This is a genomic window from Hydrogenophaga sp. GW823-FHT04C09 (genome assembly GCF_058796355.1).
On record NZ_JBXAIO010000001.1, the window covers coordinates 955,287 to 1,066,480 of the forward strand.

A 111,194-nucleotide genomic window follows, 5' to 3' on the forward strand; every position below is an offset into this window, starting at 1 on the left:
CATGGGCAGCAGGATGGCGGACATCGCCGCCGCGTCGGCCAGCGCCGAGCCCGACATGGCCGAGAGCAGCACCGCCGCACCGATGGCCACATACCCCAGCCCGCCGCGCACGTGGCCGACCCAGGCCTGCGCCATGTCGATGATGCGCTTGCTGATGCCGCCCGAGTTCATGAGCTCGCCGGCCAGGATGAAGAAGGGCACGGCCAGCAGCGGGAAGCTGTCGATGCCGGCCACCATGTTCTGCGCCAGCAGCTGGGTGTCCCAGAAATCCATCACCCAGGCCATGGCGGCCCCCGTGAGCAGCAGCGCGAAGGCCATGTTCATGCCGATGCCCATGAGCACCAGCATGCCGGCGATGAAGACCACGAAGGCCAATGCTTCAACGCTCATCGTGTCACTCCATGTCCACCGCGTGGCCCAGGTCGAGCGGCGTGCGGCGCACGATCTCGACCAGCACCATGGCGCCGATGGCCAGCGCGCACAGCAACGCCGGCAGGGGCAACAAGGCCACGGGGTAGCCCAGCACCACGGAGTGGCTGTCCATGCCCACCACCACCTGCTGCCACGCGCCCCGACCCAGCAGCACGCAGGCCAGCAGCACCAGCCCGCGGATGGCCAGCGTGGCGAAGGCGAATGCGCGCGGGCGATCGCGCAACGAGCCGACCAGGCTGGTGAAGGCCATGTGCTGGCCCAGCGGGTAGGCGGCGGTCGCGCCCAGGAACACCATCCACACGAACAGCAGGCGCGAGAGTTCTTCGGTGGCGTTGATGCCGCTGTCGAAGCCGTAGCGCAGCACCACGTTGGCGAACACGCAGACCACCATGCCCGCCAGGCACAGCGCGAGCAGGGCCTCGGCCCCGTGTTTCAAGACTTGCGATGGTTTCATGAGCGAAGCTCCAGGGAATGGGAGGTGGCGTTGCCGTGCACCCAATGCACCACGGCCTCACCGAGTTCGGCCAGCGGGCGCGTGGCGTCCAGCGGCAGCACGCCGGGTTCGCGGCGCGGGTCTTCCAGCGTGGCGAACTGGCTGGCCACGAGGCTCACCGGGAACAGGTGGGCCGGGCGCGCGGCCACGCGCTCGCGCGCCTGCTCCTGCGTGAGTTCGAGAAACACGAAGCGCAGGCCGGGCACGGCGGCGCGCAGGCGGTCGCGGTAGCGCAGCTTGAGGGCCGAACAGGTCAGCACCACGCCCTCGGCATGGGCCTGCAGCTGCTCGGCCAAGGTGTCGAGCCAGGCCGCGCGGTCGTCGTCGCTCAGGGGGATGCCGCCGCGCATCTTGGCGACGTTGCTGGCGGAGTGGAAATCGTCTCCCTCCAGCAAGGGCACGCCCAGCGTCCGGGCGCATAACTGGCCCAGGCTGGACTTGCCGCAACCCGCCACGCCCATGACGACGAGGGAGGTGTTCGGGGGCGATGCATTCATTTGGTAGCGCTGTCCCAACAAGGTGAAAAAGAAAACCGGTCCTCATGTCCGACCGTGCCCGCCTTCCTGGCTGGGACTTTGGTCGGCCTGTGGCACGATTCAGGGTAAATTCGGGTGTCCATGGCCTTGGACAGCGCTATCCTAACGCCAGGCTCACCGCCTCCAACACCGGGAAAACCCTTGGAACCGACCGAACGCAAGCGCCGCCACAGCGGCCGCACCACCCTCAGCGACGTGGCCCGCGCGGCCGACGTGAGCCCCATCACCGCCTCGCGCGCGCTGCGCGGCGAGCGCAGCGTGGCGGCCGAGCTGGTGGAGCGCGTCAAGCTCGCCGCCGAGCAGCTGGGCTATGTGCCCGACCCGGCGGCGCGCGCCCTCGCCTCCCAGCGCAGCACGCAGGTGCCGGTGCTGGTGCCGCTGCTGTCCAACGCGCTCTTCGTCGATGTGCTGGAGGCCGTGCACCGCACCCTGCTGCCACACGGCTACCAGACCCTGATCGGCGTGACGCACTACGAGCCGCGCGAGGAAGAGCAATTGCTGCGCAGCTACCTGGCGCACCGGCCGGCGGGCCTGCTGCTCACTGGCTTCGACCGCACCGAGGCCGCGCGCCAGCTCATCGCCGGCAGCGGCGTGCCCTGCGTGCACCTGATGGAATTGACGCAGGCACCGGGCGTCTACTGCGTGGGCTTCTCGCAGGTCGAGGCGGGCCACGCGATCACCGAGCACCTGGTGCAGCGCGGCCGCCGGCGCATCGCCTTCGTGGCCGCGCAGCTGGACCCACGCACCATGCAGCGCGCCGAGGGCTACCGCCGCTGCCTGCGCCAGCACGGCCTGTACGACGCGAAGCTGGAGCTGCTGAGCCCGCAGCCCTCGTCCATGCAACTGGGCGGTGAACTGCTCGAAGACCTGCTGCGCACCCGCCCCGAGGTGGACGCGGTGTTCTTCTGCAACGACGACCTGGCCCAGGGCGGCCTGCTGTGCGCGCTGCGCCTGAAGATCGAGGTGCCCGCGCGCATCGCGGTGGCGGGCTTCAACGACCTCTCGGGCAGCGACCAGATGGTGCCGCCGCTGACCACGGTGCGCACGCCGCGCCGCGCCATCGGCGAGGCCAGCGCGCAGATGCTGCTGAGCCTGATGCGCGGCGAGCTGCCGCCCAAGCCTTCGCTGGACCTGGGCTTCGAGCCCCTGATCCGCGGCAGCAGCTGAGCCCGATCAAACCGGGAAACGATCGGCGTAGTCGACCTCGAGCCGCGAGTGCAACCGCCAGTAGCGCGGCGCCTCGCGGCCCCGCATGCGCGCGACCAACAGATCGAGGTGCGCATGCCATCCGGCCGACACGCTCAGCACATCGTCGCGGCTGGGCAAACGCTGGTGCGTGATCACGAGCCGCACACCGCCCCCGACTTCACGCAGCTCGTACTGAACCTCGCCCTGCCCGCCCCAGGTGTGGGCCAACCGATGCGGTGGCTCGCACACCGTGACCTGTCCCAGCAGTTCCGCGCAGGCCGCCATGTCCGCGTATTTCGGTGGCGCGGGGTCGTCGGCATGCGTCAGCTCCTTGTGGCGGAACGTCAATGCCACCCGGCCGCCCACCTGCAGGTCCATCGCGCCGCCGGCCAGCCACTGGGCGCGCTTGTCCTCTTCGGTGATCCAGGCCCACGCCCGCTCGATGGGGCCGGGCAGCAGGCGTTCGATGCGCACCGTGTCGGGGGCGGTGAGCACGCCGTAATCGTCGTCCTTCATGGTTTTCTCCTTGGGTTGCGGGGTGCCCGCGGTTGCCGGGCCTTGTCCTCGGCTTTGAGCAAGGCTTCGAGCACATCGACGCGCTGCTGCCAGAACCGCTCGTAGTGGCGAATCCACTCGAGCCCGGCGTGCATCGGTGCGGCGTTCAACTGGCAGAGGTGGGTGCGTCCGGTGATGGTGCGCTGAATCAACCCGGCCCGTTCGAGCACCTGGATGTGCTTGGATGCCGCGGCCAGCGAAATGTCGAACGGCGCCGCGAGCTCGCCCACGGGCAGGGGCTGCGAGGACAGCGCGGCCAGCATGGCACGCCGGGTCGGATCGGCCAGGGCGCGAAACACGGCGTCGAGTTGGGGCGCTTGATATTCAACCATGAAGTTGAATATATACGCCACCCGAACAACTGTCAACCGAATGATTGAATGTTTTTTCCGCCGTCCCCTGGCGGTAAGCTCCGCGTCGAAGACACCACCCGGAGACCCCATGCCCGCCTATCTCTACGGCAACATCGACATCACCGACCCGACCCTCTACGAGGAATACCGCCGCGAGGTGCCCGCCGTGATCGCCGCGCACGGCGGCCGTTACCTGGTGCGCGGCGGCGCGGTGAAGGTGCTCGAAGGCCACGGCGTGCCGAACCGCCAGGTGATCCTCGAATTCCCCGACATGGCGCGGCTCGAGGCCTTCTACCACTCGCCCGAGTACCAGCGCCTGGTGGCGATCCGGCAGCGCGCCGCCAGCGGCACGCTGTTCGCCATCGAAGGCTACTGAGCCGGCGGGTCCTGCGCCGGGGCGGCGGCGCCCATCACGCTGTACCAGTCGACCTTGCGCGTCGCAACCATGATGGCGGCCAGCACGCCGAACAGCAGCAGCGAGCCCATCATCAGCGCGTTGTCCTCCGAGATCAGGATGCCGTAGAGCACGCCATAGAGCGCCACCAGCAGGCCGCTCATGAGCAGGCCCGGCGTCCAGCCGCCCAGCACGTGGCGCAGGTAGTGCGCCAGCAGGCCGATGCAGGCCGCGCTGGCCACGAGGTAGGCCCAGACGAAGTCCAGGTGCTCGGCGATCGACAGCAGCAGCAGGAAGAACAGCACCAGCGCGGCGCCGATCATCAGGTACTGCATGGGGTGGATGCGCCAGCGCTTCACCATCTCCAGCACGAAGAAGGCGGCGAAGGTGAGCACGATGAACATCATCCCGTACTTGGTCGCGCGCTCCGTCATGCGGTAGACGTCCACCGGGTTGCCGAGCGAGACGGAAAAGCTCTCGGGCGCGCGCCGCTGCTCGCCGCCCTGCTGCACGAACTGCTGCTGCGCCTGGGTCGAGAGCGACGGCACGCTCCACGCGGCCTCGAAGCCCGAGGCGCTCACGCTGCGCGTGCGCGGCAGGAAGTCGCCGTCGAAGCTCGGGTGCGGCCAGCTCGATTGCAGCTGCACGCGGTTCTCGTCGGCCAGCGGCACCCAGCCGATGCGGCCCGTGCCCGCGAGTTCGAGCTGCAGTTCGAAGGGCAGCACCGCGCCGGGCCGCAGCTGGGCGACGTCGAGCGAGGCAGCCAGCGGCAGGGGCAGCCGCTGCGCGGCCGGCCCGGGCGCCACGGCCAGCGGGCGGCCGTCGACCTTGAGCTGGGGCGCGTTAAGCAGGCCGCGCAAATCGCTCACGCCCATGAGCAGGCGTGGCTGGCCCAGGCTGATCTGGCCGTTCTTCTCGCGCGGTTCGACCTCGGTCCACACGAAGCGGCCGCTGCTCCGGTTCACGCTGGTGTAGACCGTGATCGGGAAGACGCCGCGCCAGCGCGTCTCGGTCGCGAGCTGGCTGCGGGTCTCCATCACCGTGGGAAAGCGGATCACCGCGTGCGACTGCGTCACGCGCTCCTCGCGCGTGTGGCCGGTCTCGCCCACGCTCACGGTGCGCGTGAAGGTCTCGGTGTAGGGCACGTACAGCACCGGCCCGGTGAGGGTCTGCGCGCCGGCGTGCGCGCGCGCCACCTCCTCGGTGGCGGTCTCGCGGTTCTGGCTGCGCTCCTGGATCAGGTCGCGCACCATCAGGAGGGGAATCGAGAGCAGCAGCATCAGCAGGCCGATGACCAGGACTTTGCTCAGCAGGGGGTATTTGTTCAAGTCGGGCTCCGTGGTGAGAACCCGGCCAGTCTGGCCCCGCCGTGCGAAGCGGCCGTGCGCTGCAGCAGCGTTTTGTGCAGTGGGTGTGAAACCCTCAGGCCGGCAGGCGCCAGCGGGCGATGCAGCCGTCGGGCGAGGACACGTTCTCCACCACCACCTGGCCGCCGTGCAGGTCGCTCACTTCCTTCACCAGGCACAGGCCCAGGCCCGAGCCCTTGTCCTGCCCCTCGCCGCGCGGCAGCGAATAGAAACGCTCGAACAGGCGGTCGCGCGCGTAGTCGGGAATGCCCGGCCCCTGGTCGCGCACCGACCACTCCAGCTGGCCACCGTCCTTGTGCAGGCGCAGCCACAGCTCGCCCTGCGGCGGCGAGAAGTCGATCGCGTTGTCCAGCAGGTTCTGCAAGGCCTGGCCGATGAGGAAGGCATCGCCCTGCACCACCAGGCCCTGCCCGAGTTCGTCGCGCACGCGCAGCGACTTGCGGCGCAGGCGCGGCTCGAGCCGCTGCAGCAGCTCGCGCGTGAGCGCGCTCAGGTCCACCGGCTCGCGCGTGCCCAGGCCTTGCATCTGCTCCACGTGGGCCAGTTGCAGCAGCTTGTCCACCAGCAGGTGCAGGCGCTCGGCCTGCCGTTGCACGTTGCCGGCGAAGCGCTGCCGGTCGGGCGCGGGCAGGTCTTCCTGCAGCAGCTCCGCCGCGCCCCGGATCGCGGCCAGCGGGCTCTTGAGCTCGTGCGTGAGTGTGTGCACGTAGCTCTCCACATAAGCCTTGTCCTCCAGCTTGAGCCGCATGCGCTCCAGCGCGCCCGCCAGGTCGGTGAACTCGGTGCTGCCGCTCAGGCGACCGAGCACCGGCAGCGGCACGCGCTCGCCGCGCGAGACCGCGTTCGCATAGCCGCGCAGGCGCGAGAGCGAGCTCGCGATCCACCAGCTGAACAGCAGGCCGATGAGCAGGGACAGGCCCAGCAGCACCCAGGACCAGCGCAGGATGCGCTGCTCGCTGCGGTCGATGTAGGGCTGCAGGCGCTGGTTGGGGCGCGAGACGGTGAGCACGCCGATGACGCGGTCGCCATCGCGGATCGGCGCGGCCACGTGCATCACCGTGTTGTCGGGGTCGTCCGGACTGGCGGGGCTGGAGCGCGCGCCGTACTCGCCGCGCAGCGTGCGCACCACGTCGTTCCAGCGCGAATGGTCCTGGCCGATGGCCTCGGGCTGCGTGTCGAAGCGCACGATGCCTTCGGTATCGGTGATGGTGATGCGGTAGTCGATGCGGTCCTTGCGAAAGCCCCCGATGTTGGCGCCGGGCCGCGCGGTGTCCAGGCCCTGCAGCGAGCGGGCGAAGAAACCCTCGGCGATGGTGCCGGCCTTCATGTCGGGCGTGGCCAGTTGCGCCAGCGTGTAGGCCGCGTCGATCAGGCTGTCCTCCATGGCCAGGCGGGTGCCGGGCTTGACCTCGTCCAGCAGCACGCGCAGCACCACGAACAGCGCCAGGCCCAGCACCAGGAAGAACCCAATGAGCAGGCGCAGGCCGATGCGCATTCAGGGCAACCGCAGCGAGTAACCCATGTGGCGGTGGGTCTGGATCACGTCCGCCACCAGGCCGCGCTCGCGCAGCTTGGCGCGCAGCAGCTTGATGTGCGCGTCCACGGTGCGGTCGGAGGTGTGCGGGGCCCCGCCCCAGACCAGGTCCATGAGCTCGGTGCGCGAGAAGATGCGCTGCGGCCGCCGCAGCAGCGTGGCCAGCAGCAGGAACTCGTAGCGCGTGAGCGCCAGCAGTTCGCCCTCGCAGGCGATGCGCTGCGCCTTCTCGTCCAGCGTGAGCAGGCCCGGGGCCACCGGGGTGGGCGCGGGCACCGCGGCCGGGGCGCCACCGCCCGCGCTGCGGCGCAGGATGGCGCGCACGCGGGCGCACACCTCGCGCGGCGAGAACGGTTTGACCACATAGTCGTCGGCCCCCAGCTCCAGGCCCAGCACGCGGTCGATCTCCTCGTGGCGCGCGGTCAGGAACACGATGGGCAGCTCGCTGGTCTTGCGGATCGCGCGGCACACGTCGAAGCCGTTGCCATCGGGCACGCCCACGTCCAGGATGGCGAGGTCCGGCGGTGCTTCTTCGAAGGCCGACAGTGCCTCGCGCGCCAGCCCCACGTGCCGCACCTCGAAGCCCTCGCTCTGCAGCGCGTACAGCAAGGTGTCGGCGATGGCCTGTTCGTCTTCCAGCAGCAGGATGCGCTTGCGCATGGTGTAGAGGGGGCTTTCGGATGGAGCGGGCCATCTTAACCAAGGCCCTGGGGGCCCCCGAAAGCCAGTCACAGCTGGTTACGAGCACGACCTTTGACCACACGCCGGCTTCACACGGGGGCGGGATAATTCCACCCCATGCTTCAGCTCACCCCACGCAGGACGGTTCTCGCCCTGGCGTTCTCCGCCGCCCTCATCGTGGCGTTCCCGGTCCCGGCGTCGACCTTCGACCTGCCCTCGCTGGATCGCATCGTCCACTACCAGCCCAAGCTGCCGCTGCAGGTCTACACCGCCGACGGCGAGGAAATCGCGCAGTTCGGCACCGAGCGGCGCGACTACGTGCCGCTCTCGCGCATGCCGATGCAGCTGCAGCAGGCCGTGCTGGCGGTGGAAGACGCGCGCTTTCGCGAACACTCGGGCGTGGACCCCAAGGGCATGGCGCGCGCGGTGCTGGCCGTGATCACCGGGGGGCGCAAGCAAGGCGCCTCCACCATCACGCAGCAGCTGGTGCGCACCATGCTGCTCACGCGCGAGTTCTCGGCCGAGCGCAAGGCCAAGGAAATCTGGCTGGCCCTCAAGCTGGAAGACGAGATCTCCAAGGACCGCATCCTGGAGATCTACATGAACGAGATCTTCCTGGGCCAGCGCGCCTACGGCTTCGCCGCCGCCTCGCAGATCTACTTCGGCAAGCCGCTGGACAAGCTTTCGCTGGCCGAGACCGCCATGCTCGCGGGCCTGCCGCAGAACCCGTACTACGCCAACCCGGTGGCCAACTTCGAGCGCGCCACGCAGCGCCAGCGCGTGGTGCTCGAGCGCATGCGCGCCGTCGACGCGATCGACGACAAGCAGCTCGCCGCCGCGCGCGCCGAGAAGCTGGTCATCCGCACCCCGGGCACGCGCAGCGTGCACGCGGCCCACGTGGCCGAGATGGCCCGGCGCGCCGTGGTCGAGCGCTTCGGCACCGAGGCCTATTCGAGCGGGCTGCGCGTGACGACCTCGCTGCGCGCGGCCGACCAGCGCGCCGCGCACACCGCCGTGCAGCGCGGCGTGCTGGCCTTCGAACGCCGGGGCGCGTGGCGCGGCCCGGAAGACACCGAGTCGCTGCCCTCGGGCAACGGCGCCGAACTGGAGCGCGCGGCCGCCGAGGCGCTCAAGGACCACCGCGACGACGAGACCCTGCGCGTGGGCATCGTGCTCTCGGCCAGCCCGACGGCGCTGGAGGTGCAGCTGGCCAGCGGCGAACGGATCACCGTGCAGGGCGAGGGCCTGCGCTGGGCACAGAAGGCGTTCGACGCCAAGGCCAAGGCGCCCCTGAAGATCACGCGCGGCGCCATCTTGCGCGTGGTCGCCAACGGCAAGGCCAAGGACAAGAAGACCCCGCTGTGGGCCATCTCGCAATGGCCCGAGGCCGAGGCCGCGCTCGTCGCGCTGGACCCGCAGACCGGCCGCGTGCGCGCGCTGGTGGGGGGCTTCGACTTCACCAACCAGCCGTTCAACCACGTCACGCAGGGCTGGCGCCAGCCGGGCTCGGCCTTGAAGCCCCTGCTTTACTCCGCCGCGCTCGAAGCGCGTGTGATGCCGGCCACGATGGTGGACGACCTGCCCTTCACCGCCGCCAACGGCTGGAGCCCGAACAACGCCAGCGGCGAACACCTGGGCTCGATCTCGGTGCGCGAAGCGCTCAAGCGCTCGAGCAACCTGGCCAGCGTGCGCGTGCTGCAGCACACCGGCACCCAACCCGCGCGCGAGTGGACCGGGCGCTTCGGCCTGGACGTGGCGCGCCAGCCCAACGACCTCACCCTGGCCCTGGGCACCGGCAGCGCGACGCCGCTGCAGATGGCCCAGGCCTACGCCACCCTGGCCAACGGCGGCTGGCCGGTGGCGTCGGTGGTGATCGAGAAGATCACCGACGCGCAGGGCAAGGTGCTGTTCGAAGCCCCGGCCGCGCCCCCGCTGACCGAAGAGACCCGTGCCATTCCCGCGCGCAACGCCTACGTGGTCGGCAGCCTGCTCAACGACGTGGCGCGCGCCGGCACCGCCGCGCGGGCCCAGGCCCTGCTCAAGCGGCCCGACATCTACGGCAAGACCGGCACCACCAACGACGCGGTGGACGCCTGGTTCGCCGGCTACCAGCCCTCGCTGGCCGCGGCCGTGTGGGTGGGCTACGACAAGCCGCGCAGCCTGGGCGGCGGCGAGTCGGGCGGGCGCATCGCGCTGCCGATCTGGATCGACTACATGGGCGCGGCGCTCAAGGGCGTGCCGGTGGCGCAACCGCCCGCCCCGCCGGAAGGCCTGGTGCGCGATGGCGAGGACTGGCTGTACGCCGAATGGCACGACGGCGGCTGGGTGTCGCAGATCTCGGACACCAGCGGGGTGCAGTACAAGACCAACCTCGGCAGCGAGATCGGCAAGGTGTTCAACTCGTTCGGTGCCTGGCTGCGCGGCGAGTCCAGGCCCTGAGCGAAGGCCCCTGAGCGCTGCACGGCGGCGACAGCCCAGCGCGGACCGCGCACCTATCATCGGCTCACCATGAGCCCTGCCGCCCCTTCTCCCGACGCCGCCGCCCTTCCCACCGCCGTGTTCGAACAGGACGGCACCCGCTGGCAGCCCAGCGTGCTGGCCCGCGGCCCCTGGGACGCCCGCGCCCAGCACGGCGGTGCGCCTTGTGCCCTGCTGGTGCACCTGGCCGAAAGCGCCCTGCCCGACCCGGCCTGGCAGCTCTCGCGCCTGAGCATCGAGCTGATCAAGCCGGTGCCGGTGGCGCCGCTGACCTCGCGCCTGGACACCCACCCGGGTCGCTCCACCACGCGCATGACGATCGACCTGTTCGCTGACGATGTTCTGGTGGCCCGGGGCCATGCGCTCCTGGTGCGCGGGCAGCCGTTCGAGTTGCCGTCCGGCTTGCCGGGCTGGTCGCCTGAGCTGCTGCGCCCGCTGCCCGACGAATGCCATGAGCGGCTGCGCATTCCTGGCCTGCCGGATGGTGTCTCGTTCTACCAGTCCGCCATGGACCACCGCATGGCTCAGGGCGATGCCGCGCAGCCCGGCCCGGCCGCCGCCTGGTTTCGCCTGAGTGTGCCGCTGGTGCAGGGTCGGCCCAACTCCCCTGCCATGCGGGCGGCGGCCGCCGCCGATTTCGGCAATGGCCTGAGCTGGGTGCTGCCGGCCGAGCGCTACCTGTTTTCGAACGCCGACCTCAGCCTGCACCTGCACCGCCCACCCGAAGGCGAGTGGATCGGGTTGCGCTCGGAAACCCAGGCCCACGGTGGCGGCGTGGGCACCACCTTGTCACGCCTCTACGACGTGCACGGCCCCATCGGCGTCGCGACCCAGACCCTGGTGATGCGCGAACGCGCCTGAGGCGCGCTCAGCCCGCGCAGATGCGCGCCTTGGCCTCGGCGTATTCGCGCTTGAAGCGCGCCACCAGGTCGGCGGCGGGCAGCACCTCGCGGATCGCGCCGATGCCCTGGCCGCAGCCCCAGATGTCGCGCCAGGCCTTGGCCGCGTTGGCGCCCTCGCCGGTGGCGAAGTTCATCTTGCTCGGGTCGCTCTGCGGCAGGTTGTCCGGGTCCATGCCGGCGTTCTTGATGCTGCCCTTGAGGTAGTTGCCGTGGATGCCGGTGTAGAAGTTGCTGTAGACGATGTCGTCGGAGTCCGACGCGGTGATCATCTCCTTGTAGCCGTCCACCGCGCGCGCTTCCTCGGTGGCGATGAAGGCCGAGCCGATGTAGGCCAGGTCGGCGCCCATGGCCTGCGCGGCCAGGATGGCACCGCCCGAGGCGATGGCGCCCGAGAGCGCGATCGGGCCGCCGAACCATTCGCGGATTTCCTGCACCATCGCGAACGGGCTCTTCACGCTGGCGTGGCCACCGGCACCGGCGGCCACGGGGATCAGGCCGTCGGCGCCCTTGTCAATCGCCTTGTGCGCGAACACGTTGTTGATCACGTCGTGCAGCACGATGCCACCCCAGGCGTGCACCGCCTGGTTCACGTCCTCGCGCGCGCCCAGGCTGGTGATCACGATCGGTACCTTGTACTTGGCGCACAGCTGCATGTCGTGCTCCAGCCGGTCGTTGCTCTTGTGCACGATCTGGTTGATCGCGAACGGCGCGGCCTTGTTGTCGGGGTTGGCCTTGTCGTGCGCGGCCAGGGCCTCGGTGATTTCAGCCAGCCATTCGTCGAGCTGCGAAGCCGGGCGGGCGTTGAGCGCGGGCATGGAGCCCACCACGCCGGCCTTGCATTGCGCGATCACGAGCTTGGGGTTGCTGATGATGAACAGCGGCGAGCCGATCACCGGGAACTTCAGGTTCTTCAGAACGAGCGGCAGGCTGCGGGCGGGTGCGATCATGGTGTCTCCGTTGGGGTTCGTCAGGATTCTGGGGGCAGCGCGGGGCGAGGCCCTGTCGATGCGGCGACAGGGCGCGCGAAAACCGCGATCAGAAGGCCTCGATGGCGAGCGCGGTCACGGCCTCGGCGCCGTCCACGATGCTGTCGCGCACGCCCGGGGCGCGGCTGAGGAGGTGGTCGGCGTAGAAGCGCGCGGTGGTGATCTTGGCCTGCATGAAGGCCGCGTCCTTGCCCTGGGCCAGTTGGTCCTCGGCCACCATCAGCGCGCGCGCCATCTGCCAGCCCGCCACGAGGTTGCCCGCGAGCATGAGGTAGGGCACGCTGCCGGCGAAGGCCGCGTTGGGGTTGGCGCGCGTGTTGGCGGCGATGAACTCGACCACGTCCACGAAGGCCTCGCGCGCGGCCTTCAGGCGCGCATGCACGGCCTTCGCGTTGGCGCTGCCGCGCGTCGCCAGTTCGGCTTCGGTCTTCTCGATCTGGGCCGCGATGGCCTTGGCGCCGGTGCCACCATCGCGCGCGGTCTTGCGGCCCACGAGGTCGTTGGCCTGGATGGCGGTCGTGCCTTCGTAGATGGTGAGGATCTTGGCGTCGCGGTAGTACTGCGCCGCGCCGGTCTCCTCGATGAAGCCCATGCCGCCGTGCACCTGCACGCCCAGGCTGGTGACTTCCAGGCTCATCTCGGTGCTGTAGCCCTTGACCAGGGGCACCAGGAATTCGTAGAAGGCCGCGTTCTGCTTGCGCACCTCGGCATCGGGGTGGTGGTGGGCGGCGTCGTACGCGGCGGCGGCCACGCTGGCCATGGCGCGGCAGCCTTCGGTGGACGCGCGCATGGTCATGAGCATGCGCTTGACGTCCGGGTGGTGGATGATGGGCGCGGCCGCGCTCATCGAGCCATCGACCGGGCGGCTCTGCACGCGGTCCTTCGCGTAGCCCACGGCCTTCTGGTAGGCGCGCTCGGCGATCGCGATGCCCTGCACGCCCACGGCGTAGCGCGCGGCGTTCATCATGATGAACATGTACTCCAGGCCCCGGTTTTCCTGGCCCACGAGGTAACCCACGGCACCGCCGTGGTCGCCATACTGCAGCACGGCGGTGGGGCTGGCCTTGATGCCCATCTTGTGCTCGATGCTCACGCAATGCACGTCGTTGCGCGCGCCCAGGGAGCCGTCCGGGTTCACCATGAACTTGGGCACCACGAACAGGCTGATGCCCTTCACGCCCTCGGGCGCGCCGGTCACGCGCGCGAGCACGAGGTGCACGATGTTCTCGGCCATGTCGTGCTCACCGTAGGTGATGAAGATCTTGGTGCCGAACACCTTGTAGCTGCCATCGGGCTGCGGCTCGGCGCGGCTGCGCACGGCAGCGAGATCGGAGCCGGCCTGCGGCTCGGTGAGGTTCATGGTGCCGGTCCATTGACCGCTCACCAGTTTTTCGAGGTAGGTCGCCTTGAGCTCGTCGGAGCCCGCGGTGAGCAGGGCTTCGATCGCGCCGTCGGTCAACAGCGGGCACAGCGCGAAACTCATGTTGGCGCTGTTGAGGATTTCGCCGCAGGCCGCGCCGATGGTCTTGGGCAGGCCCTGGCCGCCGAAGTCCACCGGGTGCTGCAGGCCCTGCCAGCCGCCTTCGGCGTACTGCTTGAAGGCGTCCTTGAAACCGGGTGTGGTGGTGACCACGCCGTCCTTGAACCACGAAGGGTTCTTGTCACCCTCGAAGTTCAGCGGTGCGATCACGCCTTCGTTGAGCTTGGCGCACTCCTCGAGCACGGCTTGCGCGGTTTCCAGGCCGGCTTCCTCGAAGCCGGGCATCTGCGCCACCTGGTCGATGCGGGCCAGGTGCTCGATGTCGAACAGCATGTCCTTGAGGGGGGCGGTGTAGCTCATCGTCTTGTCTCCGGGGGAAATTCAGGGGGCAGATGCGGCAAGGGCATCGCGAACGATGCCCTTGTCTTTCTCAAGCGGCTCAGAGTGCCTTGATCAACTCGGGCACGGCGGTGAACAGGTCCGCCTCCAGGCCGTAGTCGGCCACCGAGAAGATCGGGGCCTCGGGGTCCTTGTTGATCGCCACGATCACCTTGGAGTCCTTCATGCCGGCCAAATGCTGGATCGCGCCCGAGATGCCGGCGGCGATGTAGAGCTGAGGCGCGACGATCTTGCCGGTCTGGCCCACCTGCCAGTCGTTGGGCGCGTAACCCGCGTCCACGGCGGCACGGCTGGCGCCGAGGGCGGCACCGAGCTTGTCGGCCAACGGGGTCATCACCTCGTTGAACTTCTCGGCGGAGCCCAGCGCGCGGCCACCGGAGACGATGATCTTCGCGGCGGTGAGTTCGGGGCGGTCGCTCTTGGCGATCTCGCTGCCCAGGAACTTGCTCTTGCCGTCATCGGCCGCGGCCGTGGCGGTTTCCACGGCGGCGCTGCCACCGGTGGCCGCCGCCGGGTCGAAGCCGGTGGTGCGCACGGTGATCACGTGCTTGGCATCGGTGCTCTGCACGGTGGCGATCGCGTTGCCGGCGTAGATCGGGCGTTCGAAGGTGTCGGCGCTGATGACCTTGGTGATGTCGGAGACCTGGCCCACGTCCAGCGTGGCGGCCACGCGCGGCGCGACGTTCTTGCCGCTGGCGGTGGCCGGGAACAGGATGTGGCTGTAGTTGCCGGCCAGGGCCAGCACCTGGGCGGCGACGTTCTCGGCCAGGCCGTGCTCGAAGCCCGGGGCGTCGGCGTGGATCACCTTGGCCACGCCAGCGATGGCGGCGGCGGCCTTGGCGGCTTCACCGGCGTTGTGGCCGGCGATGAGCACGTGCACGTCACCCCCGCACTGGGCGGCGGCGGTCACGGTGTTGAGGGTCGCGCCCTTGATGGAGGCGTTGTCGTGTTCGGCAATAACGAGTGCGGTCATTTGTCAGGTCCTCAGATCACTTTGGCTTCGTTCTTCAGCTTGTCCACCAGGGCGGCCACATCGGCCACCTTGACGCCGGCACCGCGCTTGGGCGGCTCGCTGACCTTGAGGGTCTTGATGCGCGGCTTCACGTCCACACCGAGGTCTTCGGGTTTGACGATGTCCAGCTGCTTCTTCTTGGCCTTCATGATGTTGGGCAGCGTCACGTAACGCGGCTCGTTCAGGCGCAGGTCGGTCGTGATGACGGCCGGCAGCGTGATGGACAGCGTCTCCAGGCCGCCGTCCACTTCGCGCGTGACGCTGGCCTTGCCGTCGGCCACTTCGACCTTGGAGGCGAAAGTCGCTTGGGGAAGCCCTGCCAGCGCGGCCAGCATCTGGCCGGTCTGGTTGCAGTCGTCGTCGATCGCCTGCTTGCCCAGGATCACGAGCTGGGGCTGTTCCTTGTCCACCAGCGCCTTGAGCAGCTTGGCCACGGCCAGGGGCTGCAGTTCTTCGCTGGTCTCCACCAGGATGGCGCGGTCCGCGCCGATGGCCATGGCCGTGCGCAGGGTCTCCTGGCACTGCGTCACGCCGCAGGAGACGGCGATCACCTCGGTGACCACGCCCTTCTCCTTCAGGCGCACGGCTTCTTCCACCGCGATCTCGTCAAACGGGTTCATGCTCATCTTGACGTTGGCGATGTCCACGCCAGTACCGTCGCTCTTGACGCGAACCTTGACGTTGTAATCCACCACGCGCTTGACGGGGACGATGACCTTCATGATTGGGTTGCTCCTGATGATTGGAAAAATGTCGTCACGAATTGACGTGCACGTCAACTCAAGGATTGTATGCGGATGGTCAGCCGCCTCATGGGCGCTGCCCTCGTGGGCGACGCACAAACCGAGAAAAGAACGGTCGTGCTTTTTTTGCCATTGTAGGCGCTATTGCCCCTGGATGGAAGTCTCCCTAGTGAAACGGCACGTGCCTTCGGTCTCGGAATGACCGTTTGATTTCTTAATAGATTGTCAAAACGGCTGCAACACCGCAGGTCCATCGATATATTCGTGCAAACACATTCTGTTTCTTTTAATCCTTTGAAGCACCTGCCCGAGCCACATGCGCATTGCCGCCATTGATGACGATCCCGCGCAGCTGGATCTGGTCAGGGTGGTCGTCGCATCCATGGGCCACGACTGCCACCTGTTCGAGAATGCCAACGCGCTGCTGCGCGTGCTGCCCAAGGAGACGTTCGACCTCTTCATCGTCGACTGGGAACTGCCCGACATCCCCGGCCTGGACGTGATCCGCGCCATTCGCGACACCGCGATGGCACCGGTGCCCATCCTGATGATGACCAACCGCAGCGACGAGCGCGACATCATCGAAGGCCTGAACTGCGGCGCCGACGACTACATGGTCAAGTCCGCCCGCGTGGGGGAGTTGCGCGCGCGCCTGATGGCGCTGCTGCGACGGGGCGGCCACGCCCCGGCGCCGAGGGAGCTGGTCTGGGGCCGCTACCGTTTCCTGGTGCAGGACCGCGTGGTGCGCGTCGACGGCACCGAACTCTCGACCCTGACCAGCAAGGAATTCGACCTCGCTTTCCTCATGTTCCGCAACATGGGCCGCCTGCTCTCGCGCGCCCACCTGATCGAGGCCGTCTGGGGCATCGACGCGGACATCTCGTCGCGCTCGCTGGACGTCTACATGTCCCACGTGCGCAGCAAACTGAGCCTGCGCGCCGAGTCGGGCTACAAGCTGGTGTCCGTCTACAGCCACGGGTACCGGCTCGAAGACCTCGGCCCGGTGCCGGCCGCCCTGGCCCATTGAACATGCCCCGCACCGCCCCTCAACCCCCTTTGCGTTCGCCCTGGCGCCTGGTGGCCCCCGCCGCCGCCCTGCTCTGCTGGAGCGGGCTGGCGCTCGCGCAGCAGGACCGCGTGCACACCGTGCAGCCGGGCGACAACCTGTACGACCTCGCGCAGCGTTACCTGGACGACCCGAGCCAGTGGCCGCAACTGCAGCGCCTCAACCAGGTGAGCCATCCGCGCCGCCTGAGACCCGGCAGCCAGCTGGTGATTCCCGCCGCGCTCGCGCGCCCCGAGCCGGCGGTGGCCGATGTGCTGCACGTCGCGGGCCAGGCCAGCGTGCGCCAGGGGGCGTCCCAGGCCCATGCCGCGCCGCTGGTGGTCGGCGGACAGGTGAGCGAAGGCGCGCAGATCGAGGTGGGTGACGACGGCTTCGTGACCCTGCGCCTGGCCGATGGCTCGGTGGTGCGCCTCTCGGCCGGCACGCAGGTGCGCCTGCGCGAACTGCGGCATGCGCCCGCGCCCGGCCATGCGCAGTCCGGCCTCGACCTGGAGCGCGGCCGGGTCGATGCCACGGTCAAGCCACTGGCCTCTCCCCGCAGCCGCTTCGAGGTGCGCACGCCGCGCGCCGTGGGCGGCGTGCGCGGCACCACCTTCGGCGTGGCGGTGGGCAGCGGAGGTGACCTGATCGGCGATGTGCGCGAAGGCGCCATCCAGGTGCGCTCGCGCGCCACCCCCACGAATGCGGCAGGCACCCTGGTGCACGCCGGCCAGGGCGCGCGCGTGGGCAACACAACGGTGGTGGCGCCCCTGCTCGCGCCGCCCGACCTCTCCGGCGTGCCCGACGTGCTCGAGGACGCCTCGCTGATCGAACTGCCGCTCGCCCGCGAAGCCGGCGCCGTGGCCTGGCAGGTGCGCATCGCCAGCGACGACGCGGCCGAGCGCGTGGTGCGCAACGCCGTCTTCCCCTCGCCCGTGGCGCGTTTCGCGGCGCTGGACGATGGGACCTACCTGCTCGCGGTCCGCGCCATGGATGGCCAGGGCATTCCGGGGACCGAGGCGGTGCGCCGCCTGGTCGTCAACGCGCACCCGACGGCCCCTTTGCTGCGCGAACCGCGCCAGGGCAGCCGGGTGGTGGGTCCCGCCATCGAACTGCTGTGCACCGAAGGCGCCACGGCCGTGGGCTACCGCTTCGAGGTGGCGCGCGACGCCAGCTTCACCGATCTGGTCGCGCAAACGCCCGACCTCGACCGCTGCCAGCACACCGTTCGCCCGCTCGCACCCGGCGCCTACGTCTGGCGGGTGGCGGCGGTCGCCCGCGATGCGCAGGGCGAGCGCGACCAAGGGCCTTTCAGCCGACCGATGCCGTTCCAGGTCGTCGCCCTGCCGCCCACCCCGTCCACCCCCACCCTGGGCGGCGCGGGAACCGACACGCTCGCGGTGAGCTGGACCACCAGCCCCGGCGGCCCCTGGCGCCATCAGCTCCAGCTCGCGCACGACGCGGCCTTCGCCCGCCTGCTGGACGACCAGTCGCTCGCCGAGGCGGTGTTCACCCGGCCCATGCCGCCGCCCGGCACGTACCACCTTCGGGTGCGCCAGATCGACGCCGACGGCCTGCCCGGCGCGTGGAGCGAACCGCAGCGCCTGGACGTGCACGCGCGCGTCGTGACCTCGGACAACCGGCCGCTCCACAGCAGCGAAGGCCGGCCGGTGCTGCGCGGCCTTCGCTGACGTTCGCTTGGACACGCGGCCCACCGAATCCACCACCTCCCAGATGCAGGAGCCGCTGGCGCGCGCGCGCCGTCCGCGCACCCGCTGGCTCGAATGGGGCCTGCTGTCGGCGGCCCTGCTGGCCGGCGTGGTCGCCCTGGGTTGCTCGCGCAGCCTGGAACACATCGACCTGGCCCTCACCGACCAGCTCACGCGGCTGGGCCGGCAGGCGGTGTCGCCCGACATCGTGATCGTGGCCATCGACGACAAGAGCCTGAGCGAGATCGGCCTCTGGCCCTGGCGCCGCGCCTTCCATGCCGCGCTGCTCGACCGCATCACCCCCGCGGGGCCGCGCGCCGTGGGGCTGGACCTCATCCTGGTGGAACCCGGCCGCGACCACGCCGTGGACGATGCCCTGCTCGGCGAGGCCATCGCGCGCAATGGCAAGGTGGTGTTGCCCCTGTTGCTGATGGACCGGCACGGCACGGGTCAGCTGACCCGCACCGACCCGGCACCCGAGCTCGCCTCGGCGGCGGCGGCCATCGGCCACGTGCACCTGGAGATCGACAACGACGGCATCGTGCGCAGCACCTTTCTGCGCGAAGGCGACGGCGCCCAGTGGTGGGATCAGTTCGCCGTGGCCTTGTTGCGCGTGGGTGGCTTCGCGCTGCCCGAGCCCCTGCCCGGCGAGCGGGCGCCGCCGCCCAAGAGCCCGGACGCCTGGCAGCGCGACCACTGGATGCAGATTCCCTTCGCCGGACCACCGGGCAGTTTCCCGCGCGTGTCCTACGTCGACGTGCTCCGGGGCCAGGTGCCGCCCGAGCAGTTCGCGGGCAAGTACGTGCTCGTGGGTGCCGTGGCCGCCGGCATGGGCGACGCCTATGCCACGCCGCGTTCGGGCCAGTCCGAGTTGATGGACGGCGTGGAGATCGCGGCCAACGTGATGAACGCGCTGCTGCTCGACCAGCGGCTGGAACGCGCCAATGCCTGGCAGAACGCGCTGTTCAGCGTGGTGCCGGTGGGGCTCGCGCTGCTGGCGGTGCTGCTGCTGGCGCCCACCGCCTCGCTGCTGGCGAGCGCCGCGCTGCTGATCGCCACCGTCGTGGCCGCCGCGCTCGCGCCGTCCGTGGCCGGCCTGCACTTCGCGCCTTCGGCCGCCCTGCTGGGCGTGTTGCTGGCCTATCCGCTGTGGGTGTGGCGGCGCCTGCGCGCGGCGCTCGGTTACCTGCTCGAGGAGTTCCGGCGCATGGAGACCCGCCGCGACCTGCCCACCATGCTGCCGGCGGCCCGTTCGGGCGATCTGCTGGACCGCCACATCAACGCGCTGCAAAACGCCTCCGAACAGTTGCGCAACCTGCACCGCTTCGTCAGCGAGACGCTCAACAGCCTGCCCGACGCCACGCTCATCGCCGACGCCTCCGGCCACGTGCTCGCGGGCAACCAGGCCGCCTACCAGTACTTCAGCCGGCAGAAGGTGGCGCGGCTGCGGGGCTACCCCCTTGGCGAGCTGCTGCGCGGCGTGCACCGCACCGGCACCCAGCAGCCGGTGTTCGACATGGAGCGCCTGCACCACGCCACCCAGCCCTGGGGGGCGGAGGCGCGCGACGCCGCCGGGCGCGATCTGCTGGTGCGCTTCGTGCCCTGCTTCAACACCGATGGGCAGACCACCAGCTGGATCACCAGCCTGGTCGACATCACCCCGATCCGCGAGGCCGAGCGCCAGCGCGACGTGGCCCTGCGCTTCATCTCGCACGACATGCGCTCGCCGCAGGCCTCCATCCTCGCGCTGCTGGAAGTGCAGCGCATGAACCCCCAGCAGCCCATGCGGCCCGAGACGCTGGGCCGCATCGAACGGCATGCGCGCCGCACCCTGGACCTGGCCGAGGAGTTCGTGCAACTGGCCCGGGCCGAATCCAGCACCTACCGCCTGGACACCGTGGACCTGGTGGACCTGCTCGACGAGGCCGTGGACGAGGTCTGGCCGCAGGCCCAGGCGCAGCGCGTGAACCTGCTGGTGGTGCGCCCCGATGCACCGGCCCTGTGCGAAGCCGACCGCGGCCTGCTCACCCGGGCCATCGCCAACCTGCTGGGCAACGCGGTGAAGTACGGCGGCGAAGGCACCGAGGTGCTGTGCGCCGTGCACGCGGCGACCGGGGGATGGCGGGTCTCCATCACCGACCAGGGCCCGGGCATGACGCCCGAGCAGCAGCAGCGGCTGTTCCAGCAGTTCGCCCGGCTCGATCCCGAGCACAGCGCCACGCGCGGCGTGGGCCTGGGGCTGGTGTTCGTGCGCACCGTGATCGAACGGCACGGCGCGCGCATCGAGGTCATCAGCCAGCCCGGCCATGGCACGACCTTCCATTTCACGCTCGCCGCCAGCCCCCACCTGCCCTAGGAGGGTGCATTCCACGCTTTACACGGTCGCTCTGTTAAGCGACTGTTAAACCGTTTGTTTGCGAAACGGGTCGAGGCTACGCTGATGTCTCGTTCCCCGATTTCCCTTTGACGACATGAGCACCCACACGATAGACCGAACAGACCGCACCGTTTCCCTGGAGACGGGCGCCGCCTCGGTTGTGCAACGCGGTGCCCGAGAAACCGTGTTTCCCCCCGAGGCTGCGCTGCACGTTCTGACCCGTGACGAGTTCAGCAGCATGACCACCCCTCTCCCCGTCGACCCCCTCATCCACACCATGCGCATGCTCGGCCGCACGGTGCGCCTGCTGTTCAGCCGCCAGGAGCCTGAGCGAGCGCGTTCGCTGGCGATGGAACTGGCGCGCGCCACCTCGCCCTGCAAGGGGCTGGACGACCCCGTGCGCAGCTGGGAGGCCAACCTGCAGGTGGACCGGGGCCTGGGCCGGGCCCGGCGCCTGCAACGCCTGGTCAACAGCCCCGTCTGGCAAAGCGATCACGGCACGCCCGGCAGCGGCAAGACCCCGACCGAGAGCGCGGCCGACTACCTGTTCGCCTCGGTCATGAACCTGATCCACCAGATGCCGCTGTGCGACGAGGCCCATGTGTTCCGCCTCTGGTACCTCGCCACGCGGGCGGCCACGCCGCCGGAGAACGCCCTGCGCCTGTTCGGCGACCTGCGCTACCTGCCGGCCCACCAGCAGCTCGCCGCCGGCGCGCGCCTGCTCGAAACGCTGGGCAGCGACGCGCTGCACGCCACCCCCTCGCGGCCCCGGCTGCAGCCCGCCCACCCGGTGGAACTCCCCCCGAACGACTAGGCGACGACAGCGACTCAGGGCCATCCGGGTAAGTCTGGAGGGGGCCGCACAAGGGCTTGACCTATAGTGATTTCGCCGCCTCCGAGGGAGGCCGGTCACCCCCGAACGCGCCCAGGAGACCCCATGAAACTTCGCTGTCTTGCCACCGCCGTGCTGTCCACCACCGTGCTCGCGGGCGGCGTGGCCTCGGCCCAGACCGTCTTCACCGTCTCCAGCTGGGTGCCGCCCACGCACACGCTGAGCATGGCGCAGAAGAGCTGGTGCGACCTGCTGGAAAAAGACAGCGCGGGCCGCATGAAATGCAACATCCTGCCCAAGGGCGTGGCCGCGGCGCCCGGCACCTTCGACGCGGTGCGCGACGGCCTGGCCGACATCTCGTACACGGTGGACGGCTACACGCCCGGGCGCTTCATCAACACCCAGGTCGCCGAATTCCCCTTCCTGGGCGACAGCGCCACCGCCACCTCGCTGGCTTACCAGCGCATCTACAGCAAGTACTTCGCGCCGCTGGGCGAACACCGCGGTGTGAAGACGCTGGCGGTGTTCACGCACGGGCCCGGCATCATCTTCACCACCAAACAGGCGGTGGCCAGCGCGGCCGACGTGGCCAAGCTCAAGTTCCGCATCGGCGGCGGCAACATCAACGAACTCTCCAAGGCCATGGGCTGGAACACCACGCTCAAGCCCGCGCCCGAGTCGTTCGAAATGTTGTCCACCGGCGTGATGGACGGCACCTTCTTCCCCGACGAGTCGGTCGCCTCGTTCAAGCTCAGCATGGTCAAGCACGCGACCACCTTCCCCGGCGGCCTGTACAACACCAGCTTCGTCTTCATGATGAACGAGGGCAAGTACAACGCCCTGTCGGCGCAGGACAAGGCCGTGATCGACAAGCTCTCGGGCGAAACCGCCGCGCGCATCTTCGGCGAGGGCTGGGACCGCGTCGACGCGGCCAGCCGCGAACTCCAGAAGACCCAGGGCGTGACCCGCATCGTGGCCGACGCGGCCTTCGTGCAGGCCGTGAAGGACAAGCAGGCGGGCCTGGAGACCAAGTGGGCCGAGGCCGCGCAGGCCAAGGGCCTGAAAGACCCGAAGGCGGTGCTCGCCGAGTTCCGCGCCGAAATCGCCAAGGTAAAGTAAGCCAGCGCACCACCTCCCACGGCCGGCCGGGCAGTCTGTTGCACACTGCCCAGCCGGCTTTTTCACATCAGGCCCCTTCATGCTCAAGACGCTGGAACGCATCCTGCGCTGGTCCACCGGCCTCATGGCCGCCATGGCGCTGTTCACCATCATGTGGCTCACGCTGGTGGACGTGACCGGCCGCCGCTTCTTCAGCCACTCCGTGCCCGGCGGGCTGGAGCTCACCGAGATCCTCATGGTGATCGTGATCTTCGGCGCCATGCCCCTGGTGTCGTGGCGCAACGAGCACGTGGTCTTCGACTCGCTCGACAGCATGCTGCCCGAGTGGGTGCGCGACATCCAGGCGCGCGTGGTCCACCTGATCTGCGCCGGCACCTTCGGTTTCCTGGCCTACCTCATGACGACGCGCGCGGACCGGCTGACCGAGTACGGCGACACCACGGTGCACCTGCAGCTCTCCATCGCCCCGGTGGCCTGGATGATGGCGGCCATGCTGGCCCTCACCGGCCTGGTGCACCTGCTGTTCGTGTTCGTCACGGTGCCCGCGCCCCACCACCCCGAACCCACCACCTTCGACGGGGGCGCGACATGATCGAAGCCAGCCTGGGTTTCCTCGCCGTCTTCGCCCTGGCGCTGCTGCGCATCCCCATCGCGCTGGCCATGGCCATCGTCGGCATCACCGGCCTGGGCCTGATGCGCGGCTGGTCCCCGGCCTTCGCCAGCACCAGCCAGGTGATCTTCGAGACCGGCTTCGCCTACGTGCTCTCGGTCATCCCGCTGTTCGTGTTGATGGGCAACCTGGTGGCCCGCGCCGGCATGGCGCGCGAGCTCTACACCGCCGCCAACGCCTTCGTCGGCCACCGCAAGGGCGGCCTGGCCATGGCCAGCGTCATCGCCTCGGGCGGCTTCAGCTGCATCTGCGGCTCGTCCATCGCCACCGCCGCGACCATGACGCGCGTGGCCTACCCCGAGATGAAGCGACACGGCTACAAGGACACGCTGGCCACCGGCTCCATCGCGGCCGGCGGCACGCTGGGCATCCTGATCCCGCCGTCCACCATCATGGTGATCTACGGGATCATGACCGAGACCGACATCGGCAAGCTGTTCATCGCGGGTGTGCTGCCCGGCCTGGTCGCCATCGCCTGCCTGTGCGCGGCGGTGGTCTACATCAGCTGGCGCGACCCGCTGGCGGGCCCACCCGGGGAGCGCTTCAACTGGGGACAGCGGCTGGCCGCCCTGCGCAGCATCTGGGCGGTGGTGCTGTTGTTCGCGCTGGTCATCGGCGGCATCTACGGTGGCGTGTTCACCGCCACCGAAGGCGCCGGCGTGGGCGCCTCGGGCGCCTTCCTGTTCGCCCTGCTGCGTGGCGCGCTCACGCCGCGCGTGCTGATGGACATCCTGGTCGACAGCACGCGCACCACGGCCATGCTGTTCACCATCCTGATCGGCGCGATGGTCTTCACCAGCTTCGTCAACTTCACCAGCATGCCGGGCGACCTGCGCGATTTCCTGCTGCAGTTCAGCCCCAACCCCATCATGGTGGTGGTGGTGATGATGGTGATCTACGTCGCGCTCGGCCTGGTGATGGAAGAGCTGTCGATGGTGCTGCTCACCATCCCGGTGTTCTTCCCGGTGATCACCGGCCTGGGCTTCGACCCGGTGTGGTTCGGCGTGCTGATCGTCACCATCGTGGAGATCGGCATGATCTCCCCGCCGGTGGGCATGAACCTGTTCGTCATGAACTCGCTGCTGCCGCTGGTCAAGCTCAAGACGATCTTCCAGGGCGTCTGGCCCTTCGTCATGGCCGACATCGTGCGCCTGGGCATCCTGATCGCCTTCCCGGCGATCTCGCTGTGGTTACCCAGCCTGATGAACCGCTGAGTCCTTCGGGCCTTCGAGCGGTGGCATTTCCTTGATGTGCACCACGCGCTGCGGCGACGGGATGTCGATGCCGTGCTGCTGCAGCGAACGCAGGATCTGCAGGTTGATGAGGGATTTCAGTTTGAGCTGCTCGGCGCCGTCGCCGGAGTTGATCCAGTAACCCACCGTGAACTCCAGGCCATCGGCGCCGAAGGCCGAGAGCGAGGCCTGCGGGGCGGGGTCCTTCAGCGCATCGGCCTGCGCGCTCACCGCCTCCAGCAGCAGGCGGCTCACGAGGTCCACGTCGCTGTCGTAGGCGACCGACACCACCGAGGTCTGCCACACGCGCGTGAGCGCCCCCGAAAGGTTCTCCACCCGGTTGATGACCATGAGCTCGTTGGGCACGATGGACTCGCGCCCCGCCGGCGAGCGGATCACGCTGTAGCGGGTGTTGATGTCGAGGATGCGGCCTTCGAAGCTGTCCACCTTCACGTTGTCGCCGATGCGCAGGCGCCGCTCGGCCAGGATCACGAAACCGCTCACGTAGTTGGACGCCAGCTTCTGCAGGCCGAAGCCCACGCCCACGCCGATGGCGCCACTGAACACGGAGAGCGCGGTGAGGTCGATGCCCACGGCCGACAGGGCGATGATCAATCCCACGAACAGCAGCAGCGCGCGCGTCGCGTTGCTCACCGCCTTGCGCATCGACAGATCGCCCCCGGTGGCCTTGCGCAGCAGCCGGGACTCGATCGCGGAGGAGACCCACAGCGCGAGGATCATCACCGCGCCGGCTGTGATGGCGCCCTCCAGCAGGGTGCGCAGGCTCAGGGTGCTCGCGCCAATCTTCCAGGTGATGTCGTCCAGCTCGGCCAGCACCACCGGCAACAGGCCGCTGACCCACAGCACCATGGCCAGCCAGGCCACCCAGGAAATCGTGCGCTCCAGCGCCCGCACCCAGGGCGCGGTGGTGAACGCCGCCTGCAGCACCTTCACGCCCACGCGGATCACGACCAGCGACACCAGCACGGGAATGGCCACCTTGAACGCCGCCAGGGGCAGGAACTTGGTGACGATGGCGCGCGCGATGTAGCCCAGCAGCAGCAAGGCCAGGGGGAACATCACGCCGTCGATCAGGCGGCGGCCGAACAGCACCGAGCTCTTGTCCTCCTGCATGCGCAAGGCGTTGCGCAGCGCCCAGCTGAAGCTCCAGGCCAGGGCCACGCAGATCGCCAGCGCGGCGAGTTCGACCAGCACCGTGGGTTGCGTGAAGCCGGCCAGCCACAGGCCGATGTCGTCGATGGGTTTGGGATTGGTGGAGGGATTCATGTCGGATCGGAAACGGGTGTCGGAAGCTCAGGCGCGCCAGGACGGCGGGCGCTTGTCGATGAAGGCCTGCACGCCCTCCTGCGCCACCTCGTGCGCCATGTTGCAGGCCATGCTCTGGCCGGCGAGCTGGTAGGCCGACTCCAGGCCGGTCTCCAGCTGGCGGTAGAACAAGGCCTTGCCCATGGCGAGGGCCTCGCGCGGTTTGGCCAAGATGCGCTCCAGCAGAGCCTGCAGCTCGGCGTCCAGCGCATCGGGGGCCACCACGCGGTTGACCAGGCCGCGCACCCTGGCCTCGTCGGCCGAGATGAAGTCGCCGGTGAGCAGCATCTCCATCGCCTGCTTGGGCAGGATGTTGCGCGAGAGCGCGACCCCCGGCGTGGCGCAGAACAGGCCCACGTCGATGCCGTTGACGCCGAAGCTCGCGTTGTCGCTCGCCACCGCCAGGTCGCACTGCGCCACCAGCTGGCAGCCGGCGGCGGTCGCCAGGCCCTGCACGCGCGCGATCACCGGCACCTCCAGCTTGCGGATGGCCAGCATCAGGCGCGAGCACTGCGCGAACAGCTTCTGGTAGTAGGCCAGCTCGGGCGTGGCGCGCATCTGCTTGAGGTCGTGCCCGGCGCAGAAGGCGCGCCCGTTCGCGGCGATCACGACCAGCCGCGCCTGCGGGTCGGCGGCCACCGCGTCCAGCGCCGACTGCAGGGCAGCCAGCATGGCCTCGGACAACACATTGAAGCTGCGCGGCGTGTTCAGCGTGAGCGTGTGCACGCCACGCGCATCGCGCGAACTCAGCAGCACCGGCTCGGCGGGAGGGGAAGAAGAAGTGGGCTCGGTCATCGGAACATTATGGGACGCCCGGGCGCCGCGGAAGTTCAGACGCCCGCCAGCACCCTCAGGTGCGCTTCCACGCTGCGGCCCAGCGCGCTCAGGGCGTAGCCGCCTTCCAGGCAGCTCACGATGCGGCCCTTGGCGTGGCGCTGCGCCACTTCCTTGATGCGCTCGGTCAGCCAGGCGTAGTCCTGCTCCACCAGGCCGAGCTGCGCCATGTCGTCCTCGCGGTGCGCGTCGAAGCCGGCGCTCACGAAAAGCATCTGCGGCTTGTGGGCCTCCAGCCGGGGCAGCCACATCATGTCCACCAGCTCGCGGATGTCCATGCCCTTGGTGTAGGCCGGCACCGGCAGGTTGACGAGGTTGCTCGCCGTCGAGTGCTCGCACACCGGGTAGAACGGGTGCTGGTAGAAGCTGCACATCAGAATGCGCTCGTCGCCGGCCACGATGTCCTCGGTGCCGTTGCCGTGGTGCACGTCGAAGTCGACGATGGCCACGCGCTGCAGCCCATGGCGCTCCAGCGCGTACTTGGCGGCCACGGCCACGTTGTTCACGAAACAGAAACCCATGGCCTGGTTGCGCGTGGCGTGGTGGCCCGGCGGGCGCACCGCGCAGAAAGCGTTGGCCAGTTCACCGGCCATCACGGCATCGGTCGCGTCGATGGCGGCGCCCGCGGCCATCAGGATCGCGTCCCAGCTGTGGGCGTTGATGGAGGTGTCCGGATCGACCTGCGCATGGTCCGGGCCGCCGGCGGCCATGTCGTCGCGCAGCTGGTCGCTCAGGCCGCGCAGCGAGGCCAGGTGCATGCGGCCGTGGGCGAGTTCGAGGTCGGCGATCGCGGCGGGGGTGGCCTCGCGGCGCTCCAGCGCGACGTCCAGGCCGCTGATCAGCAGGCGGTCTTCGATGGCATCGAGCCGCTCGGGGCACTCCGGGTGCCCGGCGCCCATCTCGTGTCTCCAACAATCCTTGTGGGTGAAATACCCAGTGGCCTGGCTCATGGGGGTTTTACGGTATGGTTCGCGGCATGCAAGCCGACACAAGAATCCAACTGCTGCTGAGTCAGCTTAACACGGTGATCGTGGGCAAACCGCAGCAGGTTTCGGACTGCGTGGCCTGCCTGCTGGCCGGCGGACACCTGCTGATCGAGGACGTGCCGGGCGTCGGCAAGACGACCCTGGCGCACGCGCTGGCGCGCTCCTTCGGCCTGCAGTTCTCGCGCGTGCAGTTCACCGCCGACCTCATGCCCAGCGACCTCATCGGCGTGTCCATCTACGAGCGCGGCCGCGAGGACTTCGTCTTCCACCCCGGCCCGGTCTTTGCCCAGGTGCTGCTGGCCGACGAGATCAACCGCGCCAGCCCCAAGACCCAGAGCGCGCTGCTCGAGGCCATGGAAGAAAAGCAGGTCACGGTGGAAGGCGAGACGCGCGCCCTGCCCGAGCCCTTCTTCGTGATCGCCACGCAGAACCCGCACGACCAGCTCGGCACCTACGCCCTGCCCGAATCGCAGCTGGACCGTTTTCACATGCGGCTGTCGATCGGCTACCCCGACCGCGCGGCCGAGCGCGAGCTGCTGCGCGGCCAGGACCGGCGCGACATGCTCGACCGCCTGGCACCCGCGCTCACGCCGGCCGACCTGGCCAGCCTGCAGCACACCGTGAGCCAGGTACACACCGCCGAGCCGGTGCTGGAGTACCTGCAGGACATCGTGGGCGCCACGCGCAGCGGGCGCTGGTTCGCCCAAGGCCTGTCGCCGCGCGCCGCGCTGGCCGTGGTGCGATCGGCCAAGGCCCAGGCCTACCTGAGCGGGCGCGACTACGTGGCCCCGGACGACATCGCCGCCATCCTGCCGCAGACGGTGGCCCACCGCCTCACGCCGGTGCGCGACGCAGGGCGCGGCCCGGTGGAACAGGTGCGTGCCATGCTGGAAGCGATTCCCTTGCCGTGAAGCTCCCCCCGGTTCGCGCCCGCATCCAGTCCTGGTGGCACAACCGCCTGCCGCGGCGCGACACCCTCACGCTGACCCAGCGCAACGTCTACATCCTGCCCACGCGCGCGGGCTGGATGCTCGCGCTCACGCTGCTGCTGCTGCTCGTGGCCAGCATCAACTACCAACTCAACCTGGGCTACCTGCTCACCTTCCTGCTCGCGGGCAGCGCGGTGGTGGGCATGCACGTGTGCCACGGCAACCTGCGCGGCACCACCCTGCACCTGAACCCACCCGACCCGGTGCACGCCGGCCAGGCCGCCGCGCTGGACATCCGCCTCACCAGCGAACGCCCTCGCATCCGCTACGGCCTGGGCCTGGGTGTGATCGGCGCCGACCTGGCGCACGCGCCGCTGGCCTGGACGGACGTGCCCGCGCAGGGCAGCACCACGCTGCAGGTGGCCTGGCCGGTGCCCGGGCGCGGCCTGCATGCGCTGCCGGCCCTCACCGCGCTCACGCTGTTCCCGCTGGGCACCTTCCGCGTGTGGACGGTGTGGCGCCCGGCCGCCCCCGTGCTGGTCTACCCCGAGCCCGAAAGCCACCCGCCGCCGCTGCCGCCGGGCGAACCCCAGGCCGGCAGTTCGGGCAGCGCGCGCGTGCAGAGCACGGGCGAATTCGACGGCGTGCGCGCCTACCGCCGGGGCGACCCCATCAAGGCCGTGGTGTGGAAGAAGGCCGCCCAGACCTTCGCGGCCGGGCGCGACGAACTCGTGAGCCGCGACGCGCTCTCCACCCAGCGCCAGCAGCTCTGGCTGGACCACGCGCAATGTGGCCACAGTGAACTGGAAGCGCGCCTCTCGCGCCTGACGGCCTGGGTGCTGATGGCCGACCGCCTGGGGCTGGACTACGGCCTGCGCGTGCCGGGTCGCGAAATCGCGCCCGACCAGGGCCCGGCGCACCGCGCGCGCTGCCTGGAGGCGCTGGCGCTGTGCTGAACAAAACCCTCTCCGCCCTGCCGCGTGAGACCCGCGACACGCTGTTCCTGCTCGCCGTGGTCGGCTGGGTGGTCGCCATGCAGGTCGCCCACATCCCCTGGTGGTGCAGCGCGCTCACGGCGGGTGTGCTGGTGTGGCGCGCCACCCTCGCGCTGCGCGGCCTGCCGCTGCCCGGCTGGCCCTGGCGGCTGGGGCTGCTGGCCCTCACGCTCGCGGCCACCTGGGCCACCCACCGCACGCTCCTGGGCCAGGACGCGGGCGTCACGCTCGTCGTGGTGCTGCTCTCGCTCAAGACGCTGGAGATGCGCGCGCGGCGCGACGCCTTCGTGGTGTTCTTCCTGGCCTTCTTCACGCTGCTCACGCACTTCTTCTACTCGCAGTCGCTGCTCACGGCGGCGGGCATCCTGATCGCGCTGCTGGGCCTGCTCACCGCGCTGGTGAACGCCCACATGCCGGTGGGGCGGCCTTCGCTGGCGCAGGCCGCGCGCATCGCCTTGGGCATGGCGGCCCTGGGCGCGCCCATCATGCTGGTGCTGTTCCTGCTGTTCCCGCGCCTCTCGCCGTTGTGGGGCGTGCCCGCCGACGACCGGGGACGCAGCGGCCTGTCCAGCACGATGCGCGTGGGCCAGATCGCCGAACTGGTGCTGGACGACAGCATCGCCCTGCGCCTGCGCTTCGAGGGATCTCCACCGCCGCAAAGCCAGCTGTACTTTCGCGGCCCCGTGCTCAGCGCCTTCGATGGCGTGGAATGGCGCCCCGCGCGCGCCGAATTCCCGCCGCGCCAGGCCTTGGCAAGCGAGCTCACGGTCTCGGGCGAACCTGTGCGCTACGAAGTGACCATGGAGCCGCACCGCCGGCCCTGGCTGTTCCTGCTGGAAGCCGCCACGCAGGCGCCCGAACTGCCCGATGTGCGCGTGCGCATGACCAGCGAACTGCAATGGCTCACCGACCGCCCCATGGGCAGCCTGGTGCGTTTCAGCGCCGTGAGCCACACCACGTTCCGCCACGGCCCGCTGGCCCTCACCCCCGCCTTGCAGGAACAGATGGCGCTGCCGCCCGGCTACAACCCGCGCACGCTCGAACTCGCACAGCAGCTGCGCCGCGAACACGGCAGAGGGCCCGACGCCACACCCCGGCTCGTGGCGGCGGTGCTGGAGCGCCTGCGCACCGGCGGCTACCTCTACACGCTCGAGCCCGGCGTGTACGGCCAGCACACCGCCGACGAATTCTGGTTCGACCGCCGCCAGGGCTTCTGCGAACACATCGCCAGCAGCTTCGTCATCCTCATGCGCGCGCTCGACATTCCCGCGCGCATCGTCACCGGCTACCAGGGCGGCGAGATGAACGGCGTCGACGGCTACTGGACCGTGCGCCAGCGCGACGCCCACGCCTGGGCCGAGGTCTGGCAGGCCGGCCAGGGCTGGGTGCGCGTGGACCCCACCGCGGCGGTCGCGCCCGGGCGCGTCGGCTCGCTGCAGCGGCTGAGCGCGCCCGAAGGCGCCATCGCCGGCGCCATCCGCAACCTCAACCCCAACATCGCTGCCCGGCTGCGCGCGGCCTGGGAGGCGATGAACAACAGCTGGAACCAGTGGGTGCTGAACTACACCCAGGGCCGCCAGCTCGACCTGCTCAAGAACCTGGGCTTTCGCTCGCCCAGCTGGGCGGACCTGGCCTACGTGCTGATCGGTGTGGTGGTGCTGGTGAGCCTGATCGGCGCGGCCTGGACACTGTGGGAGCGCCAGCAGCACGACCCCTGGTTGCGCCTGCTGCAGCGCGCCCGCGCGCGCCTCAAGGCGCAAGGCCTGGACAGCAGCGACCGCACGCCCCCGCGCGAACTCGCCCAGCGCGTGCGACAGCACTGGGGCGCCTCGGACGCGGCGCGGCGCGTTGCACAATGGCTGCTGCAACTCGAAGCCCAGCGGTACGGCCGCCCGGGCGCCGCTGACACCCCCACCCTGGCCACGCTGCAAACCGAATTCCGGCAGCTGGCCTGGCCCCGAAAAGACCCCCGTTGAACGCCCTCGCCTGCCTCCTCTCCTCGTCCGCCCTGGCCTTGTGCCTGAGCGCCAGCGCCCTGGCCCAGTCGCCCGCAAAAGCGCGCCCGGCCAACCCGGCCAAGGCACCCGCCTACAGCTACGCGCAAAGCGCGGCCGCCATGGCCTTCGCCACCGACCTCGCCGAGCGCCGCAACCTCGACCCGGCCTGGGTGCGCCAGCAAATCGGCGCGGCCCAGCGCATCCCCACCGTCATCCGCCTCATGCAGCCCGCGCCCAGCGGCGTGCCCAAGAACTGGGCCGCCTACCGCGCGCGCTTCATCGAGCCCGTGCGCCTGCGCGCCGGCCAGCGCTTCTGGGAAGCCAACCGCGAAACGCTGGCGCGCGCCGAGACCGAGTTCGGCGTGCCCGCCAGCCTCATCGTCGGCGTGATCGGCGTGGAGACGCTGTACGGCCAGCACACCGGCAATTTCCGCGTCATCGACGCGCTCACCACCCTGGCCTTCGACTTCCCGGCCAGCCACCCGCGCGCCGCCGCGCGCACCGAGTTCTTCCGCAGCGAACTCGAACAGTTCCTCAGCCTCACCGAGCGCACCGCCACCGACCCGCTGACGTACCTCGGCAGCTACGCCGGCGCCATGGGCTGGCCGCAGTTCATGCCCAGCAGCTGGGTGAAGTACGCGATCGACTTCGACGCCGACGGCAAGGTCGATCTCTTCAACAGCCAGGCCGACGTCATCGGCTCCGTCGCCAATTACTTCAAGGCCTTCGGCTGGCAGCCCGGCATGCCCACGCACTACCCGGTGCGCTTCGACCCGAACCAGAGCAAGGAAGATTTCGAGACCTTGCTCGCACCCGACATCCTGCCCAGCTTCGGTGTGCAGAGCTTCACCGCCAAGGGCGCGGTGCTCGACGGCCCCGCGCTGCAACACCCCGGCCAATTGGCCTTGGTGGAGTTGCAGAACGCCGGCGCGCCGTCCAGCTACATCGCCGGCACCGAGAACTTCTACGTGGTCACGCGCTACAACTGGAGCAGCTACTACGCGCTGGCGGTGATCGAGCTGGGCGAGGCGGTGAAAGCGCTGGTCGGCGAGCGCTGAGGCGTCATCAAACCCGAGGCGGGTCTGTCTCGCGCTCGGGATGGCGGTGCCTGGCCATGGCCGCGATGAAGGTCGCCACATCACCACCCTGCACCACGCCCGGATCGGCTTCGCCCGAAGGCAGCGTGGCGGACGCACCCGCCGCTTCCAGCAGCGTGACGGACGCGGGCAGCACCAGGATGGTCTTGCAGTGGCGGTACTGGTCCTTGATGAACTCCATGGTGTGGCCATCGAGCGAGAGCGTGCGCACACCCTCGTCGCCGTCGGGCAGCACCAGCGCATCGAACAGGAAACCGGGCTCGTTCTCGAGCGAGGCATCGGCATCGATCGCGACACCGTCCGCGGTCTTCACCGGGCCGATGCGTGGCGCCACGAAGCGCGGCACCGCGCCCTGCGCGAACAGCATCGCATGCACGTCGACCGCGCTCTGGCCGTTCACGCCATCGGCCACCAGCAGCGCCACCTTGCGGCCCTTGATCGAGCCGTCTCCCGGCCGCGCGAGCAGCGAGAGCGGGGGCGAGCGACTCACCTCGGGCTTGGGCGGGTTGTCCAGCGCGCGCGGCATCGGCGCAGGCAACGCCGCCATGCCCAGGCCTTCGGCCACCTGCGCCGCCAGCGACTCCGAAGCGTTGCGCAGCGAGGCCACCATGCGCTCGCGGATCGCGGGCACCGTCACCTTGGAGAGTTCGAAACGGAACGCCGCCGCGATGTGGGCCTGCTCGACCGGGCTCTGGCTCTCGAAGAACAGCGTGGCCTGCGTGTAGTGGTCGGCGAACTTCTCGGGCTTGGCGCGGACCTTGCCCTGCTCTTCCTTGGCCTGGATGCGCGCCGGCACCGACACGAAACCCTGAGCGGCGCCGGCCTGGAAGGGACAGCCACCGGCCAGCGAATTCGGTTCGTAGTTCACGCGCCCCCGGTGGATGGCCTGGCGGTGCATGCCGTCGCGCTGGTTGTTGTGCACCGGCGCCAGCGGCGAGTTGATCGGGATCTCGTGGAAGTTGGGTCCACCCAGGCGGCTGATCTGCGTGTCCACGTACGAATGGATGCGGCCGGCGAGCAGCGGGTCGTTCGAGAAGTCGAGGCCTGGCACGATGTGCGCCGCGCAGAAGGCCACCTGCTCGGTCTCGGCGAAGAAGTTGTCGGGGTTGCGGTTGAGCACCATGCGGCCCACCGGGCGCACCGGCACCAGCTCCTCGGGCACGATCTTGGTCGGGTCCAGCACGTCGAAGCTGAAGCCATCGGCCTGCTCCTCGGTGAAGATCTGCAGGCCCAGCTCCCACTCGGGGAAGGCGCCCGCCTCGATGCGTTCCCACAGGTCGCGACGGTGGTAGTCGGGGTCGGCGCCGGAAATCTTCACCGCCTCGTCCCAGACCAGCGAGTGCGTGCCGTAGACCGGGTTCCAGTGGAACTTCACGAACACCGAATCGCCTTCGGCATTGACCATGCGGAAGGTGTGCACGCCAAAGCCCTGCATGGTGGCGTAGCTGCGCGGAATGCCGCGATCGGACATGGCCCACATCAGCATGTGGGTGGACTCGGGCATCAGGGACACGAAGTCCCAAAAGGTGTCGTGCGCGCTGGCCGCCTGCGGCATCTGGTGATGCGGCTCGGGTTTCACGGCGTGCACCAGGTCCGGGAACTTCATCGCGTCCTGTATGAAGAAGACCGGCATGTTGTTGCCCACCAGGTCCCAGTTGCCTTCGTCGGTGTAGAACTTCACCGCGAAGCCGCGCACGTCGCGGGCGGTGTCCTTGGACCCTCGCTCGCCCTGCACGGTGGAGAAGCGCACGAACACCGGCGTGACCTTGCCGGCTTCCTTGAAGGGCGCGGCCTTGGTGATGTCGGTCAGCGCGTCGTAACACTCGAAGAAGCCGTGCGCGCCCGAACCGCGTGCGTGCACGATGCGTTCGGGAATGCGCTCGTGGTCGAAGTGCGTGATCTTTTCGCGCAGGATGAAATCCTCCAGCAGCGCTGGACCACGCACGCCGTACTTCAACGAGTTCTGGTTGTCCGCGATGGGCACGCCCTGGTTGGTCGTGAGCACCTGGCCCGACGAGTCCACTCGCACGCGGTCCAACGACTCGATGGCCCAGTTGATGCCTTCGGCCGCGACGCTGCCGGTCTTGTCGGAGTGGTTCTCCTCCGACAGGGTGCTGCCCGTGGGCAGGCGGGATGGCGCATCGACCGTGATGCCGGGCTGCACCGCCAGCCCGTTGTCGAAACCGTGTTCGCCGGCCTTGTTGGCGTTGAACGGCATGCCCTCGGCCAACTGGCCGGTGTGGACCGCCTTGAGCACGGCAGGATCGTTCGCAGGCTGGACTTGGGAAGGCCCACTGTCGGTGTTGCGGGCCGCGGCCCGGGGAGCGCTGTTCGCCTCCGGGTTGGCGCGGCCGGAGTCGGGGGATTTGGATTTAGGCACAGTGGGCTTTCGAGAAAAGTTGAGCGATTGGACGGTCAGGCGACTTCAGCGCCCATGAGCGCCTCCTTGCGCGCCATCAACTGGTCGCGCATGGCCACCAGGTCCAGCGACTTGGCCGCCCTGGCCTTGGGGAAGATCTCGTTGCGCTCTTCCTTCACGTGGTGGTCGATGTACTCGCCCAGCACCTTGACCTTGGCGTCGAACATCTCGTCGGCTTCTTCCATGGCTTCGATCTGGGCGATCAGGTCCTTGGCACCCGCGTGCTCCACCTCGGCTTCGGCCAGGATGTCGGTCTCTTTCAAGGCTTCACGCAGCGCGGGGTAGAAGATTTCTTCCTCGACGGTGGCGTGCACCGTGAGTTCCTGGCAGATCTGGTGTGCCAGCTCCAGTTTCTTCTGCGCGGCGCCACGCGCCTTGGAGCCGGCAAGCTCCTCGTAGGTCTTGAACATCTTTTTGACCGCCTTGTGGTCGGTGTCCAACAGGGTGCATGCGTCTGCTTCGGTTCGGGTGGTGGCCATGGAGGGCTCCTGATTTCGGTGTGGGGATGGATGTTTTGATCGAGAGAAGCAAAACCCCACCCGGCCCAGCTGGGCAGGGTGGGTGCACTGCATCAGCGGTTATGAAGCGTTGTTGTCACCCGGGCGGCGGGTGCCATCGTCCTGCTCCCGGGCACCGGGACGCGAACCGTCCTGCTGTTGGGACGGGTTGACTTCCTTGCGGCCTTGCTGGTCGGAGCCGCCGGGGTTGCTCTGCTCGCGCTGCCCTGCCGGGTTGCTCTGGTCGCCTTGCTGCCCGCCTTGCTGGCCCGGGCGCTGACCTGGGTTCTGGCCCTGCTGATTCTGGCCCTGCTGGCCTTGTTCCTGCTGGTTCTGGCCTTGCTGGCCCTGCTGTTGGCCTTGCTGGCCCTGGTTGTTCGATGCCATGTCGTTGCTCCTGCATGTGTTGAAAGAATTGCGGCGATCGCGATGGATCGAACGCAAATCTCTTTGGGCAAGGCGCGTGCCCGCGCCGTGTCAACCGGGCTGCCAGCGCAGGCGCTGCCAGGGGCGTGTGTCGCACTTGAGGATGTCGCGCATGTAGGCCAGCGCCGCCGCCTTCTTCTCATCCGTCTCGGCCGCCGTGCAGTCCTCGGGCGCGTGCACCTTGAGGCCGCGCAGAAAGGCGTCGGCGGCCGTCAGCTGGATGCAGATGTCGGTCGCCAGCCCCGCCATCACCAGGGAGCGGGCGCCGATCTGGTCGAGCAGGATGTCCAGGGGCGTGCCGAAGAAGGCGGAGTGCATCGGTTTCAACACGGTGAGGTCGCCGCGCTGCGGGCGCAACAGCCGCGCCATGGACGCGCTGACGCCCTGGCCCTGCGCCAGGCGCTTCACCAGGGTGGGGAAATCGGAGCGCCAGCGGCCGAAGTTGTCGTTGGCATAGATCACCGGAATGCCTCGCGCGCGGGCCGCGCTGGCGAGTTGGCGAGCCGCCCTGGCTGCCAGCAACGCGGGCCCGGCGAGTTCGTCGGCTTCGGGGAAGTCCAACGGGTTGATGAAGTCGATCAGCAGCAGGGCGCGCCGGCTTCGTGGCAGTTCCGCTTCACCCATCGCCCCTCCCTTGCCCCACCTCGCCGGACGAGTCTTTCAACACGCTGATGCCGCCATCGGCCTCCAGAAAGGCGTACTTCATGTCCTTCAGGTCGCAATCGGCCTCACGCAGTGCTCGTTCCACATCCAGCATGGGCACATGGTGCTGCCTGAGGGTGCGGGAGTGAATCTGCCCATCGCGGCCAATGAGCACAGGCTCGCCCTCGGCCAGGGCTTGCAGCCTGGTACTGCGGGCGGTCACCACCGCCACCAGCATATTCAGGGCGATCAGGGTCGCGGCAGCAAGCAGTCCACCGGTCACCGACTCCTCGCCCCCACTCAGCCCCGCCGACACCGACTCGCTCAGCAGCATCACCACCAGGAGGTCGAACGGCGTGAACTGCCCCACGGTGCGCTTGCCGGAGAGGCGCACCAGCAGCAACAACACCGCATAGATGATCGCGGCCCTGGCGGGCAACTCCCACCAGGCAGTGGAAAGCTCGAACATGGAAACCTCGCCTCACGATGAATGCCCAGGTCAGAGCAAATGGCATTCCCGGAACGCGCAGGTCGACCGTTGAGCAGCACCTCGGGCGCTTGCGGCAAATTTTGCTGATCCAAGACGGCGGGAGCGCTTTTTACCGCTCGAAGCTGTGTGTCATGGCGAACAGTCGGATCGGCCGCAGACAGGCACCATCACGCGCACCAACCGTCCGGAGAACCATGGATTTGCTCGACCTCATGCAATGGCCCGCCATGCTGGTGACGCTGCTGGCGTCCTGGCTGGTGGCCTCGCGCAGCGCCGGGCGGCGCCATGCCGGCTTCTGGCTGTTCCTGGCCAGCAACGCCCTGTGGGTCGCCTGGGGCTGGCATGCGAACGCCTACGCGCTCATCGCCCTGCAGATCGGGCTGGCCGGCATGAACATCCGCGGCGCCCTGAAAACGGAAAGCCCGTCGTGATGGCATCGCGGCCGGGGATGCGGCCCGCCAGCGAAAGGCTACGCCTGCAGCACCTTGGCCAGCGCCTCGGCCGAAACGGGCTTGGTGAAGTGGTAGTCCACCAACGAAAACACTTCGGCCGCCAGCTCGTCGTCATGGTCCGAGCCGGTCACCGCGATGAGCACCAGGTTGTCGCCGCATTGCTGGCGCAGCGCACGAACCAGTTCCAGGCCGTCCATGTCCGGCATGTGCACGTCGAGCATGACGCACAGCGGCAGCGAATGCCCCACCACCTCGAGCGCCTCCTGGCCGCTGTACGCCGCCCTCGCGCGATGCCCCATCAGGGTCATCAGCGTGGTCAACGAGTCCGCGGCATCCCGCGAGTCGTCGACGATCAATATGTCCAGGTCCTGGTTTGTCATGGCTGTTGTGCCTGTGGTGACCCGACGGGCCCGCTCGCGCGACAGCATAATGCCTTTCGCCGGACGTTCGCACGCGCGGGCCGATGTGCCGGCGTCCACCCCCTCCTGCCCGGCCCGGGCCAGCGTCGTTCTTGAATGGAGTCGTCCATGGAAGCTGCGAGCCCGGAACCCCCTCCATTTCTATCCGGTGGCGGAGAGCTCGCCCGGCTCATCGCCGGGTTCGACTGGGCATCGACCGGTCTCGGCCCGATCGACCAATGGCGCGACCACGTGAAAGCGGCCACCGCCTTGATGCTGCGTTCCCAGGTGCCCATCGTCATGCTCTGGGGCGAGCGGGGGTTCATGGTCTACAACGACGCCTACTCCCACTTCTCGGGTCTTCGCCACCCTCAGTTGCTGGGCTCGGAGGTGCGCAAGGGCTGGCCTGAAGTGGCGGACTTCAACGATCAGGTCATGACGGTGTGCCTGGCCGGCGGCCACCTGCGGTTCGAAGACCAGGAGCTGATCCTGCACCGCCACAACCGCGCCGAGCAGGTCTGGATGAACCTGGACTACTCGCCGCTGCTCGATCTGAGCGGCCAGCCGGTGGGCGTGATGGCCATCGTGGTCGAAACCACCGCCAAGGTGCAAGCCCTTCGCAAGGTGCACAGCGAACGGGAGCGGATGGCGCAGCTGTTCCAGCAAGCCCCGTCGTTCATGACCATGCTGCGGGGAAGCTCGCATGTCATCGAATTGGTCAACCCCAACTACCTCAAGCTGGTGGGCCACCGCGACGTGATCGGCAAGACGGTGGCGCAGGCGCTGCCCGACGCGGTGGAGCAGGGGTACCTCCAGCTGCTGGACGAGGTGTATGCCAGCGGGCAGGCGCATTCGGCGCGGGGCGCCCGGTACGCGGCGCAGGCCGAACCCGGCGGCCCGGTCAACACACGCTATCTCGACTTCGTGTTCCAGCCCCTGAGGAACGAGGCCGGCGAGGTCGACGGGATCTTCGTGGAAGGGATCGATGTCACGGACCGGGTGCAGGCCGAAATGAAGCGGGACTGCCTGACGGTGCTGGGGGATCGTTTGGCGGCCCTGTCAACGCCGGTGGAGCTCGCGCACGCGGCCTCCGAAATCCTTGGCGATGCGCTCAAGGCCAGCCGCGTGGGATACGGCAGCATCGACAACGCCACGGAGACACTGACGGTCGATCGCGACTGGGCCGCGCCCGGCGTGGACAGCCTGGCCGGCACGACGCGGCTGCGCGACTACGGCGCCTTCATCGACAGCCTCAAGCTGGGCGAGTTCATCGCCATCGCCGACGTGCGCCTCGACGCGCGCACCGCCTTCGCGGCCGAGGCCCTCGAATCCAAATCCGCGCGCTCGTTCGTCAACGTGCCCATCATGGAAAACGGTCGGCTGGCCGCCGTGTTCTTCGTGAACTGCGACCAAGTCCGGGAATGGGAGGCGGAGGAACTCTCCCTGATCCGCGAAGTGGGCCAGCGCACCCGCGTGTCGGTGGAGCGCGCCCGAGGGCACATCGCCTTGCAGGAAAGTGAAGCCCGCCTCAGGGAGGTGAACGAGACACTGGAGCAGAAGGTCGAGCAACGCACCGCCGAATTGATGGAGATCGAGTCCCACTTCCGCCAGGCGCAGAAGATGGAGGCCATCGGCCAGCTCACGGGCGGCCTGGCGCACGACTTCAACAACCTGCTCGGCACCATCAGCAACAGCCTGCAGATCCTGAAGATGCGGCTGACCCAGGGCACGACGGACGGGCTGGAGCGCTACATCGGCATGAGCGAGGATTCCATCCGCCGCGCCGCCGCGCTCACCCACCGGCTGCTGGCGTTCTCGCGCCGCCAGACGCTCGACCCCAAACCCATCGACGCCAACCGACTGGTGCAGGGCATGGAGGACATGATCCGCCGCACCATGGGGCCCTTGATCGACATCGAGGTGGTCGGCGCCGGCGGCCTGTGGTTCACCAAGGCCGATGCGTCCCAGCTCGAGAACTCGCTGCTGAACCTCTGCATCAATGCGCGCGATGCCATGCCCGAGGGAGGCCGTCTGACCATCGAGACGGCGAACAAGTGGCTGGACGAGCGCGCCGCCGGCGAGCGCAGCCTGCCGCGCGGGCAATACGTGTCGCTGTGCGTGACGGACACGGGCACGGGCATGTCCGCCGACGTCATCGAGCGCATCTTCGACCCTTTCTACACCACCAAGCCCCTGGGCATGGGCACCGGCATGGGCTTGTCCATGGTCTACGGTTTCGTGCGCCAGTCCGGCGGGCAGGTGCGGGTGTACTCCGAAGTGGGCATGGGCACGACGATGTGCCTCTACCTGCCCCGCTACCTCGGCCCCGGTGTTGACGAGGAGGAAGCACCACGGCCCGCGCCCATGCAGGCGGGCGATGGCGAAACCATTTTGGTGGTCGAGGACGAATGGGGCATCCGCGTCACGATCGAGGAGGTGCTGACCGACTCGGGTTACCACGTGCTCACGGCCGACACGGGCCCCGCGGCCATGAAGATTCTGGACAGCGAGGCGCGCATCGACCTGCTCATCACCGACGTCGGCCTGCCCGGGGGCATGAACGGCCGTCAGGTGGCCGACGCGGCCCGCATCCAGCGAACGGGCCTGAAGGTGCTGTTCATCACCGGCTATGCCGACAACGCCGCGGTCGGCAATGGGCACCTCGACCCGGGCATGGCCGTGTTGACCAAGCCCTTCGAGATCTCGGTGCTGTCCAGCCGGGTCAAGGCCCTGCTGAGCCCGTGACGCGGGCGGGGAGGCCGGCGCGCACGAAGTCCACCAGCTCGGCCAGTGCGCCCTCCGTCGGCGTTCGCCACAGCAGGTGGGTCTGCAGGCAGGCGTCGTCGTGCGCCAGCGGAATCGCCACGATGCTGGCCGGCAGCTTGCCCACGATGCCGCCACCGTAGAGCGCCACGTGGGTGCTGCGCGCCACCGACTCCAGCAGGATCGGTGTGTCGTCGGGCTCGTACACCACCCGGGGCTTGAAGGCGTGGCGCTCGAACAGCGCAAACAGCAGTTCGCGGAAGGTGCCCCAGCGGCCCGGCGATCCGATGATCAGGCCCTCGTCCCGCAGGTCCTGCAAGTGCAGCTTGCGCTTGCGCGCCAGCGGATGACCCACGCGGCACAAGGCCACGATGGGCTGCGAGTCCACCAGCACCCGGTCCAGTGAAGGCGACGGCGCCAGCGATGCCGGCAGCAGCAGGAAGGCCGCGTCCAGATCACCCGCGACGATCTCGGCGAACAGGCGCTCGGACGGCGCCTGCAACAGGTTGAGCTCCACATCGGGGAAGCCCACGCCAAAGCTGAACAGCAGTTCCGGCATGGCGCTGTTGGCGGCCTGGGCCGAGTAGCCGATCAGCAGCTTGCGCTTGCTCGAACTGCCGGCCAGGCGGCGCGATTCGCGCACGGCCTGGTGCAGGCCGTCGAACACCGCATCGAGCTGCCCGAGCAGATGGGTGGCGGCCGGGGTCAGCTCCATCGACCGCGTCGTGCGCACGAAGAGCGGGAAGCCCAGCTCTTCCTCCAGCAACTTGATGGAACGGCTGAGCGCGGGCTGCGCGATGCGCAGCGCTTCGGCCGACTTGCGGAAGTTCAGCGTGGCGCTGAGGTGGCGGAACTGCTGAAGCCGCCGCAGGCTGGGGTAGGTCTTCATTGATGCCGGAATTCTATCAATGAGGGATCAAATGGTATTGGACTGGGCCGGGGGCCAAAACTAGCATTCACGCCCACCAGATCCACCACAAGAGTTCATGAAAGCCTCCGTTTCCCAGTTCAAGAGCGTGCGCGACATTGAGAGCAACTTGCGCACAATACGCAGCCACATCGCGACCGCCGCCGCCAGCGGCGCCCAGCTGATCTGCTTTCCCGAAGCCAGCATGGTCGCCTACGAGTCCTCGCGCGAAGAGCTGGTCGCTTTCGCCGGGCAGCAGGCGGCCCGCTTCATCGACGAGGTAGGCGCCAGCGCCAAGGCGCACGCGATCGACGTGTTCGTCGGCCTGTACGAGCCGCTCGATGGCCACCGCACGCGCAACACCTTCGTGCACCTGGGTGCCGATGGGCAACTCAAGGGCCGCTACGAAAAGCTGCACCTCTACGATGCGTTCAGCTTCAAGGAGTCCGACAAGAACCGGCACGGCCAGCTGCTGCCCGCGCACGACGAGGTGTATGTGGCCGACGTGGGCGGCGTGCGCTTCGCCATCCTCAACTGCTACGACCTGCGCTTCCCCGAAATCTCGCGCATCGCGGTGGACAAGGGCGCCGACGTGCTGCTCTACGGCGCGGGCTGGATCGCCGGCAGCCTCAAAGAGCTGCACTGGGAGACCCTGCTGCGCGCGCGCGCCATCGAGAACACCTGCTACGTGCTGGCCTCGTGCCAGCCGCCGCCCACTTCCGTGGGCATGAGCATGGGCATCGACCCCTCGGGCCTGGTGATCGGCGGCATCGCGGCCGCCGAGGGCGTCGTGACGGTCGACGTGCTGCCCGAGCGCCTGCGCGATGTGCGCAAGGACCTGCCCTGCCTCGAACACCGCCGCTACCAGATCGCCCTCAATTCCTCCGGAGACAACAACACATGAACAACCAGCAACCGCAATCCCAGAAGAAGGTGCTTTATTCGGCATCGCTCGGCCAGTTCGTCGAGTGGTACGACTTCGTGATCTACGCCTACTCGGCCACCATCATCGCCAAGCTGTTCTTCCCCACCACGGACCCGGCCACCGCCCTGCTCTCGGCCTTCGCGGTGTACGGCGTGGGCTTCGTCATGCGCCCGCTCGGCGGCTTCATCTTCGGCAGCCTGGGCGACCGCTTCGGCCGCAAGGCGGTGCTCTCCGCCATCATCCTGATGATGGGTGGCGCCACCGTCGGCATCGGCGTGCTGCCCACCTACGCGCAGATCGGCATCGCGGCGCCCATCCTGCTCGTGGTGCTGCGCCTGATCCAGGGTCTGTCGGCGTCGGGCGAGACCATCGGCTCCAACTCCTTCGTGGCCGAACACGCGCCACCGGGGCGCCGCGGCCTGCACGTGGCCTTCACCTACGCCTTCGCCAACCTGCCGCCCGTGGCGGCCGCGCTCATCATCCTCGCCGTGACCAGCCTGCTGGGCAGCGAGGTGTACGAGAGCTGGGGCTGGCGCATTCCCTTCCTGATCAGCGGCCCGCTCGCGCTGGTGGGCCTGTACATCCGCAACCGCGTCGATGAATCGCCGGCTTTCGAGGTGGCGCGCGCCAAGCAGGAAATCTCGACCACGCCGGTGTCGGACGCCATCCGCGACCAGAAGAAGGCCATGGGCTTCAGCTTCGCGCTGGCCGCGTTCTCCAGCCTGACCTTCTACACGCTCGCGGGCTACTTCGTGTCCTACCTCACCGTCACCGTGGGCATGAGCCGCAGCGACTCGCTGATCTCCAACGGCATCGCCATGACCGTCGCCTTCCTCACGATGATCGCGAGCGGCTTCGTGTCGGACAAGGTGGGGCGCAAACCGGTGATGGTGGTCAGCCTGCTGTTCAACGCCATCGTCTGCGTCCCGGCCTACATGCTGGCCGGCGAAGGCACGCTGTTCCACGCGGCGCTCGCGCAATCGCTGCTGGCCATCGGCATGGGCTCGTTCGCCGGCCCGCTGGGCATCACGCTGCTCGAGCTGTTCCCGACCAAGACGCGCTTCAGCGCATCGGCCATCAGCTACAACCTGGCGTACACCATCTTCGGTGGCACCGCGCCCTTTGTCGGCACCTACCTGGTGCTGGCCACGCAGTCCAAGCTGGCCCCGGCCGCCTACCTGGCCGCGGTGTCCGTCGTGGTGCTGTGCGTCACGCTCTTCCTGCCCGAGACTTACCGGCGCTCGCTGACGGACTAGCCTCCTCGATGCCCTGCGCCAGCAACTCGGTGGCGAACTCGATGTAGCCCCGCACCAGGGCATCGCTGCCCGGCCGCTCCTTGAAGAGCACCGCGAGCATGGGCTGGGCATCCATGAAGAAGGTGCACATGCCCAGAATGGCGACGTGCAGGTAGCGCGCGTCCAGTTCGCGCGCCGGCTTGTCACCGGGGATGGGGTTGAGCACGAACTGCGTCAACGCCAGCCCCCGTTTCGCCACCGTGTTGAGGTCCCCCACCTCCATCTGGGCCTCTTCATCGGAGTAGATCTCCTTGAGCACCAGATTCATGAACTGCGGGTTGCGCTGCAGTGAATCGATCAGCATCTGCAGGCGCGTGCGGATGCGGTGGCGCAAGGGCCCCGGCTCGTCCAGCACGAGCCGGCTGCGTTCCTGGATGTCGTCCAGCAGGCCCACCGCCGCGGCCCGCAGCAGGCCCTTCTTCGTGCCGAAGTAGTAGCGGATCAGCGCCGGGTCCACCTTCGCGGCACTGGCCACCTCCACCACCGTCAGCGCCTCCGGCGCCTTGTGGCGCAACAGCGCGAGCGCCGCTTCGACGATCTTCTCCTTGCCCACGCCGCTGCTGGAAGCGGGCCGGCCCGCCGTGCGGCGCGGCTCCTTGCGCCGTCGACGGGGCGTGGGGGTGTCGTTGTCCTTCATCACGCCATTCTAGGAACACTTCGCGCGCGGCACGCCGCGCATCGAAGGTCGGCGGCATTAATTCCCATGAAAAGGAAATATCCACACTGCATGCAGGGATTGTCATTTCGGGTTGACAGGCGTTCCGCCAGGGTCTTAGCATCCGCTCAATTCCTATTTGTAGGAATTAAAAGAACTTCAACCCTCTGCTGAATGTCCCCCCACATGTCTGTCGTTGCGATCACCTTCAACCCCCATCTCCTCAGCGCCAGAACCGCCACGCGGTCCAAGGACGCCGGGAACGGCCTGATCTTTCAACCGGGCGAAGAGGACAACCTGCGATGGCAAAGCCGTCCCAGCGAACCGTCTGAAGAGGAACAGGCCCTGGCCGCGGCCATCGTGCAGATCTACGCCGACGACGGCCGCTCGCCCGAGGCTTTCGCCGAAGCGCTCAACGCGAGAAACCTGCTGCAACCCGATGGCAGCGCATGGACGCCTGAGACCTTGTGCGCCGTGCTCGAACGCCTGGCGGTCTGACCCCCATCGATCCGAAAGAACACCCCATGAAATCCCACAACATCACCCGGCGCGAGCTGATGCTGGCCGGCATGGCCCTGGCCGCTCCCGCCGGCGCCTTCGCGCAATCGGCCCGCCCCACGCAGCTCATCGTCGGCTTCCCCGCGGGGGGAGGCATTGACCTGCTGGCGCGCCTGATGGCGAGCCAGCTGCGCGCGCACACCCCCGAGCCCGTGGTCGTCGACAACAAGGCAGGCGTGGCCGGCCGCCTGGCGCTGGAGCACATCAAGCGCGCGCCGGCCGACGGCAGCGCCTTGCTGCTCACGCCCGACTTTCCCCTCACGATCTTTCCGCACATCTACAAGAAGCTGGCCTACCAGCCGCTGCAGGACTTCACGGCCGTGGCCGCCTGCGCGCGCTCGGAGCTGGTGCTCAGCGTGGGACCCATGGTGCCGTCGAGCGTGAACACCGTGCCCGAGCTCGTGAAATGGATGCAGGCCCACCCGGACAAGGCCGACTACGCCTCGTCGGGCCCCGGTGGGGTGCTGCACCTGCTGGGCGTGATGTTCAGCCAGGCCACGGGGGTGCAGATGACCCACGTGCCCTTCAGGGGCAGCGCGCCCGCGCTGCAGGCGCTGGTGGGCGGGCATGTGGCCGCGAGCTTCAACGCCGTGGGCGAAGCCCTGCCCTTCAAGGCCTCGGGTGGCCTGCGGCCCATCGCCACCTTCGGCGCCAAGCGCTCGCGCTACCTGCCCGAGACACCGTGCATGGTGGAGCTGGGTTATCCGAATGTGCAGGCAGACACCTGGCTGGGCGTGTTCGCGCCCCCTCGCCTGCCTCAGGCCCTGGTGGAGCAATGGAACACCCGGATCACCAGCGTCGTGAACTCCAGCGAGTACATCGCGAGCCTGGACAAGCTCTCGATGGAGCCGCTCACGCTCAAGCCCGCGGCGCTCGCCTCCCTCGTCAAGACCGACATCGAGCGCTGGGCGCCGGTCGTCAAGGCCTCCGGTTTCACCGCCGATGAATGAACACCCCCAACACCCCATGAACATGGACGAAGCGACTTTGAAAACCGATGCCGCGCAGCGCGTGGAGCGTGGCCTGTTGAACTACTGGTACCCGGTGCTGCCGAGCTACCGCCTGGCGGGCACGCCCATCGGGATCACCCGCCTGTCCGAAGAGATCGTGCTGTGGCGCGACGACGAGGGCCAGGTCCGCGCGGTGGAAGACCGCTGCCCGCACCGCGGCGCGCGGCTGTCGCTGGGCTGGAACCTCGGCGACCGGGTGGCCTGCTGGTACCACGGCGTGGAGGTGGACGGCCGGGGCAAGGTGGTCGATGTGCCGGCCATGCAGAACTGCGTGCTCACCGGGCGGACCTGCCTGAAGTCCTACCCCGTGGTGGAAGCCCAAGGCGCGATCTTCCTCTGGTTCGGCGATGGCAGCCTGGCCGCGCCAGCCGCGTTCGAACTGCCCGAAGAGATGACCGCCGAGGACTACTCCGGCTTCCTCTGCATGCAGAACTGGAAGTGCAACCACCGTTACGCGATCGACAACGTCATGGACCCCATGCACGGCACCTACCTGCACTCGCAGTCCCATTCCATGGCCGAGGGCGACCGGCAGGCCGAGATGACGGTGCGGCCGACGGCCACCGGCCTGATCGTCGAAAAGGTGGGCCAGCGCGGCGTGAACTTCGACTGGGTCGAGTTCGGCGAGTCGGGCCTGATGTGGATGCGCCTGGCCGTGCCGTACAGCAAGCAGCATGGGGGTGGCCAGTTCATCATCGTGGGCTTCGTCACCCCGGTCGACGAGACCCATTGCCAGGTCTATTTCTGGCGCATCCGCAAGGCCTCGGGGTTCGACCGGCACGTCTGGCGCTTCCTCTACCGCAACCGGCTCGAAGGCCTGCACTGGGACGTGCTCGAGCAGGACCGCAAGGTGATCGAGAACCTGACCCGGTCCGCCCGCTCGCAGGAAACGCTGTACCAGCACGACGTCGGCATCGTCCGGGTCCGCCGCCTGATGGAAAAGCGCGCCCAGGAACAGGTCGCGCAGCGCCTCGCCAGCGTGGCCTGACCCGCTCCTCCTCTTCCGTTCCCCCTCTGTCCGGGGACCCGTCGGGTCCCCCGGGCATCCCTTCGCCCAAAAAATGGAGTCCCCATGAAAAAGCCCCCCTTTCTTGCCGGTTTGAGCGCGTGTGCCTGCCTGTTGGCGAGCGGCGCCGTGAGCGCGCAGAGCACGGTGTCGATCTACGGCGTCATCGACGCCTCGGTGGAACACGTCACGAAAGCGACCCCCAGCGGTGGCGGCCTGACCCGCGTGCCATCCCTGACCGGCAGCGCGCCCAGCCGCCTCGGCTTTCGCGGCACCGAAGACCTGGGCCAGGGACTCAAGACGGTCTTCACGCTGGAAACAGGGTTCTCGCCCGACACCGGCGTGGCCAACCAGGGCGGCCGCGCCTTCGGGCGCCAGGCCTTCGTCGGGCTCTCGGGCCCATGGGGCACGGTGTCCCTGGGCCGGCAATACACCATGCTGTTCTATTCCATCCTGGAGTCGGACATCCTCGGCCCCAACCTCTACAGCTCGGGCTCGCTGGACAGCTACATCCCCAACGCCCGCGCGGACAACGCCATCACCTACCGCGGCACCTTCTCCGGCCTCACGCTGGGTGCCAGCTACAGCCTCGGCCGGGACGCGGTGAACGCAGGCCCCAGCCCGGCCGGCACCAACTGCGCCGGCGAAAACCCGAACGACAGCAAGGCCTGCCGGGAATGGTCGGCCCTGGTGAAGTACGACACCGCCACCTGGGGCACCGCGCTCGCGGTGGACGAGCTGCGCGGCGGCACCGGCGCCTTCGCCGGCCTCAACTCCAGCGCCATGACGGACCGGCGCACCTCCGCCAACGGCTACGTCAAACTGGGTGACCTCAAGCTCGCCGGGGGCCTGGTCCGCCGCGCCAACGGCGCCAGCGCCACCCAAGGCAAAAGCGATCTGTGGTACCTCGGCGCGGCGTACCAGGTCACGCCGGCCTTGCTCGTGGACGGCGAGGTCTTCAGCCTGCGTTACAAGGACTCGGTGAACCGGGCCACCCTCGCCGCCGTGCGCGCCACCTACAGCTTCTCGCGGCGCACGGCGGTCTATGCAACGGCCGGGCACATCCAGAACAAGGGCACGCTGGCGCTGTCGGTCAGTGGCGGGCAGCCGGGCGGCGCGCCGGTGCCCGGTGGCTCACAAAGTGGTGTGGCGTTCGGCGTGCGGCACAGCTTCTGAGCAGGCACGCCTTCGCCAACCAGTGCGCGCGCTTCAGTGCGCGTGCGCGCCCACCAGCGGAAAGTCGTACTGCGCATCCACCACGCGCGCGGCCATGGTGGGCAGCATGCGGTCGATGAACACCTCGCCCACCCAGCGTCGCAGGGCCGGGTTGCTCATGGGCCCGGCGGCCTGCAGCGTCATGCTGCTGAAGGTGTTGATGCCGTCTTCCATGAGCAGGCCCATGGGCACCGGCGGCAGTTTTTCGGTGGACGCGGCGCTGGTGGACTGCTGCCAGGCGCTGAGGAAACGGTCGAAGCTGCCCACGGTGCCTTTGCGCCAGACATCGGCGATGTAGAAGATCCAGGCGCCCTGGTCTTCCACCACGAAGCCCCAGGAAAACTCGTGGATGCCGTCGGGCGCCTGCGCGAACACGCCGATCTCCTGCACGTCTTCGCGTGCCTTGTACTCGGCGAACAGCGGGCCGGGGCCTGAGAGTTCGCCACGCACGAAACGCTCCAGCATGCCGGGGTCCGAGCTGAACAGGGGCAAGGGATCGGACCACGAACGCTTGGCGCGGTGGATGAGGCGCGAGGTGGCATCGGCGCTCTTCTGCGCCTGGATGCAGCGGTCCATGAAGGTCTTGCGGCCGTCGGGCGTGGAGATCAGGTCCACGGTCTCGGTGAAGGCGGCGTCGTTCTTGAGGTAACCGTCCTCGCGCAGGCGCAGCACGATGTCGAGCATGGAGCTTCGCGTGATGTGTTCGATCATGTAGGCCATGTCGCCACCCTCGAAGTCGGCCATCGACCGCTGCACCCAGGCCATGGTCTCCTCGTGGGAGAGCCCCTGGGGTGCCTTGGGCATGTCGTTGAACAGGGCGCGAAGCACCCTCACCGTATCCAGATCGCTGGCCATTCATCCTCCGTCGTTGGCATCACGGCCGGCCCGGGGAGATAAGGCCTGGACCGGCCTGACAGTCAGGATAGGCGTTTTTGGCCTTTTGCCTGACAGGGGGCCGGTGGCGAGCGTGACTTTTGCAGTCGATGGCGCGGTTTTCCGCGCAACGGTTCAGGCCTGGCGCGCCGCCCGCTGCGTGCCCACCACCACCAGGGCCACCAGCATCATGAGCACGCCAGCCAGCTGGCTGGGGCTCAGGGCCCGGCCGTACACGGCCCATTCCACCGCCACGGCCGAGGCCGGGTAGACGAACTGCAGCACGGCCACGCGCCCGGCGCTGAGGCGCGCCACGCCGGCGTACAGCACCACGTAGGCCAGGCCGGTGTGGATGGCGCCCAGCCCCGCGAGCCAGGCCCAGGCCGGCCCCGCCGGCGGCCAGCCGTGCACGAAGGGCCACCACACCAGCACCACCGCGCCCACGGCGCACTGCCACCAGGCCAGGGCCAGTGGCGTGACGCCGCGCGCCCGGTTGGCGATCAGCGTGAGGGCGGCATAGCCCACCGAGTTGAGCAGCGCCAGGCCGATGCCCCAGAGGTAGCTGGACGACCAGCCCGCGCCCGTGAGCGCGCCGTCGACCCAGCCCGAGGCCAGCGCCAAGCCGATCAGGCAGGCGAAGGTGGCGATGCCTTGCGCGCGCGTGATGCGCTCCTTCCACCACAGGGCACCGAACGCCATCACCAGAAAGGGCTGCACGTGCACCACCACGGTGGCCACGCCGATGGAAGTGCGCTCGATGGCCTCGAAGAACAGGATCCAGTTGACCACCGCGAGCACGCCCGCGCTCACTGCCGCCAGGCGCGCTGCACCGCTGAGCCTGAGTTCCCGCCAGCGCCGGGTGACGGCGAACCAGGCGGTGAGCGTGAGCAGACCGAAGGCGCAGCGGAACCACACCGCCGTGAGCGGGCTCTGGCCGGCCTCTTCGAGAAAGATGCCCAGCGTGCCGAGCATGAGGCCGCCCGCCACCATGAGCCACATGCCCGAGCGTTCGCGCGCGGCGGCGTGAGGGTGGGCGCCGAGGGACGTGGACAGGGAAGCCGTGGAGTTCATGCGCCGATGGTCGGCGGGCATGCCCCATCTGTACAGCGGATAAATAGAATCCAATGCATTCGACAATCGAATATTGGAGCCAACCGCCATGACCCACACCGACCTGCAACTGGACTGGCTGCGCGCCTTCGTGGCCGTGGTGGACGGCGGATCGCTCTCGGCCGCCGCGCCGCTGGTGCACCGCTCCCAGCCGGCGGTGAGCATGCAGATCCGCAAGCTGGAAGACGCGGTGGGCCGCGCCGTGCTGCTGCGCGGCCCGCGCCACCTCGAACTCACGCCCACCGGCACCGAGTTGCTGGGTTACGCGCGGCGCATGCTGGCCTTGCACGCCGAAACGCTGGAGGCCCTGCATGGGCCGGTGCTCAGCGGCCGCGTGCGCCTGGGCGTGCCCGACGACTACGCCGTGAGCTACCTCTCACCCGTGCTGCGCAGCTACGCCGCGCGGCACGCGGGCGTGGAAATCGAGCTGGACTGCGAACAGTCCACCTCGCTCATTCCCAAGGTGCAGCGCGGCGAGATCGATCTGGCGCTGATTTCGCGCGACAAGTCCACGCGCGGCACGCTGCTGTTCCAGGAACCGCTGGTGTGGGTGGGCGCACCGCAGTTCGAGGTGTGGCGCCGCGACCCCCTGCCGATCGCGGTCTACGAAGCCACCAGCCAGGCGAGGCGCGCGGTGATCGCCGCGCTCCACGCGCAGCGGCGCGCCTACCGCGTGGTCTACAACAGCTCCAGCCTCGCGGGGCAGTTGGCGGCGGTGGAAAGTGGGCTCGCCCTGGCGGTGCTCACGCGCTGCAGCGCGCCGGCCCACCTGGCCATCCTGGGCGAAAAACAGGGCCTGCCGGTCCTGGACTTCATGGACGTGGCGCTCTACCGCAGCCAGGCCTCGCGCCACCTGCCCGCGGTGGACGCGCTGTTCGAGCAGATGGTGCAGACGCTCAGTGCGAAGGCACCAAGAAGTCCTGGCTGATGCGCCCACCCAGCTCGTTCACGCGGTCCAGGAACTGCGTGAGGAAGGCGTGCAGGCCGGTGGAGAGGATCTCGTCGATGCGGGCGTACTGCAGGTCGGCCTTGAGCTTGCCCGCGCGGCGCAAGGTTTCGCCGCTGTGGTCGTTGGACACCACGCTGAGGTTGTTCACCACCTCGTTGAGGCTGGCGGCCAGGCTGCGTGGCATGTCGGCGCGCAGGATCAGCAGCTCGGCCACGCGCTCGGGCGTGATCACATCGCGGTACACCTTGCGGTAGACCTCGAAGCCGCTCACGCTGCGCAGGATGGCGCTCCAGTGGTAGAAGTCGTACTCCTGATCGAGCTCGCTGGCGGCGCCGAAGAAGTCGCTGTGCACCGCGTGGAACTTCACGTCCAGCAGGCGGGCGGTGTTGTCCGCGCGCTCCAGGAAGGTGCCCATGCGGTAGAAGTGGAAGGCCTCGTCCTGCAGCATGGTGCCGATGGCCACACCGCGCGAGAGGTGCGAGCGGAACTTGACCCACTCGAAGAATTCACCCGGGTCGCGCTCGAAGTTCTTGCCCTTGAGCATGCGCGTGAGTTCCAGCCAGGTCTGGTTCTGCGTTTCCCAGAATTCGGTGGTGAGAGCTCCGCGCACGGCCCGCGCGTTCTCGCGCGCGGCCTTCAGACAGGTGTAGATGCTCGACGGGTTGGACTCGTCGCGCACCATGAAGTCGAGCACGTTGCGTGGCGTGATTTCCTTGCCGTACTTCTGCGTGTAGGGATACAGCAGCTCGCTGATGGCGAGCAGCCCTTCCCAGCCCACCTGCGCCACGGCTGCGGACTGCGGCAGCAGCGAGGTCTGGTAGTTCACGTCCAGCATGCGGGCGGTGTTCTCCGCGCGCTCGGTGTAGCGGGACATCCAGAAAAGGTGGTCGGCGGTGCGCGAAAGCATGGTGTGTCCCTCAGTCTTCAAGAATCCAGGTGTCCTTGGTGCCGCCGCCCTGCGAGGAGTTGACGACCAGCGAGCCCTCCTTGAGCGCCACGCGGGTGAGCCCCCCGGGCACCATCTGCACTTCCTTGCCGCTGAGCACGAAGGGGCGCAGGTCGATGTGGCGCGGCGCCACGCCGCTCTGCACATAGGTGGGGCAGGTGGAGAGCGAGAGCGTGGGCTGCGCGATGTAGCCGCCCGGGTTGGCCGCCACGGCCTTGCGGAAGTCCTCGATCTCGGCCTTCGTGGACGCGGGCCCGACCAGCATGCCGTAGCCGCCCGCGCCGTGCACCTCTTTCACCACGAGGTCCTTCATGTTGGCCATCATGTACTTGAGGTCCTCGGGCTCGCGCCCCATGAAGGTGGGCACGTTGTTGAGGATGGGTTTCTGCCCGAGGTAGAACTCGATCATCTTGGGCACGTAGGGATAGATGGACTTGTCGTCCGCCACGCCGGTGCCCACGGCGTTGCAGATGGCGACGTTGCCGCTGCGGTACACGCCCAGCAGGCCTTCGCAGCCCAGCGTGGAGGTGGGGCGGAACACCGAGGGGTCGAGGAAGTCGTCGTCCACGCGGCGGTAGATCACGTCCACGCGCTTGGGGCCGCGCGTGGTGCGCATGTAGACGAAGTTGTCCTTGACGAACAGGTCCTGCCCCTCGACCAGCTCGATGCCCATCTGCTGCGCGAGGAAGGCGTGCTCGAAGTACGCGCTGTTGTACATGCCGGGGGTGAGCACCACCACCGTGGGCTCGGCCGTGGTGGCCGGGCTGCTGGCGCGCAGGGTTTCCAGCAGCAGGTCGGGGTAATGGGCGACCGGGGCCACGCGGTTCTCGCCGAAGAGTTCGGGGAACAGCCGCATCATCATCTTGCGGTCTTCGAGCATGTAGCTCACGCCGCTGGGCACGCGCAGGTTGTCTTCGAGCACGTAGTACTCGCCCACGCCCTCGGCATTCGGGGCGCGCACGATGTCGATGCCCGAGATGTGCGAGTAGATCTGGTGCGGCACGTCCACGCCCATCATCTCGGGGCGGAACTGCGCGTTCTGGAAGATCTGGTCGGCCGGCACGATGCCGGCCTTGATGATTTCCTGGCCGTGGTAGACGTCGTGGATGAAGCGGTTGAGCGCGGTCACGCGCTGCACCAGGCCCTCCTCCATGCTGCGCCATTCGTGGGCGGGAATGATGCGCGGGATGAGGTCGAAGGGGATGAGGCGCTCGGTGCCGGAGCCGTCCTCGTCCTTGGCGCCGTACACCGCGAAGGTGATGCCCACGCGGCGGAAGATCATTTCGGCCTCTTCGCGCCGGGCCGCCATCACGTCTTCAGGCTGTTGGGCCAGCCAGCGCGCGTAGTTCTGATAGTGGGCCCGGACCTCGCTGGGCGAGGCGTTCATTTCGTCAAACATCGGTCTGCTCATGGGCTTTTTCTCCTGAGCACAGCATAGCAAGGACTGGGCCAGGTTTTGGCCGCCTCGCCGCCCCGCCGCGCGAAATCCCCTCAGTGTCTTCCCGGAGCCGGCGCAAGACCCCAACCCTTCCCGCCGGTGCCGGCGGGGTGCTTGCGCGCCCGCCGACGATCCTGTATTGTACGGACCATAAATTCAATTGTTCGTTCAATTAACTCGGTCTGTACGGACCATTACCTGGAGACGATAAGCATGAGTGGGTTCATCAAGAAGGCCGTTCTGGGTCTGGGCATCGCCGCCCTGGCCGCTGCCAGCCACGCGCAGGAAACGCTGAAGATCGGTGTGCTGGGCGGCATGACCGGCCCGGGCGCGCCTTGGGGCCTGGCCATCGACGGCGGTGTGCGCGTGGCCACCGAGGAGATCAACGCCAGCGGCGGCCTGAAGGTGGCGGGCAAGACCTACAAGGTGGAGATCGTGTCCTACGACGACCACTACAAGGCGGCCGACGCCGTGACGGCGGTGAACCGCCTGATCGACCAGGACAAGGTGCAGTTCATCATCGGCCCGATCGGCTCGGCCTCCCTGCTGGCGATCAAGCCGATCACCGAAAAGAGCAAGGTGGTGCTGCTCTCCAACACCTACACCACCGAGGCACTGAACGCCGAGACGCGCTACATGTTCCGCGTGCTGCCCACCACCAACGAATACGACGCGCAGCTGATCGGCTGGCTCAAGCAGAACCGCCCCGCGATCAAGCGCGTGGCCGTGATCTCGCCCAACGACGCCACCGGCTGGAGCACGCAGAAGGGCAAGAAGAAGGCCTATGAAGCCGCCGGCTACGAGATCGCCGACGCCAAATTCTTCGAGCGCTCGCAGAACGACTTCCGCACCATCCTGGCGGGCATCCTGGCCAAGCGCGTCGACCTGATCGAGCTCGACGTGGTGCCGCCGGCCCAGGCCGGCCTGGTCATCCGCCAGGCGCGCGAAATGGGCTACAAGGGCCCGTTCACCAAGTTCGGCGGCAACAACGTGGCCGAAACCGTGAAGTCCGCTGGTGCGGACAACGCCGAAGGCACCCTGGTGTATTTCTCGGCCGATCCGGCCAGCGACGCCTACGCCAAGCTGAGCAAGGCCTACGCGAAGTACCACCCCAACGCCATGGACGACTTCGCCTTCTATTTCTACGACGCGGCCAAGCTGCTGTTCGGCGCGATCCAGAAGGCGGGCACCACCACCGACACCGACGCCGTGGTGAAGGCCATCGAAGCCACCAAGACGTACGACGGCATCCAGGGCAAGATCGTCTGGGGTGGCAAGGACACCTACGGCATCGACCACCAGATCGCCACGCCGGCCTACCTGGGCGTGATCGAAAACGGCAAGGGCAAGGTCGTCACCAAGTTCGACGCCCGCTGAGCCCGCGCGCCCCGCACAACCGCCCCCGTGGGGTGGCGCCGCCGGGGCGCGAGCCCCTCCTTCTTCCCTGCTGAACGCGCCCGCCTGCGGCGCCAGCCGCGGGCCTCGAGCCCGCTCTTCCCATGCAAATCGCGATACAGATATCCATCATTGCGCTGATGTCGGCGTTCGTCTACGCGCTCATCGCGCTGGGCTTCACGCTGGTGTTCGGCATCATGCGCGTCGTGAACTTCGCCCACGGCGAGTTCTACATGCTCGGCGCCTACGCCATGTACGTGCTCTACGGCCTGCTCGGCTGGCCGTACGGCTCGGCGCTGATCGCCGGCGCCCTGCTCGTCGGCCTGGCCGGTTTCGTGCTGGAGCGCGTGCTGTTCCGGCGTTTCACCGGCGACGAGATGGGCGGCATGATCATGTCGCTCGCCCTGGCCATCACGCTGCAGGCGGCGATTTCGCTGGTGTTCACGGTCGACGACCTGTCGGTCGCGCGCCCGGTGGAAGGCGCGCTGCAGATCGGCTCGGTGTTTCTCGCGCTGGACCAGCTGTACGTGGTGGGCGTCACCCTGCTCGCCCTGGCCGCGTTCTACGTGCTGATCGAGAAGACGCGGGTGGGCATCACCATCCGCGCCGTGGCGCAGGACAGCGAGGTCGCGCGCCTGCAGGGCGTGCGCTCCTGGCGCATGACGGCGCTCACCTTCGCGCTCAGCTGCCTGCTGGCGGGCCTGGCGGGCGCCCTCATGGCACCGGTCTACACCATCCACCCGCACATGGGTGAACTCGTGGTGGTGAAGGCCTTCATCATCGTCGTGCTCGGCGGCCTGGGCAGTCTGCCCGGTGCCGTCATCGCGGCGCTGATCCTGAGCTTCACCGAGGCGATCGCCTCAACCTTCTACAACTCGACCGTCGCCACGATGCTCTCGTTCCTCATCGTCATGGCGGTGTTGACCGTGCGCCCGGCCGGCCTGATGGGGAGATCCCGATGAGAAACGACCTCACCCTGGTGCGCCGCCCCGTGGGCGTGCGCGTGGCCGAACTGCTGGTGGCCGCCGCCTTGCTGGCCTGGCCGCTGGCGCTGGGCGAATCGCGCTTCGCGCTGCACGTCGGCGTCATGGTGGCGCTGTACGCCACGCTGGCCATGAGCATGAACCTGATGCTGCGCATCGGGCAACTCTCGCTCGCGCACGGCGCGCTGTTCGGCATCGGCGCCTACGTGTCGGCCATCCTCACCCGCGATGCGGGCCTGGGCTTCGTGTCCGCCTTCGTGCTGGCGGGCCTGGCCTCGGCGCTGATCGCCCTGGTGACCGCGCCGCTCTTCATGCGCATCAAAGGCGTGCACTTCGCCTTGTTGACCTTTGCCTTCGGCGAGGTGGTGGTGCTGTGCTTCGTCGAGTTCGTGGACATCTTCGGTGGCAACAACGGCTTCGGCCAGATTCCGCCGGCCCAGCTGCTCGGCCACACGCTGGACCGCTACGGCAGCTACCTGCTGGCCACCACGCTGGCCCTGGCGAGCTACTTCTCGCTGCAGGCCATGTACCGGCGCGAGCTCGGCGTGATCACCGCCTCGCTGCACCAGGACGAAGCCCTGGTCACCGCCAGCGGCTTCGAGGCGCTGCGCTTTCGCATCGCCGTGTTCGTGCTCAGCGCGGCCATGGCCGGCTGGGCCGGCAGCCTGTTCGCGCACTACCAGGGCTACATCTCGCCCGACTCGTTCGGCTTCTGGACCGCCGTGAACGCGGTGATCATCAACGTGCTCGGCGGCGTGGGCGCCCTCGCGGGCGTGGTGGTGGGCGGCTTCCTGCTGATCCCCCTGCCCGAGCTGCTGCGCGACCTGCAGCAGTACCAGCGCTTCATCTACGGCATCGTGCTGATGGCCCTGCTGTGCTTCATGCCCAAAGGCCTGGCGGGCCTGTGGGCCACATGGATCGGGCGCCTGCGCGCCGGAAAGGCCCAGCCATGAGCGCGGTGCTTCAAGTCAGGAACCTGTCGCGCGCCTTCGGCGGCATCCGCGCGGTGGACGGCGTGTCGTTCGAGGCCGGCGGGGACGGCATCACCGGGCTGATCGGCCCCAACGGCGCGGGCAAGACCACGATGTTCAACCTCATCACCGGCACCACGCGCGCCAGCGCGGGCGAGGTGGTGTTCCGGGGCGAGCGCATCGAGCGCCTGTCCGCCCCCGCCATCGCGCGCAAGGGCCTGGGCCGCACGTTCCAGATGACCCACGTGTTTCCGGGTCTGAGCGTGCTGGACAACCTGTACCGCGCGGCGCTGTTTCGCCAACTGCCCTCGCCCTGGTCGCTGGTGCGACCGGCCACGGTGCGCCAGGGGCGGCGCCAGGCGCTGGCGCAGGCCGAGCAGGCCCTGGCCATGATCGGCATGGAAAGCCTCGCCAGCGACGACGCCGGCGCGCTCGCCTACGGCCAGCAGAAGATCCTGGGCGTGGGCATGGCGCTGACCACGCAGCCCTCGATGCTGCTGATGGACGAGCCGGCGGCCGGCCTCAACGCGGTGGAAACCGATGCCATGAGCGCGCTGATCGAGCGCGTGCACCACAGCGCGGGCGTGTCCATCGTGCTGGTGGAGCACGACATGAACATGGTGATGCGCCTGTGCTCCCACCTGGTCGTGCTGGTCAACGGCCGCCTGCTGGCCAGCGGCCCGGCGGCCACCGTGCGCGACAACCCGCAAGTCATTGACGCCTACCTGGGCGCGGATCTCGAAAATGCTTGAAGCCAGAAACATCTCCGTCGCCTACGGGCCGATCGCGGCCCTGCGCGACGTGTCGTTCTCCGTGCGCCCCGGCAGCGTGTGCGCCATCGTCGGCGCCAACGGCGCGGGCAAGTCCACCCTGATGAAGGCGCTGTGCGGCCTGGTGCCGCTGCAGGCCGGCAGCTTCCATCTGGACGGCCAGGACATCACCGCGCTGCCCACCGACCAGCGCATCGCGAAGGGCCTGGCGCTCTCGCCCGAGGGCCGGCGCCTGTTCCCCGAGCTGAGCACCTACGAGAACCTGCTGATGGGCGCCTACCTGCGGCGCGACCGGCAGGCGATCCGCGAGGACATTCAAAAGGTCTACGGCTACTTTCCCCGCCTGGCCGAGCGGCAGCACAGCCAGGGCCGGCACCTCTCGGGCGGCGAGCAGCAGATGTGCGCCATCGGCCGCGCGCTGATGTCGCGCCCGCGCCTGCTGCTGCTGGACGAGCCATCGCTCGGCCTGGCGCCCAACGTCACGCTCGAAGTCGCCCGCGCGATCCGCCGCATCAGCCAGGACGGCACCACCATCGTGCTGGTGGAGCAGAACGCCCGCCTGGCGCTCAAGCTCTCGCAGCATGCGCTGGTGCTGGAGACCGGCCGGCTGGTGCTCGACGGCCCGAGCGACGAGATCATGAACAACCCCCACGTCACCGCCGCCTACCTCGGTGGCCACGCCCCCGCCTGATTGCCCCATGCCCAACATCTACCAAACGGCCATGTTCCACGCGCTGCGCAGCCCGCGCAGCACGGCGCTGTCGGACAGCCACACGGCCATGGACTTCGCCGCCCTCTGCGCCCGCGCCCGCGCGCTGACCGCCCACCTGCAAGGCCTGGGCGTGCGCCGGGGCGACCGCGTCGCCGTGCTCATGCACAACGCCATCGACTACCTCGCGCTGATGCACGCCACCGCCGTGGGCGGCTTCAGCCTGGTGCCGGTGAACACGCGCTACAGCGCCGCCGAGCTGGCTTTTCTCATCAGCGACTGCACGCCCCGCGTGCTGGTGCACGACGCGGAGTTCTCGCCCCTCGTCGCGGAGCTGCCGCGGCACCTCGCGCCGGACCAGCTGCCGGTCTGCCTCGACCACCTGGCCAGCGACCTGGCCGACGTGCCGGCCACCGCCGACCCGGTGGCCTGGCGCACCGGCTGCGTCGAGGACGGCGACGTCGCGATCATCATGTACACCTCGGGCACCACCTCCACGCCCAAGGGCGCGATGCTGACCCATGGCAACCTGGTGTGGAACGCGATGAACTACATCATGGAACTCGGCATCGACGCGCAGTCGCGCTCGCTCATGGCCACGCCGCTGTTCCACATCGGCGGCTTCGGCGTCATCAACGGCCCCATCCTGTACGCCGGCGGCAGCCTGCACCTGGTGCCGCGCTTCGATGCGCAAAGCGTGGTGGAGGCCTTGCAGCAGAACCTGCCCACGCACGTGTTCCTGCTCTCGGCGATGTGGGTCGGCCTGACCGACCACCCGGGCTTCGCGCAGCTGCGCCTGCCCTCGGTGCGCTACGTGCAGACCGCCGCGGCGCCGCTGGGCGAATGGCGCCAGGAACTGATCCGCCAGGTGTTTCCCAACGCCGAGTTCGGCTGGGGCTTCGGCATGACGGAGAGCTGCGTCACCACCATCAAGAACCGCTACACGCACGAGATCCTGGACCACCCGGGCTCCATCGGCTACCTCTGGCGCCACGTGGCACACCGTCTGGTGGACGAGACCGGCCAGGTGCTGACGGACCAGCGCGGCCCCGGCGAGCTGCAGGTGAAGGGGCCCACCGTCTTCAAGGGCTACTGGAACCAGCCCGAGCTGACCGCCGCCACGCTGGACGCCGACGGCTGGCTGCACACCGGCGACCTCTTCCGCTTCGACGACGAAGGCTTCGCCTACTTCATGGGCCGCAGCAAGGACATGATCAAGACCGGGGGCGAGAACGTGGCGGCGCAGGAAGTGGAGAATTGCCTGGTCAGCCACCCCGATGTGCGCGAGGCCGCCGCCTTCGGCGTGCCGCACGAACGCTGGGGCGAAGAACTGGTGGCCGCCGTGGTGCCGATCGAAGGCCGCCAGCCGGACACCGAGGCGCTGCGCACGCACTGCCGCGAAAGCCTTTCGGGCTTCAAGGTGCCCAAGCGGATTTTTCTGGTGGACAGCCTGCCGCACTCTTCGTCCGGCAAGGTCCAGAAGTTCAAGTTGAGACAAGGATTCGACGCATGACAACGGCCCCTTCCAGCCTGTTGGACGAAGGCTACCTGCCGGCCCTGGCCCAGCGCGCGCAGGCGGACGGTTTCGTCGCGCGCCACCGCACGCTGGCCCATCTGAGAATCGGTTTTCGCCACAGCGAGACGGGCCAGCGCGCCTGGATCGCGGTGACGCCGGACACCATCGAAGCGGGCCAGGCCGGCGAGGCGCCCTTCACTTTCGTGGGCGACGAATCGGCCCTGCAGGCCCTGGCCAGCGGCTTCCCCTTCAACCGCCTGGTGCGCCAGCACCGCCTCAGCGTCGAAGGCGACCTGCGCGCCTGCGTGCAGAACTGGCTGCTGATCCACGCCGTCTTGCGCCTGTGCGCGCCCAGGAGCGAATGACATGCCCTACGTGACCACGGCCGACGGCCTGCGCGCCTACTACGACCACGCGGGCGACCCCACGGACGGGCGCACGCCCCTCGTGATGGTGCATGGCGCCAGCCAGGACAGCCTGTCCTGGCAACACAACCTCGACTTCTTCGGCCAGCACTACGCGGTGTACGCGCTGGACCTGCCGGGCCACGGCAAGAGCGGCATGCCCGCCGGCGGCCCGCACACCGACAGCCCGAGCAACGCGCGCCATGTGCTGCAGGTGATCGACGCGCTCGGCCTGGACCGCCCGGTGCTCATGGGCCACTCCATGGGCGGCGGTGTCGTGGCCGCTGCCGCGGCGCTAGCGCCGCAGCGCGTGCGCGGCCTCGTGTTCGTCGACGGCGCTTCGGTCAACGTGGTCAAGAGCTCCGGCTACAACCCGGCCATCCTCGACATGGCGCGCATCAACCCGGGCGACTGGTTCGAGGTGAGCTTCCGCACCCTCATGGGCAGCGGCACCGACGCCGCGCGCGCCGAGGAGATCGTCATGGACGCGCGGCGCTGCATCCCCGAAGTGGCCTTCGCCGACATCCGCGCCTTTGGCGGTTTCCGCATGGAAACCCTGCTGGACCAGCTACAGTGCCCCTGCGTGATCGTTGAAGGTGCCGAAGACTGGTCCGTGCCCCCCGAATCCGCGCGGAATGTGGACGCCGCCCTGCAGGCGCGCGGCATTCCGACGGTGTACCTCGAGTGGCCCGGCGTGGGGCATTTCCCCCACAGCGAGCAGCCGGCCACCTTCAACGTCGAGACCCTTGCCGCCCTCCAACGTCTGGACCTCTGATGCCGGAAACCCCCAGCCCTCCCCGCCGCACCACGCTGCACAAGAGCCTCAGCGACGAGTTGCTGCGCATGATCAAGAACGGGGACTACCCGGTGGGCAGCAACCTGCCGACCGAGAACGAGCTGTGCGCGCGCTTCGGCGTCAGCCGGCACACCGTGCGCGAGGCCACGCGCCGCCTCTCCGACCTCGGCCTGGTGGTGCGCAAGCCGCGCACGGGCACCACCGTCGTGCGCCAGCACACCCAGCCGCAGTTCGGCCTGGCGCTGGAGAACACCGAGCAGCTCACCCAGTACCTGGAGACCACGGCGCTGAGCGTGCACCGCGTCACCACCGAACTGAGCGCGCACCCCACCGAGCTGCGGCTCGAAGGCGTGCCGGCGGACTGGCTCAAGGTCTCCACCTTCCGCTGCGTGCCTGGCACCGACCGGCCGATCTCCTGGACCGACATCTACATCCGCCGGGAGTACCAGGCCGTGGTCGAGCACATCGGCCAGCAACCCGGCGGCGTGTACCCGCTGTTCGAACGCCTGTGCGACGAAACGGTGGAGACCATCGACATGGAGATCTCGGCCGCCACCTTCCCGGCCGCCATCGCCAAGCGCCTGGGCTACACCAAGAGCGATCCCGCCCTGCTGATGGTGCGGCGCTTTCGCAACCCGGCCGGCAAGCTGCTCGAAGTGGCGGTGAGCTACTACCCGCCGTTCGGCTTTCGCTACATGTCCCGCCTCACGCGTGTGCAGGGACGCCACCAGACCGCCCCATGATCCCCAAGGAGTCCGATTTGAAACCCACGTATGGCCAGAGTGTGACGGTGACCGTCGAAGGGCCGGTGGCCCTGGTGCGCTTCGACCGCGGCGTGAACCGCAACGCCATCAACCAGGACACGCTGCTGGCCCTCACCCAGGTCGCGCGCGACCTCGGCGACGCCCTGGACATCCAGGTGGTCGTGCTCACCGGTGCCGCCGACATCTTCTCGGCCGGCATCGACCTGAAGGACCCGGCCAAGTGGAACGAGGACGACCAGGCCCTGCTGCAGCGGCGCGACATGGCGCAACGCGGCGCGCGCCTGTGCCGCGCATGGGAAAACCTGCCGCAGCTCACCATCGCGGCCATCGAAGGCATGGTCGTGGGCGGCGCGGCCGCGCTCACCCTGGCGTGCGACTGGCGCGTGGCGTCCAGCCAGGCCGCGTTCTACCTGCCCGAAGTCAAGGTTGGCCTCAACATGGGCTGGGGCGCGATCCCGCGCCTGACCAGCCTGCTCGGCGCGGCGCGCGCCAAGCGCGCCATCCTGCTGGGCGAGAAGCTGGGCGCCGCGCAGGCGCTCGACTGGGGCCTGGTGGACGTGATCAGCGAGCCCGGCCGCGCGGTCGAAGATGCCCAGGCGCTGGCCCGCAAGACCGCCGAAACGCCGGCGGCCCTGCTGCGCATGACCAAGGAATCGGTCAATGCCTGCGCCACCGCGCTGCACCACCCGAGCATCTACATGGATGCCGACCAGGCCCTGGTCTGCCGCGACAGCCAGGAAGGCCGCAGCGCGCGCCAGCAGTTCGTGCAGGCCGGCTGAACAGGTTCAGGCCGTCAGGGCCACACCGCCGCGCAGGCGCGCGGTGACCTCCTCGCGCACGTTGAGAGGTGCATCCGCGAGCAAGGCCGGCCAGTCCGCCTGCGCGGCCTGCACCAGCGCCTTGCAGTGCCGCAACACCACCGACCTGCGCAGCAGGCCGGCGCTCTCCAGCAGCGATTCGAGCTGCGCCCAGGTGAACGCGCGCAGCCTGGCGTCGATGGCGCGGTTGATGCCGTAGTCCGCCGGCGGCATGCCGGTGAAGAAGGCGCTCACGCAGACCGGGTCGTACAAGGGGGCCAGTTGAGGCTCGATGCCATCGGGGTACAGCAGCGCCCAGTTCTTGAGGTGCGCGTCGGTGTTGCCCATGAGGATGAAAGCCAGGAAGCGGCCGAGGAATTCGCGTGTGTCGCGCGCGGGCTGCACCGAATACTGGTTGAGCAGGCGCAGCATCTGGCCGTAGTCCCGCTCGATGCCCCTGCCGTACTTCTGCCTCGGGGCATAGCCCATCACCTGCGCGAACTCTTCCATGTGCACGCGCAGGCCGTGCCGACGGTCGAAGCGCTCGACCGCCAGGATGTGCGGAAAATCGACCGGCTCGGGCAACTGCGCCTGATCCCGCGTGATGATGCTCGCGCGAGCGCAGTCCAGCCCCAGCGCGGCACACAGCCGGTAGCCGGTGTACTCGTTCTCGACGAGTTCGGGGTGGCGGGTGGTCGGCAGCTTCAGGATGTGGCTGCCCGCCACGCCATGCCGCTTGACGACGTAGCGCCGTCCCTCCTGCACCGCGGAGAACTTCGTCACCATCCCGGGCAGGGACGCGGCGTCCTCGACCGGCAGCTCGACAAAGCCCGGCTCCAGCACGTCGAGCCCCAGCGCCGCGTGCCAGTGGCGAACCACCTGCGGGATGTCTTCGTCGGCGGGCACGGGCTCGACTTCCAGCGCGCCCATCAGGTCGTGCCCGGCGGCGGCCAGCAGTTCGAATTCGTCCTCGGTGGTGCAGCCTCTTTGCGCGGCCAGGCGTTCGCGGTTGTGGCCTTCGGGCAAGAGGTTCTGGAAGAAGACCGGCCAGCGGCCGTCGTTGCGCACCAGGCGCTCGTCGCGCGTGGCGCTCAGGATCTGCCGGGTGGCCGCGTCGTCCACCCCGCGCAGGCTCATGGACAGCGTGGGCCGGCGCGGGTCGTTCACGAACGGCTCGTCGAAGGACATGCGCAGGATGTCGCCGTACTGCGAGAGGTAGCCGATGGGCTGCTTCTCCCCCGCCGGCGTGTGCAGGGACAGGCGCAGGTAACGGATGAAGGTGCTCACGGCCGGCCCCTTTCAGGCCGGTGTGTCCAGCAGGTCCACCAGCGACTTCGGCGCACCCGCCCCCGCGGGCTGCCCGAGCACGCGCCCACCCGAGCGCAGGAAGCCCTCCACCTCGGCGCGCAGCGCGCGCGGCACCAGCATCAGCTCCATGCCCATGGCGCGGGCCAGTTCCTGCAGCGTGGACAGCCTGGGATCCATGCCTGCCTCGATGCGCGACACGGTCATGCGGCTGACGCCGGCGCGCTGCGCCAGTTCCTCTTGCGTCAGCGATGCGGCCTTGCGTGCGCCCTCAACGTCTTGAACAATGCTCGTCATGTTGAGCTTTCTGATGATTTTGATAATTCAATTTATCATTTTTCGCTTGACTCAGCAAACCGTTTTGATCGTTTAATTGATCATTTTAATGATTATGATCGTTAGATTGATCATTTTCCTGCTTGCCAGGATGGTGCCAGTACCGGCGACCGACCTCGCGCTGGCACACCACGCGGTCGGGCTCGGCGCTGCGCCAGGTCGCCGCGCCACACCCGGGTGAGTTCACCCAGGGAATGCCGCGCTGGGCATAGCGCTCCAGCACCACCGGCGCGGGGTGGTTGAAGCGGTTGCGGTAGCCCGACTGCACCATCACCAGGCTCGGGCGCAGGGTGTTGAGCAGCACCGGGCTGCTGGAGGTCTGGCTGCCGTGGTGGGGCGCGAGCATCACGGTCGCGCGTTGCTCGGGCCGCGCGAGCGCCAGGCGCACCTCGCGCGCGGCATCGATGTCGCCGCCCAGCCAGGCGCTCTGCGCACCGTTGGACACGAGCAACACGCAGGACATGGCGTTGCTGGAGAGCCGCCCATGGCCGGTCTCGTCGTAGTCATCGGGTTGCGGGTGCAGCACCTCGAAATCCACCCCATCCCACCGCCAGCGCTGGCCCGCCACGCAGCGGCGCGCGGCGTCGCTGTCGTAGGACGAGAGCCAGCGCGCCTGCGGCTGCGCCGCCTGCACCGAGGGCGCGCCACCGGAATGGTCGCTGTCGCTGTGACTGACCACGACCGTGTCGAGCCGCTCGCCGAGCGCGCGCAACAGCGGCAGCACCACGCGGTCGCCGGCGTCGGCGGCATCGGGCTGCGGCCCATAGCGCGGGCCGGTGTCGTAGAGCAGGCTGTGGCCGGCGGTGCGCAGCAGCACCGCGCTGCCCTGCCCCACGTCCAGCGCGATCAATTCGAACTGGCCCGGCGCTGGGCGCGGTGGCGCGTAGAGCAAGGCCGGCCAAAGCAGCATCAGGCCCGAGAGCCGCACCACCCAGGGCAGGCGCAACACGAGCAACACACCGCCCAGCACCGCCGCCAGGGCCAGCGGCCACGGCGCCACGGGCCGGAACAGGGCCGCGCCCGGCCACTGGGCCAGCCACTGCAAGGCGAGCGACAAGGCCTGCACCGCCCAGGCGGCCCCATCCCACAAGGGCGGCGCGAACACACCGAGCAAGGCCAGCGGCGTGACCAGCAGGGTCACCCAGGGAATGGCGGCGAGGTTGGCCACCAGCCCCACCACCGAGAACTGGCCGAACAGCAGCAGGGTGAGCGGCGCGAGCGCCACCGTCACCACGCCCTGCTCGCGCAGCAAGGCCAGGAAGGCCCGCGCCGCGCGCTGCGGCCAGGAGCCCTCGGGCGCGGGCGAGCGCCGGCCCGGGTCGGTGGCGAACAGGATGCCCACCGCCACGAAGCTGAGCCAGAAGCCGGCCTGCATCAAGGCCCAGGGGTCGAGCAGCAGCACCACCGCCATGGCCAGCAGCCACACATGCGGCCAGGGCCACTGTCGCACCGACAGGCGCAGACCGACCACCACGGCCAGCATGAGCACGGTGCGCTGCGCCGGCACGCCCCAGCCCGAGAACAGCGCGTACGCCGTGGCCAGCGCCACGCCACCCAGGCCCGCCGCCCAGGGCGTGGGCAGCGCCAGCAAGGCCTTGGGCCAGCGCAGCGCCAGGCGCCGCCAGAGCGCGCCCACCAGCGCCGTGGCCAGCCAGGCGAACAGCGTCACGTGCAATCCTGAAATGCTCATCAAATGAGCGACGCCTGTGGTGCGGAAGAGGTCCCAGTCGCTGCGGTCGATGGCGGACTGGTCGCCCACCACCAGCGCGGCCAGCACGCCCGCGCTGCGCGGGTCTTCGTGCACGCGGGCCTCGATGCGCTCGGCCACGCCCTGGCGCAAGCGGTCCAGCGGGTGCCAGGGTGTGGCGCCCAGCCGCTGGGGCGCCGGGTCGCGCGGGCCGCTGCGCACATAACCGGTGGCCTGGATGCCCTGCTCCCAGAGCCAGCGTTCGCGGTCGAAGCCGTGCGGGTTGGCGTTGCCGTGCGGGCTGCGCAGGCGCACTGTGAAGCGCCAGCGGTCGCCCGCGCGCAGGCCGGGGCCGGCCCCGCCGGCCTCATCGGGCCGCAGGTACCAGCCCAGTTGCAGGCGCGGTGGCAGCGCCACCGCCTGGCCGCCGCGCGCGGCCGACTCCACCACGAACTCGAAGCGCTCACCCTGCGCGCTTCGCTGCGGCAGGGAGGCGATGCGCCCGGTCGCCTCGATGTCGATGCCTTGCAGGGCCGGGTCGAGCGCGTCGGCCGCGAAATGCACGGCGCGGGCGCCGGTGGCACCGACACCGATGAGCGCGCCCGCCACCCAGGCCAGCAGCAGCGCAGGGGCGGCACGCCGGGTCAGCCGCAAGGCCCCCAGGCCCAGCACACCGGCCAGCAGCAAAGCGCCGTAGACCTCCAGGGACCACAGCGCGGGCTGCTGCAATTGCAGCGCCACGCCCAGCACCCAGCCCAGCAGCGCCCCGAAGCCGGAATGGCGCACGATCAGACCGGGCGGCACCGCTTGGTGGAAATGTCATGTGGCCGTGGCGCAAGACTTGCTAGCATGGCTGCAAGCCGCGTCGGCCGGTTGGTGGCTCGCGGATCCATTGTTGTTCCCCTCCCAGGAAAGTCTCTCGTATGGCCATCCATGTTGCCCTGAGCCACATCACCCATTATCGGTACGACCGCCTGGTCAAGCTGGGGCCTCAGGTGGTCCGGCTGCGGCCCGCGCCGCACAGCCGCACCAAGGTGCTCTCGTATTCGCAGCGCATCGAACCCGGCGAGCATTTCATCAACTGGCAGCAGGACCCGTTCGCCAACTACCAGGCGCGCCTGGTGTTCCCCGAGCCCACCACCGAGTTCAAGGTCACGATCGACCTGGTGGTGGAAATGGCGGTCTACAACCCGTTCGATTTCTTCCTGGAGCCCTCGGCCGAGAACTTCCCGTTCACGTACGACGAGGCGCAGAAGCAGGAACTGGCCCCCTACCTGGCCACCGCGCCGCTCACGCCGCTGCTCAAGGCCTACGTGGCCGAGGTGGACCGCAGCGAGCGCCGCACGATCGACTTCCTGGTCGAGATCAACCAGCGGCTGCAACGCGACATCGCCTACACCATCCGCATGGAGCCCGGCGTGCAGACGCCCGAAGACACGCTCAAGCTCAAGAGCGGCTCGTGCCGCGACAGCGGCTGGCTGCTGGTGCAGATCCTGCGCCACATGGGCCTGGCCGCGCGCTTCGTCTCGGGCTACCTGATCCAGCTCACGTCCGACGTGAAGTCGGTCGACGGCCCCAATGGCCCCGAGAAAGACTTCACCGACCTGCACGCCTGGTGCGAAGTCTTCCTGCCCGGCGCGGGCTGGATCGGGCTGGATCCGACCTCCGGCCTGCTCGCGGGCGAAGGCCATGTGCCACTCGCCTGCACGCCGCAGCCCTCGAGCGCGGCGCCGGTGGAAGGTGGCGTGGACAAGTGCGAGGTGGAATTCAGCCACCACATGAGCGTGACGCGGGTCTACGAGTCGCCGCGCGTCACCCGCCCCTACACCGACGAACAATGGGCCGGCGTGCTGGCCCTGGGCGAAAAGGTGGACGCCGATCTGGAACAGCACGACGTGCGCCTGACCATGGGCGGAGAGCCCACCTACGTGGCCACCAGCGACCGCGACGCCGCCGAGTGGAACACCGACGCGCTGGGCCCCACCAAACGCGGTTACGCCACCGAGCTGCTGGGGCGCCTGCGCGCCGAGTACGGCGCGGGCGGCTTCGTGCACATGGGCCAGGGCAAGTGGTACCCGGGCGAGCAATTGCCACGCTGGGCGCTGTCGATGTTCTGGCGCGCCGATGGCGAGACCCTCTGGCACAACCCGGCCCTGCTGGCCGACGAGCGCGACGAAGCGCGCTGCACCAGCGACGACGCGCGCCGCTTCACGCAGGCGCTGGCGCGCAAGCTCGGCCTGTCCACCCAGTACATCACCCCGGGCTACGAGGACACCTGGTACTACCTCTGGCGCGAGCGCCGCCTGCCGGTGAACGTGGACCCGTTCGACAGCAAGCTCGACGACGAGCTCGAACGCGCCCGCCTGCGCCGCGTCTTCGGCCAGGGCCTGGACGCCACCGTGGGCTACGTGCTGCCGCTGCAGGCCTCGGGCCGCAACGGCGCGCTGTCCAACAACGGCAAGAGTGGCTACCCGCGCATCTCGGGCACGGTGTGGTCCACCGGGCCCTGGTTCTTCCGCGACGAGCGCATGTACCTGATCCCGGGCGACTCGCCCATGGGCTACCGCCTGCCGCTGGACTCGCTGCCCTGGGTCTCGGCCGGCGACTACCCGTACCACATCGAACAGGACCCGCACTCCGCGCGCGACCCGTTGCCGCGTGGCGCGGCCGTGAAGCACCAGGTGTCACCGCACCAGGTGGGTGGCGGCTTCGCCGAGGGCGGCACGGTCTCCATGCAAGGCATGGACTTCGACCCGGATGCCGAGACGGTGGAAGGCCTGCGCCCGGGCCAGCCCGGCCCCGGCGCGGCGCCCGCGCAGGCCTTGGCCGCGCGCTTCCCGCAGCGCGCCGAATCGGCCGCCTGGCTCACGCGCACCGCGCTGTGCGTGGAAGCGCGCGACCCGCACCGCGCCAACGGCCCCAAGGCCGAGAAGGCCGGCGGCGGCAAGAACCAGCACCTCTACATCTTCATGCCGCCCATGGCGCTGCTGGAGGACTACCTCGACCTGCTCGCCGCCGTGGAAGCCACGGCCGAGAAGCTGGGCATGAGCATCGTGCTCGAAGGCTACCCGCCGCCGCGCGACCCGCGCCTGAAGATGCTGCAGGTCACGCCCGACCCGGGCGTGATCGAGGTCAACATCCACCCCGCGCACAACTGGGGCGAGCTGGTGGAGCACACCGAATTCCTCTACGAAGCCGCGCACCAGACGCGCCTGTGCGCCGAGAAGTTCATGACCGATGGCCGCCACACCGGCACCGGCGGCGGCAACCACTTCGTGCTCGGCGGCGCCACGCCGGCGGACTCGCCCTTCCTGCGCCGGCCCGAGCTGCTGGGCAGCCTGCTGGCCTACTGGCACAACCATCCGTCACTGTCGTACCTGTTCAGCGGCCTGTTCATCGGCCCGACCAGCCAGGCGCCGCGCGTGGACGAGGCGCGCAACGACCAGCTCTACGAACTGGAGATCGCGCTCGCGCAGATCGGGCAGAACCGCAAGACCTACGGCGAAGACATGCCGCCGTGGATGGTGGACCGCACGCTGCGCAACATCCTGATCGACGTCACCGGCAACACGCACCGCAGCGAGTTCTGCATCGACAAGCTCTACTCGCCCGACGGCCCCACCGGGCGCCTGGGCCTGCTGGAGCTGCGCGCCTTCGAGATGCCGCCACACGCGCGCATGAGCATCGCGCAGCAGCTGCTGCTGCGCGCCATGATCGCGCGCTTCTGGAAGCAGCCCTGGCAGGGCCGCCTCACCCGCTGGGGCACCGAGCTGCACGACCGCTGCCTGCTGCCCACCTTCGTGCGCATGGACTTCGAGGACGTGCTCACCGACATGGCCGACGCCGGTTACCCCTTCGACATGGCGTGGTTCGAGCCGCACTTCGAGTTCCGTTTCCCGCTGGTGGGCGAGGTCGCCGCGCGCGGCATCGAGCTCACCCTCCGCAGCGCGCTGGAGCCCTGGCACGTGATGGGCGAAGAAGGCGCGGTCGGCGGCACCGTGCGCTACGTGGACTCCTCGCTGGAGCGCGTGGAGGTGCGCGTGAGCGGCTTCAACGACAGCCGCCACGTGATCACCTGCAACGGCCGCGCCCTGCCCCTGCAGAGCACCGGCACCGCGGGCGAGTACGTGGCCGGTGTGCGCTACAAGGCCTGGAGCCCGCCCTCGGCGCTGCACCCCTCGATCGCCGCGCACGCGCCGCTGACCTTCGACATCGTCGACACCTGGCTCAAGCGCTCCATGGGCGGCTGCCAGTACCACGTCGCCCACCCGGGCGGGCGCAACTACGACACCTTCCCCATCAACGCCTACGAGGCCGAGAGCCGCCGGCTGTCGCGCTTCTTCCAGATGGGGCACACGCCCGGCCGCATGGACGTGACGCCGGCCCAGCACAGCCGCGAGTTTCCGTTCACGCTCGACCTGCGGACCTGAACACGCGGCCCGGGCCTGCCAGAACCTGTTTGAAGGATGCCACACGGCGATTCACGTCCCCCCGGCCCGCCGATACCCCAGCGGGCATACTCTAAGCCCGTGAATCCCGACCCCACCGAATCCCTCTTTGCCCAGTTGCGCCCGGACACCCCGGGGGCCTGGGCGCTCTCCCTGTCCGTGCCGGCGGACGCGGGCCACCGCGACGAGCTGCGCGCCGGCGGCGACCCCGAGGCCTCGGCGCTGTCGCGCCCCTGGGCCAGCTTCTTCGAACACATCGGCGCCGACGGCTTCAGCGACCTCAACCGCCGCGCCGAGAACCTCGAGCGCCAGATCCGCGACAACGGCGTGACCTACAACGTCTACGCCGACGCCTCCACCGGGCTCGAACGCCCCTGGTCGCTCGACCTCTTCCCCAAGCTCATCGGTCCGCAGGACTGGGCGCAGATCGAGGCCGGCGTGTTGCAGCGCACGCGATTGCTCAACGCCATGATGGCCGACCTGTACGGCGAGCGCGAACTGCTCAAGCGCGCGCTGCTGCCGGCCGCGCTGGTGCAAGGCCACCCGGGCTACCTGCGCTCCATGCAGGGCGTGCGCCCGCCGGGCGACACCTGGCTGCACATCGTGGGCTTCGACCTCGCGCAGGGGCCCGACGGCCGCTGGTGGGTGGTCGGCCAGCGCACCCAGGCGCCCTCCGGCCTCGGCTACCTGCTGGAGAACCGCATCGCCATCGGGCGCCAGTTCCCCAAAGCCTTCGCCGGCATGAAGGTGCAGCGCCTGGCCGCGAGCTACCGCGCCCTCATGGACGGCATCAAGCGCATGGCACCCGAGGGCGAGAACGCGCGCATCGCCCTGCTCACGCCCGGCCCCTACAACGAGACCTACTTCGAACACGCCTACCTCGCGCGCTACCTCGGCCTCACGCTGGTGGAAGGCAACGACCTCACGGTGCGCGACCAGCGCCTGTTCCTCAAGACGCTCAGCGGCCTGGAGCCGGTGCACGCGCTCATCAAGCGGCTGGACGACGAGTGGCTGGACCCGCTGGAACTGCGCTCCGATTCGCGCCTGGGCGTGCCCGGCCTGCTGCAGGTGCTGCGCGCGGGCAACCTGCTGCTGGCCAACGCGCCGGGCTCGGCCCCGCTGGAATCGAGCGCGCTGCTGGGCTTCCTGCCCGCCATCAGCCGCCACCTGCTGGGCGAGGAACTGAGCCTGCCTTCGCTGGCCACCTGGTGGTGCGGCGAAGACGCCGCGCTGCGCGAGGTGCTGCCGCTGCTGCGCGACAGCGTGATCAAGCCCACCTACCCGCGTTCCGGGCTGGACACCGTGATGGGCCAGAGCCTGAGCGCGCGCGAGCTCGACGAGTGGTCGGGCCGCATGGCCCGCCACGCCGACGACTACACCGTGCAGTCCTGGCTGCCGCTGTCGCAGACGCCGACCTGGAGCGGCGAGCGGCTGATGCCCCGCTCGGCCATGCTGCGCGTGTTCGCGCTGGCCGACGGCCCGAAGTCCTGGCGCGTGCTGCCCGGCGGCATGGTGCGCCTGGCACCGCGCGGCCAGCTCATCGCCGCCATGCAGCGCGGCGGCAGCAGCGCCGACTGCTGGGTGCTCACCGACGGCCCGGTGGACCACACCAGCCTGCTGCAATCCGCGCCGAGCACGCTCACGCTGGCGCAGCAGAAACGGCCCGTGACCAGCCGCGCCGCGGAAAACCTGTTCTGGCTCGGCCGCTACACCGAGCGCGCCGAAAACAGCGTGCGGCTCGCGCAGATCGTGCTCAGCCACCTGGGCGGTGAAGAACCGAACTCGCGCGCGCTGATGGCCTGGCTGACCAGCATGGCGCGCGAGAACGCCCTGGTGCTGCCCGATGTGCCGACCGCCTCGCTCTCGGCGCGCGTGTTCTCGCGCAGCCTCATCGCCGCGCTCTCGCCCGCGCCCGGCGATGCGCTGGCCGCGCAGTCCTTCAGCGTGGGCTTCAACCTGCGCGCGCTCAAGGCGGCGGCCGCGCAGGTGCGCGAGCGCCTGTCGCAGGAACACTGGAACCTGATCGAGCGCACCGAGGCCAGTTTCGCGCGCGACTGCGCCGCCCTGTCCACCGACGCCGAGTACGCCACCGCCGAAGCCATCGCGGCGCTGCAGAACGCCAGCGAGCTGCTCGCGGCCATCACCGGTTCGCAGACCGACCGCATGGTGCGCGACGACGGCTGGCGCCTGCTCTCCATGGGCCGCCACATCGAACGGCTCATCACGCTGGCGCGCGCGCTGTCGCTCGCGCTCGAACACGGCTGCGTGCACGACCAGGCCGGCTTCGAGGCCGTGGTCGCGCTGTTCGACAGCACCATCACCTTCCACGCGCAATACCAGCAGCGGCGCGACATGGTGGCGCTCATCGACCTGCTGGTGATGGACCGCGACAACCCGCGCTCGCTGGCCTGGGTGGTGCACACGCTGCGCTCGCGCCTGGCCAAGCTCTCGCACAGCGCCACGCCGCAGGACGCGGTGCTCGCGCGCGGCCTGCCCGACCCCAACACCTGGGTGCTGCCCGACCTGAGCAACTGGCAGCGCAGCCCGGACGGCCAGCGCGTCTGGAGCGACCTGGCCGCCTTGCTCGACGGCTGCGAGATCGCAGCGATCGACCTCTCCGACGAGATCACGCGCCTGCACTTCAGCCACGCGGACCAGCGCAACCAATCGCTCGGGGCCTGACATGCTGCTGCGCATCCTGCACCGCACCCGCTACCGCTACCACGGCGCCATCGACATGGCGCAGCACATGGTGCACCTGCGGCCGGTGGACACGGCCTCGCAGCGCGTGCGCTCGCACGAGCTGCGCATCGACCCCGAGCCGGCCGCGCGCAGCGAGACCACCGACGTGTTCGGCAACCCGCGCACCTTCTTCTCGCTGCAATCCATCCACAGCATGTTGACCGTGGAGGCCGACAGCCTGGTCGAGACACAAGCGCCCGAGCCCCTGCCCGAAGGCCCGCCCTGGCGCGGCATGAACTGGGAGCGCGTGCGCGAGCATTTCCGCTACCGCGCCCAGGCACCGTTCGACGCGGCCAGCGAGTTCCTCTTCGCCTCGCCCTACGTGCCGCGCGACGACGCCTTTGCCGCCTTCGCCCGCCCGGCCTTCAAGCCCGGCCTGCCGGCCCTGGAAGCGGCGCGCGCGCTGATGGAGCGCATCCACAACGAGCTGAGCTACGAGACCCACAGCACCGAGGTGAACACCCCCGCGCTCGACGCCCTGGCGCAAGGCAAGGGCGTGTGCCAGGACTTCGCCCACATCATGCTGGGCTGCCTGCGCTCGCTCGGCCTGCCCGCGCGCTACGTCAGCGGTTATCTGCTCACGCGCCCGCCGCCGGGCAAGCCGCGCCTGATCGGCGCCGATGCCTCGCACGCCTGGGTCTCGGTGTACGTGCCCCTGCCCGCCTCGGCCGATGACCCCGACGCCGCCCCCACCGGCGCGTGGTTCGACTTCGATCCCACCAACAACCGCTGCGGCTGGGGCAGCCCGGGTGAGGACTACGTGACCCTGGCGATCGGGCGCGATTTCGCGGACGTCTCGCCCATGCGCGGCGTGATCCAGAGCGGCGCGCGCCACACGCTGGCGGTGGCCGTGACGGTGGCCCCGCCAGACGAACTGGAACAGCTCCAGACAGCCGAAGACGCCTGAACCCGTCGATAGAATGGACCGCTCATTCTTCAGGAGCCTTCCATGAGCATTTACGACAAGCTGACCCAACTCGGCATCACCCTGCCGCCCGTGGCGGTGCCCGCCGCGGCCTATGTGCCCTTCGTGCAGACCGGCAAGCTGATCTTCCTGAGCGGCCACATCGCGAAGCAGGACGGCAAGCCCTGGGTCGGCCAACTCGGCCTGACCATGACCACCGACGAAGCCAAGCCCGCGGCGCGCGCCGTGGCCATCGATCTGATGGGCACGCTCGCCGCCGCCTGCCAGGCCGCTGGCACGGACCTCAATGGCGTCAAGCGCATCGTGAAGGTGCTCAGCCTGGTCAACTCCACCGCCACCTACACCGAGCAGCACCTGGTCACCAACGGCTGCAGCGAGCTGATCGGCGAGGTGTTCGGCTCGGCGGCCGGCGCGCACGCGCGCAGCGCCTTCGGCGTGGCGCAGCTGCCCCTGGGCGCCTGCGTGGAAATCGAGCTGATCGCAGAGTTGAAGTAACCCCCCGCGCGCCTTCGGCGCTCCCCCCTTGAAGGGGGGCGACACCTTGGGCCGGCAGAGCCGGACCCTGGGTGTCTCTGGACGGGCTCCCCCACTCCAGCCCGGTTACTTCTTCTTGCGTTCGTTGGCGCGCCGCACCTGGCGGCTCTGGGCGGTTTGCGGGACCGCCTTGGCCTGGCCGGCACGGCGCCTCGCAAAATACCGCGTGGCGAAGCGCGCGACGCCAAAGGCCAGCGCCGCCATCACCGCGGCGATCACGATTCCCGTCCATTCGCTGTTGTCCATCGTCAGCTCACCTGCGTCATTTCATTCGGATCCGGCGGGCGCCAGGAAGCGCTCGAACCGTTCCAGTTCCTCGTCCAGCGCGCGCCGGAAAACGGCATCTCGGGGGCGCGCCTCGGCAAACCCCAGTTCGTGCCGAAGCTGCCCGCGCTCCAGGCGCAGGTTGGCCCAGCCCACCATGCGTTCGCCCCACAGCACCGGCAGGGCGTAGTGGCCCATGGTGCGCTTGGGCGCTGGCACATAGGCTTCGAAGCGGTATGCCCAGTCCCACAGCATCTCGAACCGCCGCCGGTCCCACACCACAGGGTCGAACGGCGCAAGCAGCCGCACCCCTTCATCGGGCTGGTGGCGGCGCGAAGCGGGGTTTTCATCGGCCGGCCAGAACCAGGTGGTGCCGTCGATCACGGCATGGCCATAGCGTTCGCGCGCGGTCTTCACCACGGCGCGTGCCTCGACCGACAAGTGATTGGCGCCGTAGCGCAGCAGGGTGACCAGGTAGCCGAGGCTGGGTGCCGGAATGGGTGCGTACAGCGCCACGATGACATCGACCAAGGCCTGGGCTCGCGCCAGACGCGCCGCCGGGCTGTCGTCCTGCTCGGTGTGCCGCATCGCCTCGTACACCCGCGTGCCCGATTCGCGGCGGCGCACGCGCAACCAGCCGTGGTGGTGCATGTCGTCGAGCAGCCGGGTGCTGGCATTGAGTTCACCACCCCAGTAGCCGGCCACGCGGCCATGGTGCACGAAGGCCTCGCCCACCTCGCGCGGGTGGACCACGCCACGCTCCTGCACGAAGGCCAGCAGCTCGCGCGCGCGGTCCGTGGTGGCCGCGTCCCAGGGCCGGCGCGGCGTGCGCGGGTGCAGCAGCGCCAGCATCTCGCGCGGCACGAAGCCGTAGTTGACGAACGCGTCCTCCTCCACACCCAGCCGCTCGTAGCGGCGCTCCAGGTCGCCGGCGCGGTAGTCGCGCACCCGCTGGTAGAGGATGAGGTCCTGCGCGCGCGCCGGCGCGCGCATGGGATCGGCCTGCACGAAACCGAGCCGGCGGATCGCGGCCGGCAGCGTCACGGGTTTGAACAGGCTGCGCGCGATCGCATAGCGGCGCAGCTCGGCCAGGGTGGGCGAGCGCGCCATGGCCGCCTTACTCCACCCGCGTGATGCGGCTGGGCTTGAAGCCGAGATCGGCCGCCTTGCCCTTGCGGGCCCGCGCGGCGCGCGCGTTGTTGAGGCTGCGGATCTCCAGCGTTTCCTCGCGCTCCTTGCCGCCGCGCCCGATGCCTTCGATCTTCACGCTGCGGGTGTAGGCGGCGGCGCCGGCCAGGGTGTCCTTGGCTTCGAGGTCGATCAGCATCAGGCCACGGCCGCCCTTCTCCATCAGCTTGAGTTCGCCGATCTCGAAGGTGAGGATGCGCCCGCCGGTGGAGGCGCAGCACACGTGCGTGGCCGGCACCAGCGGCACGCCGCCGGAGGTGAAGGCCGCGTGCGACGGCGCGCACGGCGTTTCGCCTTCGCCGAGGTTGAGGAAGGTCTTGCCGCCGCGCTGGCGCGACACCATGTTCTCCACCGTGGCCAGGAAGCCGTAGCCGCCGCTGCTGCTGAGCAGCAGCGCCGCATTGGCCGGGCCGGCGAAGTAGTGCAGCGGCTGCGTGCCGCTTTCGAGTTCGATCAGCGTGGTGATGGGCTGGCCGTCGCCGCGCGCGCCCGGCAGGCTGGCCACGGGCACCGAGTACACGCGCCCGTTGCTGCCGAAGGTGATGAGCGTGTCCACCGTGCGGCACTCGAAGGTGCCGTACAGGCCGTCGCCGGCTTTGAACGCGAAGCTGCCGGCCTCGTGGCCGTGGCCGGTGCGCGCGCGCACCCAGCCCTTGCTGGAGATCACCACCGTCACCGGCTCGTCCACCACCTTGATCTCGGCCACGGCCTTCTTCTCGGCCTGGATCAGCGTGCGGCGCTCGTCGGCGAAGGTCTTGGCGTCGGCCTCGATCTCTTTCACCATCAGGCGCTTGAGGCTGCCGGGGTTGCCCAGAATGTCTTCGAGCTTGCCCTGCTCTTCGCGCAGTTCCTTGAGCTCCTGCTCGATCTTGATGGCTTCGAGCCGCGCCAGCTGGCGCAGCCGGATTTCCAGGATGTCCTCGGCCTGGCGGTCGCTGAGCTTGAAGCGCTCGATCAGCGCGGCCTTGGGCTCGTCGCTGTGGCGGATGATGCGGATCACCTCGTCGATGTTGAGCAGCACCAGCTGCCGGCCTTCGAGGATGTGGATGCGGTCCAGCACCTTGGTGAGGCGGTGCTGCGAGCGGCGGGTGATGGTGCCCTGGCGGAATTCGATCCACTCGGTGAGCATCTGCCGCAGCGACTTCTGCGTCGGCCGGCCGTCGAGCCCCACCATGGTGAGGTTGATCGGCGCCGAGGTTTCCAGGCTGGTGTGGGCCAGCAGCGCGGTGATGAGTTCCTGCTGTTCGATGCGGCTGCTCTTGGGCTCGAACAGCAGGCGCACGGGCGCGTCCTTGCTCGACTCGTCGCGCACGCCGTCGAGCACCATGAGGATGCTGGCCTTGAGCTGCGTCTGTTCCTGCGTCAGCGCCTTCTTGCCAGCCTTCACCTTGGGGTTGGTGAGTTCCTCGATCTCTTCGAGCACGCGCTGCGTGCTCACGCCCGGCGGCAGCTCGGTCACCACGAGCTGCCACTGGCCGCGCGCGAGGTCTTCGATCTTCCAGCGCGCGCGCACCTTGAGGCTGCCGCGGCCGGTGCGGTAGGCATCGGCGATGTCGCCGGCCGGGCTGATGATCTGGCCGCCACCGGGGTAGTCGGGCCCGGGCAGCAGCGCGAACAGCTCGTCGTCGGCCAGCTTGGGATTCTTCACCAGCGCCACGCAGGCGTCGGCCACCTCGCGCAGGTTGTGGCTGGGGATCTCGGTGGCCAGGCCCACGGCGATGCCGCTGGCGCCGTTGAGCAGGTTGAACGGCAGGCGCGCGGGCAACTGCTTGGGCTCGACGGTGGAGCCGTCGTAGTTGGGCACGAAGTCCACCGTGCCCTCGTCGATCTCGTCGAGCAGCAGGGTGGTGATCTTCGCCAGGCGCGCTTCTGTGTAACGCATGGCCGCGGCACCGTCGCCGTCGCGCGAGCCGAAGTTGCCCTGGCCGTCGATCAGCGGATAGCGCTGCGCGAAGTCCTGTGCCATGCGCACCAGCGCGTCGTAGGCGGCCTGGTCGCCATGCGGGTGGAAGCGGCCCAGCACGTCGCCGACCACGCGCGCGCTTTTCACCGGGCGCGCGGCCGTGTTGCGGTTGGGCCCGCTGAAGCCCAGCCCCATGCGGTCCATGCTGTAGAGAATGCGGCGCTGCACCGGCTTCTGGCCGTCGCACACGTCGGGCAGGGCGCGGCCTTTCACGACCGAAAGCGCGTATTCGAGGTAGGCGCGCTGCGCGTAGTTCGCGAGGTTCATGCCGTCGTCGTCCGGCGCGGACAGCGGCAGTTCAGGAGTTTCAGTCATGGCAAATCAGTTCTTCGTTCAAGGCGGCGATTCGGTCAAGGACACCGCAGATCCGGCTCTGCCGGTCTGCCAGTGTCGCCCCTGAGGGGTGACGCGAAGCGGCGCGGGGGGAGTTCAACTAGATATCGATTTCGACCGAGTCGCCATGCAACTCCATCAGCTCGCGGCGCGAGGCGGCTTCGCCCTTGCCCATGAGTTTGGTGATGAGGGCTTCGGTGCCGGCGAAGTCGATCGCGCCGAGCACGACCGGCATGAGGCGGCGCGTATCGGGGTTGAGGGTGGTGTCCCACAGCTGCTCGGCGCTCATTTCGCCCAGGCCTTTGAAACGGCTGATCTGGCATTTCTCGGGCGGCACGCCGTCCTTGGCGGTCTTGTCGAGGATGGCGTGCAGCTCGCCTTCGTCCAGCGCGTACTGCTTGGCCGCCGGCTTCTTGCCGCGCGCGGGGATGTCCACGCGGAACAGCGGCGGGCGCGCCACGTACACGTGGCCGGCCTCGATGAGTTTGGGGAAGTGGCGGAAGAACAGCGTGAGCAGCAGCACCTGGATGTGCGAGCCGTCGACGTCGGCGTCGGACAGGATGCAGACCTTGCCGTAGCGCAGGCCGCTGAGGTCGGGCGTGTCGTTCGGGCCGTGCGGGTCCACGCCGATGGCGACCGCGATGTCGTGGATTTCGGTGTTGGCGAACAGGCGGTCGCGCTCGACTTCCCAGGTGTTGAGCACCTTGCCGCGCAGCGGCAGCACGGCCTGGCTTTCCTTGTCGCGGCCCATCTTGGCGCTGCCGCCGGCCGAGTCGCCCTCGACCAGGAACACCTCGTTGTGCGCGAGGTCCTTGCTCTCGCAGTCGGTGAGCTTGCCGGGCAGCACGGCCACGCCGGAGCCCTTGCGTTTTTCGACTTTCTGGCCGGCCTTCTGCCGCGACTGCGCGGCCTTGATGGCGAGCTCTGCGAGCTTCTTGCCGTAGTCCACGTGCTGGTTGAGCCAGAGCTCGAGCGCGGGGCGCACGAAGCTGCCGACCAGGCGCACGGCGTCGCGCGAGTTCAGGCGCTCCTTGATCTGGCCCTGGAACTGCGGGTCGAGCACCTTGGCCGAGAGCACGTAGCTGGCACGCGCGAACACGTCTTCGGGCAGCAGCTTCACGCCCTTGGGCAGCAGCGCGTGCAGTTCGATGAAGCCCTTGACCGCCTGGAACAGGCCGTCGCGCAGGCCGCTTTCGTGCGTGCCGCCCGCGCTGGTGGGGATCAGGTTGACGTAGCTCTCGCGCACCGGCTGGCCGTCTTCGGTGAAGGCCACGCACCAGGCCGCGCCCTCGCCTTCGGCGAAGCTGTCGTGCCCGCTGTCGGCGAAGCCTTCGCCCTCGAACAGGGGAATGACCGGCTCGCCGGTGAGCGTCTGCTGCAGGTAGTCGCGCAGGCCGCCCTTGTAGAGCCAGGTCTGGGTGTCCTTGGTCTTTTCGTTCACCAGCGTCACGCTCACGCCCGGCATCAGCACCGCCTTGCTGCGCAGCAGGTGGGTGAGTTCGGCCATGGGCAGGGTGGCGGCTTCGAAGTACTTGGCGTCGGGCCAGGCGCGCACCGTGGTGCCCTGCTTGCGGTCGTCTGCGCCCTTGGGCGAGATCACCAGCGGTTCGATCACGTCGCCAGCGGAGAACGCCAGTTTGGCCACCTGGCCCTCGCGGAAACTGGTCACTTCCAGCCGGGTGGAGAGCGCGTTGGTCACGCTCACGCCCACGCCGTGCAGGCCGCCGGAGAAGCTGTAGGCGCCGCCCTTGCCCTTGTCGAACTTGCCGCCCGCGTGCAAACGGGTGAACACGAGTTCGACCACCGGGGCCTTTTCCTCGGGGTGCAGGCCGAACGGGATGCCCCGGCCGTCGTCTTCCACGCTGACCGAATGATCGGCATGCAGCGTGACCTTGATCTTCTTGCCGTGCCCGGCCAGGGCCTCGTCGGCCGCGTTGTCCAGCACTTCCTGGATGATGTGCAGCGGGTTGTCGGTGCGGGTGTACATGCCCGGCCGCTGCTTGACCGGTTCCAGCCCCTTGAGGACGCGGATCGAGCCTTCGGAGTATTCGTTGGGTGTTTGGGTCGCCATGGGGGCGGATTGTATGCCCCGAAGACTGTATGCAAATACAGACTTTCGGCTTCAGGCCGACCAGCGATGCGCGCGATTCATCAGTGGCGCGGGAAAATATCAAGCCTTCGCGGCATGCCCGTGACAGGCAAGGCCCATCCATCTTCGCTACAGTTCCCGGATGCCCTCGACCCCCACCCTCCCGACCCCGCCCCGCCTCTCTGCCCTGCAGGTGCTGGCCTGCGGCGCCCTGATCGTCACCCTGTCCATGGGCATCCGCCACGGCTTCGGCCTGTGGCTGCAGCCCATCACCCAGGCGCAGGGCTGGTCCCGCGAGACGTTCTCGTTCGCCCTGGCGATCCAGAACCTGTCCTGGGGGATCTTCGGCATCTTCGCCGGCATGGCGGCCGACCGTTTCGGCGCCTTCCGCGTGCTGATCGGCGGTGCGGTGGCCTATGCCCTGGGTCTGGCCGGGATGGCGCTGAGCACCTCGTCTCTGGGTTTCGCGCTCACCACCGGCGTGCTGATCGGCGCGGCCCAGGCCGGCACCACGTACGCGGTGATCTACGGCGTGATCGGCCGGCAGATTCCGGCCGAGAAGCGCTCCTGGGCCATGGGCGTGGCCGCCGCGGCCGGGTCGTTCGGCCAGTTCCTGATGGTGCCGGTGGAAGGCTGGCTGATCAGCAGCTTCGGCTGGCAACAGGCCCTGCTGTTCCTCGCGGGCGCCGTGCTGCTGGTGATGCCGCTGGCCCTGGGCCTGCGCGAACCGGGCTTCGCGGGCGGCGCGCCGGTGCACCGCGAACAGACCATTGGCCAGGCCTTGCGCGAGGCCTTCCGCTACCGCAGCTTCCAGCTGCTGATGGCCGGCTATTTCGTCTGCGGTTTCCAGGTGGTGTTCATCGGCGTGCACATGCCCAGCTACCTCAAGGACCACGGCCTGTCGCCCCAGGTGGCGAGCTACGCGCTGGCGCTGATCGGCCTGTTCAACGTGATCGGCACCTACGCCGCTGGCGCGCTGGGCCAGCGCCTGGCCAAGCGCCACATCCTGGCCTTCATCTACTTCGCGCGCGCCGCGGTGATCGCCGTGTTCCTGATCGCGCCGCTCTCGCCCATGAGCGTCTACGTGTTCTCCGCCGTCATGGGCCTGCTCTGGCTCTCCACCATTCCACCCACCAACGCGGTGGTGGCGCAGATCTTCGGCGTGGCCCACATGTCCATGCTGGGCGGCTTCATCTTCTTCAGCCACCAGATCGGCAGCTTCCTGGGCGTGTGGCTGGGCGGCGTGCTGTACGACAGGACCGGCAGCTACGACATCGTCTGGTACCTCGCGATCGCGCTGGGCGTGTTCGCCGGGCTGGTGAACCTGCCGGTGCGCGAAGGCCCGATCGCGCGCGCCCCGCAGCGCGTGGGAGCCGCGGCGTGAAGCCTGTGGCCGTGCGCGCCCTGGCCTGGGCCGCGGCTGGCGCGGCCCTGCTGGCGACGTTCGCGCTCTACCACCGGCCCGAGTTCCTGGTGAACCTGGCCGACCAGATCTGGAGCTGCTTCTGATGCATGGCACCGAGGCGCCTTCGGCGTGGGTGCGGCGCTGGTCGCACCTGGTGCCCACCGGCGGTTCGGTGCTCGACGTGGCCTGCGGCCAGGGTCGCCACCTGCGCTGGTTTGCCCAACGGGGCCACCCCGTCACCGGCGTGGACCGTTCGCCCGAAGCCATCGCCGCCGTGCAGCCCCTGGGCCGCGCCGTGCTGGCCGACATCGAGAACGGGCCCTGGCCGTTCGACGGCGAGCGTTTCGACGCGGTGGTCGTCACCAACTACCTCTGGCGCGCCCTGCTGCCCCGCATCGTGGACAGCGTGGCCGAAGGCGGCGTGCTGCTGTACGAGACCTTCGCGGCCGGCAACGAGAGCGTGGGCAAGCCCTCGCGGCCCGACTTTCTGCTGCAACCGGGCGAACTTTTGCAGGCCGGCCAGGGTCTGCACGTGGTGGCCTATGAAGATGGTTTCTGCGACCGCCCCGAACGCTTCGTCCAGCGCCTGGCGGCGGTGCGAAAACGGCCCGGGACCCCCGTGCCGCCCCCCAGGTATCCGCTGGATGCCACTGGGTAGAATGCAAGATTCGCGCGCGCTGCCCGCCCCACCGGGGCGATGCAGGGTGGACGCCTCCATTTGAGCCTTTAGCCTATGAACCCCATCACCGGCAGCATCGTGGCCCTGGTCACGCCCATGCATGAAGACGGCAGCGTCGATTACCCCACGCTGCGCAAACTGATCGACTGGCACATCACCGAGGGCACGGACTGCATCGGCGTGGTCGGCACCACGGGCGAATCGCCCACGGTCAACGTCGAGGAACACTGCGAGATCATCCGCGTCTCGGTCGAGCAGGCCAAGACGCACGGCGCCAAGCGCGTGCCCATCATGGCCGGCTGCGGCGCCAACTCCACCGCCGAGGCCATCGAGCTCGCGCGCTTCGCCCAGAGCGTGGGCGCCGACTGCCAGCTGCAGGTCGTGCCCTACTACAACAAGCCCACGCAAGAGGGCCAGTACCAGCATTTCAAGGCGATTGCCGAAGCCGTGGGCGACCTGCCCACCGTGCTCTACAACGTGCCCGGCCGCACCGTGGCCGACATGGCGCACGACACCGTGCTGCGCCTGGCGCAGGTGCCCGGCATCGTCGGCATCAAGGAAGCCACCGGCAACATCGAGCGCGCGCAGTGGCTGATCCGCGACGTGCCCAAAGGTTTCTCGATCTACTCGGGCGACGACCCGACCGCCGTGGCCCTCATGCTGTGTGGCGGCCAGGGCAACATCAGCGTCACCGCCAACATCGCCCCGCGCCTGATGCACGAGCTGTGCGTGGCCGCGATCGCGGGCGACGTCAAGCGCGCCATGGCGATCCAGCTCCAGCTCATGCCGGTGCACAAGAACCTGTTCGTGGAAGCCAACCCGATCCCGCTCAAGTGGGCCATGGCCCGCATGGGCCTGTGCAACGAGGCCATGCGCCTGCCGATGACCCCCATGACGCGCTCCCTGGCGCCCGTGGTCGAAGGCGCGCTGAAGCAGGCCGGCCTCATTTCCTGACCCCTTTCGTTCCTACCGAGCCCCATTCATGTCCAACCGAACCCTGTCCTCGACCCCGCGCATCCTGACCCGCCTGGGCCTCCTGGCCGCCGCCGCCCTCGTGGTTTCGGGCTGCTCGATGCTGCAGGAAGACAAGATCGACTACAAGAGCGCCAAGCGCGGCAGCACCCTGGACGTGCCGCCCGACCTGAGCCAGCTCACCCGGGATTCGCGCTACAACGTGCCCGGCTCGGTGGTCACTGCCAGCGGCTATGAAACCGCCCAACCCGCGCAGGCCACGGCCGCCAGCACCGCCGCCGTGAGCGTGGGCGACGTGCGCATCGAGCGCGCGGGCAACCAGCGCTGGCTCGTGGTGAGCCGCCCGGCCGACAAGCTCTGGAGCCCGGTGCGCGATTTCTGGCAGGAAAACGGTTTCCTGCTCGACATCGACCAGGAAGGCCTGGGCATCATGGAAACCGATTGGGCCGAGAATCGCGCCAAGCTGCCGCAGGACTTCATCCGTTCGACCATCGGCAAGGTGTTCGAGAACCTCTACTCCACCGGCGAACGCGACCGTTTCCGCACCCGCTTCGAACGCACCGCCAACGGCGGCACCGAGATCTACATCAGCCACCGCGGCATGGTGGAGGTCTATTCCACCAAGGAAAAAGACCAGACCGTGTGGCAGCCGCGCCCGGCCGACGTGGAGCTGGAAACCGAGTTCCTGCGCCGCCTGATGGTCAAGCTCGGCGTGAGCGAGGCGCAATCTCGGGCCGTGACCGCCACCGCGCCGGTGCAGGCCGCGGCGCGTGTCGCCATGGTGAACAACGCGCCCGTGGTGCAGTTCGACGACAACTTCGACCGCGCGTGGCGCCGCGTCGGCCTGTCGCTCGATCGCACGGGCTTCACCGTGGAAGACCGCGACCGCAGCCAGGGCCTCTACTTCGTGCGCTACGTCGAACCCGTGGTCAACGCCAAGGAGCCAGGCTTCTTCGCCAAGATGTTCGGCGCTTCGAAGACCGAGGCCTCGACCGAGCGCTTCCGCGTGTCGGTCAAGAGCGTCGAGAACCAGACCACCGTCGCGGTGCTCGACAGCCAGGGTCGGCCGGACAGCTCGGCGTCCGCGCAGCGCATTGCCAAACTGCTGGCCGAAGACCTCAAGTAAGAACGCCACGCACCAAGGAAAAAGCCGCCCGAGGGCGGCTTTTTCTTTGACCGGCCCGCAGCGCGGGCCTGCCCCTCAGGGCTGGGTCACTTCACAGCGGCCTTGGCATCGGCGGCGGCTTCCTTGGCCTTGTCGGCCACTTCCTTGGCGGCGTCCGCGGTGGCAGCGCCTGCGGCCTTGGCGGCGTCGGCGGTGGCGGCACCGGCTTCCTTCGCAGCGTCCACGGTGGCAGCGGTGGCTTCCTTGGCGGCATCGACGGCGGAAGCGCCGGCTTCCTTGGCGGATTCGGCAGCGCCGGCCATGGAAGGCGCAGCAGCGGCCGGAGCGGGTTCAGCGGCAGGTGCCGGTGCGGCGACCGGTGCCTCTTCCTTCTTGCCGCAGGCGGTCAAGGCGATGGCGGCCAACAGGCTGGCGAGCAGGATGGTTTTTTTCATGATGACAGTTCCAATGGATGAGAAAGACAGGCGGTCGAACGACCGGTTCGGAAAGGTTCCACGCACCCTGGGTGTTGTGTGACGGGAGGCCATCCAGCGGAGTGGGTTGACGTGACAACCCTCCCCTGCCGCGCGGATGATACCGCCCCGTCCTGGTGCAAGAAGCGAGAGGGGTTGTTTTTACCTTTGCTCACAGCCCCAGTGTGGACGCCGGGAAAGCGGGCGTGCTCTTGAGCGCCCACTCCTGCAGCTGCTCCTGCAGGGCCACGCGGCGCTCCGCGCTGCGGCTCACCACCATGGTGCATCGCAGGGGGTCCAGCCGCTGCAGCGTCCAGGCCGGTGACCACAACACGCTGGGCAGTTCGCCCACCGAGGCACTGGCACAGGCCTGCGCCTCCACCAGGTGCCCCCAGGTGCTGCGCCACTGCACGAAACGCGGGTGCATCTGCCGCAACACGCTGTAGTCGCGCGCCAGCAGATGCAGCGAACGGCCGCGCTGCGACCACGCATTGAGCGAAGCCACCACATCGCGTTCGCCCAGCGGCCAGTCCGCGAAGTCCGCGTCGCACAGGACCATGCGCGGCCAGCCCTCTTGCGCCGCCGTGGCGAAGGCCTGCCGGATCAGGTCGATGAAGGCCACGCGGCCGGAGAGCCGGCCTTCGGGCAGCGCGGCGATCGAAGCATCCAGGGGATCGGTCATGCGGGTCTCCTGACGAGGCGCCCACAGCGCCTCAAGCGGGTTCGATGCGGTGCAGCCAGCCGGCGTCGAACCAGTCCTGCAGCAGGGCCTGCGCACCTTCGCTCGCGCGGACCACCTGCCGCTGGTCCAGCGCGCGCTGGTCGGCCAGCGCGCGCATGAGGCGGGCATCGGCACCACCGGCACGAAAGCTCTCGCCGTTGATGAAGATGTGGCGTTCGTCGTACATCATGCGCGTGCGCCGGTCCAGCCGCAAGGCGCCCGGCGCCCAGTCACCCTCGGGTTCGTCGAACCAGATGCGCGGCTTGGACTCGGTCATGACCTCGCCCAGCGCGCAGGCCAGCGACTCGCGTTCCGCCAGTAGGCGCTGCAAGGCGTCCACCGCGAAGGCTTCGAGCGCGGCAGGCATGGCCGCCGGGGTCGCGGTGGCGGCTTGCCCCGGGTCACGAAAGAGCGTGTCGTCGTCCAGCTCGTCGGCCATGCGCTGCAGCAGTTCACCCGCCAGGCCGCCGCGCTGCGGCGCGCGAAAACCGATGGAGTAGGTGCTGCAGTCCCCGCCCACCGCATCCCCGTCGTGCGCCCAGCGCGGCGGCAGGTACAGCATGTCGCCCGGGTTGAGCACATGCTCTTCCTCGGGCTCGAAATGGCTGAGGATCTTGAGCGGCACGTCGGGCTGCAGAGACAAATCCTTCTGCCGGCCGATGCGCCAGCGCCGCTGCCCGGTGGCCTGCAGCAGGAACACGTCGTAGCTGTCGAAGTGCGGGCCCACGCCGCCGGCGTCGCTGGCCCAGGAAATCATCAGATCGTCCAGGCGCGCGTCGGGCACGAAACGGAAGCGCTGGAGCAACTCGTGCGCGGCATCCAGGTGCTGGTCGACACCCTGCACCAGCAGGGTCCAGCCCGGTTGGCGCAGCGGCGGCAGCTGTGGGCGGGTCAAGGGGCCTTGCCTGAGCGTCCAGCCCTGGGGCTTGCGCACGATCAGGCGCGACTCGACCGCTTCATCGGCGGCCATGTCGAACAGCTGCTGCCGGCTCAACAAGGGCGTGAAACCCGGGATGGCGTTGCGGATCAGCAGCGGCTTTTTCTGCCAGTGCCGGCGCATGAACTGCGCCGGGCTGAGGCCGCCGAGCAGGTCGCAGGGCAGGTCCGGCGCGGGGGCGGACAAAGAGGGGGGGCTGGATGGGGAAGCATGGAGCATGGGACAATTGTCGGATGAAAATCAACCAACAATGCGTGGTCGCGCTGACCTGGACCCTCAAGGACACGCTGGGCGAAGAACTCGACGTGCTCGATGAGCCGGTGGAGTTCCTCGTGGGCGGCAACGACCTGTTGGCCAAGATCGAGGAAGCCCTGCTGAACCACTCGGCGGGCGACACGATCGACCTGCACCTGGAGCCGGCCGACGCCTTCGGCGACTACGACGACCGCCTGCTGTTCCTCGAACCCCGCCACCTGCTGCCCGACGAGATCGAAGAAGGCATGGGTTTCGAGGGCCTGCCCCCGGGCTGCAACCCCTCGGCCCCCAAGGACCGCCTGTACTTCATCAGCGACATCTACCCCGAGCACGTGGTGTTGGACGGCAACCACCCCCTGGCCGGCATCGCCCTGCGCATCAGCCTGAAGGTGCACGCGGTGCGCGAGGCCCGGGAAGACGAAATCGGCCAGGGCACGCTGGGCACCGGCTTCTTCCGCATGCAGGTGGACGCGCCCGACGAACTGCAGGGCCCGGGCCTCACGCCGCCCGGCCCCCACACACTCCACTGATCAGGACACACCCCCGCCGCGCTGCGCGCGTCCCCCTCAAGGGGGCGGTGCCTGTGGCCCGGCAAAGCCGGTTCCGCGGCACCTCTTGATCAAACCGCCTCGCGCGACGACGGTCTTTTATCCTCTGCCCGTGGAACCGTAACCACCGGCGCCGCGCTCGCTCGCGGTGGCGAAGTCGTTCACCACGTTGAACTCCGCCTGCACCACGGGCACGATCACCATCTGCGCAATGCGCTCCATGGGCTCGATGGTGAAGGCCACGTCGCTTCGGTTCCAGGCGCTCACCATGAGCTGGCCCTGGTAGTCGCTGTCGATCAGGCCGACCAGGTTGCCGAGCACGATGCCGTATTTGTGGCCCAGGCCGGAGCGCGGCAGGATCATGGCGGCGTAGCCGGGGTCGGCCAGGTGGATCGCCAGGCCGGTCGGCACCAGTTGCCACGCGTTGGGCGCCAGCACCAGCGGCGCGTCGAGGCAGGCCCGCAGATCGAGGCCGGCACTGCCGGGCGTGGCGTAGGAAGGCATCTGGCTGACCAAACGCGGATCCAGGATGCGGACATCAAGTTTCATAAAAACCGAGACGGTGTCAGTGGGAACGAAAAGGCCCGCTGCACGCAGCGGGCCCCTGCCCAGATACACCATGGACCCGGTCGAGCCGGACCGCAGGTGCAGCTTTCAAGATCAGATCTTCACGCCAGCCATGTACTGGTTGAACGGGAACTCCGAGAAACGGTTCCACAGAATCTGATCGCGCTGGAAGGTGCGCATGTCCTGGTGGATCTTCTTGAAGGTGGGCGACTTGGCTTCGTGCTCGGCGAACACTTCCATGCAGGCCTTGAAGCCGGCATCGATCACCGCCTTGGGGAACGCCTTGAGCTGGGTCTTCTCGGCCACCAGCTTCTTCAATGCGATCGGGTTCACGGCATCGTACTTGGCGGTCATGTCGGTCGCGGCCACGGCCATGGCGGCGTTCAGGATGGCCTTGTTTTCATCCGACAGGGCGTTGAACTTCTTCAGGTTGATGAAGAACTCCAGATCGGCGCCGCCTTCCCACCAGCCCGGGTAGTAGTAGAACGGAGCCACCTTGTGAAAGCCGAGTTTGGCGTCGTCGTGCGGACCGACAAATTCGGCCGCGTCCAGCGTGCCTTTTTCCAGCGCCTGGTACACCTCACCGGCCGGCAGGTTCTGCGACACCACACCCAGCTTGGCCATGCCCTCGCCGAACACGCCGCCGCCCATGCGCATCTTCAGGCCCTTGAGGTCGGCGGCAGTCTTGATCTCCTTGCGGTACCAGCCGCCCATCTGCGTGCCCGTGTTGCCGGCGCTGGCGGTGCGGAAGTTGTACTGAGCGAAGAATTCATCGAGCAGCTTGCCGCCATTGCCATGCTGCTTCCAAGCGGTGTTCTGCCGGGCGGTCAGGCCAAAGGGCACCGCGCAGCTGAAGGCGAAAACAGGGTCCTTGCCGGTGAAGTAATAGGCGGCCGTCTGGGCCATGTCGATGTTGTCGCCCTGAAGCGCGTCCACGACGCCAAAGGCAGGCATCAATTCGCCCGCTGGGTGAACGGAAATCTCGAACTTGCCACCCGACAGTGCCTTGACGGTCTGCGACAGCTTCTCGGCACTGCCGAAGATGGTGTCCAGCGAACGAGGGAAACTCGAAGCCAGGCGCCAGCGCACCGCAGCTTGCGCATGCACGGCCGGTGCCACACCAGCGGCCAGCACGCCGGCCAGGCCGGCACTCTTCACGATAGAACGACGATCCATTGAGATTGCTCCAGGATTGCTTGATGAAAGCTTGAAAGAAAGGCGCAGCCTCTTGCGTGGCACACACCGGGATGAAGAACGGTCTTTTGATTCTATTGATATCTGCCGTGTCTCAAGGGCAAGGCCGCCGAGGGTTTTCCCTCGACAGCCTGCGCTTCGTCACGCCGCAGGCACGCCGCTGGCAGAGCTCACTTGCGGCCGAGGGCTTCCTGCATGGCCTTCATGGGGTCGTCTTCCGTGGCGGCCTTGGCGTCGGGGCCTGCTTCGCCAGCCGCTTCCGGCTTTGCAGAGGGCTGCTCCTGACCTTCTTCTGACGGCGCGGTCTGCTCGTCCGCACCGTAGCCACCTTCGGAGCCCGGGTTGAGGTCTTCCATCATCTGCTCTCCCACGGCCTTGAGGTCGTAGTCACCGACCTTGTCGAGGCTGCCCGTGACCAGCCCCGGGAAGGCGATCAGCACACCGACCATGAACAGCTGGATGATCAGGAAGGGGATCGCTCCCTTGTAGATCTGCATGGTCGTGACCGGGGCCATGACCTTGTTGGTCACCCGGTCCACATAGGGCTTGTCGGGCGCCACCGAGCGCAGGAAGAACAGCGCGAAGCCGAACGGCGGGTGCATGAACGAGGTCTGCATGTTCACCGCCAACAGCACGCCGAACCAGATCAGGTCGATGCCCAGCTTGTCGGCCACCGGTGCCAGCAGCGGCACCACGATGAACGAGAGTTCAAAATAGTCGAGGAAGAAGGCCAGGAAGAAGATCAGGATGTTGACCACGATCAGGAAACCAACCGGGCCGCCCGGCAGGTCGGCCAGCAGATGCTCCACCCAGATCGGACCATCGGCCGCCTGGAACACCAGGCCGAAGATCGTGGCCCCGATCAGGATGAACATCACGAAGCTGCCGAGCTTGGTGGTCGTGGCCAGGGCCTGTTTGAGCAGCTTCATGTCCAGCCGCTTGCGCATCAGGGCCATGATGATGGCGCCCATCGCCCCCATGGCACCGCCCTCGGTAGGGGTGGCGATGCCCAGGAAGATGGTGCCGAGCACCAGGAAGATCAGCAGCAGCGGAGGGATCAGCACGAAGGTCACCCGCTCGGCCAGGCGCGAGAGCAGGCCCAGCTTCGCGTACTTGTTGGCCAGGGCCATCACGAGAGCCACGAAGGCACCGCCAGCCATGGCCACGACGACCTTCTCGTCGGTGGGCACGGAGGTCACCTCGCGGCCCAGCCACCAGGTGTGGACTTCGGGCATGTAGCGCGCCAGCACGATGGAGACCATGAACGAGACCACCATCAGCACCAACAGCGACTGGTAGCCGCCGCTGCCATTGGGCTCGCGGTAGATGCGCGCCTCGGTCGGCAGCGCAGGCACGCTGGCGGGCTTGAAGATGGCCAGGCAGGCGATGTAGAGCACGTAACAGCCGACCAGCATGAAGGCCGGGATGAAGGCCCCCTTGTACATGTCACCGACGCTGCGGCCCAGCTGGTCGGCCATGATGATGAGCACCAGCGAGGGCGGAATGATCTGCGCCAGCGTGCCCGAGGCCGCGATCACGCCACTGGAAAACTGGCGGTCGTAGCCATAGCGCAGCATGATGGGCAGAGAAATCAGGCCCATCGAAATGACCGAAGCCGCCACCACACCCGTGGTCGCGGCCAGCATCGCACCCACGAAAACCACCGCCAGTGCCAGGCCGCCACGCATCGGTCCGAAGACCTGGCCGACGGTGTCGAGCAGGTCCTCGGCCATGCCGCTGCGCTCCAGGATCAGGCCCATGAGCGTGAAGAAGGGCACCGCGAGCAAGGTGTCGTTGGCCATGATGCCGATCAGGCGCTGCGGCAGCCAGGCCAGCACCGAAGACGGGAACACGCCCATCTCGATGCCGACGATGCCGAAGGCCAGGCCACAGGCGCCCAGGCTGAAGGCCACCGGGAAACCCAGCAGCAGAAAGATGATGAGCCCCGCAAACATGATCGGGGCGAAGTTCGCCGCAATGAATTCCATCGTCGATTCCTTGGCCGGTTACTGCGAGACTGGCGTGCCTTTGGCGGCATCGCGCTGGCTCAGGATCTCGGCCAGTTCTTCCTCGGCAGACTTCTCGCCGGCCTTGATCGTGGGGTCGGGACCCCGCCCGGTGAGGAAGGCCACGCGCTTGATGAGTTCGGACCAGCCCTGGAGCATCAGCAGGATGAAGCCTGCCGGGATCGCCAGCCACACTGGCCAGCGGATCAGGCCACCGGGGTTGCCCGACATCTCGCCCGAGGTGTACTTCTCCATGAAGATCGGGATGCCGTAATACAGCACGAGCAGGCACACCGGTGTGAGGAAGAAAGCGAAGCCGAGGATGTCAATCCAAATCTGCGCCTTCTTGGGCAAACGGCTGTTGAGGACATCGATGCGCACATGCTCCCGGTTGAGCAGCGTGAAACCGGCCGCTATCAGGAACGACCAGGCAAAGAGATACCACTGGATCTCGAGGAAGGCGTTGGAGCTGGTGTTGAAGGTGTAGCGCACAAGCGCGTTGACGGCGCTGATGACCGTGGAACCCATGATCAGCCAGATCGCGTGTCTGCCCACCCAGGCGTTGAGCCTGTCGATGGCCCGAGAGAAGTTGAGAAGTGCACCCATCCTGATTCCCATTTCTTGTGAACATAGACCCCACACCCCATTTATCGATGGATAAAGAAACACGCAGCGAGCGAAGTACCGCAGCTGCGTGTGGGTGGTATGGAGCGGCTGATTGTAGGGGATGCCTTTTTTGCATCAAAGGGCCTGCGTGCAGGGTAAACCCGTTTTCCACGCTCCGGCGCTGCAGTTCAGCCGACCGCTTTCACCACGGGCGCGAGCAGATTGCCAAAACGCGTGCGGATGGCGCGTTCGATGCCCGTTCCATCCAGCCCCAGACCGGCCAGCAGCCGAGCCGGATCGCCGTGGTCGACGAAGGTGTCCGGCAGGCCCAGCTGCAGCACGGGCAGTGCGAAGCCCTCTGACTGCAAGGCCTCCATCACGGCGCTGCCAGCGCCACCCATCACACTGCCTTCCTCGACTGTGACCAAGGCGTCGTGCGACGAGGCCAGCTCGCGCAGCAGTTCCACATCGAGCGGCTTGACCCAGCGCATGTTGGCCACGCTGGCGCCCAGCTTCTCGCCGGCGGCCAGCGCGGGCTGCAGCAAAGTGCCGAAGGCCAGAATGGCCACGCGCCGGCCCTTGCGGCGCAGCTCGCCACGGCCAAAGGGCAGGCCTTCGAGCCCGGCGGGCTGGGCCACACCCGCACCTGCACCGCGCGGATAACGCACCGCCACAGGCTGGTTCTGCGCGAACGCGGTGCTCAGCAGCTGGCGGCACTCGGCCTCGTCGGCCGGGCAGGCCACGGCCATGTTGGGGATGCAGCGCAGGTAGGCGATGTCGTAGGCGCCCGCGTGCGTGGCGCCGTCGGCACCGACGAGGCCGGCGCGGTCCAGCGCGAACACCACCGGCAGGTTCTGCAGCGCCACGTCGTGGATGAGCTGGTCGTAGGCGCGCTGCAGGAAGGTGGAGTAGATCGCCACGACCGGTTTGAGCCCCTCGCAGGCCAGGCCGGCGGCGAAGGTCACGGCGTGCTGTTCGGCGATGCCGACATCGAAGTAGCGCGCGGGGAAGCGGCGCTCGAACTCGACCATGCCCGAGCCTTCGCGCATGGCCGGCGTGATACCGACCAGGCGCGGATCGGCCTCGGCCATGTCGCACAGCCATTGGCCGAACACCTGGGTGAAGGTGGTCTTGGACGGTGTGGCGGGCTTGGTGATGCCCACCGCGGGGTCGAAGGTGCCCGGGCCGTGGTAGGCCACGGGGTCTGCTTCGGCGAGCTTGTAGCCCTGGCCCTTCTTGGTGACCACGTGCAGGAACTGCGGGCCGCTGTCGGTGTCGAGCAGGTGGCGGATGTTCTCCAGCGTGGGGATCAGCGATTCGAGGTCATGGCCATCGATCGGCCCGATGTAGTTGAAGCCGAATTTCTCGAACAGCGTGGCCGGCACCACCATGCCCTTGGCGTGCTCCTCGAAGCGCTTGGCCAGTTCGAACAGGGGCGGCGCCCCCTTGAGCACCTGCTTGCCCACGTTTTTCGCGGCGGCGTAGAACTGCCCGCTCATGAGCTGGGCCAGGTAGCGGTTGAGCGCCCCCACAGGCGGGGAGATCGACATGTCGTTGTCGTTGAGCACCACCAGCAGGCGGCCCTCGGCCACGCCGGCGTTGTTCAGCGCCTCGAAGGCCATGCCGGCGGTCATGGCGCCGTCGCCGATGATGGCGATGGACTTGCGCGGCTCGCCCTTGATCTTGGAGGCCAGCGCCATGCCCAGCGCGGCCGAGATGCTGGTGGACGAGTGCGCGGTGCCGAAGGTGTCGTACTCGCTCTCGTCGCGGCGCGGAAAGCCGCTGATGCCGCCGAACTGGCGCAGCGTGCCCATGCGGTCGCGCCGGCCGGTCAGGATCTTGTGCGGGTAGGTCTGGTGGCCCACGTCCCAGACCAGGCGGTCATCGGGGGTGTTGAAGACGTAATGCAATGCCACCGTGAGTTCCACCGTGCCGAGGTTGGAGCTGAGGTGACCGCCCGTGCGCGCCACGCTCTGCAGCAGAAAAGCGCGCAGTTCATCAGCCAGCGGCGAAAGTTGCGTGCGCGCGAGTTGGCGCACATCGGCGGGGGATTCGATGGTCGACAACAGGGAATTCATGGGCGGGGGCGCTTGGGTCATGGTGGATCGGCCTTGTTTCGGGCCTCAGGACGCACGCCGCCCCACCCAGTCGGCCAGGGCGTGCAGGGTGGCGGTGTGGTCGAGGCCGGAGCGGCGCAAGGTGTCGTGGGCCTGGGCCAGCACACGGTCGGCATAGGCCTGTGCCTGGTCCAGCCCCATCAGGGAGACGAAAGTGGGTTTGTCGGCCGCGGCGTCCTTGCCGGCGGTCTTGCCCAGCGTGGCCGAGTCGGCGGTGACGTCGAGGATGTCGTCCACCACCTGGAAGGCCAGGCCCACGCAGGCGCCGTACTCGGCTAGCAGGGCCAGGGCCTGGGGCGAGGGCGTGCCGGTGGCCGCGCCCATGGTCACGCTGGCCTGCAGCAGGGCACCGGTCTTGCGGCGGTGCATGGCTTCGAGCGCGGGCTGGTCAAGTGCCACGCCCACACTGGCGAGGTCGACGGCCTGCCCGCCGGCCATGCCGTCGGCCCCGGCCGCGAGCGCCAGCAGGCGGCACAGGCGCGCGCTCATGCCATCGCTCAGGCTGCCGTCGCCCGGCACCAGCAGTTCGAAGGCCAGGGCCTGCAGCGCGTCGCCCGCCAGCAGGGCCTGGGCCTGGCCGAACTGCACGTGCACCGTGGGTTTGCCCCGCCGCAGCACGTCGTTGTCCATGCAAGGCATGTCGTCGTGCACCAGCGAGTAGGCGTGGATGAGTTCGACCGCGCAGGCCGCGCGCATCGCCGCCGCCGCGTGGCCGCCCACCGCTTCGCAGGTGGCCAGCACCAGCAGCGGGCGCAGGCGCTTACCGCCGTCGAGCACGGCGTAGCGCATGGCGTCGCCCAGCCCGGCGGGCGCGTCGGCGGACACCCAGCGCTCCAACGCGCGTTCCACCGCGTCCTGTTGCGCTTGGCGCCAGGCCACGAAATCGTGGGTATCGGAGAGCACGGCGTTCACGGCGCGTCCCAGGGCTTGAGCGTGCCGCCTTCGAGCACCTTGATCTGGTTTTCCACGTCATCCAGCCGCGAGCGGCAGAACGCGAGCAACTCCGCGCCCCGCTGGTAACGGGTCAGCAACTGGTCCAGCGGCAGTTGTCCGGCATCGAGCTGGGCCACCAGTTGCTCCAGTTCTTCCAGCGCCGCCTCGTAGCTGGCGGGCGCATGGGGAGAAGGGGCCGCACGGGGGGCGCGGGAGGGGGAAGGTGTGGGCATGGATTCTGTGGGCTGAGGCCCTTCGCAAACCGCGGTACTTGCTTCGCCGCGCGGTGGGGCGGGCTGCATGGGCCCGGCCTTGGGGTGCTGAAGATGGCCTGGTGAAACCGGCATTTTATGCCCGGCAGGGATATTCCCCCCCGGGGTACAATCCGCTCTCTTTTTTTCTCCACACCTCTTCACTACGGACAGCCCCTGTCCGGAGGGACGCACCACCCCACCCATCCCGCGCGAATTCGTCTGACGAGCACAGCGCTTACCCTGCCCCTTCATAGGGGGAGTCTCTAGGTCAGGACCACCATGTCTGATTTAAGTCTTCAACTGCAGCAGGCCGCAAGCCAACTTCCGGTTTCCAGCTACTTCAGCGAGGCGCTGTTCCAGCGCGAAAAGGAAACGCTCTTCCAGCGCGGGCCCCGGTATGTGGGGCACCAACTCGCGGTTCCCCATGTGGGGGACTACCACGTACTGCCGCATGAGGCCGGTGGTCGCGCCTTGGTGCGCACCGACAAAGGGGTGGAGCTGGTCTCCAACGTGTGCCGCCACCGCCAGGCCGTCATGCTCAAGGGCCGGGGCAACCTCGGCGAAACCCGCAGCGGCAGCGCCGGCGGCAACATCGTCTGCCCTCTGCACCGCTGGACCTACAGCGGCACGCACGGTGAACAGGCCGGGCGCCTGCTCGGCGCCCCGCACTTCGAGCAGGACCCCTGCCTGAACCTCAACAACTACCCGCTGCGCGAGTGGAACGGTTTGCTGTTCGAGGACAACGGCCGCGACGTGCAGGCCGACCTGGCCAACATGGGGCCGCGCGCCGCGCTCGACTTCGAGGGCATGGTGCTCGACCACGTGGAGCTGCACGAGTGCAACTACAACTGGAAGACCTTCATCGAGGTCTATCTGGAGGACTACCACGTCGCCCCCTTCCACCCGGGCCTGGGTGGTTTCGTCACCTGCGAAGACCTGCGCTGGGAGTTCAAGCCGGCGTACTCGGTGCAGACCGTCGGCCCGGCCAACCTGCTGGGCAAGGCCGGCAGCCCGGTGTACCAGCGCTGGCACGAGCAGCTGATGCAGTACCGCCAGGGCAAGATGCCCGAACACGGCGCGATCTGGCTCACCTACTACCCGCACATCATGGTGGAGTGGTACCCGCACGTGCTCACGGTCTCGACCCTGCACCCCGTCAGCGTGGACAAGACCCTCAACATGGTCGAGTTCTACTACCCCGAGGAAATCGCGGCCTTCGAGCGCGAGTTCGTCGAGGCGCAGCGCGCGGCGTACATGGAGACCTGCATCGAGGACGACGAGATCGCCGAACGCATGGACGCCGGGCGCAAGGCCCTGCTCGCGCGTGGCGACAACGAGGTCGGCCCCTATCAGAGCCCGATGGAAGATGGCATGCAGCACTTCCACGAGTGGTACCGCCGCCACATGGCGGGCGCCATCCCGGGCTGACGCCATCGGCACCGGCATGTGCCCTTCGCCCACAGGAGCCTGATCCATGCAGGCCCTGTGGATGCTGCTCGCCTCGCTGTTCTTCGCCTCCATGGGCGTGTGCATCAAGTTCGCGTCCAGCCACTTCAACAGTTTCGAGATCGTCTTCTACCGCGGCGTGGTGGGTGCGATCTTCCTGATCGCGATGACGCGCGTGAACGGCGTGTCGCTGCGCACCAGCATGCCCATGATGCATGTCTGGCGCAGCATTGTCGGCACGATCTCGCTCACCGCCTGGTTCTTCGCCATCGCCGCCCTGCCCCTGGCCACGGCCATGACGCTGAACTACATGAGCAGCGTGTGGATCGCCACCTTCCTGCTCGGTGGCGCCCTGCTCATGCAGGGGCGCAACGCCCCCATCCGCGAGCAGGGCCCCTTGTTCCTCACGGTGCTCATGGGCTTTGGCGGCGTGGCCATGATGCTGCGCCCCACGCTGGCCGACCACCAGGTGGTGGGCGCGCTGGTGGGCCTGCTCTCGGGCATCTTCGCGGCCTTCGCCTACCTGCAGGTGGCCGCGCTCTCGCGCGCCGGGGAGCCCGAGAGCCGCACCGTCTTCTACTTCTCGATCGGCGCCGTGCTCGCCGGCGGAATCGGCATGCTGTTCGCGGGCGTGAGCCCCTGGCATTGGCCCAGCGCCCTGTGGCTGCTGCCCATCGGCCTGCTGGCGTTGTTCGGCCAGCTCTGCATGACGCGCGCCTACTCGCGCGGCGCGACCATGGTGGTGGCCAACCTGCAGTACTCGGGCATCGTGATCGCCGGCATCTACGGCATCGTCTTCTTCGGCGACCAGCTGCCGCTGATGGGCTGGCTGGGCATGGCGCTGATCATCGTCAGCGGCATCACCGCCACCGTGCTGCGCACCCGCACCGTGCCGAATGCACCCGCGGAAGAACACTGAGGGGCATCTGCCCCACAATGCGCGCATGCACACGACCCTGATCTCCGCACCCGAACTCCAGCAACTCATCGCCCGTGGCGCCCCGTTGCGCATCTTTGACTGCAGTTACGAGCTGATGAAGCCCGAGGCAGGCCTGGCCCAGTTCGAGGCCGAGCACCTCCCGGGCTCGGTGCACGTGCACCTGGAGCACCACCTGAGCGACAAGTCCGGCCCCGACCGCGCCAGCGGCGGGCGCCACCCGCTGCCCTCGCGCGCCACCTTCGCCGCCCGCCTGGGCCAGCTGGGCCTGGACAACAGCCAGCAGGTGGTGGTACTGGACCGCCAGGCCATCACCACCAGCGGTCGCCTGTGGTGGATGCTCAAGTGGTGCGGCCACGAGGCCGTGGCCGTGCTGGACGGCGGGCTGGCGGCCTGGAAGGCGGCCGGCGGTGCCGTGGAAAGCGGTCCCGCGAACCCTCCGAAGCCAGCGGTCTTCGAACTGCGCGAGCCGCTGGTGCAGACCGTGAGCACGGCGGACATCGCCGGCGCGCTCGGGCGCCCCGCCATGACCCTGATCGACGCCCGCGCAGGTGCGCGCTTTCGCGGCGAGACCGAGCCGCTGGATCCGGTGGCCGGCCACATCCCCGGCGCGCTCAACCGTCCTTTCGGTGACAACGCGGCGCCGGACGGTCGCTTCAAGCCCGCGGCCGAACTGCGTGCCGAGTTCGACCGCCTGCTCGCCGGCCGCGACCCCGCCACCGTGGTGCACCACTGCGGCAGCGGCGTGAGCGCCGTGCCCAACCTGCTGGCCATGGAAATCGCCGGCCTGGGCCGCGCGAAGCTCTACCCGGGCAGCTGGAGCGAGTGGTGCAACACGCCGGGCCTGCCCACGGCGCAGGGCTGACAGCGGGCGCCTGCCGACCGACCCCCATGCCTCCGACCTCCTCCCGCCTTCTGGAACCGACGGACCAGACCCCTGCGCCGGACGGCCAGCGCAAGCGGGTGCTGGAGCTGCTGGCGCTGTTGACCGGCATCGCCGCGCTGATCGTGCTGGTGATCGACCTGATGTTCGCCAGCCCGGGGCAGCGCGAAGCCTGGATCGCGGCCTGCCTGGTTCTGGTGTCGGGTGTGGCCTATGCCCTGGTGCGCTGGGACCGCATGCACTACGTGGCCCCCCTGATCGTGATGGGCACACTGGCCACGGCCGTGCTCTCGGTGGTCACCTACGGCTCGGTGCGCACGGCGGTGGGCTTCCTGTTCGTCGCGGCGGTGGCCGGCGCGGGCACCTTCCTCGGGCGCACCGCGCTCATTGCCACGGTCGCGGCGAGCGTGGGCGCGCTCGGTGTGCTGACGCTGGCCGAGGTCAATGGCTGGTTCAGCGCGACGCCCTATTTCGAAGTCGGCCTGCGCGTGTGGATCACGCACTCGGCCACCGTGATCGTGGTGGGCGTGATGGTCTATCACAGCGGGCGCCAGTTGCGCGAGGCGTTCGACCGGCAGAAGGCCGAGCTGGAGCTGCGCAAGAAAACCGAGCACCAGCGCGACCTCAACCTGGAGCGTTTCGCCCGCATCTTCCGCACCAGTCCCAGCCCCATGATCGCGCAGTCGGCCCGTTCCGGGATGATCCTGGACGTCAACCCCGCTTTCGAGCGCTGCTACGGCTACACCCGCGACCAGGCCCTGGGCCGACCCGACAGCTTCCTGTGGGCGGATCCCGAACAGCGGGAGACGTACCTGGCCACCCTGTTCGCCGCGCGGCGCGCCGAACAGTACCCCGCGCGCGGCCAGCGCGCGGACGGCAGCACCTTCGAAGGCCTGGTCTCCAGCGAGATGGGCGACGACCGCGAAGACAAGCTGGTCATCACCACCATCAGCGATGTGAGCGCCCAGAACGAGGTCATGGAGCGGCTGCGCCGCTCCGAGGAGCGCTTCGCCAAGGCCTTCCATTTCAGCCCGCTGAACATGACGATCTCGCGCCTCTCGGACGGCGCCATCATCGAGGTCAACCGCGCGCAGGACCGCGCGCAGGGCCTGCTGCCGGAAGAGATCAGGGGCAAGACCTCGGTGGAGATCGGCGCCTGGCTGACCCCCAAGGACCGGGAAGCCTTCGTGGAACAGCTGCTGTGCGAAGGCCACATCGACGGCTACGAAACCCGCATGCGCCACAAGGACGGCTCGCTGGTGGACACCCGGATCTGGGCCGAGCTGCTGGACATCGACGGCGAGCCCTGCATCCTGGCCTGCACCGTCAGCATCACCGCCGAGAAGGAGCGCGAGGCGCTGCTGCTCAACGTGGCGCGCGGCGTGGCCGCCGAGACCGGCGAAGCCTTCTTCAGCGCGCTCACGCGCCACCTCTGCGAGGCCATCGGCTCGGACATGGTGGTGGTGGGCGAATGCCGCGACGACGGCCGCGTGCGCAGCCTGGCGATCCGCCAGGACGGGCAGGCCCGGCCCAACTTCACCTTCTCCATCGAAGGCACGCCCTGCGCGCGCTCCCTGCTCCAGCAGGACATGCTCATCTGCACGGACGGCCTGGCGCAGCAGTTCCCCCAGGCCACCAGCCTCATCGAGTCGGGCTGCCAGGCCTACCTGGGCAAGGCCCTGCGCGATGCCGACGGCACCGCCATCGGCGTGATCTTCGCGCTCTGGCGCCAGCCGGTGGAACTGCGCCCGGACACGCAGGCCCTGATCGCCATCTTCGCCGGCCGGGCCAATTCGGAGCTGGTGCGCCTGCGCCGCGATCGCGAGATCCAGCGCCTCAACGAGACGCTGGAGCACCGCGTGCGCGAGCGCACCGCCGACCTGCAGCAGCTCAACGCCGAGCTCGATTCGTTCGCGTACTCCGTGTCGCACGACCTCAAGTCACCGCTGCGCGCGATCGACGGCTTCACCCGCCTGCTGGAGGAGGAGGTGGGGCCGCGCCTGAGCGCCGACGAGCGCCAGCTGCTCGACCGGGTGCTCAGTTCCACCCAGCGCATGGGCTCCTTGATCGACGACCTGCTGGCCCTGGCGCGCGTGAGCCAGGGCGTGCTGGCGCAGCAGACCGTGGACCTCAGCGCCATGGTGCAAGGCATCCTGGCGCAGGAGCAGCTCAAGCAACCCGAGCGTGTGATCGAGCAGCGCATCACGCCCGATCTGCGCGCGCATTGCGACCCCCGCCTGGCGCGCATCGTGCTGGAAAACCTGCTGGCCAACGCGCTCAAGTACAGCCGCACGAAAGACCGCTCGGTGATCGAGTGGGGCCTGCTGCCACCGGTGGGTGGCGAACCCCGGATGTTCTATGTGCGGGACAACGGCGTGGGCTTCGACATGGCCTATGCCGACAAGCTGTTCAAGCCTTTCCAGCGCCTGCACATGCCCAGCGAGTTCGAAGGCACGGGCATCGGCCTGGCCACGGTGCGGCGCATCATCGAGCGCCATGGCGGCCACATCACCGGCGAAGGGCAACCGGGTGCAGGAGCGCGCTTCTGCTTCTCGTTCGGGGACAGCGTCGCCGGCTAAAGCCGGCCAGTCTGTCTAGTGCGCCAAGCCGCTCACCACGGTCACCAGCGCGATCCCCACCAGCAACCACGCGATCTGCGCCACCGTGGCCGGCAGGCTCAGCCGCTTCTGCAGTTGCGGGATCAGGTCGGCCAGGGCCACGTAGACGAAGCTGCTGGACGCAGCGACCAGGAAATACGGCAGATAGTCCTGCAGCTGCGTGAGCAGGAAATAACCCAGCAGGCCGCCCAGCGCGGTGACCGTGCCCGCCAGCGAGACCTTGACCAGCGCGGCGCGCGAGTTGCGCGAGGTGTGGCGCAGCACCACCAGATCGCCCATGTGGTGCGGCACCTCGTGGGCCAGCACCGCCAGCGCGGCCACCACGCCCAGGCGCATGTCGGCCATGAAGGCCGAGGCGATCAGGATGCCGTCGCCGAAGGCGTGCACGCTGTCGCCGGCCAGCACCGTCCACCCGCCCGAGCGCGGCCCGTGGTCGTGACCGTGGTGGTGATGGCTGTGGCCAGGGTGGTGCGCGTGGTGGTCCTGAGGTTCGTGGTCGAGCAGGGCTTCCTCTTCCTGGCTGTGCTCGTGCCCGTGGTGCCACAGCTCGGCCTTGTCGAGCAGGAAGAAGAACACCAGACCGCCCAGCAGCATCGCGAACAGCTCGTGCGCGCCGGCCTCGCTCTCGAAGGCCTCGGGCAGCAGGTGCATGAAGGCCGTGGCCATCAGCGCCCCCGCCGCCAGGCTGAGCATGTGCTGGGTGTAGCGCGCCAGCATGGCCATGCTCAGCAGGGCCGCCAGCCAGACGCTGCCCACGCCCGCTGCGACGGTGCCGATGAGGATTGCCAACAGGGTCATTTGCTTGTCACCACGAAAAAAGGCCGCCCCAGGGCGGCCTTCGTTGAACGGAGGGTGGCCCGATCAGGCCACGCCGTGCTGCTTGAACCAGGCCAGCGCCCGCTTCCACCCGTCTTCCGCCGCTTCCTTGCGGAAACTCGGCCGGTAGTCGGCGTGAAAGGCGTGCGGTGCGTCCGGATACACCACGAAGGTCGATGCCTTGGCCGCCGCGTTGCCGGCCGCCAGGGCGGCTTTCATCTTATCAACCGTGTCAAGGGGGATGCCCGTGTCCGCGCCGCCGTACAGGCCCAGCACGGGGCCATTGAGCCTGGCCGCCACGTCCACGGGCTGTTTCGGGTTGAGCGGGGTCGCATCGCCCACCAGGCGGCCGTACCAGGCCACGCCGGCCTTCACGGCCGGGTTGTGCGCGGTGTACAGCCAGACCTGGCGTCCACCCCAGCAGAAACCGGTGATGCCCACCTTGCCCGCGTCTCCGCCATTGGCGGCGGCCCACTTCACGGTGGCATCCAGGTCGCCCAGCACCTGCGCATCGGGCACCTTGGAGATCACTTCCGAGATGAGCTTGGCCATTTCGCCGTAGCCCTGGGCATCGCCCTGGCGCACGAACAGCTCGGGCGCGATGGCCAGGTAACCGGCCCGGGCGAAGCGGTTGGCGGTGTCGGCGATGTACTCGTGCACGCCAAAGATCTCGGACAGCACCAGCACCACCGGCAGGCCGGTCTTGCCGGCCGGCGCGGCGCGGTAGGCGGGCATCTTGAAGCCGTTGACGTCGATCGTCACCTCGCCCACGGTCAGGCCATCGGTGGGCGTCTTGATCGCCGTCTGCGCCATCAGGGGCAGCGCGGAGGCCGCATAGCCCACGCCGAGCGCGGCTTTCAGGGCGGTCCGGCGGGTGGCACCGTGTTCGGTGGACTGGCCGGGCAGCAAGGCGTCGAGGTCCTGCACGTGTTGTTCTTCGAGCATCGTCGTGTCTCCTTCTTCGGGGGTTGAAAAACTACCTGACTTCGGGGCGCGCCCGAAGTTCAACCGGCGTGAGCGCTCAATGGGCCTTGTCCCAGTTGGGGCCGACGCCGACCTCGGCCAGCAACGGTACTTTCAGCGCGGCCACGCCGGCCATCAGGTGCGGGATCTCGGTCTTCAACCAGTCGACCTCGCCCTCGGGCACCTCGAACACCAGTTCGTCGTGCACCTGCATGATCATCTTCGTGCCCCGGCGCTGTTCGTCCAGCGCCTTCTGCACCGCGACCATGCTGAGCTTGATCAGGTCGGCCGCCGTGCCCTGCATGGGGGCGTTGATGGCCTGCCGCTCCAGCGCCGACAGCTTCGCGCCCTTGGCGTTCTTGATGTCGGGCAGCACCAGGCGCCGGCCGAACACCGTCTCGATGTAACCCACGTCCTTGGCCCGCTGGCGCGTTTCGTCCATGTAGCGCCGCACCCCCTCGAAGCGCTCGAAGTAGCGCGTGATGTAGTTCTTGGCCGCCGTGTTGTCGATGCCCAAGGCCTTGGCCAGACCGAACGAGCCCATGCCATAGATCAGGCCGAAGTTGATCACCTTGGCGTAGCGGCGCTGCTCGCTGCTGACCTGCGCCGTCTCCACGCCGAACACCTCGGCGGCGGTCGCGCGGTGCACGTCCAGCCCTTCGTGGAAGGCGCGCAGCAGGGCTTCGTCGCCGCTGATGTGGGCCATGATGCGCAGCTCGATCTGCGAGTAGTCGGCGCTGGCGATCACGCTGCCCGCGGGCGCCACGAAAGCCTCGCGCACGCGCCGGCCTTCGGGCGTGCGGATCGGGATGTTCTGCAGGTTGGGGTCGTTGCTGGAGAGCCGCCCGGTCACCGCCACGGCCTGGGCATAGTGCGTGTGCACGCGCCCGGTGCGCGGCAGCGCCATCTGGGCCAGCTTGTCGGTGTAGGTGCCCTTGAGCTTGGACAGGCTGCGGTGCTCCAGGATCTTGGCAGGCAGCGGGTAGTCTTCGGCGAGTTTCTCCAGCACCTCCTCGTCGGTGCTGCGCGCGCCGGTCGCGGTCTTCTTGATGACGGGCAGGCCGAGCTTGTCGAAGAAGATCTCGCCGAGCTGCTTGGGGCTGCCCAGGTTGAAGGGCTGGCCGGCGATGGCGTAGGCCTCCTGCTCCAGCGCCACGATGCGCTGGCCCAGCTCGTTGCTTTGCGCGGCCAGCGTGGGGGCATCGATCAGCACGCCGTTGCGCTCGATTCGGTACAGCGCCTCGCTGCTGGCGATCTCGAGTTCGTAGATGAACCGGAGCTTTTCGTCCGCCTGCAGCTGCGGCCACAGCACCCGGTGCACGTCCAGCGTCTGGTCGCTGTCCTCGCACGAGTACTCGGCGGCCTTGGCCACGTCCACCTGCGCGAACGGGATCTGGTGCGCGCCCTTGCCGCACAGGTCTTCGTAGTTGATGCCCTGCCGGCCCAGGTGGCGCTCGGCCAGGCTGGCCAGGCCGTGCGGCTTGTGCACCTCCAGCACGTAGCTCTGCAGCATGGTGTCGTGCACATAGCCCCGCACCTCGATGCCGTGGTTGGCGAACACGTGGCGGTCGTACTTCACATGCTGGCCGAGCTTGTGCTTCGCCGGGTCTTCCAGCCAGGGTTTGAGCTTGGCCAGCACCTCGTCGAACGGCAGCTGCTCGGGCGCGTCGGGCCCGGCGTGGCGCAGCGGAATGTAGGCGGCCTCGCCCGGCGTCACGCTGAAGCTGATGCCCACGATCTCGGCACGCATCTCGTCGAGCGAGGTGGTCTCGGTGTCCAGCGCCACCAGCTCGGCCGCCAGCACGCGCTGCAGCCAGCTGTCGAACAGCGCCCAGGTGAGGATGGTGTCGTAGCGCAGGTTGGTGGTGCGCTCGGCGCTGCCGCTCAGGTCGGGCTCGTCGAACAGGCCGGGCGAGCCCTCGTCCGCCGGGCCTTTGGCCTTGGCCTTCGCCTGGCTCTTTTCGATCAGCTCCGGTGGCACGTCGTGCTGCGACAGCGACTTGACCAGGCCCTTGAAGCCGTAGGTCTCGCCGAACGCCTTGAGCGCCTCGCTGTCCTGCCCGTTGATCGTGATGGCCTCCAGCGAGGGCAGGCCCTCGATGTGGTTCTGGAGATCGCAGTCGGTCTTGATGGTGAGCAGTTCCCGCCCCTTGGGCAGCCACTCGAGCGCGTTGCGCAGGTTCTCGCCCGCCGCGCCCTTGATCTCGCCCGCGCGCGCCACCAGCGCCTCCAGCGAGCCGTATTCCGTCAGCCATTTCACGGCGGTCTTGGGGCCGACCTTGGGCACGCCCGGCACGTTGTCCACCTGATCCCCCACCAGCGTCTGGTAGTCCAGCATCAGGCTGGGCGGCACGCCGAACTCCGCGGTCACGCCGGCCACGTCGCGCCGGCGGTCGTTCATGGTGTCGATCACGGTGATGTGCTCGTTGACCAGCTGGCTCAGGTCCTTGTCGCCGCTGGAGATGATGCAGTCGATGCCCTGCTGCGCGGCCACGTGGGCCAGCGTGCCGATCACGTCGTCGGCCTCCACGCCCGGCACGTCCAGCACTTTCCAGCCCAGCAGCTTCACCACCTCGTGGATCGGGGCGATCTGCGCGCGCAGGTCGTCGGGCATGGGCGAGCGGTTGGCCTTGTACTCGGGGTACAGCGCGTCGCGGAAGGTCGGGCCCTTGGCGTCGAAAACACAGGCGGCGTAGTCGGCGCGCACGTCCTTGCGCAGCTTCTGCATCATGTTGATCATGATGCGGATGGCGCCGGTTTTCAGGACCGTGCCATCGGGCAAGGTGGTGCTCATGGCCTCACCGCCGGCGAAGAACGCGCGGTACAGGTAGCTGGAGCCGTCGACCAGCAGCAGGGTCTTCTGGCCGGTGGGGGTGTCGGGGGTTTGGGCGTCGGGCATGGGGCGATTGTGGCGGAGATCGCGCCCCGCCCCGCCGGTCCGCGGCCCGTATCCGGCGGTAACCGGCTTCCCCCTGCCGGCAGCGCACCCGGCCCGGCTTGCCTACAATGCCGCATGAACCCGATCCACCGCCATCCCCTTGCCGCCCTCGTGGCCGGCCTGTGCATTGCCCTGCCTGCCCTGGCCCAGGTGGCCCCGGCGGAAACCCCGCGCGAGCCCGCCTCGCCGCGCGACAACATCGAGCGCATCACGCACGAGGACAAACTCACCCGCATCGACGAGCTGCGCGTGGGCGGCCAGACGCAGAGCATCGAGGTGCAGCCCAAGAACGGCGCCCCGGCCTACCAGATCCAGCCCGACAACGGCCAGACCGGCGCGGGCGACAGCGGCAAGCGCACTGGCAGCGCCGGGCGCAGCAGCTGGCGCATCCTGAATTTCTGAGCGTTCCCGCCACATGGCCGTTTACACCGAAGTCGCGTTCGACGAAGCCGCTGCCCTCCTGCACACCCTCCAACTGGGCGACCTCACGGACCTCAAGGGCATCCAGGGTGGCATTGAAAACACCAACTATTTCGTGACCAGCGAGCGCGACGGCGCCACGCTGGAGCATGTGCTCACCGTGTTCGAGCGCCTGGGCTTCGAGCAGTTGCCGTTCTACCTGCACCTCATGAAGTTCCTCGCCGAGCGCGGCATTCCGGTGCCCGCACCGGCGGCCAACGCCCAGGGCGAGATCCTGCTCAAGGTGCAGGGCAAGCCGGCCGCCGTGGTGGCCAGGCTGCGCGGCAAGAGCGATCTGGCCCCCGGCGTGGCGCAATGCGAGGCGGTGGGCGCCATGCTCGCGCGCATGCACCTGGCCGGGCGCGAGTTCTCCATGAGCCAGCCCAACCTGCGTGGCCTGCCCTGGTGGAACGAGACGGCGCCGGTGGTGCTGCCCTTCCTCACCCCCAGCCAGGCCGATCTGCTGCGCTCGGAACTGGCCTACCAGAACCACGTGGCCCAGGGCCCCGCCTACGCGGCCCTGCCGCGCGGCCCGGTGCACGCCGACCTGTTCCGCGACAACGCCCTGTTCGAGGACGGTGTGCTCACCGGCATCTTCGACTTCTATTTCGCCGGCTGCGACACCTTCCTGTTCGACATCGCCGTCTGCCTCAACGACTGGTGCGTGCTGCACGACGAGGACCACGACGGCTCGCTGGACACGCCGCGCTCGCTCGCCCTGCTCGCGGCCTACCAGGCGGTGCGCCCCCTCACGGCGGCCGAGCGCAGCCTGCTGCCCGCGCTGCTGCGCGCGGGCGCCCTGCGCTTCTGGATCTCCCGCCTGTGGGACCTGCACCTGCCGCGCGAAGCGGCGCTGCTGCAGCCCCACGACCCCGGCCACTTCGAGCGCGTGCTGCGCGCCCGGGTGCGCGACACCCCCGCCCTGGCGGCCCTGGTGCGCGACGACGCGCTGCAGTCCGCCTGAGCCCGCCCCCTGCATGAAACTCCACATCGTTCCCGCCCGCACCGGCTTCCAATGGGTCAAGCTCGGAGCGCAGACCTTCTTCCGCCAGCCTCTGGCGATGGCGGGCCTGTTCTTCATGTTCATGGCCACGGTCTCGGTGCTGTCGCTGGTGCCGGTCATCGGCACCCTGCTCTCGCTCGCGCTGGTGCCGGCGGCCACGCTGGGCCTCATGGCCGCCAGCCGCGAGGCCCAGCAGGGCCGCTTCCCGATGCCGACCACCATGGTGACGGCCTTTCGCGCCGGGCCGGCGAACACCCGGTCCATGCTCATCCTGGGCGCGATGTACGCCGCCGCCCTGATGCTGGTGTTCGGCGTGGGCGCGCTGTTCGCGCCCGACGTGGCGCCGGCGGTGGAGTTGCCCGATGGCGAGGTCACGCCCGAACGGGTGCGCGCCATGTTCAACAACCCGGGCCTGTGGGCCGCGCTGGTGCTGTACGTGCCGGTGGTCATGGCCTTCTGGCACGCGCCCGCGCTGGTGCACTGGCACAAGGTGACGCCGCTCAAGAGCCTGTTCTTCAGCCTGATGGCCTGCTGGGCCAACAAGGGCGCCATGCTGCTCTACGGCCTGGGCTGGATGGCCGTGATCATGATGGCCGGCGTGGTGATGAACCTGCTGGCCGTGCTGCTGGGCGGCACCGCCCTGCTCAACCTGGTGATCTACCCCATGGTGCTGCTGCTGGCGGCCATGTTCCACACCTCGATCTGGTTCACCGTGCGCGACAGCTTCGTCACCGAGGAAGGGCCTGCGGCCTGAGGGCGCGCAGGCTCAGCAGGCCTTCGCAGGCCAGCAGCCCGATCGCGGCCCAGATGCTGCCGTAGGTGAGCCACTGGCTCTGCGCGATGCGCTCGCCCAGCAGCAGCGACACCACCACCAGCAGCGCCGGCTCCACATAGCTCAGCAGGCCGAACAGGCCCAGCTTGAGGCGCTGGTTGGCCGTGATCATGAAGGCCAGCGCCACCGCGCTGAGCACGCCCAGCACGAGGATGCCCAGCACCGGGTGCCGCAGCGCGCCTGCGCCCTCGGGCAGCGGCGCGGCGATGAACCACAGCCCCACCGGCAGGCTCAGCACCATGTCGAACCACATGCCGCCCAGGTGGTTGGTGCGCAGCACGCGCCGCAGCGCGAAATAGCAGGGGTAGCCCAGCGCCACCACGAAGGCCGGCCAGGACACCCGGGGCGCGTACAGCAGCTCGTTCACCACCCCCAGCGCGGCCAGCGCGCAGGCCACCAGCTGCCAGCGCGTGATGCGCTCGCCGAAACACACGCGACCGGTGAGCACCAGGGTCAGCGGCAGCAGGAAATAGCCCAGCGACACGTCCAGCCCATGGCCGTTGATGGGCGCCCACATGAACAGCCACAGCTGCACGCCCAGCAGCGCGGACGACAGCAGCATGGCCAGCCAGAGCACCGGGCGCTCGCGCAGGCGTTGCCAGAGCTCGGTGATCTCCGCGCCTCGCCGCGACAGCAGGATGAAGGCGCCCAGGAAAGGCGCGGTCAGCAGGATGCGCCAACCATAGATGCCGGCACCCCCCAGCGGCGCGAGCAGCGTGGCGTGGAAGTACATCAACGCGAACAGGACCGAGGCGGTGAGGGAGTAGGCGACGCCGGATGCCGTGTCGGCGGGACTGGAGGAGGAGGTCATCGGGACAAAGCGGTATCGGCTGGAACACGAAATGCTATTTCCATTCAGCGCATTCAGATTCGATAATTCGCGCCTTCAACGCAACGTTATTGCAAGCTGGACGCACCGCCATGACCGCCCCCGCCCCGCTGGACGCCTTCGACCGCCAACTCATCGCCCTGCTTCAGGAAGACTGCCGGATGCCGCAGGCCGAACTGGGCGCGCGCGTGCACCTGTCCGCCGCCGCGGTGAACCGCCGCATCAAGCGCCTGACCGAGCAGGGCGTGATCGAACGTTTTGCCGCGCAGGTGCGGCCCGAGGCCCTGGGCTACCCGCTCACCATCGTGGTGGAGGTGCAGGTGGAGAACGAGCGCATGGACCTGCTGGACGCCATGAAGCAGGCCTTCCTGCGCTGCCCCTTCATCCAGCAGTGTTACTACGTCGCCGGTGAATGCGATTTCGTGCTGATCTTCGCGGTGCGCGACATGGGCCACTACACCGAGCTCACGCGAGAGCTGTTCTTCGAGAACCACAACGTGAAGCGCTTCAAGACCCTGGTCACCATGGGCCGGCTCAAGACCGGCACGCAGATGCCGGTCGACGGGGCCTGAGCCATGCCCCCCCACAACCTCCAACGCCCCCGGGAGACGCTGCCGGACGCCCTGCGCGCCCTCGCCCTGATCTCGGTGCTGGTGGTCAACGCCATCGGCTACGCCTCCGCGCCCTGGGGGCCGACCCTGGGCTTTCGCACCCCGCCCGACAGCGCCTGGGCCTCGGTGACCCAGGGCCTCGTGGCCGCCCTGCTGCACGGCAAGGGCTACACCACGCTGGCCTTCGTCTTCGGCATGGCGCTCTGGCTCGCCGCCCGAGGCCGCCCCAGGGCCGAAGCGCTGCAGCGCGGCCAGCGGCGCCAGCGCCGCCTGCTGCAGCTGGGCATCTTCCACGGCGCGTTCCTCTACTTCGGCGACATCCTCACGCTCTACGCCCTGGTCGGCCTGCCGTTGCTGCGCCGCCTGCACCTGCCCTGGGGCGCGTTCCGCCGCCACCTCTGGCGCGCACTGGGCTGGGCGGTGCTGGCCAAGCTGGTGTTGCTGGGGTTCATCCTGGTGGCCGCCGACAGCCCGGCCCGGGCAGACACGCCCTCGCTCTCGACCGTCCAGGGCGCCTGGGCCTTCTTCCAGCTCAACGCCGGCTTCTACGCGGTGATCCAGATCGTGGCCCTGATCGTCGGCGGGCCGGTGATGTACCTGTGCATGGTGGGCGGGGTGGCCGCGGCGCGCCTGCGGCTGCTGACCCACCGCCGATGGCGGCCGCTGTGGCGGCGCGGGCTGCGGCTGGCGGGCCCGCCCTTGCTCGTGCTGAGCATCGCCTATGGGTGGGCCTGGGCGGCGCACGACGCGGCGACGGACATCAACCCATGGATCGAGGCGCTCGGCGACCTGATCGCGCTGCCCGTGGCCGCCTGCTACCTCGCGGTCGTGGTCCTGGCGTCCGATGGGGGCCGGGCGCGCTGGTGCGGGTGGCTCGCCCCGCTCGGGCAGCGCACCCTCACGCTGTATGTGGGCCACAGCGTCCTTTGCCTGGTGCTGCTCTCGGGCGCGGGTTGGGCGCTGGCGCCCACGACGCTGCAGACCGTGCTGGGCTGCCTGGGCCTGTGGCTGCTGGCCCTGGCGGCGGCCCGGCTCAGCGGCCACCGGCGATGGCCGCTGGAGGCGTGGCTGGCTCGCCGCTGACGCAAAAAAAAAGCCCGGCAGAGCCGGGCTTTTTTTTTCAGTGGCCCGAAGGCGTCACTGGCCGATCACGCCGCCGTCGGTGCGGGTGATGACGATGGTGGCCGAACGCGGGCGGCCCGGCGGGCCGTAAGGCGCGCTGGGCGAGTTGCCCGGCCACTGGCTCTGAAAAGCGAACGGGCCGGCGCCCAGCGCGGGCGTGTTCTCGCCCGGGTGCTGGATGTTCACGAAGATCGCGCGGCCGTCGGCCGACTCGGTGATGCCCGTGACTTCCGCGCCCTTGGGCGAGACCATGAAGCGGCGCAGCTTGGCCTCCCCCAGCGCGGCGCCGATGAAGGTGTTCTGCGTGCCGTTGACACCGCCCAGGCTGTTGTTCACCGTGATCGCACTGCCATCGCCCACCGCGCCCGGAATCGCGGCCAGCAGCATGCAG

Annotated in this window: 102 protein-coding genes (2 of these 102 cut by a window edge); 53 read left to right on the forward strand and 49 right to left on the reverse strand. The window is 68.8% G+C overall.

The window, feature by feature from the left end; genetic code table 11:
- The 3 genes in view from AC1Q9M_RS04485 to AC1Q9M_RS04495 are tightly spaced (at most 4 nt apart) and all read right to left on the reverse strand, a layout consistent with a single transcriptional unit that may run on beyond the window.
- Positions 1-390, reverse strand: the 5' portion of a protein-coding gene (locus AC1Q9M_RS04485) for a TRAP transporter large permease (RefSeq protein ID WP_291113066.1). The gene continues 903 nt to the left of window position 1, outside the view; 390 of the gene's 1,293 nt are visible here — the first part of the coding sequence; its start codon is at positions 388-390; the stop codon falls past the left edge of the window.
- A gap of 4 nt (positions 391-394) precedes the next feature.
- Complete coding sequence (locus AC1Q9M_RS04490) at positions 395-886, reverse strand: TRAP transporter small permease subunit (RefSeq protein ID WP_382159401.1); 492 nt, start codon at positions 884-886, stop codon at positions 395-397.
- Complete coding sequence (locus AC1Q9M_RS04495) at positions 883-1,422, reverse strand: gluconokinase (RefSeq protein WP_382323807.1); 540 nt, start codon at positions 1,420-1,422, stop codon at positions 883-885. Before AC1Q9M_RS04495 ends, AC1Q9M_RS04490 begins: the two co-directional genes overlap by 4 nt.
- Positions 1,423-1,542: 120 nt before the next feature.
- Here AC1Q9M_RS04495 and gntR point away from each other — a divergent pair, with 120 nt between their 5' ends.
- Positions 1,543-2,628, forward strand: a complete 1,086-nt coding sequence (gene gntR / locus AC1Q9M_RS04500) for an HTH-type transcriptional regulator GntR (protein WP_382323806.1) — start codon at positions 1,543-1,545, stop codon at positions 2,626-2,628.
- A gap of 6 nt (positions 2,629-2,634) precedes the next feature.
- Here the strand turns inward: gntR and AC1Q9M_RS04505 are convergent, their stop codons facing one another.
- Together AC1Q9M_RS04505 and AC1Q9M_RS04510 are read right to left on the reverse strand one after the other, a co-directional pair.
- Entirely contained in the window at positions 2,635-3,165 is a 531-nt protein-coding gene (locus tag AC1Q9M_RS04505) for an SRPBCC family protein (RefSeq protein ID WP_382323805.1), read from the reverse strand.
- Entirely contained in the window at positions 3,162-3,536 is a 375-nt protein-coding gene (locus AC1Q9M_RS04510; protein ID WP_382325543.1) for an ArsR/SmtB family transcription factor, read from the reverse strand. The genes AC1Q9M_RS04505 and AC1Q9M_RS04510 overlap by 4 nt, the downstream gene beginning before the upstream one ends.
- Before the next feature lie 109 nt (positions 3,537-3,645).
- Here AC1Q9M_RS04510 and AC1Q9M_RS04515 point away from each other — a divergent pair, with 109 nt between their 5' ends.
- A complete protein-coding gene (locus AC1Q9M_RS04515; protein ID WP_382323804.1) occupies positions 3,646-3,933 on the forward strand; it encodes a DUF1330 domain-containing protein in 288 nt (95 codons plus the stop codon).
- Here AC1Q9M_RS04515 and creD read toward each other — a convergent pair.
- The 3 genes from creD to creB form a co-directional block, all read right to left on the reverse strand.
- A complete protein-coding gene (creD, locus tag AC1Q9M_RS04520; RefSeq protein WP_382323803.1) occupies positions 3,927-5,279 on the reverse strand; it encodes a cell envelope integrity protein CreD in 1,353 nt (450 codons plus the stop codon). The genes AC1Q9M_RS04515 and creD overlap by 7 nt on opposite strands.
- Positions 5,280-5,373: 94 nt before the next feature.
- On the reverse strand, positions 5,374-6,813 hold the full coding sequence (creC, locus tag AC1Q9M_RS04525) for a two-component system sensor histidine kinase CreC (RefSeq protein WP_492432614.1): 1,440 nt from the start codon (positions 6,811-6,813) through the stop codon (positions 5,374-5,376).
- Entirely contained in the window at positions 6,814-7,512 is a 699-nt protein-coding gene (gene creB / locus AC1Q9M_RS04530) for a two-component system response regulator CreB (RefSeq protein WP_492432616.1), read from the reverse strand. It lies immediately after the preceding gene.
- A 138-nt stretch (positions 7,513-7,650) separates the two neighbouring features.
- Between creB and AC1Q9M_RS04535 the strand changes: the two genes are divergently transcribed.
- Positions 7,651-9,972 carry a penicillin-binding protein 1A gene (locus AC1Q9M_RS04535; protein ID WP_492432618.1) on the forward strand — a complete coding sequence of 774 codons (2,322 nt, stop codon included), beginning with the start codon at positions 7,651-7,653 and terminating at the stop codon, positions 9,970-9,972.
- Between the two features lie 69 nt (positions 9,973-10,041).
- A complete protein-coding gene (locus AC1Q9M_RS04540; RefSeq protein WP_382323799.1) occupies positions 10,042-10,872 on the forward strand; it encodes a thioesterase family protein in 831 nt (276 codons plus the stop codon).
- A 7-nt stretch (positions 10,873-10,879) separates the two neighbouring features.
- Here AC1Q9M_RS04540 and AC1Q9M_RS04545 read toward each other — a convergent pair whose 3' ends face one another.
- From AC1Q9M_RS04545 to AC1Q9M_RS04560, 4 genes are all read right to left on the reverse strand, one after another.
- Positions 10,880-11,860 carry an NAD(P)H-dependent flavin oxidoreductase gene (locus AC1Q9M_RS04545; protein ID WP_492432620.1) on the reverse strand — a complete coding sequence of 327 codons (981 nt, stop codon included), beginning with the start codon at positions 11,858-11,860 and terminating at the stop codon, positions 10,880-10,882.
- A gap of 88 nt (positions 11,861-11,948) precedes the next feature.
- Positions 11,949-13,739, reverse strand: coding sequence for an acyl-CoA dehydrogenase (locus AC1Q9M_RS04550; protein ID WP_382323798.1), 1,791 nt, complete (start codon positions 13,737-13,739; stop codon positions 11,949-11,951).
- Positions 13,740-13,818: 79 nt separating this feature from the next.
- Entirely contained in the window at positions 13,819-14,751 is a 933-nt protein-coding gene (locus tag AC1Q9M_RS04555; protein ID WP_382323797.1) for an electron transfer flavoprotein subunit alpha/FixB family protein, read from the reverse strand.
- Between the two features lie 11 nt (positions 14,752-14,762).
- A complete protein-coding gene (locus tag AC1Q9M_RS04560; RefSeq protein WP_382159425.1) occupies positions 14,763-15,512 on the reverse strand; it encodes an electron transfer flavoprotein subunit beta/FixA family protein in 750 nt (249 codons plus the stop codon).
- A 337-nt stretch (positions 15,513-15,849) separates the two neighbouring features.
- Here AC1Q9M_RS04560 and AC1Q9M_RS04565 point away from each other — a divergent pair, with 337 nt between their 5' ends.
- From AC1Q9M_RS04565 to AC1Q9M_RS04595, 7 genes are all read left to right on the forward strand, one after another.
- Positions 15,850-16,560: a response regulator transcription factor gene (locus AC1Q9M_RS04565; RefSeq protein WP_382159427.1), complete on the forward strand. Its 711-nt coding sequence runs from the start codon at positions 15,850-15,852 to the stop codon at positions 16,558-16,560.
- A gap of 2 nt (positions 16,561-16,562) precedes the next feature.
- Complete coding sequence (locus AC1Q9M_RS04570) at positions 16,563-18,269, forward strand: FecR domain-containing protein (RefSeq protein ID WP_492432623.1); 1,707 nt, start codon at positions 16,563-16,565, stop codon at positions 18,267-18,269.
- Between the two features lie 7 nt (positions 18,270-18,276).
- Entirely contained in the window at positions 18,277-20,643 is a 2,367-nt protein-coding gene (locus AC1Q9M_RS04575) for a CHASE2 domain-containing protein (RefSeq protein ID WP_492432624.1), read from the forward strand.
- Positions 20,644-20,902: 259 nt separating this feature from the next.
- Positions 20,903-21,478, forward strand: coding sequence for a hypothetical protein (locus AC1Q9M_RS04580; RefSeq protein ID WP_382323794.1), 576 nt, complete (start codon positions 20,903-20,905; stop codon positions 21,476-21,478).
- A gap of 123 nt (positions 21,479-21,601) precedes the next feature.
- Complete coding sequence (locus tag AC1Q9M_RS04585; protein WP_382323793.1) at positions 21,602-22,615, forward strand: TRAP transporter substrate-binding protein; 1,014 nt, start codon at positions 21,602-21,604, stop codon at positions 22,613-22,615.
- A 79-nt stretch (positions 22,616-22,694) separates the two neighbouring features.
- On the forward strand, positions 22,695-23,207 hold the full coding sequence (locus tag AC1Q9M_RS04590) for a TRAP transporter small permease (RefSeq protein WP_382159437.1): 513 nt from the start codon (positions 22,695-22,697) through the stop codon (positions 23,205-23,207).
- On the forward strand, positions 23,204-24,499 hold the full coding sequence (locus AC1Q9M_RS04595) for a TRAP transporter large permease (RefSeq protein ID WP_382323792.1): 1,296 nt from the start codon (positions 23,204-23,206) through the stop codon (positions 24,497-24,499). Before AC1Q9M_RS04590 ends, AC1Q9M_RS04595 begins: the two co-directional genes overlap by 4 nt.
- Here AC1Q9M_RS04595 and AC1Q9M_RS04600 read toward each other — a convergent pair.
- The 3 genes from AC1Q9M_RS04600 to AC1Q9M_RS04610 are packed head-to-tail and all read right to left on the reverse strand — an operon-like array spanning position 24,476 to position 27,627.
- Entirely contained in the window at positions 24,476-25,804 is a 1,329-nt protein-coding gene (locus AC1Q9M_RS04600; RefSeq protein WP_382323791.1) for a mechanosensitive ion channel family protein, read from the reverse strand. The two genes, AC1Q9M_RS04595 and AC1Q9M_RS04600, sit on opposite strands and share 24 nt — an antisense overlap.
- A 27-nt stretch (positions 25,805-25,831) precedes the next feature.
- On the reverse strand, positions 25,832-26,638 hold the full coding sequence (locus AC1Q9M_RS04605; protein ID WP_382323790.1) for an enoyl-CoA hydratase: 807 nt from the start codon (positions 26,636-26,638) through the stop codon (positions 25,832-25,834).
- Positions 26,639-26,673: 35 nt separating this feature from the next.
- Complete coding sequence (locus AC1Q9M_RS04610) at positions 26,674-27,627, reverse strand: histone deacetylase family protein (RefSeq protein ID WP_382323789.1); 954 nt, start codon at positions 27,625-27,627, stop codon at positions 26,674-26,676.
- Between the two features lie 26 nt (positions 27,628-27,653).
- On the opposite strand from AC1Q9M_RS04610, the gene AC1Q9M_RS04615 reads away from it, so the two are divergent.
- The 4 genes from AC1Q9M_RS04615 to mltB are packed head-to-tail and all read left to right on the forward strand — an operon-like array spanning position 27,654 to position 32,642.
- A complete protein-coding gene (locus AC1Q9M_RS04615; RefSeq protein ID WP_382323788.1) occupies positions 27,654-28,574 on the forward strand; it encodes an AAA family ATPase in 921 nt (306 codons plus the stop codon).
- On the forward strand, positions 28,571-29,548 hold the full coding sequence (locus AC1Q9M_RS04620) for a DUF58 domain-containing protein (RefSeq protein WP_382327098.1): 978 nt from the start codon (positions 28,571-28,573) through the stop codon (positions 29,546-29,548). The genes AC1Q9M_RS04615 and AC1Q9M_RS04620 overlap by 4 nt, the downstream gene beginning before the upstream one ends.
- The gene (locus AC1Q9M_RS04625; protein WP_382325541.1) at positions 29,545-31,563 is read left to right on the forward strand and encodes a transglutaminase TgpA family protein; all 2,019 of its coding nucleotides are present in this window, start codon (positions 29,545-29,547) and stop codon (positions 31,561-31,563) included. Before AC1Q9M_RS04620 ends, AC1Q9M_RS04625 begins: the two co-directional genes overlap by 4 nt.
- Positions 31,560-32,642: a lytic murein transglycosylase B gene (gene mltB / locus AC1Q9M_RS04630; RefSeq protein WP_382323786.1), complete on the forward strand. Its 1,083-nt coding sequence runs from the start codon at positions 31,560-31,562 to the stop codon at positions 32,640-32,642. The genes AC1Q9M_RS04625 and mltB overlap by 4 nt, the downstream gene beginning before the upstream one ends.
- A gap of 7 nt (positions 32,643-32,649) precedes the next feature.
- Here the strand turns inward: mltB and AC1Q9M_RS04635 are convergent, their stop codons facing one another.
- The 5 genes from AC1Q9M_RS04635 to AC1Q9M_RS04655 form a co-directional block, all read right to left on the reverse strand.
- Positions 32,650-35,061 (reverse strand): catalase, encoded by a 2,412-nt coding sequence (locus AC1Q9M_RS04635; protein WP_444688155.1) that lies wholly within the window; start codon positions 35,059-35,061, stop codon positions 32,650-32,652.
- A 35-nt stretch (positions 35,062-35,096) separates the two neighbouring features.
- A complete protein-coding gene (locus AC1Q9M_RS04640; RefSeq protein ID WP_444688156.1) occupies positions 35,097-35,579 on the reverse strand; it encodes a hemerythrin domain-containing protein in 483 nt (160 codons plus the stop codon).
- A gap of 99 nt (positions 35,580-35,678) precedes the next feature.
- Entirely contained in the window at positions 35,679-35,984 is a 306-nt protein-coding gene (locus tag AC1Q9M_RS04645) for a hypothetical protein (protein ID WP_382323785.1), read from the reverse strand.
- Between the two features lie 90 nt (positions 35,985-36,074).
- Positions 36,075-36,647, reverse strand: coding sequence for a cysteine hydrolase family protein (locus AC1Q9M_RS04650; RefSeq protein WP_382323784.1), 573 nt, complete (start codon positions 36,645-36,647; stop codon positions 36,075-36,077).
- Positions 36,640-37,134, reverse strand: coding sequence for a DUF421 domain-containing protein (locus AC1Q9M_RS04655; protein WP_492432630.1), 495 nt, complete (start codon positions 37,132-37,134; stop codon positions 36,640-36,642). The genes AC1Q9M_RS04650 and AC1Q9M_RS04655 overlap by 8 nt, the downstream gene beginning before the upstream one ends.
- 215 nt (positions 37,135-37,349) lie before the next feature.
- Between AC1Q9M_RS04655 and AC1Q9M_RS04660 the strand changes: the two genes are divergently transcribed.
- Positions 37,350-37,586 carry a hypothetical protein gene (locus tag AC1Q9M_RS04660; RefSeq protein ID WP_444688157.1) on the forward strand — a complete coding sequence of 79 codons (237 nt, stop codon included), beginning with the start codon at positions 37,350-37,352 and terminating at the stop codon, positions 37,584-37,586.
- A 38-nt stretch (positions 37,587-37,624) separates the two neighbouring features.
- Here the strand turns inward: AC1Q9M_RS04660 and AC1Q9M_RS04665 are convergent, their stop codons facing one another.
- A complete protein-coding gene (locus tag AC1Q9M_RS04665) occupies positions 37,625-37,987 on the reverse strand; it encodes a response regulator (protein WP_382159463.1) in 363 nt (120 codons plus the stop codon).
- A 147-nt stretch (positions 37,988-38,134) separates the two neighbouring features.
- Between AC1Q9M_RS04665 and AC1Q9M_RS04670 the strand changes: the two genes are divergently transcribed.
- Entirely contained in the window at positions 38,135-40,750 is a 2,616-nt protein-coding gene (locus AC1Q9M_RS04670) for an ATP-binding protein (protein ID WP_492432633.1), read from the forward strand.
- Here AC1Q9M_RS04670 and AC1Q9M_RS04675 read toward each other — a convergent pair.
- On the reverse strand, positions 40,728-41,657 hold the full coding sequence (locus AC1Q9M_RS04675; protein ID WP_444688159.1) for a LysR family transcriptional regulator: 930 nt from the start codon (positions 41,655-41,657) through the stop codon (positions 40,728-40,730). The two genes, AC1Q9M_RS04670 and AC1Q9M_RS04675, sit on opposite strands and share 23 nt — an antisense overlap.
- Positions 41,658-41,754: 97 nt before the next feature.
- Between AC1Q9M_RS04675 and AC1Q9M_RS04680 the strand changes: the two genes are divergently transcribed.
- Both AC1Q9M_RS04680 and AC1Q9M_RS04685 read left to right on the forward strand, forming a co-directional pair.
- Positions 41,755-42,579 (forward strand): nitrilase-related carbon-nitrogen hydrolase, encoded by an 825-nt coding sequence (locus AC1Q9M_RS04680; RefSeq protein WP_444688160.1) that lies wholly within the window; start codon positions 41,755-41,757, stop codon positions 42,577-42,579.
- A complete protein-coding gene (locus tag AC1Q9M_RS04685) occupies positions 42,576-43,856 on the forward strand; it encodes an MFS transporter (protein ID WP_444688161.1) in 1,281 nt (426 codons plus the stop codon). Before AC1Q9M_RS04680 ends, AC1Q9M_RS04685 begins: the two co-directional genes overlap by 4 nt.
- On the opposite strand, the gene AC1Q9M_RS04690 is transcribed toward AC1Q9M_RS04685, so the two are convergent.
- Positions 43,810-44,532: a TetR/AcrR family transcriptional regulator gene (locus AC1Q9M_RS04690; RefSeq protein WP_382159473.1), complete on the reverse strand. Its 723-nt coding sequence runs from the start codon at positions 44,530-44,532 to the stop codon at positions 43,810-43,812. The genes AC1Q9M_RS04685 and AC1Q9M_RS04690 overlap by 47 nt on opposite strands.
- A gap of 204 nt (positions 44,533-44,736) precedes the next feature.
- Between AC1Q9M_RS04690 and AC1Q9M_RS04695 the strand changes: the two genes are divergently transcribed.
- The 4 genes from AC1Q9M_RS04695 (at position 44,737) to AC1Q9M_RS04710 (ending at position 48,300) form a co-directional block, all read left to right on the forward strand.
- Complete coding sequence (locus AC1Q9M_RS04695) at positions 44,737-45,048, forward strand: recombinase-like helix-turn-helix domain-containing protein (RefSeq protein WP_382323777.1); 312 nt, start codon at positions 44,737-44,739, stop codon at positions 45,046-45,048.
- Positions 45,049-45,074: 26 nt separating this feature from the next.
- Complete coding sequence (locus AC1Q9M_RS04700; RefSeq protein WP_492432637.1) at positions 45,075-46,058, forward strand: Bug family tripartite tricarboxylate transporter substrate binding protein; 984 nt, start codon at positions 45,075-45,077, stop codon at positions 46,056-46,058.
- A 16-nt stretch (positions 46,059-46,074) separates the two neighbouring features.
- Entirely contained in the window at positions 46,075-47,106 is a 1,032-nt protein-coding gene (locus tag AC1Q9M_RS04705; RefSeq protein WP_492432639.1) for an aromatic ring-hydroxylating dioxygenase subunit alpha, read from the forward strand.
- An 84-nt stretch (positions 47,107-47,190) separates the two neighbouring features.
- Entirely contained in the window at positions 47,191-48,300 is a 1,110-nt protein-coding gene (locus AC1Q9M_RS04710) for a porin (RefSeq protein WP_492432641.1), read from the forward strand.
- 33 nt (positions 48,301-48,333) lie between these two features.
- Here AC1Q9M_RS04710 and AC1Q9M_RS04715 read toward each other — a convergent pair whose 3' ends face one another.
- Together AC1Q9M_RS04715 and AC1Q9M_RS04720 are read right to left on the reverse strand one after the other, a co-directional pair.
- Positions 48,334-49,194, reverse strand: coding sequence for a hypothetical protein (locus AC1Q9M_RS04715; protein WP_444688164.1), 861 nt, complete (start codon positions 49,192-49,194; stop codon positions 48,334-48,336).
- 153 nt (positions 49,195-49,347) lie between these two features.
- The gene (locus tag AC1Q9M_RS04720) at positions 49,348-50,304 is read right to left on the reverse strand and encodes a DMT family transporter (protein ID WP_444688165.1); all 957 of its coding nucleotides are present in this window, start codon (positions 50,302-50,304) and stop codon (positions 49,348-49,350) included.
- A gap of 67 nt (positions 50,305-50,371) precedes the next feature.
- On the opposite strand from AC1Q9M_RS04720, the gene AC1Q9M_RS04725 reads away from it, so the two are divergent.
- Positions 50,372-51,250, forward strand: coding sequence for a LysR family transcriptional regulator (locus AC1Q9M_RS04725; protein ID WP_382327114.1), 879 nt, complete (start codon positions 50,372-50,374; stop codon positions 51,248-51,250).
- On the opposite strand, the gene AC1Q9M_RS04730 is transcribed toward AC1Q9M_RS04725, so the two are convergent.
- Positions 51,219-52,178, reverse strand: coding sequence for an alpha-E domain-containing protein (locus AC1Q9M_RS04730; RefSeq protein WP_492432644.1), 960 nt, complete (start codon positions 52,176-52,178; stop codon positions 51,219-51,221). The two genes, AC1Q9M_RS04725 and AC1Q9M_RS04730, sit on opposite strands and share 32 nt — an antisense overlap.
- A 10-nt stretch (positions 52,179-52,188) precedes the next feature.
- Complete coding sequence (locus AC1Q9M_RS04735) at positions 52,189-53,628, reverse strand: circularly permuted type 2 ATP-grasp protein (RefSeq protein ID WP_382159502.1); 1,440 nt, start codon at positions 53,626-53,628, stop codon at positions 52,189-52,191.
- A gap of 240 nt (positions 53,629-53,868) precedes the next feature.
- Between AC1Q9M_RS04735 and AC1Q9M_RS04740 the strand changes: the two genes are divergently transcribed.
- From AC1Q9M_RS04740 to AC1Q9M_RS04785, 10 genes are all read left to right on the forward strand, one after another.
- Complete coding sequence (locus tag AC1Q9M_RS04740) at positions 53,869-55,032, forward strand: ABC transporter substrate-binding protein (protein ID WP_382323770.1); 1,164 nt, start codon at positions 53,869-53,871, stop codon at positions 55,030-55,032.
- Between the two features lie 122 nt (positions 55,033-55,154).
- A complete protein-coding gene (locus AC1Q9M_RS04745; RefSeq protein ID WP_382323769.1) occupies positions 55,155-56,012 on the forward strand; it encodes a branched-chain amino acid ABC transporter permease in 858 nt (285 codons plus the stop codon).
- Positions 56,009-56,986, forward strand: a complete 978-nt coding sequence (locus tag AC1Q9M_RS04750) for a branched-chain amino acid ABC transporter permease (protein WP_382323768.1) — start codon at positions 56,009-56,011, stop codon at positions 56,984-56,986. The genes AC1Q9M_RS04745 and AC1Q9M_RS04750 overlap by 4 nt, the downstream gene beginning before the upstream one ends.
- Positions 56,983-57,756 (forward strand): ABC transporter ATP-binding protein, encoded by a 774-nt coding sequence (locus AC1Q9M_RS04755; RefSeq protein ID WP_382323767.1) that lies wholly within the window; start codon positions 56,983-56,985, stop codon positions 57,754-57,756. The genes AC1Q9M_RS04750 and AC1Q9M_RS04755 overlap by 4 nt, the downstream gene beginning before the upstream one ends.
- On the forward strand, positions 57,749-58,465 hold the full coding sequence (locus AC1Q9M_RS04760) for an ABC transporter ATP-binding protein (RefSeq protein WP_382159517.1): 717 nt from the start codon (positions 57,749-57,751) through the stop codon (positions 58,463-58,465). The genes AC1Q9M_RS04755 and AC1Q9M_RS04760 overlap by 8 nt, the downstream gene beginning before the upstream one ends.
- Positions 58,466-58,472: 7 nt before the next feature.
- A complete protein-coding gene (locus AC1Q9M_RS04765; RefSeq protein ID WP_492432648.1) occupies positions 58,473-59,996 on the forward strand; it encodes a class I adenylate-forming enzyme family protein in 1,524 nt (507 codons plus the stop codon).
- The gene (locus AC1Q9M_RS04770; protein WP_382323765.1) at positions 59,993-60,364 is read left to right on the forward strand and encodes a hypothetical protein; all 372 of its coding nucleotides are present in this window, start codon (positions 59,993-59,995) and stop codon (positions 60,362-60,364) included. Before AC1Q9M_RS04765 ends, AC1Q9M_RS04770 begins: the two co-directional genes overlap by 4 nt.
- Position 60,365: 1 nt before the next feature.
- Positions 60,366-61,178 (forward strand): alpha/beta fold hydrolase, encoded by an 813-nt coding sequence (locus AC1Q9M_RS04775; RefSeq protein WP_444688168.1) that lies wholly within the window; start codon positions 60,366-60,368, stop codon positions 61,176-61,178.
- Positions 61,178-61,942, forward strand: coding sequence for a GntR family transcriptional regulator (locus AC1Q9M_RS04780; protein WP_382159528.1), 765 nt, complete (start codon positions 61,178-61,180; stop codon positions 61,940-61,942). Before AC1Q9M_RS04775 ends, AC1Q9M_RS04780 begins: the two co-directional genes overlap by 1 nt.
- Complete coding sequence (locus AC1Q9M_RS04785) at positions 61,939-62,742, forward strand: enoyl-CoA hydratase/isomerase family protein (RefSeq protein ID WP_444688169.1); 804 nt, start codon at positions 61,939-61,941, stop codon at positions 62,740-62,742. The genes AC1Q9M_RS04780 and AC1Q9M_RS04785 overlap by 4 nt, the downstream gene beginning before the upstream one ends.
- Before the next feature lie 6 nt (positions 62,743-62,748).
- On the opposite strand, the gene AC1Q9M_RS04790 is transcribed toward AC1Q9M_RS04785, so the two are convergent.
- From AC1Q9M_RS04790 to AC1Q9M_RS04800, 3 genes are all read right to left on the reverse strand, one after another.
- A complete protein-coding gene (locus AC1Q9M_RS04790; RefSeq protein ID WP_382323761.1) occupies positions 62,749-64,047 on the reverse strand; it encodes a type II toxin-antitoxin system HipA family toxin in 1,299 nt (432 codons plus the stop codon).
- Positions 64,048-64,059: 12 nt separating this feature from the next.
- Positions 64,060-64,362 (reverse strand): helix-turn-helix transcriptional regulator, encoded by a 303-nt coding sequence (locus tag AC1Q9M_RS04795; protein ID WP_382159533.1) that lies wholly within the window; start codon positions 64,360-64,362, stop codon positions 64,060-64,062.
- A gap of 85 nt (positions 64,363-64,447) precedes the next feature.
- Positions 64,448-66,892 carry a DNA internalization-related competence protein ComEC/Rec2 gene (locus AC1Q9M_RS04800; RefSeq protein ID WP_492432651.1) on the reverse strand — a complete coding sequence of 815 codons (2,445 nt, stop codon included), beginning with the start codon at positions 66,890-66,892 and terminating at the stop codon, positions 64,448-64,450.
- A 119-nt stretch (positions 66,893-67,011) separates the two neighbouring features.
- Here AC1Q9M_RS04800 and AC1Q9M_RS04805 point away from each other — a divergent pair, with 119 nt between their 5' ends.
- From AC1Q9M_RS04805 to AC1Q9M_RS04820, 4 genes are all read left to right on the forward strand, one after another.
- On the forward strand, positions 67,012-70,518 hold the full coding sequence (locus AC1Q9M_RS04805) for a transglutaminase family protein (RefSeq protein ID WP_382323759.1): 3,507 nt from the start codon (positions 67,012-67,014) through the stop codon (positions 70,516-70,518).
- A 99-nt stretch (positions 70,519-70,617) separates the two neighbouring features.
- On the forward strand, positions 70,618-73,218 hold the full coding sequence (locus AC1Q9M_RS04810) for a circularly permuted type 2 ATP-grasp protein (protein ID WP_382159541.1): 2,601 nt from the start codon (positions 70,618-70,620) through the stop codon (positions 73,216-73,218).
- A gap of 1 nt (position 73,219) precedes the next feature.
- The gene (locus AC1Q9M_RS04815; protein ID WP_382323757.1) at positions 73,220-74,185 is read left to right on the forward strand and encodes a transglutaminase family protein; all 966 of its coding nucleotides are present in this window, start codon (positions 73,220-73,222) and stop codon (positions 74,183-74,185) included.
- Between the two features lie 42 nt (positions 74,186-74,227).
- Positions 74,228-74,698, forward strand: coding sequence for a RidA family protein (locus AC1Q9M_RS04820; protein WP_382323756.1), 471 nt, complete (start codon positions 74,228-74,230; stop codon positions 74,696-74,698).
- Positions 74,699-74,803: 105 nt separating this feature from the next.
- Here the strand turns inward: AC1Q9M_RS04820 and AC1Q9M_RS04825 are convergent, their stop codons facing one another.
- From AC1Q9M_RS04825 to AC1Q9M_RS04840, 4 genes are all read right to left on the reverse strand, one after another.
- Positions 74,804-74,983, reverse strand: a complete 180-nt coding sequence (locus AC1Q9M_RS04825; protein WP_382323755.1) for a hypothetical protein — start codon at positions 74,981-74,983, stop codon at positions 74,804-74,806.
- A 21-nt stretch (positions 74,984-75,004) separates the two neighbouring features.
- The gene (locus AC1Q9M_RS04830) at positions 75,005-76,111 is read right to left on the reverse strand and encodes a DNA glycosylase AlkZ-like family protein (protein WP_444688175.1); all 1,107 of its coding nucleotides are present in this window, start codon (positions 76,109-76,111) and stop codon (positions 75,005-75,007) included.
- A 7-nt stretch (positions 76,112-76,118) separates the two neighbouring features.
- Positions 76,119-78,467 (reverse strand): DNA topoisomerase IV subunit A, encoded by a 2,349-nt coding sequence (parC, locus tag AC1Q9M_RS04835; RefSeq protein WP_444688176.1) that lies wholly within the window; start codon positions 78,465-78,467, stop codon positions 76,119-76,121.
- 118 nt (positions 78,468-78,585) lie between these two features.
- A complete protein-coding gene (locus tag AC1Q9M_RS04840) occupies positions 78,586-80,556 on the reverse strand; it encodes a DNA topoisomerase IV subunit B (RefSeq protein ID WP_382323752.1) in 1,971 nt (656 codons plus the stop codon).
- 160 nt (positions 80,557-80,716) lie between these two features.
- On the opposite strand from AC1Q9M_RS04840, the gene AC1Q9M_RS04845 reads away from it, so the two are divergent.
- The 5 genes from AC1Q9M_RS04845 to bamC all read left to right on the forward strand — a co-directional run bounded on the left by AC1Q9M_RS04845 (position 80,717) and on the right by bamC (position 84,756).
- The gene (locus AC1Q9M_RS04845; RefSeq protein WP_382159561.1) at positions 80,717-81,958 is read left to right on the forward strand and encodes an MFS transporter; all 1,242 of its coding nucleotides are present in this window, start codon (positions 80,717-80,719) and stop codon (positions 81,956-81,958) included.
- The gene (locus AC1Q9M_RS04850; RefSeq protein WP_382159564.1) at positions 81,955-82,083 is read left to right on the forward strand and encodes a hypothetical protein; all 129 of its coding nucleotides are present in this window, start codon (positions 81,955-81,957) and stop codon (positions 82,081-82,083) included. The genes AC1Q9M_RS04845 and AC1Q9M_RS04850 overlap by 4 nt, the downstream gene beginning before the upstream one ends.
- Positions 82,083-82,637, forward strand: coding sequence for a class I SAM-dependent methyltransferase (locus AC1Q9M_RS04855; protein ID WP_492432656.1), 555 nt, complete (start codon positions 82,083-82,085; stop codon positions 82,635-82,637). The genes AC1Q9M_RS04850 and AC1Q9M_RS04855 overlap by 1 nt, the downstream gene beginning before the upstream one ends.
- A 75-nt stretch (positions 82,638-82,712) precedes the next feature.
- Positions 82,713-83,612 carry a 4-hydroxy-tetrahydrodipicolinate synthase gene (dapA, locus tag AC1Q9M_RS04860; protein WP_382159570.1) on the forward strand — a complete coding sequence of 300 codons (900 nt, stop codon included), beginning with the start codon at positions 82,713-82,715 and terminating at the stop codon, positions 83,610-83,612.
- A gap of 28 nt (positions 83,613-83,640) precedes the next feature.
- A complete protein-coding gene (gene bamC / locus AC1Q9M_RS04865) occupies positions 83,641-84,756 on the forward strand; it encodes an NlpB/DapX family lipoprotein (protein ID WP_382323750.1) in 1,116 nt (371 codons plus the stop codon).
- Between the two features lie 86 nt (positions 84,757-84,842).
- On the opposite strand, the gene AC1Q9M_RS04870 is transcribed toward bamC, so the two are convergent.
- The 3 genes from AC1Q9M_RS04870 to AC1Q9M_RS04880 all read right to left on the reverse strand — a co-directional run bounded on the left by AC1Q9M_RS04870 (position 84,843) and on the right by AC1Q9M_RS04880 (position 87,085).
- Positions 84,843-85,190, reverse strand: coding sequence for a hypothetical protein (locus AC1Q9M_RS04870; RefSeq protein WP_382159573.1), 348 nt, complete (start codon positions 85,188-85,190; stop codon positions 84,843-84,845).
- Between the two features lie 190 nt (positions 85,191-85,380).
- A complete protein-coding gene (locus tag AC1Q9M_RS04875; RefSeq protein WP_382159576.1) occupies positions 85,381-85,890 on the reverse strand; it encodes a hypothetical protein in 510 nt (169 codons plus the stop codon).
- Positions 85,891-85,921: 31 nt separating this feature from the next.
- Positions 85,922-87,085 (reverse strand): JmjC domain-containing protein, encoded by a 1,164-nt coding sequence (locus AC1Q9M_RS04880; protein ID WP_492432659.1) that lies wholly within the window; start codon positions 87,083-87,085, stop codon positions 85,922-85,924.
- A gap of 14 nt (positions 87,086-87,099) precedes the next feature.
- Between AC1Q9M_RS04880 and AC1Q9M_RS04885 the strand changes: the two genes are divergently transcribed.
- Entirely contained in the window at positions 87,100-87,651 is a 552-nt protein-coding gene (locus tag AC1Q9M_RS04885) for an FKBP-type peptidyl-prolyl cis-trans isomerase (RefSeq protein ID WP_382323748.1), read from the forward strand.
- Between the two features lie 117 nt (positions 87,652-87,768).
- Here the strand turns inward: AC1Q9M_RS04885 and dut are convergent, their stop codons facing one another.
- The 7 genes from dut to xseB all read right to left on the reverse strand — a co-directional run bounded on the left by dut (position 87,769) and on the right by xseB (position 95,325).
- Positions 87,769-88,218 (reverse strand): dUTP diphosphatase, encoded by a 450-nt coding sequence (gene dut / locus AC1Q9M_RS04890; protein WP_382323747.1) that lies wholly within the window; start codon positions 88,216-88,218, stop codon positions 87,769-87,771.
- Positions 88,219-88,329: 111 nt separating this feature from the next.
- Complete coding sequence (locus tag AC1Q9M_RS04895) at positions 88,330-89,412, reverse strand: TRAP transporter substrate-binding protein (RefSeq protein ID WP_291111820.1); 1,083 nt, start codon at positions 89,410-89,412, stop codon at positions 88,330-88,332.
- 188 nt (positions 89,413-89,600) lie between these two features.
- Positions 89,601-91,418 (reverse strand): TRAP transporter large permease, encoded by a 1,818-nt coding sequence (locus AC1Q9M_RS04900; protein ID WP_492432661.1) that lies wholly within the window; start codon positions 91,416-91,418, stop codon positions 89,601-89,603.
- 18 nt (positions 91,419-91,436) lie between these two features.
- A complete protein-coding gene (locus AC1Q9M_RS04905; RefSeq protein WP_382325535.1) occupies positions 91,437-92,042 on the reverse strand; it encodes a TRAP transporter small permease subunit in 606 nt (201 codons plus the stop codon).
- A gap of 188 nt (positions 92,043-92,230) precedes the next feature.
- On the reverse strand, positions 92,231-94,120 hold the full coding sequence (gene dxs, locus AC1Q9M_RS04910) for a 1-deoxy-D-xylulose-5-phosphate synthase (protein ID WP_444688565.1): 1,890 nt from the start codon (positions 94,118-94,120) through the stop codon (positions 92,231-92,233).
- A 45-nt stretch (positions 94,121-94,165) separates the two neighbouring features.
- Positions 94,166-95,062 (reverse strand): polyprenyl synthetase family protein, encoded by an 897-nt coding sequence (locus AC1Q9M_RS04915; protein ID WP_444688566.1) that lies wholly within the window; start codon positions 95,060-95,062, stop codon positions 94,166-94,168.
- Between the two features lie 5 nt (positions 95,063-95,067).
- A complete protein-coding gene (gene xseB / locus AC1Q9M_RS04920) occupies positions 95,068-95,325 on the reverse strand; it encodes an exodeoxyribonuclease VII small subunit (protein WP_382323745.1) in 258 nt (85 codons plus the stop codon).
- A 300-nt stretch (positions 95,326-95,625) separates the two neighbouring features.
- On the opposite strand from xseB, the gene AC1Q9M_RS04925 reads away from it, so the two are divergent.
- The 4 genes from AC1Q9M_RS04925 to AC1Q9M_RS04940 are packed head-to-tail and all read left to right on the forward strand — an operon-like array spanning position 95,626 to position 101,191.
- Positions 95,626-96,774 carry an aromatic ring-hydroxylating oxygenase subunit alpha gene (locus tag AC1Q9M_RS04925; RefSeq protein ID WP_492432664.1) on the forward strand — a complete coding sequence of 383 codons (1,149 nt, stop codon included), beginning with the start codon at positions 95,626-95,628 and terminating at the stop codon, positions 96,772-96,774.
- A 46-nt stretch (positions 96,775-96,820) separates the two neighbouring features.
- Positions 96,821-97,711: a DMT family transporter gene (locus AC1Q9M_RS04930; protein ID WP_444688179.1), complete on the forward strand. Its 891-nt coding sequence runs from the start codon at positions 96,821-96,823 to the stop codon at positions 97,709-97,711.
- A 25-nt stretch (positions 97,712-97,736) separates the two neighbouring features.
- Positions 97,737-98,594: a sulfurtransferase gene (locus AC1Q9M_RS04935; protein ID WP_382323743.1), complete on the forward strand. Its 858-nt coding sequence runs from the start codon at positions 97,737-97,739 to the stop codon at positions 98,592-98,594.
- A 26-nt stretch (positions 98,595-98,620) separates the two neighbouring features.
- Positions 98,621-101,191 carry a PAS domain S-box protein gene (locus AC1Q9M_RS04940; protein ID WP_382323742.1) on the forward strand — a complete coding sequence of 857 codons (2,571 nt, stop codon included), beginning with the start codon at positions 98,621-98,623 and terminating at the stop codon, positions 101,189-101,191.
- Between the two features lie 15 nt (positions 101,192-101,206).
- Here the strand turns inward: AC1Q9M_RS04940 and AC1Q9M_RS04945 are convergent, their stop codons facing one another.
- The 3 genes from AC1Q9M_RS04945 to polA form a co-directional block, all read right to left on the reverse strand.
- Positions 101,207-102,028 (reverse strand): ZIP family metal transporter, encoded by an 822-nt coding sequence (locus tag AC1Q9M_RS04945; protein WP_291117636.1) that lies wholly within the window; start codon positions 102,026-102,028, stop codon positions 101,207-101,209.
- Positions 102,029-102,091: 63 nt separating this feature from the next.
- Positions 102,092-102,991, reverse strand: coding sequence for a dienelactone hydrolase family protein (locus tag AC1Q9M_RS04950; RefSeq protein ID WP_382323741.1), 900 nt, complete (start codon positions 102,989-102,991; stop codon positions 102,092-102,094).
- 76 nt (positions 102,992-103,067) lie between these two features.
- Entirely contained in the window at positions 103,068-105,908 is a 2,841-nt protein-coding gene (gene polA / locus AC1Q9M_RS04955) for a DNA polymerase I (protein WP_444688180.1), read from the reverse strand.
- A 114-nt stretch (positions 105,909-106,022) separates the two neighbouring features.
- Between polA and AC1Q9M_RS04960 the strand changes: the two genes are divergently transcribed.
- The 3 genes from AC1Q9M_RS04960 to AC1Q9M_RS04970 are packed head-to-tail and all read left to right on the forward strand — an operon-like array spanning position 106,023 to position 108,163.
- Positions 106,023-106,349, forward strand: a complete 327-nt coding sequence (locus tag AC1Q9M_RS04960; RefSeq protein WP_382159612.1) for a hypothetical protein — start codon at positions 106,023-106,025, stop codon at positions 106,347-106,349.
- Positions 106,350-106,362: 13 nt separating this feature from the next.
- On the forward strand, positions 106,363-107,370 hold the full coding sequence (locus AC1Q9M_RS04965) for a homoserine kinase (protein WP_382323740.1): 1,008 nt from the start codon (positions 106,363-106,365) through the stop codon (positions 107,368-107,370).
- Positions 107,371-107,383: 13 nt separating this feature from the next.
- Positions 107,384-108,163 (forward strand): BPSS1780 family membrane protein, encoded by a 780-nt coding sequence (locus AC1Q9M_RS04970; protein WP_382323739.1) that lies wholly within the window; start codon positions 107,384-107,386, stop codon positions 108,161-108,163.
- Here the strand turns inward: AC1Q9M_RS04970 and rarD are convergent.
- On the reverse strand, positions 108,138-109,052 hold the full coding sequence (rarD, locus tag AC1Q9M_RS04975) for an EamA family transporter RarD (protein WP_382323738.1): 915 nt from the start codon (positions 109,050-109,052) through the stop codon (positions 108,138-108,140). The genes AC1Q9M_RS04970 and rarD overlap by 26 nt on opposite strands.
- A 110-nt stretch (positions 109,053-109,162) precedes the next feature.
- On the opposite strand from rarD, the gene AC1Q9M_RS04980 reads away from it, so the two are divergent.
- On the forward strand, positions 109,163-109,642 hold the full coding sequence (locus tag AC1Q9M_RS04980) for an Lrp/AsnC family transcriptional regulator (protein ID WP_382159624.1): 480 nt from the start codon (positions 109,163-109,165) through the stop codon (positions 109,640-109,642).
- Positions 109,643-109,645: 3 nt separating this feature from the next.
- Positions 109,646-110,764: a DUF418 domain-containing protein gene (locus AC1Q9M_RS04985; RefSeq protein WP_444688182.1), complete on the forward strand. Its 1,119-nt coding sequence runs from the start codon at positions 109,646-109,648 to the stop codon at positions 110,762-110,764.
- A gap of 54 nt (positions 110,765-110,818) precedes the next feature.
- Here AC1Q9M_RS04985 and AC1Q9M_RS04990 read toward each other — a convergent pair whose 3' ends face one another.
- On the reverse strand, positions 110,819-111,194 hold the 3' portion of the coding sequence (locus AC1Q9M_RS04990) for a PhoX family protein (RefSeq protein ID WP_444688183.1). Its footprint extends 1,871 nt past the window's final position; the window shows 376 of its 2,247 coding nt (coding positions 1,872-2,247); its start codon lies beyond the right edge, outside the window; it ends in the stop codon at positions 110,819-110,821.

Coding starts and splice junctions, on each gene's coding strand:
- AC1Q9M_RS04490 (WP_382159401.1), bottom strand. CDS start 886: ATGAAACCATCGCAAGTCTTGAAACACGGGGCCGAGGCCCTGCTCGCG.
- AC1Q9M_RS04495 (WP_382323807.1), bottom strand. CDS start 1,422: ATGAATGCATCGCCCCCGAACACCTCCCTCGTCGTCATGGGCGTGGCG.
- gntR (WP_382323806.1), top strand. CDS start 1,543: ATGGCCTTGGACAGCGCTATCCTAACGCCAGGCTCACCGCCTCCAACA.
- AC1Q9M_RS04505 (WP_382323805.1), bottom strand. CDS start 3,165: ATGAAGGACGACGATTACGGCGTGCTCACCGCCCCCGACACGGTGCGC.
- AC1Q9M_RS04510 (WP_382325543.1), bottom strand. CDS start 3,536: ATGGTTGAATATCAAGCGCCCCAACTCGACGCCGTGTTTCGCGCCCTG.
- AC1Q9M_RS04515 (WP_382323804.1), top strand. CDS start 3,646: ATGCCCGCCTATCTCTACGGCAACATCGACATCACCGACCCGACCCTC.
- creC (WP_492432614.1), bottom strand. CDS start 6,813: ATGCGCATCGGCCTGCGCCTGCTCATTGGGTTCTTCCTGGTGCTGGGC.
- creB (WP_492432616.1), bottom strand. CDS start 7,512: ATGCGCAAGCGCATCCTGCTGCTGGAAGACGAACAGGCCATCGCCGAC.
- AC1Q9M_RS04535 (WP_492432618.1), top strand. CDS start 7,651: ATGCTTCAGCTCACCCCACGCAGGACGGTTCTCGCCCTGGCGTTCTCC.
- AC1Q9M_RS04540 (WP_382323799.1), top strand. CDS start 10,042: ATGAGCCCTGCCGCCCCTTCTCCCGACGCCGCCGCCCTTCCCACCGCC.
- AC1Q9M_RS04545 (WP_492432620.1), bottom strand. CDS start 11,860: ATGATCGCACCCGCCCGCAGCCTGCCGCTCGTTCTGAAGAACCTGAAG.
- AC1Q9M_RS04550 (WP_382323798.1), bottom strand. CDS start 13,739: ATGAGCTACACCGCCCCCCTCAAGGACATGCTGTTCGACATCGAGCAC.
- AC1Q9M_RS04555 (WP_382323797.1), bottom strand. CDS start 14,751: ATGACCGCACTCGTTATTGCCGAACACGACAACGCCTCCATCAAGGGC.
- AC1Q9M_RS04560 (WP_382159425.1), bottom strand. CDS start 15,512: ATGAAGGTCATCGTCCCCGTCAAGCGCGTGGTGGATTACAACGTCAAG.
- AC1Q9M_RS04565 (WP_382159427.1), top strand. CDS start 15,850: ATGCGCATTGCCGCCATTGATGACGATCCCGCGCAGCTGGATCTGGTC.
- AC1Q9M_RS04570 (WP_492432623.1), top strand. CDS start 16,563: ATGCCCCGCACCGCCCCTCAACCCCCTTTGCGTTCGCCCTGGCGCCTG.
- AC1Q9M_RS04580 (WP_382323794.1), top strand. CDS start 20,903: ATGACCACCCCTCTCCCCGTCGACCCCCTCATCCACACCATGCGCATG.
- AC1Q9M_RS04585 (WP_382323793.1), top strand. CDS start 21,602: ATGAAACTTCGCTGTCTTGCCACCGCCGTGCTGTCCACCACCGTGCTC.
- AC1Q9M_RS04590 (WP_382159437.1), top strand. CDS start 22,695: ATGCTCAAGACGCTGGAACGCATCCTGCGCTGGTCCACCGGCCTCATG.
- AC1Q9M_RS04595 (WP_382323792.1), top strand. CDS start 23,204: ATGATCGAAGCCAGCCTGGGTTTCCTCGCCGTCTTCGCCCTGGCGCTG.
- AC1Q9M_RS04600 (WP_382323791.1), bottom strand. CDS start 25,804: ATGAATCCCTCCACCAATCCCAAACCCATCGACGACATCGGCCTGTGG.
- AC1Q9M_RS04605 (WP_382323790.1), bottom strand. CDS start 26,638: ATGACCGAGCCCACTTCTTCTTCCCCTCCCGCCGAGCCGGTGCTGCTG.
- AC1Q9M_RS04610 (WP_382323789.1), bottom strand. CDS start 27,627: ATGAGCCAGGCCACTGGGTATTTCACCCACAAGGATTGTTGGAGACAC.
- AC1Q9M_RS04615 (WP_382323788.1), top strand. CDS start 27,654: ATGCAAGCCGACACAAGAATCCAACTGCTGCTGAGTCAGCTTAACACG.
- AC1Q9M_RS04640 (WP_444688156.1), bottom strand. CDS start 35,579: ATGGCCACCACCCGAACCGAAGCAGACGCATGCACCCTGTTGGACACC.
- AC1Q9M_RS04645 (WP_382323785.1), bottom strand. CDS start 35,984: ATGGCATCGAACAACCAGGGCCAGCAAGGCCAACAGCAGGGCCAGCAA.
- AC1Q9M_RS04650 (WP_382323784.1), bottom strand. CDS start 36,647: ATGGGTGAAGCGGAACTGCCACGAAGCCGGCGCGCCCTGCTGCTGATC.
- AC1Q9M_RS04655 (WP_492432630.1), bottom strand. CDS start 37,134: ATGTTCGAGCTTTCCACTGCCTGGTGGGAGTTGCCCGCCAGGGCCGCG.
- AC1Q9M_RS04660 (WP_444688157.1), top strand. CDS start 37,350: ATGGATTTGCTCGACCTCATGCAATGGCCCGCCATGCTGGTGACGCTG.
- AC1Q9M_RS04665 (WP_382159463.1), bottom strand. CDS start 37,987: ATGACAAACCAGGACCTGGACATATTGATCGTCGACGACTCGCGGGAT.
- AC1Q9M_RS04670 (WP_492432633.1), top strand. CDS start 38,135: ATGGAAGCTGCGAGCCCGGAACCCCCTCCATTTCTATCCGGTGGCGGA.
- AC1Q9M_RS04675 (WP_444688159.1), bottom strand. CDS start 41,657: ATGAAGACCTACCCCAGCCTGCGGCGGCTTCAGCAGTTCCGCCACCTC.
- AC1Q9M_RS04680 (WP_444688160.1), top strand. CDS start 41,755: ATGAAAGCCTCCGTTTCCCAGTTCAAGAGCGTGCGCGACATTGAGAGC.
- AC1Q9M_RS04685 (WP_444688161.1), top strand. CDS start 42,576: ATGAACAACCAGCAACCGCAATCCCAGAAGAAGGTGCTTTATTCGGCA.
- AC1Q9M_RS04690 (WP_382159473.1), bottom strand. CDS start 44,532: ATGAAGGACAACGACACCCCCACGCCCCGTCGACGGCGCAAGGAGCCG.
- AC1Q9M_RS04695 (WP_382323777.1), top strand. CDS start 44,737: ATGTCTGTCGTTGCGATCACCTTCAACCCCCATCTCCTCAGCGCCAGA.
- AC1Q9M_RS04700 (WP_492432637.1), top strand. CDS start 45,075: ATGAAATCCCACAACATCACCCGGCGCGAGCTGATGCTGGCCGGCATG.
- AC1Q9M_RS04705 (WP_492432639.1), top strand. CDS start 46,075: ATGAACATGGACGAAGCGACTTTGAAAACCGATGCCGCGCAGCGCGTG.
- AC1Q9M_RS04710 (WP_492432641.1), top strand. CDS start 47,191: ATGAAAAAGCCCCCCTTTCTTGCCGGTTTGAGCGCGTGTGCCTGCCTG.
- AC1Q9M_RS04715 (WP_444688164.1), bottom strand. CDS start 49,194: ATGGCCAGCGATCTGGATACGGTGAGGGTGCTTCGCGCCCTGTTCAAC.
- AC1Q9M_RS04720 (WP_444688165.1), bottom strand. CDS start 50,304: ATGCCCGCCGACCATCGGCGCATGAACTCCACGGCTTCCCTGTCCACG.
- AC1Q9M_RS04725 (WP_382327114.1), top strand. CDS start 50,372: ATGACCCACACCGACCTGCAACTGGACTGGCTGCGCGCCTTCGTGGCC.
- AC1Q9M_RS04730 (WP_492432644.1), bottom strand. CDS start 52,178: ATGCTTTCGCGCACCGCCGACCACCTTTTCTGGATGTCCCGCTACACC.
- AC1Q9M_RS04735 (WP_382159502.1), bottom strand. CDS start 53,628: ATGAGCAGACCGATGTTTGACGAAATGAACGCCTCGCCCAGCGAGGTC.
- AC1Q9M_RS04740 (WP_382323770.1), top strand. CDS start 53,869: ATGAGTGGGTTCATCAAGAAGGCCGTTCTGGGTCTGGGCATCGCCGCC.
- AC1Q9M_RS04745 (WP_382323769.1), top strand. CDS start 55,155: ATGCAAATCGCGATACAGATATCCATCATTGCGCTGATGTCGGCGTTC.
- AC1Q9M_RS04750 (WP_382323768.1), top strand. CDS start 56,009: ATGAGAAACGACCTCACCCTGGTGCGCCGCCCCGTGGGCGTGCGCGTG.
- AC1Q9M_RS04755 (WP_382323767.1), top strand. CDS start 56,983: ATGAGCGCGGTGCTTCAAGTCAGGAACCTGTCGCGCGCCTTCGGCGGC.
- AC1Q9M_RS04760 (WP_382159517.1), top strand. CDS start 57,749: ATGCTTGAAGCCAGAAACATCTCCGTCGCCTACGGGCCGATCGCGGCC.
- AC1Q9M_RS04765 (WP_492432648.1), top strand. CDS start 58,473: ATGCCCAACATCTACCAAACGGCCATGTTCCACGCGCTGCGCAGCCCG.
- AC1Q9M_RS04770 (WP_382323765.1), top strand. CDS start 59,993: ATGACAACGGCCCCTTCCAGCCTGTTGGACGAAGGCTACCTGCCGGCC.
- AC1Q9M_RS04775 (WP_444688168.1), top strand. CDS start 60,366: ATGCCCTACGTGACCACGGCCGACGGCCTGCGCGCCTACTACGACCAC.
- AC1Q9M_RS04780 (WP_382159528.1), top strand. CDS start 61,178: ATGCCGGAAACCCCCAGCCCTCCCCGCCGCACCACGCTGCACAAGAGC.
- AC1Q9M_RS04785 (WP_444688169.1), top strand. CDS start 61,939: ATGATCCCCAAGGAGTCCGATTTGAAACCCACGTATGGCCAGAGTGTG.
- AC1Q9M_RS04795 (WP_382159533.1), bottom strand. CDS start 64,362: ATGACGAGCATTGTTCAAGACGTTGAGGGCGCACGCAAGGCCGCATCG.
- AC1Q9M_RS04805 (WP_382323759.1), top strand. CDS start 67,012: ATGGCCATCCATGTTGCCCTGAGCCACATCACCCATTATCGGTACGAC.
- AC1Q9M_RS04815 (WP_382323757.1), top strand. CDS start 73,220: ATGCTGCTGCGCATCCTGCACCGCACCCGCTACCGCTACCACGGCGCC.
- AC1Q9M_RS04820 (WP_382323756.1), top strand. CDS start 74,228: ATGAGCATTTACGACAAGCTGACCCAACTCGGCATCACCCTGCCGCCC.
- AC1Q9M_RS04825 (WP_382323755.1), bottom strand. CDS start 74,983: ATGGACAACAGCGAATGGACGGGAATCGTGATCGCCGCGGTGATGGCG.
- AC1Q9M_RS04830 (WP_444688175.1), bottom strand. CDS start 76,111: ATGGCGCGCTCGCCCACCCTGGCCGAGCTGCGCCGCTATGCGATCGCG.
- parC (WP_444688176.1), bottom strand. CDS start 78,467: ATGACTGAAACTCCTGAACTGCCGCTGTCCGCGCCGGACGACGACGGC.
- AC1Q9M_RS04840 (WP_382323752.1), bottom strand. CDS start 80,556: ATGGCGACCCAAACACCCAACGAATACTCCGAAGGCTCGATCCGCGTC.
- AC1Q9M_RS04845 (WP_382159561.1), top strand. CDS start 80,717: ATGCCCTCGACCCCCACCCTCCCGACCCCGCCCCGCCTCTCTGCCCTG.
- AC1Q9M_RS04855 (WP_492432656.1), top strand. CDS start 82,083: ATGCATGGCACCGAGGCGCCTTCGGCGTGGGTGCGGCGCTGGTCGCAC.
- dapA (WP_382159570.1), top strand. CDS start 82,713: ATGAACCCCATCACCGGCAGCATCGTGGCCCTGGTCACGCCCATGCAT.
- bamC (WP_382323750.1), top strand. CDS start 83,641: ATGTCCAACCGAACCCTGTCCTCGACCCCGCGCATCCTGACCCGCCTG.
- AC1Q9M_RS04870 (WP_382159573.1), bottom strand. CDS start 85,190: ATGAAAAAAACCATCCTGCTCGCCAGCCTGTTGGCCGCCATCGCCTTG.
- AC1Q9M_RS04875 (WP_382159576.1), bottom strand. CDS start 85,890: ATGACCGATCCCCTGGATGCTTCGATCGCCGCGCTGCCCGAAGGCCGG.
- AC1Q9M_RS04880 (WP_492432659.1), bottom strand. CDS start 87,085: ATGCTCCATGCTTCCCCATCCAGCCCCCCCTCTTTGTCCGCCCCCGCG.
- AC1Q9M_RS04885 (WP_382323748.1), top strand. CDS start 87,100: ATGAAAATCAACCAACAATGCGTGGTCGCGCTGACCTGGACCCTCAAG.
- dut (WP_382323747.1), bottom strand. CDS start 88,218: ATGAAACTTGATGTCCGCATCCTGGATCCGCGTTTGGTCAGCCAGATG.
- AC1Q9M_RS04895 (WP_291111820.1), bottom strand. CDS start 89,412: ATGGATCGTCGTTCTATCGTGAAGAGTGCCGGCCTGGCCGGCGTGCTG.
- AC1Q9M_RS04900 (WP_492432661.1), bottom strand. CDS start 91,418: ATGGAATTCATTGCGGCGAACTTCGCCCCGATCATGTTTGCGGGGCTC.
- AC1Q9M_RS04905 (WP_382325535.1), bottom strand. CDS start 92,042: ATGGGTGCACTTCTCAACTTCTCTCGGGCCATCGACAGGCTCAACGCC.
- dxs (WP_444688565.1), bottom strand. CDS start 94,120: ATGAATTCCCTGTTGTCGACCATCGAATCCCCCGCCGATGTGCGCCAA.
- xseB (WP_382323745.1), bottom strand. CDS start 95,325: ATGCCCACACCTTCCCCCTCCCGCGCCCCCCGTGCGGCCCCTTCTCCC.
- AC1Q9M_RS04925 (WP_492432664.1), top strand. CDS start 95,626: ATGTCTGATTTAAGTCTTCAACTGCAGCAGGCCGCAAGCCAACTTCCG.
- AC1Q9M_RS04930 (WP_444688179.1), top strand. CDS start 96,821: ATGCAGGCCCTGTGGATGCTGCTCGCCTCGCTGTTCTTCGCCTCCATG.
- AC1Q9M_RS04935 (WP_382323743.1), top strand. CDS start 97,737: ATGCACACGACCCTGATCTCCGCACCCGAACTCCAGCAACTCATCGCC.
- AC1Q9M_RS04940 (WP_382323742.1), top strand. CDS start 98,621: ATGCCTCCGACCTCCTCCCGCCTTCTGGAACCGACGGACCAGACCCCT.
- AC1Q9M_RS04945 (WP_291117636.1), bottom strand. CDS start 102,028: ATGACCCTGTTGGCAATCCTCATCGGCACCGTCGCAGCGGGCGTGGGC.
- AC1Q9M_RS04950 (WP_382323741.1), bottom strand. CDS start 102,991: ATGCTCGAAGAACAACACGTGCAGGACCTCGACGCCTTGCTGCCCGGC.
- polA (WP_444688180.1), bottom strand. CDS start 105,908: ATGCCCGACGCCCAAACCCCCGACACCCCCACCGGCCAGAAGACCCTG.
- AC1Q9M_RS04960 (WP_382159612.1), top strand. CDS start 106,023: ATGAACCCGATCCACCGCCATCCCCTTGCCGCCCTCGTGGCCGGCCTG.
- AC1Q9M_RS04965 (WP_382323740.1), top strand. CDS start 106,363: ATGGCCGTTTACACCGAAGTCGCGTTCGACGAAGCCGCTGCCCTCCTG.
- AC1Q9M_RS04970 (WP_382323739.1), top strand. CDS start 107,384: ATGAAACTCCACATCGTTCCCGCCCGCACCGGCTTCCAATGGGTCAAG.
- rarD (WP_382323738.1), bottom strand. CDS start 109,052: ATGACCTCCTCCTCCAGTCCCGCCGACACGGCATCCGGCGTCGCCTAC.
- AC1Q9M_RS04980 (WP_382159624.1), top strand. CDS start 109,163: ATGACCGCCCCCGCCCCGCTGGACGCCTTCGACCGCCAACTCATCGCC.
- AC1Q9M_RS04985 (WP_444688182.1), top strand. CDS start 109,646: ATGCCCCCCCACAACCTCCAACGCCCCCGGGAGACGCTGCCGGACGCC.